Source organism: Maridesulfovibrio spiralis (SeqCode) (genome assembly GCF_048571135.1).
GTDB classification, from domain to species: domain Bacteria; phylum Desulfobacterota; class Desulfovibrionia; order Desulfovibrionales; family Desulfovibrionaceae; genus Maridesulfovibrio; species Maridesulfovibrio spiralis.
The window spans coordinates 1,835,555-1,950,897 of sequence record NZ_CP182344.1 but is presented as its reverse complement, the minus strand read 5'-3'; the positions used below and the strand labels follow the sequence as shown (position 1 = coordinate 1,950,897).

98 protein-coding genes (2 of these 98 running past the window's edge) are annotated in these 115,343 nt (G+C 50.0%); 51 read left to right on the top strand and 47 right to left on the bottom strand.

What is annotated here, in order from left to right:
* Nucleotides 1-331, bottom strand: the 5' portion of a protein-coding gene (locus tag ACNI29_RS08770) for an IclR family transcriptional regulator (protein WP_419781827.1). Its footprint begins 485 nt before the window's first position; 331 of the gene's 816 nt are visible here — the first part of the coding sequence; its start codon is at nt 329-331; its stop codon lies off the left edge, out of view.
* 106 nt (nt 332-437) lie between these two features.
* Nucleotides 438-1,997 (bottom strand): BCCT family transporter, encoded by a 1,560-nt coding sequence (locus tag ACNI29_RS08765; RefSeq protein WP_419781826.1) that lies wholly within the window; start codon nt 1,995-1,997, stop codon nt 438-440.
* A 515-nt stretch (nt 1,998-2,512) separates the two neighbouring features.
* Between ACNI29_RS08765 and ACNI29_RS08760 the strand changes: the two genes are divergently transcribed.
* From ACNI29_RS08760 to ACNI29_RS08675, 18 genes are all read left to right on the top strand, one after another.
* A complete protein-coding gene (locus tag ACNI29_RS08760) occupies nt 2,513-3,583 on the top strand; it encodes a pyruvate ferredoxin oxidoreductase (RefSeq protein ID WP_419781825.1) in 1,071 nt (356 codons plus the stop codon).
* A 3-nt stretch (nt 3,584-3,586) separates the two neighbouring features.
* Nucleotides 3,587-4,348, top strand: coding sequence for a thiamine pyrophosphate-dependent enzyme (locus ACNI29_RS08755; RefSeq protein WP_419781824.1), 762 nt, complete (start codon nt 3,587-3,589; stop codon nt 4,346-4,348).
* Nucleotides 4,338-4,877, top strand: a complete 540-nt coding sequence (locus ACNI29_RS08750; RefSeq protein WP_419781823.1) for a 2-oxoacid:ferredoxin oxidoreductase subunit gamma family protein — start codon at nt 4,338-4,340, stop codon at nt 4,875-4,877. The genes ACNI29_RS08755 and ACNI29_RS08750 overlap by 11 nt, the downstream gene beginning before the upstream one ends.
* Before the next feature lie 11 nt (nt 4,878-4,888).
* Nucleotides 4,889-5,101 (top strand): 4Fe-4S binding protein, encoded by a 213-nt coding sequence (locus ACNI29_RS08745; protein WP_419781822.1) that lies wholly within the window; start codon nt 4,889-4,891, stop codon nt 5,099-5,101.
* A gap of 54 nt (nt 5,102-5,155) precedes the next feature.
* Nucleotides 5,156-7,303: an acetate--CoA ligase family protein gene (locus ACNI29_RS08740; protein ID WP_419781821.1), complete on the top strand. Its 2,148-nt coding sequence runs from the start codon at nt 5,156-5,158 to the stop codon at nt 7,301-7,303.
* 37 nt (nt 7,304-7,340) lie between these two features.
* Complete coding sequence (locus ACNI29_RS08735) at nt 7,341-8,666, top strand: NAD(P)/FAD-dependent oxidoreductase (RefSeq protein WP_419781820.1); 1,326 nt, start codon at nt 7,341-7,343, stop codon at nt 8,664-8,666.
* Between the two features lie 99 nt (nt 8,667-8,765).
* Nucleotides 8,766-9,143: a RidA family protein gene (locus ACNI29_RS08730; protein WP_419781819.1), complete on the top strand. Its 378-nt coding sequence runs from the start codon at nt 8,766-8,768 to the stop codon at nt 9,141-9,143.
* A 62-nt stretch (nt 9,144-9,205) separates the two neighbouring features.
* Nucleotides 9,206-10,561 (top strand): MFS transporter, encoded by a 1,356-nt coding sequence (locus tag ACNI29_RS08725; RefSeq protein WP_419781818.1) that lies wholly within the window; start codon nt 9,206-9,208, stop codon nt 10,559-10,561.
* Nucleotides 10,562-10,640: 79 nt separating this feature from the next.
* Nucleotides 10,641-11,543 carry a DMT family transporter gene (locus ACNI29_RS08720; protein WP_419781817.1) on the top strand — a complete coding sequence of 301 codons (903 nt, stop codon included), beginning with the start codon at nt 10,641-10,643 and terminating at the stop codon, nt 11,541-11,543.
* Nucleotides 11,536-12,648, top strand: a complete 1,113-nt coding sequence (gene lpxB / locus ACNI29_RS08715) for a lipid-A-disaccharide synthase (RefSeq protein ID WP_419781816.1) — start codon at nt 11,536-11,538, stop codon at nt 12,646-12,648. Before ACNI29_RS08720 ends, lpxB begins: the two co-directional genes overlap by 8 nt.
* 11 nt (nt 12,649-12,659) lie before the next feature.
* A complete protein-coding gene (gene proC, locus ACNI29_RS08710; protein WP_419781815.1) occupies nt 12,660-13,451 on the top strand; it encodes a pyrroline-5-carboxylate reductase in 792 nt (263 codons plus the stop codon).
* A 52-nt stretch (nt 13,452-13,503) separates the two neighbouring features.
* A complete protein-coding gene (locus ACNI29_RS08705; protein ID WP_419781814.1) occupies nt 13,504-15,606 on the top strand; it encodes a methyl-accepting chemotaxis protein in 2,103 nt (700 codons plus the stop codon).
* A gap of 321 nt (nt 15,607-15,927) precedes the next feature.
* Entirely contained in the window at nt 15,928-16,686 is a 759-nt protein-coding gene (locus tag ACNI29_RS08700; RefSeq protein ID WP_419781813.1) for a DUF3450 domain-containing protein, read from the top strand.
* Nucleotides 16,687-16,699: 13 nt separating this feature from the next.
* Complete coding sequence (locus ACNI29_RS08695) at nt 16,700-18,124, top strand: MotA/TolQ/ExbB proton channel family protein (protein ID WP_419781812.1); 1,425 nt, start codon at nt 16,700-16,702, stop codon at nt 18,122-18,124.
* Complete coding sequence (locus ACNI29_RS08690) at nt 18,114-18,710, top strand: MotA/TolQ/ExbB proton channel family protein (RefSeq protein ID WP_419781811.1); 597 nt, start codon at nt 18,114-18,116, stop codon at nt 18,708-18,710. The genes ACNI29_RS08695 and ACNI29_RS08690 overlap by 11 nt, the downstream gene beginning before the upstream one ends.
* A gap of 4 nt (nt 18,711-18,714) precedes the next feature.
* Nucleotides 18,715-19,128 (top strand): ExbD/TolR family protein, encoded by a 414-nt coding sequence (locus tag ACNI29_RS08685; RefSeq protein ID WP_419781810.1) that lies wholly within the window; start codon nt 18,715-18,717, stop codon nt 19,126-19,128.
* Nucleotides 19,125-19,778: an energy transducer TonB gene (locus tag ACNI29_RS08680; RefSeq protein WP_419781809.1), complete on the top strand. Its 654-nt coding sequence runs from the start codon at nt 19,125-19,127 to the stop codon at nt 19,776-19,778. Before ACNI29_RS08685 ends, ACNI29_RS08680 begins: the two co-directional genes overlap by 4 nt.
* Nucleotides 19,775-20,980: a tetratricopeptide repeat protein gene (locus ACNI29_RS08675; protein WP_419781808.1), complete on the top strand. Its 1,206-nt coding sequence runs from the start codon at nt 19,775-19,777 to the stop codon at nt 20,978-20,980. The genes ACNI29_RS08680 and ACNI29_RS08675 overlap by 4 nt, the downstream gene beginning before the upstream one ends.
* Nucleotides 20,981-21,070: 90 nt before the next feature.
* On the opposite strand, the gene ACNI29_RS08670 is transcribed toward ACNI29_RS08675, so the two are convergent.
* The 14 genes from ACNI29_RS08670 to ACNI29_RS08605 all read right to left on the bottom strand — a co-directional run bounded on the left by ACNI29_RS08670 (nt 21,071) and on the right by ACNI29_RS08605 (nt 41,680).
* Entirely contained in the window at nt 21,071-21,622 is a 552-nt protein-coding gene (locus tag ACNI29_RS08670; RefSeq protein WP_419781807.1) for a flavodoxin domain-containing protein, read from the bottom strand.
* 18 nt (nt 21,623-21,640) lie between these two features.
* Nucleotides 21,641-22,237: a class I SAM-dependent methyltransferase gene (locus ACNI29_RS08665; protein WP_419781806.1), complete on the bottom strand. Its 597-nt coding sequence runs from the start codon at nt 22,235-22,237 to the stop codon at nt 21,641-21,643.
* A gap of 18 nt (nt 22,238-22,255) precedes the next feature.
* Nucleotides 22,256-26,236 carry an acyl-CoA dehydratase activase gene (locus tag ACNI29_RS08660; RefSeq protein WP_419781805.1) on the bottom strand — a complete coding sequence of 1,327 codons (3,981 nt, stop codon included), beginning with the start codon at nt 26,234-26,236 and terminating at the stop codon, nt 22,256-22,258.
* Between the two features lie 177 nt (nt 26,237-26,413).
* On the bottom strand, nt 26,414-26,896 hold the full coding sequence (locus ACNI29_RS08655) for a MarR family winged helix-turn-helix transcriptional regulator (protein WP_419781804.1): 483 nt from the start codon (nt 26,894-26,896) through the stop codon (nt 26,414-26,416).
* Nucleotides 26,897-26,933: 37 nt separating this feature from the next.
* Nucleotides 26,934-28,226: a hypothetical protein gene (locus tag ACNI29_RS08650; protein ID WP_419781803.1), complete on the bottom strand. Its 1,293-nt coding sequence runs from the start codon at nt 28,224-28,226 to the stop codon at nt 26,934-26,936.
* Entirely contained in the window at nt 28,223-29,041 is an 819-nt protein-coding gene (locus ACNI29_RS08645) for an outer membrane lipoprotein-sorting protein (protein ID WP_419781802.1), read from the bottom strand. The genes ACNI29_RS08650 and ACNI29_RS08645 overlap by 4 nt, the downstream gene beginning before the upstream one ends.
* A gap of 190 nt (nt 29,042-29,231) precedes the next feature.
* A complete protein-coding gene (locus ACNI29_RS08640; RefSeq protein WP_419781801.1) occupies nt 29,232-31,898 on the bottom strand; it encodes an efflux RND transporter permease subunit in 2,667 nt (888 codons plus the stop codon).
* Between the two features lie 275 nt (nt 31,899-32,173).
* The gene (locus tag ACNI29_RS08635) at nt 32,174-33,445 is read right to left on the bottom strand and encodes an MFS transporter (protein WP_419781800.1); all 1,272 of its coding nucleotides are present in this window, start codon (nt 33,443-33,445) and stop codon (nt 32,174-32,176) included.
* 162 nt (nt 33,446-33,607) lie between these two features.
* Complete coding sequence (locus ACNI29_RS08630) at nt 33,608-35,731, bottom strand: TonB-dependent receptor (RefSeq protein ID WP_419781799.1); 2,124 nt, start codon at nt 35,729-35,731, stop codon at nt 33,608-33,610.
* A 208-nt stretch (nt 35,732-35,939) separates the two neighbouring features.
* On the bottom strand, nt 35,940-36,959 hold the full coding sequence (locus ACNI29_RS08625; RefSeq protein ID WP_419781798.1) for a helix-turn-helix transcriptional regulator: 1,020 nt from the start codon (nt 36,957-36,959) through the stop codon (nt 35,940-35,942).
* Nucleotides 36,960-37,095: 136 nt separating this feature from the next.
* Nucleotides 37,096-38,715 carry an FmdE family protein gene (locus ACNI29_RS08620; RefSeq protein ID WP_419781797.1) on the bottom strand — a complete coding sequence of 540 codons (1,620 nt, stop codon included), beginning with the start codon at nt 38,713-38,715 and terminating at the stop codon, nt 37,096-37,098.
* An 87-nt stretch (nt 38,716-38,802) separates the two neighbouring features.
* The gene (locus ACNI29_RS08615) at nt 38,803-39,057 is read right to left on the bottom strand and encodes an EF-hand domain-containing protein (protein ID WP_419781796.1); all 255 of its coding nucleotides are present in this window, start codon (nt 39,055-39,057) and stop codon (nt 38,803-38,805) included.
* 13 nt (nt 39,058-39,070) lie between these two features.
* On the bottom strand, nt 39,071-41,197 hold the full coding sequence (locus tag ACNI29_RS08610) for a methyl-accepting chemotaxis protein (RefSeq protein WP_419781795.1): 2,127 nt from the start codon (nt 41,195-41,197) through the stop codon (nt 39,071-39,073).
* Between the two features lie 195 nt (nt 41,198-41,392).
* Nucleotides 41,393-41,680: a metal-sensitive transcriptional regulator gene (locus ACNI29_RS08605; RefSeq protein ID WP_419781794.1), complete on the bottom strand. Its 288-nt coding sequence runs from the start codon at nt 41,678-41,680 to the stop codon at nt 41,393-41,395.
* Between the two features lie 51 nt (nt 41,681-41,731).
* Between ACNI29_RS08605 and ACNI29_RS08600 the strand changes: the two genes are divergently transcribed.
* Nucleotides 41,732-42,382, top strand: a complete 651-nt coding sequence (locus ACNI29_RS08600) for a TorD/DmsD family molecular chaperone (protein WP_419781793.1) — start codon at nt 41,732-41,734, stop codon at nt 42,380-42,382.
* Here the strand turns inward: ACNI29_RS08600 and ACNI29_RS08595 are convergent.
* From ACNI29_RS08595 to ACNI29_RS08570, 6 genes are all read right to left on the bottom strand, one after another.
* Nucleotides 42,369-43,367, bottom strand: coding sequence for a rhodanese-like domain-containing protein (locus ACNI29_RS08595; RefSeq protein WP_419781792.1), 999 nt, complete (start codon nt 43,365-43,367; stop codon nt 42,369-42,371). The two genes, ACNI29_RS08600 and ACNI29_RS08595, sit on opposite strands and share 14 nt — an antisense overlap.
* A 57-nt stretch (nt 43,368-43,424) precedes the next feature.
* Nucleotides 43,425-44,537, bottom strand: coding sequence for a rhodanese-like domain-containing protein (locus ACNI29_RS08590; protein WP_419781791.1), 1,113 nt, complete (start codon nt 44,535-44,537; stop codon nt 43,425-43,427).
* A 281-nt stretch (nt 44,538-44,818) separates the two neighbouring features.
* Nucleotides 44,819-45,538: a formate dehydrogenase subunit gamma gene (locus ACNI29_RS08585; protein WP_419781790.1), complete on the bottom strand. Its 720-nt coding sequence runs from the start codon at nt 45,536-45,538 to the stop codon at nt 44,819-44,821.
* Nucleotides 45,538-46,293, bottom strand: coding sequence for a 4Fe-4S dicluster domain-containing protein (locus ACNI29_RS08580; protein ID WP_419781789.1), 756 nt, complete (start codon nt 46,291-46,293; stop codon nt 45,538-45,540). Before ACNI29_RS08580 ends, ACNI29_RS08585 begins: the two co-directional genes overlap by 1 nt.
* Entirely contained in the window at nt 46,290-48,500 is a 2,211-nt protein-coding gene (locus ACNI29_RS08575; protein ID WP_419782097.1) for a molybdopterin-containing oxidoreductase family protein, read from the bottom strand. The genes ACNI29_RS08580 and ACNI29_RS08575 overlap by 4 nt, the downstream gene beginning before the upstream one ends.
* 116 nt (nt 48,501-48,616) lie before the next feature.
* On the bottom strand, nt 48,617-48,940 hold the full coding sequence (locus ACNI29_RS08570; protein WP_419781788.1) for a c-type cytochrome: 324 nt from the start codon (nt 48,938-48,940) through the stop codon (nt 48,617-48,619).
* Nucleotides 48,941-49,550: 610 nt separating this feature from the next.
* On the opposite strand from ACNI29_RS08570, the gene ACNI29_RS08565 reads away from it, so the two are divergent.
* The 3 genes from ACNI29_RS08565 to ACNI29_RS08555 are packed head-to-tail and all read left to right on the top strand — an operon-like array spanning nt 49,551 to nt 53,304.
* Nucleotides 49,551-50,552: an extracellular solute-binding protein gene (locus ACNI29_RS08565; protein ID WP_419781787.1), complete on the top strand. Its 1,002-nt coding sequence runs from the start codon at nt 49,551-49,553 to the stop codon at nt 50,550-50,552.
* Between the two features lie 5 nt (nt 50,553-50,557).
* Complete coding sequence (locus ACNI29_RS08560; RefSeq protein ID WP_419781786.1) at nt 50,558-52,219, top strand: ABC transporter permease; 1,662 nt, start codon at nt 50,558-50,560, stop codon at nt 52,217-52,219.
* An 8-nt stretch (nt 52,220-52,227) separates the two neighbouring features.
* Complete coding sequence (locus ACNI29_RS08555; RefSeq protein WP_419781785.1) at nt 52,228-53,304, top strand: ABC transporter ATP-binding protein; 1,077 nt, start codon at nt 52,228-52,230, stop codon at nt 53,302-53,304.
* A 69-nt stretch (nt 53,305-53,373) separates the two neighbouring features.
* On the opposite strand, the gene ACNI29_RS08550 is transcribed toward ACNI29_RS08555, so the two are convergent.
* Nucleotides 53,374-53,835 carry a hypothetical protein gene (locus ACNI29_RS08550; protein WP_419781784.1) on the bottom strand — a complete coding sequence of 154 codons (462 nt, stop codon included), beginning with the start codon at nt 53,833-53,835 and terminating at the stop codon, nt 53,374-53,376.
* Nucleotide 53,836: 1 nt separating this feature from the next.
* A complete protein-coding gene (locus ACNI29_RS08545; RefSeq protein WP_419781783.1) occupies nt 53,837-55,969 on the bottom strand; it encodes a PP2C family protein-serine/threonine phosphatase in 2,133 nt (710 codons plus the stop codon).
* A 605-nt stretch (nt 55,970-56,574) separates the two neighbouring features.
* Here ACNI29_RS08545 and ACNI29_RS08540 point away from each other — a divergent pair.
* From ACNI29_RS08540 to ACNI29_RS08530, 3 genes are read left to right on the top strand one after another with little or no spacing between them, the layout of a single operon-like run.
* A complete protein-coding gene (locus ACNI29_RS08540) occupies nt 56,575-57,849 on the top strand; it encodes a TolC family protein (protein WP_419781782.1) in 1,275 nt (424 codons plus the stop codon).
* 12 nt (nt 57,850-57,861) lie between these two features.
* On the top strand, nt 57,862-60,063 hold the full coding sequence (locus ACNI29_RS08535; RefSeq protein WP_419781781.1) for an efflux RND transporter periplasmic adaptor subunit: 2,202 nt from the start codon (nt 57,862-57,864) through the stop codon (nt 60,061-60,063).
* 12 nt (nt 60,064-60,075) lie between these two features.
* Entirely contained in the window at nt 60,076-63,972 is a 3,897-nt protein-coding gene (locus ACNI29_RS08530) for an efflux RND transporter permease subunit (RefSeq protein WP_419781780.1), read from the top strand.
* Nucleotides 63,973-64,036: 64 nt separating this feature from the next.
* Here the strand turns inward: ACNI29_RS08530 and ACNI29_RS08525 are convergent, their stop codons facing one another.
* The 4 genes from ACNI29_RS08525 to ACNI29_RS08510 all read right to left on the bottom strand — a co-directional run bounded on the left by ACNI29_RS08525 (nt 64,037) and on the right by ACNI29_RS08510 (nt 69,418).
* Nucleotides 64,037-64,981, bottom strand: coding sequence for a DUF4037 domain-containing protein (locus ACNI29_RS08525; protein WP_419781779.1), 945 nt, complete (start codon nt 64,979-64,981; stop codon nt 64,037-64,039).
* A 12-nt stretch (nt 64,982-64,993) separates the two neighbouring features.
* The gene (gene glmS, locus ACNI29_RS08520; RefSeq protein WP_419781778.1) at nt 64,994-66,817 is read right to left on the bottom strand and encodes a glutamine--fructose-6-phosphate transaminase (isomerizing); all 1,824 of its coding nucleotides are present in this window, start codon (nt 66,815-66,817) and stop codon (nt 64,994-64,996) included.
* 153 nt (nt 66,818-66,970) lie between these two features.
* Nucleotides 66,971-67,579, bottom strand: a complete 609-nt coding sequence (locus tag ACNI29_RS08515; RefSeq protein WP_419781777.1) for an XTP/dITP diphosphatase — start codon at nt 67,577-67,579, stop codon at nt 66,971-66,973.
* 282 nt (nt 67,580-67,861) lie between these two features.
* Nucleotides 67,862-69,418: a two-component system sensor histidine kinase NtrB gene (locus ACNI29_RS08510; RefSeq protein ID WP_419781776.1), complete on the bottom strand. Its 1,557-nt coding sequence runs from the start codon at nt 69,416-69,418 to the stop codon at nt 67,862-67,864.
* Nucleotides 69,419-69,485: 67 nt separating this feature from the next.
* On the opposite strand from ACNI29_RS08510, the gene rimO reads away from it, so the two are divergent.
* Complete coding sequence (rimO, locus tag ACNI29_RS08505) at nt 69,486-70,802, top strand: 30S ribosomal protein S12 methylthiotransferase RimO (RefSeq protein WP_419781775.1); 1,317 nt, start codon at nt 69,486-69,488, stop codon at nt 70,800-70,802.
* Between the two features lie 36 nt (nt 70,803-70,838).
* Here rimO and ACNI29_RS08500 read toward each other — a convergent pair whose 3' ends face one another.
* From ACNI29_RS08500 to ACNI29_RS08485, 4 genes are all read right to left on the bottom strand, one after another.
* Nucleotides 70,839-71,321 (bottom strand): hypothetical protein, encoded by a 483-nt coding sequence (locus ACNI29_RS08500; RefSeq protein ID WP_419781774.1) that lies wholly within the window; start codon nt 71,319-71,321, stop codon nt 70,839-70,841.
* A gap of 102 nt (nt 71,322-71,423) precedes the next feature.
* Nucleotides 71,424-73,268: a C25 family cysteine peptidase gene (locus ACNI29_RS08495; RefSeq protein ID WP_419781773.1), complete on the bottom strand. Its 1,845-nt coding sequence runs from the start codon at nt 73,266-73,268 to the stop codon at nt 71,424-71,426.
* Nucleotides 73,261-74,322 carry a glycosyltransferase family 9 protein gene (locus tag ACNI29_RS08490; protein ID WP_419781772.1) on the bottom strand — a complete coding sequence of 354 codons (1,062 nt, stop codon included), beginning with the start codon at nt 74,320-74,322 and terminating at the stop codon, nt 73,261-73,263. Before ACNI29_RS08490 ends, ACNI29_RS08495 begins: the two co-directional genes overlap by 8 nt.
* A 150-nt stretch (nt 74,323-74,472) precedes the next feature.
* Nucleotides 74,473-74,862, bottom strand: coding sequence for a YidH family protein (locus ACNI29_RS08485; protein WP_419781771.1), 390 nt, complete (start codon nt 74,860-74,862; stop codon nt 74,473-74,475).
* 152 nt (nt 74,863-75,014) lie between these two features.
* Here ACNI29_RS08485 and ACNI29_RS08480 point away from each other — a divergent pair, with 152 nt between their 5' ends.
* Entirely contained in the window at nt 75,015-75,254 is a 240-nt protein-coding gene (locus tag ACNI29_RS08480; protein ID WP_419781770.1) for a hypothetical protein, read from the top strand.
* Between the two features lie 84 nt (nt 75,255-75,338).
* Here the strand turns inward: ACNI29_RS08480 and glpX are convergent, their stop codons facing one another.
* A complete protein-coding gene (gene glpX, locus ACNI29_RS08475; protein WP_419781769.1) occupies nt 75,339-76,322 on the bottom strand; it encodes a class II fructose-bisphosphatase in 984 nt (327 codons plus the stop codon).
* 371 nt (nt 76,323-76,693) lie between these two features.
* Between glpX and ACNI29_RS08470 the strand changes: the two genes are divergently transcribed.
* From ACNI29_RS08470 to ACNI29_RS08460, 3 genes are all read left to right on the top strand, one after another.
* Nucleotides 76,694-78,454 (top strand): N-acetylmuramoyl-L-alanine amidase, encoded by a 1,761-nt coding sequence (locus ACNI29_RS08470; RefSeq protein ID WP_419781768.1) that lies wholly within the window; start codon nt 76,694-76,696, stop codon nt 78,452-78,454.
* Nucleotides 78,455-78,553: 99 nt separating this feature from the next.
* Entirely contained in the window at nt 78,554-79,024 is a 471-nt protein-coding gene (locus ACNI29_RS08465; RefSeq protein ID WP_419781767.1) for an HAD family hydrolase, read from the top strand.
* 5 nt (nt 79,025-79,029) lie between these two features.
* On the top strand, nt 79,030-79,263 hold the full coding sequence (locus ACNI29_RS08460) for a hypothetical protein (RefSeq protein WP_419781766.1): 234 nt from the start codon (nt 79,030-79,032) through the stop codon (nt 79,261-79,263).
* A gap of 181 nt (nt 79,264-79,444) precedes the next feature.
* On the opposite strand, the gene ACNI29_RS08455 is transcribed toward ACNI29_RS08460, so the two are convergent.
* Nucleotides 79,445-80,698: a GGDEF domain-containing response regulator gene (locus tag ACNI29_RS08455; protein ID WP_419781765.1), complete on the bottom strand. Its 1,254-nt coding sequence runs from the start codon at nt 80,696-80,698 to the stop codon at nt 79,445-79,447.
* Between the two features lie 126 nt (nt 80,699-80,824).
* Nucleotides 80,825-81,112: a hypothetical protein gene (locus ACNI29_RS08450; protein WP_419781764.1), complete on the bottom strand. Its 288-nt coding sequence runs from the start codon at nt 81,110-81,112 to the stop codon at nt 80,825-80,827.
* Between the two features lie 440 nt (nt 81,113-81,552).
* On the opposite strand from ACNI29_RS08450, the gene ACNI29_RS08445 reads away from it, so the two are divergent.
* Entirely contained in the window at nt 81,553-81,939 is a 387-nt protein-coding gene (locus ACNI29_RS08445) for a Ros/MucR family transcriptional regulator (protein WP_015853443.1), read from the top strand.
* A gap of 81 nt (nt 81,940-82,020) precedes the next feature.
* Here the strand turns inward: ACNI29_RS08445 and ACNI29_RS08440 are convergent, their stop codons facing one another.
* A complete protein-coding gene (locus ACNI29_RS08440) occupies nt 82,021-84,048 on the bottom strand; it encodes a methyl-accepting chemotaxis protein (protein ID WP_419781763.1) in 2,028 nt (675 codons plus the stop codon).
* 298 nt (nt 84,049-84,346) lie between these two features.
* On the opposite strand from ACNI29_RS08440, the gene ACNI29_RS08435 reads away from it, so the two are divergent.
* From ACNI29_RS08435 to ACNI29_RS08415, 5 genes are all read left to right on the top strand, one after another.
* Entirely contained in the window at nt 84,347-85,177 is an 831-nt protein-coding gene (locus ACNI29_RS08435; RefSeq protein WP_419781762.1) for a D-alanyl-D-alanine carboxypeptidase family protein, read from the top strand.
* A 166-nt stretch (nt 85,178-85,343) separates the two neighbouring features.
* Entirely contained in the window at nt 85,344-86,324 is a 981-nt protein-coding gene (gene fliM, locus ACNI29_RS08430) for a flagellar motor switch protein FliM (RefSeq protein ID WP_419781761.1), read from the top strand.
* A gap of 66 nt (nt 86,325-86,390) precedes the next feature.
* Complete coding sequence (locus ACNI29_RS08425) at nt 86,391-87,146, top strand: glycosyltransferase family 2 protein (protein WP_419781760.1); 756 nt, start codon at nt 86,391-86,393, stop codon at nt 87,144-87,146.
* The gene (locus tag ACNI29_RS08420) at nt 87,143-87,565 is read left to right on the top strand and encodes a sugar 3,4-ketoisomerase (protein WP_419781759.1); all 423 of its coding nucleotides are present in this window, start codon (nt 87,143-87,145) and stop codon (nt 87,563-87,565) included. The genes ACNI29_RS08425 and ACNI29_RS08420 overlap by 4 nt, the downstream gene beginning before the upstream one ends.
* Complete coding sequence (locus tag ACNI29_RS08415; RefSeq protein WP_419781758.1) at nt 87,552-88,646, top strand: DegT/DnrJ/EryC1/StrS family aminotransferase; 1,095 nt, start codon at nt 87,552-87,554, stop codon at nt 88,644-88,646. Before ACNI29_RS08420 ends, ACNI29_RS08415 begins: the two co-directional genes overlap by 14 nt.
* A gap of 147 nt (nt 88,647-88,793) precedes the next feature.
* Here the strand turns inward: ACNI29_RS08415 and ACNI29_RS08410 are convergent, their stop codons facing one another.
* From ACNI29_RS08410 to ACNI29_RS08360, 11 genes are all read right to left on the bottom strand, one after another.
* On the bottom strand, nt 88,794-90,422 hold the full coding sequence (locus tag ACNI29_RS08410) for a glutamate synthase-related protein (RefSeq protein ID WP_419781757.1): 1,629 nt from the start codon (nt 90,420-90,422) through the stop codon (nt 88,794-88,796).
* Nucleotides 90,423-90,869: 447 nt separating this feature from the next.
* On the bottom strand, nt 90,870-91,442 hold the full coding sequence (gene mnmM / locus ACNI29_RS08405; RefSeq protein WP_419781756.1) for a tRNA 5-(aminomethyl)-2-thiouridylate-methyltransferase MnmM: 573 nt from the start codon (nt 91,440-91,442) through the stop codon (nt 90,870-90,872).
* A gap of 83 nt (nt 91,443-91,525) precedes the next feature.
* Complete coding sequence (locus ACNI29_RS08400) at nt 91,526-92,170, bottom strand: hypothetical protein (RefSeq protein WP_419781755.1); 645 nt, start codon at nt 92,168-92,170, stop codon at nt 91,526-91,528.
* A gap of 117 nt (nt 92,171-92,287) precedes the next feature.
* Nucleotides 92,288-92,800, bottom strand: coding sequence for a type II secretion system protein GspM (locus tag ACNI29_RS08395; protein ID WP_419781754.1), 513 nt, complete (start codon nt 92,798-92,800; stop codon nt 92,288-92,290).
* A complete protein-coding gene (locus ACNI29_RS08390; RefSeq protein WP_419781753.1) occupies nt 92,800-93,918 on the bottom strand; it encodes a hypothetical protein in 1,119 nt (372 codons plus the stop codon). The genes ACNI29_RS08395 and ACNI29_RS08390 overlap by 1 nt, the downstream gene beginning before the upstream one ends.
* 51 nt (nt 93,919-93,969) lie before the next feature.
* The gene (locus ACNI29_RS08385; protein ID WP_419781752.1) at nt 93,970-94,920 is read right to left on the bottom strand and encodes a type II secretion system minor pseudopilin; all 951 of its coding nucleotides are present in this window, start codon (nt 94,918-94,920) and stop codon (nt 93,970-93,972) included.
* Entirely contained in the window at nt 94,907-95,485 is a 579-nt protein-coding gene (locus ACNI29_RS08380; RefSeq protein WP_419781751.1) for a PulJ/GspJ family protein, read from the bottom strand. Before ACNI29_RS08380 ends, ACNI29_RS08385 begins: the two co-directional genes overlap by 14 nt.
* On the bottom strand, nt 95,485-95,850 hold the full coding sequence (locus ACNI29_RS08375) for a type IV pilus modification PilV family protein (protein WP_419781750.1): 366 nt from the start codon (nt 95,848-95,850) through the stop codon (nt 95,485-95,487). Before ACNI29_RS08375 ends, ACNI29_RS08380 begins: the two co-directional genes overlap by 1 nt.
* 1 nt (nt 95,851) lies before the next feature.
* The gene (locus tag ACNI29_RS08370) at nt 95,852-96,280 is read right to left on the bottom strand and encodes a pilus assembly FimT family protein (RefSeq protein WP_419781749.1); all 429 of its coding nucleotides are present in this window, start codon (nt 96,278-96,280) and stop codon (nt 95,852-95,854) included.
* 14 nt (nt 96,281-96,294) lie between these two features.
* Nucleotides 96,295-96,756, bottom strand: coding sequence for a type II secretion system major pseudopilin GspG (gene gspG / locus ACNI29_RS08365; protein WP_419781748.1), 462 nt, complete (start codon nt 96,754-96,756; stop codon nt 96,295-96,297).
* Between the two features lie 35 nt (nt 96,757-96,791).
* A complete protein-coding gene (locus tag ACNI29_RS08360; RefSeq protein WP_419781747.1) occupies nt 96,792-98,153 on the bottom strand; it encodes a WD40 repeat domain-containing protein in 1,362 nt (453 codons plus the stop codon).
* 196 nt (nt 98,154-98,349) lie between these two features.
* On the opposite strand from ACNI29_RS08360, the gene ACNI29_RS08355 reads away from it, so the two are divergent.
* The 15 genes from ACNI29_RS08355 to ACNI29_RS08285 form a co-directional block, all read left to right on the top strand.
* The gene (locus ACNI29_RS08355) at nt 98,350-99,609 is read left to right on the top strand and encodes an ATP-binding protein (protein ID WP_419781746.1); all 1,260 of its coding nucleotides are present in this window, start codon (nt 98,350-98,352) and stop codon (nt 99,607-99,609) included.
* A complete protein-coding gene (locus ACNI29_RS08350) occupies nt 99,606-100,517 on the top strand; it encodes a response regulator (RefSeq protein ID WP_419781745.1) in 912 nt (303 codons plus the stop codon). Before ACNI29_RS08355 ends, ACNI29_RS08350 begins: the two co-directional genes overlap by 4 nt.
* A gap of 22 nt (nt 100,518-100,539) precedes the next feature.
* On the top strand, nt 100,540-101,316 hold the full coding sequence (locus ACNI29_RS08345; protein WP_419781744.1) for a PDZ domain-containing protein: 777 nt from the start codon (nt 100,540-100,542) through the stop codon (nt 101,314-101,316).
* Nucleotides 101,317-101,331: 15 nt separating this feature from the next.
* On the top strand, nt 101,332-102,543 hold the full coding sequence (locus tag ACNI29_RS08340) for a type II secretion system F family protein (protein ID WP_419781743.1): 1,212 nt from the start codon (nt 101,332-101,334) through the stop codon (nt 102,541-102,543).
* 7 nt (nt 102,544-102,550) lie between these two features.
* Nucleotides 102,551-103,549 (top strand): KpsF/GutQ family sugar-phosphate isomerase, encoded by a 999-nt coding sequence (locus tag ACNI29_RS08335; RefSeq protein WP_419781742.1) that lies wholly within the window; start codon nt 102,551-102,553, stop codon nt 103,547-103,549.
* 316 nt (nt 103,550-103,865) lie between these two features.
* Entirely contained in the window at nt 103,866-105,827 is a 1,962-nt protein-coding gene (gene asnB, locus ACNI29_RS08330; RefSeq protein ID WP_419781741.1) for an asparagine synthase (glutamine-hydrolyzing), read from the top strand.
* Nucleotides 105,827-106,936, top strand: coding sequence for a glycosyltransferase family 4 protein (locus ACNI29_RS08325; RefSeq protein WP_419781740.1), 1,110 nt, complete (start codon nt 105,827-105,829; stop codon nt 106,934-106,936). The genes asnB and ACNI29_RS08325 overlap by 1 nt, the downstream gene beginning before the upstream one ends.
* Before the next feature lie 3 nt (nt 106,937-106,939).
* A complete protein-coding gene (locus ACNI29_RS08320) occupies nt 106,940-107,536 on the top strand; it encodes a sugar transferase (protein WP_419781739.1) in 597 nt (198 codons plus the stop codon).
* Nucleotides 107,536-108,156: an acetyltransferase gene (locus tag ACNI29_RS08315; RefSeq protein WP_419781738.1), complete on the top strand. Its 621-nt coding sequence runs from the start codon at nt 107,536-107,538 to the stop codon at nt 108,154-108,156. Before ACNI29_RS08320 ends, ACNI29_RS08315 begins: the two co-directional genes overlap by 1 nt.
* Before the next feature lie 132 nt (nt 108,157-108,288).
* On the top strand, nt 108,289-109,428 hold the full coding sequence (locus ACNI29_RS08310) for a DegT/DnrJ/EryC1/StrS family aminotransferase (protein ID WP_419781737.1): 1,140 nt from the start codon (nt 108,289-108,291) through the stop codon (nt 109,426-109,428).
* A gap of 3 nt (nt 109,429-109,431) precedes the next feature.
* Entirely contained in the window at nt 109,432-111,303 is a 1,872-nt protein-coding gene (locus ACNI29_RS08305; protein ID WP_419781736.1) for a polysaccharide biosynthesis protein, read from the top strand.
* Nucleotides 111,304-111,464: 161 nt separating this feature from the next.
* Nucleotides 111,465-111,992 carry a winged helix-turn-helix domain-containing protein gene (locus tag ACNI29_RS08300; RefSeq protein ID WP_419781735.1) on the top strand — a complete coding sequence of 176 codons (528 nt, stop codon included), beginning with the start codon at nt 111,465-111,467 and terminating at the stop codon, nt 111,990-111,992.
* A gap of 39 nt (nt 111,993-112,031) precedes the next feature.
* Nucleotides 112,032-113,189 carry a DegT/DnrJ/EryC1/StrS family aminotransferase gene (locus ACNI29_RS08295; RefSeq protein WP_419781734.1) on the top strand — a complete coding sequence of 386 codons (1,158 nt, stop codon included), beginning with the start codon at nt 112,032-112,034 and terminating at the stop codon, nt 113,187-113,189.
* A gap of 3 nt (nt 113,190-113,192) precedes the next feature.
* Nucleotides 113,193-114,338: a glycosyltransferase gene (locus ACNI29_RS08290; RefSeq protein ID WP_419781733.1), complete on the top strand. Its 1,146-nt coding sequence runs from the start codon at nt 113,193-113,195 to the stop codon at nt 114,336-114,338.
* A protein-coding gene (locus ACNI29_RS08285; RefSeq protein ID WP_419781732.1) for a glycosyltransferase family 4 protein crosses the window boundary here: on the top strand, nt 114,335-115,343 show its 5' portion. Its footprint extends 170 nt past the window's final position; only the first 1,009 of its 1,179 coding nucleotides appear in the window; its start codon is at nt 114,335-114,337; the stop codon falls past the right edge of the window. Before ACNI29_RS08290 ends, ACNI29_RS08285 begins: the two co-directional genes overlap by 4 nt.

Below are 115,343 nucleotides of genomic sequence, written 5' to 3'. Positions count from 1 at the left end.
CCGAGAGCACGCTGAGATTGACCGTTTCATTCACCTTGTCCCGCAAGGCGGTAAGGATAGGCTTCAGGTTGGAGCCAAGGTCGCTTTGCGAGGCAATCTGGTTACCCAGCTTGTGGAACTTGAGGGTCAGGGTATAAGCCCCGCCACGCTCCAACTGGCGCACATATCCCAATTCTTCCAGTGTGCGTAGGATCCGCTGGAGAGTTCCCTTGGGGATGGAACATTTTTCATTAAGTGCTTTCAAGGTCCAGTTACTTTTTTTCGCCATCGTCTCGATGACAAAAAGAGCTTTCTCCAGAGAGCGCATCATAAAATACTTATCATCTGCCATTATTGTCCTCAGATTATTAATTATACGTTCTTTTGCTGATCAACTTTAATTCTTAACTTTAGAATTCACTGTCGGACAAGCCATTAACTCAATATCAGCATTACCCTTATTCAGTGTTATTATCCATCCAATCAGGTTTGTCCAATAAGTAAATTCCGTCCTTCACCAACGAAACACACATGGCAAAAGTGAAGAGCATCATAGGAAATCCTGCCAGCGAAATCAGCCCGCGCACAGGTTCTATTCCTCCCGATATACAAAGGACATAAGCAATTAGTCCTACGACAATACCCCAGACGATCTTCAAATGTTTGGGCGGTTCTTCGCTCACCCGAACTCCCTTGGTGGAAATAATTGCAAGTGTCGCAACCAGTGAGTCAGTCATGGTGGCAAAGGAAAATACAATAGTGACCACGAAAATACCCATCAGAATCTTGCTGAAGGGAAACTGGGCAAGGAGAATATAAACCATGGACTCCATTCCGTACTCATGAATCCCCGCCCAGACGTCAACCAGCCCGCTCCACTGGAAATACACTGCTGTTCCGCCGAAGGTGGCAATCCAGAAATGACAGAATACGGTCGGGGGGATGACATTGACCAAAATAAACTGACGGATGGTTCTCCCCTTACCCATACGGGCAAGAAAATGCCCCAACAAAGGAGCGAAAATAAAGAATATTTCCATGTAGGGAACAAGCCATTGCATGGGCCATTTATCTTCTATCTGCATGGTGTTGAGCAGGGTGCTGTTACGGAAAAAATTATTAACAAAATATCCGAACGATTCCACACCGAGACCGAGAATGAACAAAGTGGGACCGGCAAAAAGCACCAAAGCCATGAAAAAGAAAAAAGCTCTTGTTGTTCCGGTAGAAAGGTAGCGCATACCTTTTTTAAGTCCGGAATACGAAGACAAAACGTAAATCGGGATAATGATAGCTGCAGCAGCGGCCCATGTTCCGGGGCCCGGAGTGTAATCAAAAAGCCTTCCGGCCCCGCTGCCGATCTGCATCAACCCGGCCCCCATACTGGTGGCAATGGCGCAGCAGAGAGAAAACAGACAGATAGCATGAACCATAGGGACAGCAAGTGGCCTCAATTTTTCAGGGATAAGGGCATACATGCCGGCGGCAACGGAGAGCGGATAATTGCGGTTGTAACTGACCAAAGCAATAGCCACTGCACAGACAGTATAAAAACAGTACTGGGCAATGGTCCAATGAAGGGTTGTCTGGGCAATTGCGAAGACCCCGGCATCCTTTGAACCCGGCTCAATATTCAAGCTGAGCGGCGGTTGCATCATATGATAGATGGGTTCGCCCATGGCCCAGAAAAGAATTCCGATACCGATACATCCGCAAAGAGAAAGAGCGAACCATTGCCAGAATGTAAATTCAGGCTTGGCATTCCTCCCTCCCAGACGGATATTCCCAATGGGAGAAAAGGCTATTCCGGCAGTAAACATGACAATTATAATCCCGAGAGAAACTTCCAACCAGCCGAAATTGATATGAATCCACTCCATCACCCCTCCAAGGAGTGACGCCAGTCCTTCATGGTAAACCAAACCCAAAGTGATACCGGCCACTAAAAGAATAAATCCAGGCCAAAAAGTGTAATGATTAAGTTTTCTCCGCTCTTCTAGGTTCCCTGCTTCTGACATAATGTTTCTCCATTTATCCGAAGAATTGTCTGGTTTGCCGCACGCATTGCCCACGACGCAACTTTGCAACCGCAAGTGCTTACCGGAAAAATCCCGCGCAGATCTTTCACTATGAACGTGCCATTTAGATTTCACTTTTTAAAACAGCGCACCATTTGGTGGTAAGCGTAGACAAACGATTTTGTGATGTCAATGGGTCTGGCTGTGAAAAATATTTGCACAATTTTTTTTACCTCCCAAACGCACAAAACCAACACAAATTCACTCAAAACACTAAAACTTATGCGTTTTCTATTGAAAATATTTTTTGGAAGGGTGGGTTGACGGAAGTTATAACGTCGGATAGGGTTTTACTTAATGGCACGACGTACCACTATTTGGAACGCAAAAGAGATCAATGGTGTCTGATTTGCAAACTTTTGCAACAACCATAGTGGTACATTATACCACATTATGAAACGAAAGCTTTGTTGGAACGCAGTTAGCAAACCATAACAAATTTCATTGAGGTGAATATGACCCAGGAAACTTTGTTTTTGAAAAACACGGAAACCTTTGCCGAGAGTCTGGCGCGCTGCGGAGTGAAATACCACTTCGCATACCCCATCACTCCGGCAACGGATGTCATGAAACGCATGGCTGTCATCCTGCCCGAATACGGCGGGGAAATGATGCAGATGGAAAGTGAACTGGCAGTATCCAGCGCACTGGCCGGTGCAGCCTGTACCGGAAAACTGGTCGCAACCTCCAGTTCCGGACCCGGATTGACTCTCATGCACGAGGCCATCGGCTTCATGTGTGCAGGCGAACTGCCCTGCATCGTGTTTGACTCCATGCGCGTCGGCCCCGGTGACGGTGATATTCTCGGCGCCCAGAGCGACTATTACGTTGTCACACGCGGCGGCGGGCACGGCGATTACCATACAATCGTTCTTGCTCCCTCCTCCGGACAGGAAATTGCCGACATCATGCCCCACGGTGTGCGTCTGGCATATAAATACCGCACTCCGGTTCTGTTCGTACTCGACGGCGTAAGTGCTCAGACCACTGAATCCACCACTCTTCCGGCCTACCATGACTACTCCGCCGAGTTCGATACTTCCGACTGGGCCTTCACCGGAACCAAAGATCACGCCAAACGCGCACTCATCACCGGCAGCTACTCCCATGAAGACGGCTATGTGATGAACGAAAAGCTGCGCGCCAAGTACGAAGTTATCCGTGAAAATGAACAGATGTGGGAGCAGGAGCAGGTCGAAGACGCAGATCTGGTTGTTGCTGCTTTCGGTATCCATGGCCGCATGTGCCGCGACATGATCGCCAAAATGCGCGCCGATGGTAAAAAAGTCGGTTTCATCCGCCCCATTACTCTCTGGCCCTTCCCGGACAACGCTTTTCAGGCTCTGCCGGACTCGGTGAAAAATATTCTCGTGGTTGAAATGAACCACGGTCAGATGGTTGATGACGTCCGCCTTGCTGTCAACGGGCGAATTCCCGTTCATTTTCTTGGCAAGACCGGGGGCGACCAGCCCATGAACACTCTGGCAGACATGGTTGCCGAAGCAGACAGAATCATGGGGGAATAGATCATGGAAAATCTCAGCTCAAAATACGGAAAAACCTTAAATCTGGACAAACTGACCAGTTACTGTCCCGGTTGCGGACACGGTATCGTAACCAGACTCGTGGCCGAGGCCATTGAAGAACTGGGTGTGATGGAAAGAACCATCGCCATCGTCGGTATAGGCTGCGGAGGATTCTCCCATCACTATATGGATATCGACGCCATCGAAGCCACCCACGGCCGCTCTCCTTCCTTCGCCATCGGCTACAAACTGGCCATGCCGGAAAACATAGTCTTCACCTACGCCGGAGACGGCGACACCTGTGCAATCGGCCTCGGAGATCTAATGCATGCTGCCAACAAAGGCATGCCCATCACCACAATCATGGTCAACAACACCGTCTTCGGCATGACCGGGGGCCAGATGTCCCCCACAACCCTCGAAGGACAGGTCACTGCCACCTCACTTAAAGGCCGCGACATCACCTCTCAGGGTTATCCCCTGCTCGTACCGGAAATGATGCAGTCCATGCCCGGTGTAAAATACCTCGCCCGCGAAAGCGTCAATTCTCCCAAGGCAGTGCGCAAAGCAAAGAAAAGCATCCGCAAGGCTTTCGAATGTCAGGTCAAAGGACTGGGTTACTCCTTCGTAGAAGTCATCGTTCCCTGTCCCACCGGACTTAAAATGAAAGTCAAGGATTCCTACCAATGGTGCGGCAGCGAAATGACTGACTATTTCAAACCTCAGGTCTTCAAAGACGAAACGGAGCAAGACGATGTTGCATAAGTGTATGTTTTCAGGTTCCGGCGGGCAGGGCTCCGCACTCATGGCGAAAATTGTCTGCCTCGGTGCCATCAAAGAAGGTTTGAAAGTTGTCATGACCCAGACCTACGGCATTGAACAGCGCGGCGGAGACTCAACGGCTTTCGTGATCGTATCTGACGAAACTATCGGCAGCCCCATTGTGGAAAACGACGCCAATGTTGCAGTGGCCCTCAGCCAGTCCATCTACAACAACTGTTTCGAAGGCGTTGTTCCCGGCGGTAAACTCTTCACCAACAGCTCCATTGTCGAAAAAACAAAGGAAGCTGACGGTTTTGAACAGAAGATACTCCCGGTATCCGACATGGCGGTGGAACTCGGTACAGTACGTTGCGCCAACATGGTCATGCTGGGTGCGGTTCTTGCCGGAACCGGAATGCTCAAGCTGGAAACTGCTGAGGAAGTTGTGCGGGAAACCTTCGGGGCTAAAAAGCCCAAGCTGGTCGACCTGAACATTGAAGCATTGCGCACCGGCTATGCCGCAGTGAAATAAGGAGGCTGAAAATGGCTGATAAACATCATGTTATCGATGCACGCCGCTGCAAAGCCTGTGGTCTTTGCGTGGACACCTGCCCCAAAGGCGTTCTTGCGCTGGGCAGTGCAATCAACGGTCAGGGATACAACTATGTTGAGCAGGTAAATCCTGATAAATGCGTCAATTGCGATATCTGCGGCATTATCTGTCCCGATATGGCTATTGGAGTTATCACCGAATAATTTAAAATCCCCTTCCCGGCTATTCGGAAGGGGATTCCCAAGGAGTTTTTTACCATGAGTGAACTGATTCCTCTGTTTCAACCCAAAAGCGTTGCCCTGATCGGAGCTTCCTCAAACTCGAAGAAGTACGGTTACTGGACAGCTAAAAGTCTGGTTGAAAACAAATTCGACGGGGACATCTATCTTGTGTCCCGTTCCGGCGGTGATATTTTCGGGCAGCCGACCTATCCGGATATCACAGCCGTTCCCAGAGAAGTTGACCTTGCCATCATCGCCATCGCGCCAAAATTTATTCTTCCGGTCATGGAGCAGTGTGTTGAAAAAGGCGTTAAATGCGCCATCGTAGTTTCCACCGGATTCGGTGAAGTCGGTCCTGAAGGAAAAGAGCTCGAACGCCAGATGCTGGAAATCGCCCGCAAAGGCAACATGCGCGTGCAAGGCCCCAACTGCATGGGAACATACAGTGCAGCCAAAAGCATGAACGCCAGCATCATCGACCTCGCCCCCGGCCCCATGAGTCTGGTGCTCCAGAGCGGCAACTTCGGTATCGACATCAACTTCAACGCCAAATCCCGCAACCTTGGTTACAGCTGCTGGGCAACCATCGGCAACCAGATGGACATGCGGTTCAGTGATTTTGTCGAGTACATCGAAACAGACGATAATTCCAAAGTTCTGCTCCTTTATATGGAAGGTCTTCGTGTTGAAGATGAAGAAGACGGACGCCGCTTCCTTGAAGCTGCCAAAAAAACCGCTGCTAAAAAACCCATCGCCGCCATCAAAATCGGCCGCAGTGAAGCGGGAGCACGCGCAGCCGCATCCCACACCGGTTCTCTGGCAGGAAGTGAAAAAATATTCGACGCGGCCCTGAAACAGGCAGGTATCATCCGGGTGGACAGCCCCGGCCAACTTCTCGACGCAGCCGAAGCTTTCTCCAAGTGCAAACCTGCCAAAGGCAAACGCATCGCTATCCTGACCGATGGCGGTGGACACGGTGTCATGGCTACCGACTTCGCAGAAAAATTCAACCTCGAAGCCCCTGTTCTTTCGGATGCCACCCAGTCCAAATTAAAAGAAATCCTCATGCCCCACTGCCCCATCAAGAACCCGGTGGATCTGGCCGGAACACCTGAGGCTGACATGTGGGTCTTTGACCGCTGCCTTGAAGTCCTTCTGGATGACCCGGATGTAGACGGCATCATCATCGTCGGACTTTACGGTGGATACGCCGACCTTTCCGAAGAATTCCGTGCTCTTGAAATGGATGTAGCCAAAAGCATGACCAAGAAAATCGCCGCCGGAGACAAACCGGTTGTAATGCATTCCATTTACGCTCCCCAGAACCCGGAATGTCTTGAGTACATCCGTGACAATGGCGTCCCGGTATTCGGTGAAGTCGATGCGGCAGTCCGCACAATGGGCCTGCTTTCCGGTTACAGCGACCTTAAAAAGAGCCTGCAGGAAGAAGCAGGTGAAGAGCTTCCCGAAATGCCTGCCGACCGCAAGGAAAAGGCAAAAGCAGTTCTGGATGCAGTACGCGAATCAGGCCGCTGCAGTCTGGTAGAAACCGAAGCCCGCGAAGTCCTGCGCTGCTACGGCCTCGAACTGGGTGAAGATTTTCTGGCTACCACTGCCGATGAAGCTGCTGAATTCTACAATAAAATCGGTGGCAAGGTAGTCATGAAAATCGTCTCCCCGGACATTTTGCACAAAACAGATGCCGGAGGCGTGGCCCTGAACATCGATTCTGAAGAAAAAGCCCGCGAAGCCTTCGAACAGCTGATTAAGAACGGCCGCCTGTACAAATCAGATGCCGACATCTTCGGGGTCATGATGACCGCCATGCTGCCCGGCGGCGTGGAATGTATCATCGGTTCCAGCCACGACAACACCTTCGGCCCCACTGTCATGTTCGGACTGGGCGGTATATTCGTGGAAATCCTGAAAGATGTGTCCTTCAGGGTCGCTCCGGTCAACATGCCTTCCTGCCGCAGCATGATCCGCGAGATCAAAGGTCTGGACATGCTTCAGGGCGCCCGTGGCACGAAACCCTGTGATCTTGAAGCACTTGCGGAAACCGCTTGCATCATTTCGCAGCTGGTCAGCGAACTGCGTGATATCGCGGAAGTGGACCTCAATCCGGTTTTTGCATGGGAAAAAGGCTTGGCTATCGCAGACGCAAGAATTATCCTGCACGCCTAACACATATATATTTATTACAAAAAAAGAGAGTTGGAATATGCGCGACGTAAAACTATACCCCACAACAACCGGTCAGAGCTGGCTGGAAATGTCCTCATACAAGCATCATACTTTCAAACCTCACTCTGAAATCAAAGATGAGTATGACTACATAATCGTTGGTGCCGGTTTTGGCGGCCATGCAGCGGCCAGACATCTTGCCGAGCTGCATCCCGAATCCAAGATTGCCGTATTTGAAGCAATCATGATCGGCAACAACGACAGTGGTAAAAATGCCGGATTCATTATCGACGTCCCCCACGACTTTGGTGATCAGGGCGGCTCCTCCTTTGAGGAAAACCAGAAATACTTTGAACTCAACACCTTCATCATCAAATGGATGGAAGACACCATCAAGAGAGAAGGCATTGAAGATGTCGACTGGGACCACTGCGGTAAATACCTGTGCTGTGCCGAGGAAAAAAGCTTCAAGCTTATCGAGCATGAAGTTTCCGAACTCAAGCAGATGAACTGCTCTTATGAAGTTGTAGAAGGTGAAGACCTCTACCGCCGCACAGGAACCCGCTATTACAAAAAAGCACTCTACACCTCCGGCTCCGTACTCATCAACCCCGCCGATGTAATCCGTGCTCTGTTTTCGGTCATGCCCGACAACGTGGATGTTTTCGAAGAAGCCCCGGTCATGCGTATTGATGAAGGCAGCCCCGCCAGCATAACCCTGCGAAGCGGTAAGCGGATTCAGAGCAAATACGTTCTGGTTACCGGCGGCCCCTTCATTCCGCAGTTCGGCATCGGTAAAAAAGTATTCTGCCCCGTTCTTTCATACGGTGCATTCACCCGCCAGTTCACTGATGATGAAATGCGTCATTTCGAAGGCGTCAAACCCTGGGGTTGCACAGCCGGACACCCTGCCGGAACAACAGTGCGTTTCACCCGCGACAATCGCATCTTCGTGCGTAACGGATTCTCCTACGCAACCAAACTGACAACTTCACACCAACGTATCCAGCGTGCTGTTCCCAAACTGCGCAAGGCATACGAAAACAGATACCCCGAACTGAAACACGTTAACTTCGAATTCATCTTCGGCGGCATGATCAATATGACCATGAACTACCGTCCGTTGATGATGCAGCAGCACCCCAGTGTGTTTGCCTCCGCAAGCGGGGAAGGTGCTGGCGTGGCTAAGACCAGTCTGCTTGGTTACTACCTTGCCGAATGGGTCAGCGGTAACACCAGCCCGGATCTTGATTTCCTGCGCAGGATATCCACCCCCGTACGCCTGCCACCCGAGCCGTTCCTGACTATGGGGGCAGAAGCACGCCTCTTCTTCGAAGAGTTCTGCGCCAAAACAGAAATCTAAAGGATCACCTCCACTATACGCCTCCTGTTCATCGAGAGGGGAGCCGGCTCACCCACCGGCTCGCCTCCCGCAGGAGCCCCATACCCTAAGGAGTAGCACATGGAATTCTATAACTCGAAAGAATCTGCTGAAGTTGTAGGCCCTTACAGCCATTGCGTAAAAGCAGGCAACACATATTACATCTGCGGACAGGTTCCCTTTCATCCTGTCAACGGAGACGTAATCGGGACCTCCATCAAAGAGCAGACCAGACAAACCCTGCATAACCTGAAATCTGTACTCGATTCCGCAGGACTCGACATCTCCCACATCGCCAAGACCATAGTATTCCTCGCCAGCATGGATGACTTTGCAGGCTTCAATGAAGTCTACGCCGAATTCATGGGCGACCACCGTCCGGCACGCCTCTGCCTCGGAGCGGGCGAGATCGTAGCAGGCTGCCTGCTGGAAATGGATGCAATCGCTTACAAGGAATAATTGCGCTTAAAATGAACAGTTTTCATTTTTCAACCTAATGCATTATCAGCAAGGAGTGTACAATGGCCTCTAATGCACAAAACGGAATTAATTTCGACGATGCCCCCTTTTCACCGGTCCATAAAAAAATTGCGATCGGAACCTTCATGGGCCAGGTCTGCGATGGATATGTCATCGGTATTGTGGGCATAGCCCTGACTTATGCGACAACAACTCTGGGATTGGACAGCAACTGGATGGGCCTCGTCGGAGCCGGTGCTCTTTTCGGCATTCTGTTCGGTAGCCTGCTGACCGGGATCATCATTGACCGCATAGGTCGAAAAACAGCTTACACTTTTGTAGCTTTTTTCACCCTGATCCTTTCTGTGGCCCAGTTCTTCCTCAGCGATCCGCTTCACCTGGTCATTGTCCGCTTCCTGCTCGGTATGTGCGTTGGCGCCGACTACACTGTGGGTGTAGCTCTGCTCAGCGAATGGACCCCGGAAAAGATCCGCACAAAAATGATGAGCTGGCTCATGGCTGCATGGACTTTCGGCTACATCATCTCCTACTTTGCCGGTCTTATCATCGCCACCATGGGTGATCTGGGAGACAACGGCTGGCGCTGGATTATATGCTCCTCCGCACTGCTCGCCGGAATGACACTTATCATCCGCATCGGTTCCCCGGAATCGCCCAGCTGGACTCTGGCCAAAAAAGGCGCTGCCGCAGCCCTGAATCTGGTCCACACACATCTCGGCCCCAACTACGGCCTGCCCCCGAAAGAAGAAAAAGTCGAATCCGCTTCCTTCTGGCGTCTCTTCAGCCCTGAACTGTGGCGCAACACTGTTACCTCCTGCACCTTCTTTCTCTGTCAGGTACTGCCTTTCTTCGCCATCTCCATCTTCCTCCCGGTTGTGGTAAAGGGCCTCAACATCGCCAACCCCCATGCTTCAGGCATGATGTATAATGGATTCACCATGGTCGGTGTTATCATCGGCATTCTCATTGCTGACAAAATCTCCCGCCGTGCCTTCCTGCTCTGGACCTTCTACGGTGCAGGCGCAATCCTGACCGTTATGACCGTCTGGCAGAACATGCCCGCAACTCTGGCCTTCGTGCTGCTGGGTGCTTTTTCCACAGTGCTGGCAATCTCCATCGTTGCAGAATGGCTCTATCCGCCGGAACTTTTTCCCACAGAATTACGTGGTTCCGGCGTGGGTCTGACCATCGCCGCCAGCCGCATCGGTGCGGGCATGGGAACATGGATGCTTCCCGTAGTTACCGAACAGTACGGTGTCAGCACTACCTTGAGCTGCTGCATCGCCTCCCTTCTGATCGGTGGCGTAGTCTGCCAGAGACTCGCACCTGAGACCTCACCCAAGTTCATCGCCTCGGAAAACTTTAGAATAGGAGCCAAGGCCTACTCAAAATCCTGATTTACACTCGCGATGACCTCACCTGAGACTGCTCCCACGCTCGCTTAAGGGAGCAGTCTCACCCCAAGCGGAGCAGAAAATGGAGACTAGTTACATCACCCGGACAAACTCAAGTAATCTAGCGGGATACAGTTTCGTCATCATGGCCGCCTTTTGCTGGTCTTTGGCAACATTATTTTCCAAGATTCTTTTTGCCGCCGGACTGTCCGCACTGGAAATATCATTCTGGCGGGCCTCGCTGGGCTGTATCTGTTTCGGCTTACATGCCGCCTGCACCCGCTCTTTGAATATCAGACCCTATCACGCCTGTTTGTTCATCATTTGGGGAATGCTGAGCATCGGCGGACTATTTTATATATATTTTCTCTCCATGCAACACAGCGGTGCAGCCATGGGAGTGGTGCTTCTGTACACCGCCCCGGTCTGGGTTGCACTGCTGTCCAAATTTGTCTCCCACGAAGAGGTTTCAAAACAGAAATGGCTCTCCATCGCTATTGCCCTATGCGGAGTGGTCTTCATCTGTTTTTCCGGAGGCAGCCTACAGGCAGAAATGTCCACAACCGGCATTATCTGCGGCCTGGGGTCCGGTCTGTGCTATGCGCTGCAGTATCCTTTTTTCAAATACTGGCAGAAGCACTATCGGACTGAAACATTGTATACCTACATGCAGCTTGGCGGAACGCTGCTTCTGCTGCCCTTCACCCATTTTCATACCCCATACTCCGCAACGACATGGCCCATCATAATGATGACGGCACTGCTCACCGGATATGCGGCGTTCTGGGCATATGGACAGAGCATGAAGCGCATTCCGCAAGTCCACGTGGCTGTCTTCTGTAATCTGGAACCCATTCTGGGTACGCTCTGGGCGTGCTTCTTCTTTGGAGAAAACTTCACTGCGGCAGGCTGGATTGGTTTCGCCATGATCCTGTCTGCCGTAGTGCTGTTATCCCTTGAAGGCAGGAGAAGCAGCTATGTCTAAAATATGGATTAACTGCAGCGAAGCCTCCGGGGACATGTTCGCCGGGGCTCTTGCCGGAGAGCTGCTTCGGCAATGTCCATCCCTCGAGATTCAAGGGATGGGCGGTGCTGCCTTTGAAAGTTCAGGGGCTAAAATTGTCTTTCCCATGGAACGACTCTGCTTCAAAGGCTTTATCGACGTCCTGCTGAACATCCCCGCTGTTTGCCGCCTGCATCAAGAAATAACCCAAAGCTGGGAAGAGGATTTCCCGGATGCAGTTATTATGGTCGACTGCCCGGACTTTAATCTTCCATTGGCAAAATCCGCTCATGAAATGGGTATCCCCGTATACTATTTCATGGCTCCCCAGTTCTGGGCCTGGAAACAACCGGGAATAAAAAAGCTGCAACGCTATGTGCGCAAGACCTTTTGCGCCCTCCCTTTTGAAGAAGAATACTTCAATAACCGGGATTGCAAGGCTGAATACTTCGGGCATCCCCTGCTGGACATAATCCCTTTAAATTCTCTGGACAAGCTAACAGTAAACCACAACCGCATCGGATTCATGCCGGGCAGCAGACGCAAAGAGATTTCATTCATGCTGCCGGAATTTGCCAAAACCGCCGCCGAGCTGTCCTGCGAATATCCCGCACTGGAATTTCACATCGCCCGCGCTCCGGGAATAAGCAGGAATTTTATACAGCAGCACTGGCCTGAAGGCCTTCCCGTGACCATCGTTCCACCGCAAGGACGTTTTTCCATGATCAAAAGATCAGCCTTTATGTTCTGCGCAGCCGGCACGGCAACACTGGAAACAGCCCTCATCGGGACTCCGAGTATCGTGACCTACAAACTTGACCAACCGGCAGCATTCATCGCCGGAAAACTTGCATTTTCCAAATATATAAGTCTTACCAACATCCTTTTCCAAAAAGAAATCTTCCCCGAACTGCTTCAAGGCAAAGCCGATGCCGGACATCTACTAACACAAGCTGAATCTTGGCTGAACTCTGCTGACCAGTTGCAGTCGTTGCGTAAAAAAACACGAAAGACCCGGTCAATTTCCGGGCCACCGGGCTGCCTGAACAAGACAGCAAACTATATTTTAAATGACCACAGAAACTAAGGAGAAAAGCAATGAATATCGGTTTTATAGGCACAGGAAACATGGGCGCAGCTATCATTAAAGCACTTTCCAATGTTGAAGACATCACAGTATTCGGCCTGAACCAGACCCGCAGCAAGCTGGAAGCACTGGCTGCGAGAACCGGGCTTATCCCCTGCTCGGATATTAAAGAGTTGACTGAGAAATCTGATTTCATTGTGCTGGCGGTCAAACCTCAACAGGCTGAAGACATCTGGCCGGAGCTGACACCGGCACTGACCAAAGACAAAGTACTGATCTCCATTGCCGCCGGGCTGACTCTACAGTCACTCAAGGACGCTACCAAGAATCTCTGCCCGGTAGTCAGGGCCATGCCCAATACTCCGGTACTGATCAAAGAAGGAGTTACAGCTCTCTGCTTTGATGACCCGGATCTGAATGAAAAGGACAAACAGGCCATCCACCAGATGTTCACAAATTGCGGGGAAGTGCAGCCTCTCCATGAAAATCAGTTTGATGCCTTCACCGCAGTCATCGGGTCCGGCCCTGCTTTCATCTTTTATCTGATCGAAACCATGATTGAATCAGGGGTGGAACTCGGCCTTCACCGTGAGGCTTCATCCCGTATGGTCAAAAAGCTGTTCAGCGGAGCCAGCCTTATGGCTGAACGTTCCCCGGAACATGTGAGCATGCTCAAAGAAATGTCCATCGCCCCTGCAGGAACGACCATTGCTGCACTGGCTCACTTCGACCGCACCGCCGTACGCGGCCACATGATGGACGGTATCCGCATGGCCTTTATACGCAGCATTGAGATGGACTGATTGCTTAACATCCTATCATCTAAATAGAATAAAGATTCAAAGGGATAAAAAAATGGGTATCAGAGCGAAACTAATCACAGCTATAGTTCTACCGGTTCTTATTGCGGTCATTGTTGTTTGTACAGCTGTCAGTCTTCGAGTCAACAACACGGCTTTACTAGAATTCCAGACCACTTCCATGGTTGAACTGGGATTCATTAACAACTTCATTGATGCCATTCTGGAACGTGCGAGAAACACTGCCAAGTATATCAGCCTCCTTGAAGATGCCCAAAATGCATATGGCAACATCACAAAATACTTCGAGCAGAATCAGCCGACGGTCATGGCTTCGGTCCACTCCTCGGATATTCAGGAAAGATTGTATAAAAATTTCATTACCATCTCAAAAGCCAACCCGGATTTCATGTACGTGTACATGGCCTTGGCGGATGGAGGTTACCTTGATCAATCTACCGCCACAATGAAAACAAATTATGACCCCAGAACACGACCATTCTATCAGGGAGCAAAGCAGGCACCGACAGATGCAATGCAATTATCCGCCTACCTGAGTTCTGATGGCAGCTTCACCAGCCTTAACATCGCACTGGGCCATAAAATTTATAATGATAGAGGTGAATTCGTCGGCATGGTTGCGGTGGATATCGCCCTGAAAAAGCTCACTGACTACCTTGCAAGTGTTAATCTGGGTAAAACCGGATATGTCATGCTCTTCCAAAACGACGGAACTATTTTAGCCGACCCGAAAAACAAAGATCTCATATTCAAGAATGCCAATCATGAAGCAGGTGATTCATTACGCAAAATATTCAATGCCCACCCGGGTGAAGTGCTGCAAGTCCAACTCAACGGGAAAGAAATGCAGGTTGTTGTATTTGAATCTCCCGAGACCAAATGGAAACTGGCTGCACTTGTTGAATCTGATGAAATCTTCTCCATTGCCCGCTCTACCATTACAAATATCATTATCATCGGCCTCATTGCTGCCGTTTTCTTTGCTGTGGTCGGCGGGATTTACGTTAACAAAGCCATTATCATCCCGGTAAAAGATATGGCCGGGTACGCTGAAGAAATAAGCTCGGGAAACTACGACTCCCTGCCAGAAAAAGTCAGCTACCAAAACGAATTCCTGAATCTCTATACGAACCTTAAAATTATGGTCATAGCATTGGTCAGCAACATTAATCTGGCAGATGAAAAGGCAAAAGAAGCAGATGAAAAAACCGTACAGGCTGAAGCCGCACTGCAGCAGGCCCGGAACTCCCAGAAACAGGCCGAAAGAGCCAAGCAGGATGGCATGCTTCAAGCCGCCACAGAATTGGAAGAAATTGTCAGCCAAATTGCAGATTTATCCAATGAAGTTTCAGACCAAATCAATGAGTCCAGACAGGGGTCGGATACTCAGCGTGAACGTACCGGCGAAACAGCAACTGCCATGGAAGAAATGAACGCTACAGTTCTGGAAGTGGCCTCCAGTGCATCCCAAACTGCGGCACAGACAGAAGCGTCCATGGAGAAAGCCCATAACGGCGTAGAAACCATGATGGAAGCAACGGAATCCGTTCAGCGCTTAAAAGAAGAAGCAACAAAGCTCAGCACTGAAATGAGCCAGCTGGATAAAGAAGCCGAAGCCATCGGTAACATCATGAATGTCATCACCGACATTGCCGACCAGACCAATCTTTTAGCCCTGAACGCTGCAATTGAAGCGGCCCGGGCAGGTGAAGCCGGACGCGGATTTGCAGTAGTTGCCGATGAAGTACGCAAACTGGCTGAAAAAACCATGGCCGCGACCCTTGAAGTTGGTGACGCCATCAGATCCATCCAGAACCTGTCGCGTACCTCAATGGACTCAATGAACCAGACCGCACAGGTTGTTGATTCAACGACAGAACTTACAGCCAACGCAGGGCAGGCACTGAAGTCTATTCTGAACGGTATTGAGGCAGCAGCAGAACAGGTACGTTCAATCGCAACAGCTGCGGAACAGCAAAGTGCAACATCAGAAGAAATCAACCGCAGCACCACCGAGATCAACCGTATTGCAGACAATACTTATACTGCAATGGAACGTTCGAACACAGCAATGAATCAACTTTCAAACCTTACCGGACAGCTGAATCGGTTGATTGAAGATCTGAAAACTGCGTAATGATTAAAAATACCCCCGCTGTGTCTTGAGCATGGCGGGGGTTATTTATTGTCAATCTGTAGTGTAATTGATAGCCCTCCACGCTGCCTACTGTCCGAATACAACAATAAATACATCTAAAATTATGCTTTCAGAGCATTTTTTATTCTTCGATGAGTAGAAATTTCAGGGAGACCTAAATACCAAGAGGACAGCCTACGGCTTCGGTGAAGCGTCTGCGTCATGTGTATAAAAACAGACCTGCGAACTAAAAGTCGTTATTTTTTATTGATAAAGACATTCATACTCAAAATCACCATCAACAAATAACATGAGTTTTCCATGCTTAAATCGATAACTATCGGAACATTTATGATTCTTGCGCTGGCAGTAAATGACTCAGCAGCATCGCAACCAGCCTATGAAAAGGCGGTGGAGGCGCTGAAAACCGAAGCAGCGGCGGCGGCCGAATATCAGAAATGGGATGATACCAAAAAAGATCTTGCCGCCGAAATAACAAACATGAAGATGCTTGATGACTGGATGACTTTCCAGAACGCCAAATATGAACGCTATGTGCAAAGACAGCAAAAAACCATAGCGGAATTGAAACGCCGTAGGGTTGAAGCGCAAAAAATCAGCATGGAACTTGAACCACTTTTGGAAACAATTGTCGACAGGCTGGAGGAACAGATCAAAGCCGACCTGCCATTCTTAAACAAGGAAAGGACTCAACGAATCGCCTTCCTGCGGGACTCCCTCGATGATTACCACCTTGAACTGAGCGAAAAAATGCGCCGGGTCTTTGAAGCACTGCAGGTTGAAACAGAGTACGGGCGCAATGTTGAGACCACTTCAGAACTCATTAATCTGGATGGAGTCCCGACCACGGTCTCAGTTTTCCGGCTGGGCCGTACCGCTCTCTATTACCAGACCGAAGACGGCAAATCCTCCGGCTACTGGGACCGCAAACTTAAGGTTTGGTTTCCCGTAAGTACTGAGTTTTCCAGAGACATTCAAAAAGCCAAAGATATGGCCTCGCGCAAACGGGCGGTTGAGCTGATCTCACTGCCTGTTGCCCGTTCCGCTGACAATATCTGATCAGGAAATAAACATGAAAACAACCATCACATTGCTGGCTATCTTGGCTTTTGCGACCTCATCGCAGGCATCAGAGCTGCAGTCGGTTTCCCGTAAAGTTACCCAGAACTACCAGACAGTCCAAAAAAATGCAGAACAAACCCGACACAGTATCGCTGAGCAGAAAAAGGAATTGCTTGGCGAATCTGCAGCATTAAAAGAATCAATCGCCGAGAAAAAAACTAAGTTCAACGCGTTGCGGAAAAAGTACGAAATGCTTCTGGGCGAAGAAAAAATGCTGAAAGAAGAGCTGGCAGAACAGGCGCACGAACTGAAAACCATTGACGGCGCAATCCGCACCTCCGCGAAGCAGGCCGGGGATTTCTTCCGTGAAAGCCTGACCAGCCCGGAATACCCGGACCGCAGGCCAATGCTTGAATCCATACTCAAACCAAACATATTTCCGGGCATGGCAAGCATCAAAAATCTCCTCCAGCTCTATCTGGATGAAATGCATGCAGGAGGAGAAATCAAACACATAAACAATACCTTCATCACTGAAGACGGTCATAGGACAAACGGAGAAACCATCCGTGTTGGAACCTTTACAACCGTTTTCAGAAATCCTGACGGGAAACTGGGCTTTCTGCGTCCTGATTCCGACGGCAAAGAACTCAAGGCAGTCGCCGGGAAACCCGGCTGGCTGCTGTCTAAGACCATCAATGACTTCTTTGACGGTAAAAGCAACCTTTTCCCTGTGGATATATCTAACGGCGCGGCTTTGCAGCGTCTGGCACAGACCCAGAAGAGTTTCAGCGAATGGCTCTCTGCAGGAGGCCTTCTGGTCTGGCCGATCCTGCTTGTGGGATTGATTGCCGGGCTGCTCATTGTTGAACGTTTCATCGCCCTGAGCCGCATCCGGGCCAATTCAAGCAAGAACATGAGCCATATCATTGAAATGGTTTCACAGGGGCAATGGCCCAAATGCCGTGAATTTTGTATGCAGAAATCCAGCTTCCCCACCTGCCGGGTAATCAACCATACCCTGCAATACGCCGGGACCAGCAAAGAAGTTCTGGAAAATGCTTTTCAGGAGGGACTACTCAAAGAGATGCCCCTGCTTGAAAGGTTCCTGCCGACCCTGAATGTGCTGGCTGCGGTTGCTCCCTTGCTGGGACTGCTCGGTACGGTGACCGGCATGATCAATACCTTCCAGATCATTACCATCTACGGAACCGGAGACCCACGCATGATGTCCGGGGGGATTTCAGAAGCACTGGTCACAACCCAGCTGGGGCTGGCAGTGGCTGTGCCTATCATGCTACTGCACCACATCCTTGACCGCAGGGTGGATAAAATCGTGGGTGATATGGAAGAAAAAGGAGCCAGCATTGCTGTTGCCCTGATGAAAAAAGAACCCGCCACCCCAAAAGTCACGGTGTACGGAGATGTTGCATAACATTCTAGAGAAATGGTTTTTCCATATCCAGAACGGCGGGGAGATTATTATCCCCATTTTCCTGCTCTCCATAGTGATGTGGACCCTGATCTTCATCAAAATACGCTTCTTCATGCTCGTAAAGCAAAGTGAAAAGAACAAGGAGTACGCCGGGTGGCAGCGGGAAATCAATATACAATTCCAACGGCAACGCAGCAAGAATATCCATCTGAACAAAAAGGCCCTTGAGTCAATTCAGGCCGTCCAGCAGACCGAAGCCATGCGTCACATCCGCACCATCATGGTCCTTGCGGCACTGGCCCCACTGCTGGGACTGCTCGGGACGGTCACGGGAATGATCTCCACATTTGATGTAATTTCCATATCCGGCACAGGCAATGCCAGAGCCCTTGCTTCCGGCATTTCCGAAGCTCTGATCACCACCCAGAGCGGACTTATCGCCGCCGTTCCGGGAATGCTTTTCGGCGCTATTCTATACAGCAGGGCCGAGAAGCTCAACAAACGGATCGAATTGTTCTGCATTGGTCTTTCCCGCAGCGGACAACAGCATGCAACAACAAAGACCCGCACCTCATCCGGAGAATAAGATTATGATGAATATCCGCCGAAAAAGAAAATTACGCAGCAGTTCATGTGAAATAAATATGACCCCGCTGATTGATATGGTTTTCATTCTTTTGATCTTTTTCATCGTCACCACAAGCTTTGTGCGCGAAGCCGGGGTAGAAGTGGAACGCCCTTCGGCCCAATCTGCCGAGACCAAAGCCAAAGCCAGCGTAATCCTTGGGTTGACCGCACAGGGCCGGATCTTTGTTGAAGGCCGTTCTCTGGATATCCGCTCTGTGCGGGCCTACATGGAAAGGTTCCTTGCCGAGACACCGGACGGTTCCGCCGTTGTTGTTGCCGACAAGGCCAGCAATACCGGAACACTGGTTCAAGTGTTGGATCAATGCCGTCTTGCAGGAGTAAAAGATGTGAGTGTTGCTGCGAGGAAACCGCAATGAGCACCCGCAGTATCAGTGCATATTCTCTATGCCTGTTTCTCGCTCTAGTCATGGCTGGGGGGATAAGCCTCGGCATGGTTTGCCTTACGGAAATCGACCGTCCGCAAAGCATGCAGGAGATCGAAGGGGCCATCCGTTTAGCGGCCCCGGAACCGCAACAGGTAGTTGCAGAAAAAGTTGAAAAACCGCAGGAAGAACCGGAACCGCCCAAGAATCCGGACCTGAAATTCATGGCTAAAGTTGCTCCGAAACAGAGCGCTCCAGTCATGCAGATACGGCTACCCTCATTCAACGCCGATATCCATCCCTCACTCAGTGGCGGAATATCCATGCCGACTGTGTCCCCTGGCTCTACGGGGTTCAATATCAACGAGGTAGATGACGTCCCGCAGGTTCTGCGCAGTGTTCCGCCCGAATATCCATATTCCGCAAGACGCTCCCGGACTGAAGGAAAAGTCGTAGTAAGGCTGCTGGTCAAAAAAGACGGTAAGCCGGACAATTTGACTATCCATTCATCCTCACCAGAGGGGATCTTCGATGCAGCGGCACTGAGCGCAGCACAAAGATGGAGTTTCAAGCCCGGACGGTACGCCGGCAAGAATGTGGACACATGGGTCCTGCTTCCTTTTAACTTCGAGCTGACTAAATGAGACAGACAATTACCATAAAGACTTTAAAAACAATCCTCTGTGCAGTTGCCATCCTTTGCGGCACGTCAGCATTTGCAAAGGATTTCCCGCCGCAGGCCAGACAAGCCCTGAGACAAGCACAAAGCTGCATTAAGGAAGAAGACATGGGCGGAGCAGATAAAATCCTCGACGAATATCTGCAGAACACAAACGAAACACCGCCTGCGGAAGTTTTCATCATGCAGGGAGCAGCACGAAATGACCGCGGTAACAAAGCGGGAGCACTCGCTGCTTTCCTGAACGGTATGAAGCTGTATCCGCAAAACAAGTCTCTCTGCCACAATAGCGCCGTACTCCTTTATGAACAAAACAACTACTTACAGGCGGCCCGGTTGTTCGAAAGAATTTATGACCTGACAGCTCCCAAAGAACCGCGCATGCTCTATCATGCAGGAGCGGCCTTTTACGAAGGGAAAAAATACGGAGAGTCTGCACGGGCAATGTCCAGACTGCTGACAGCAACACAAATCCCGAAAAAAGAATGGATCAAGCTGGCATTACATTCCTACCTGCAAGCAGGCCAGCCCGGTAAAGCCCTGAACTATCTTGATACGTTGCTCAAAAATTATCCGCAGGAAGCCGAATACTGGAAGCTGCTGGCAAAGGTCGAAATGGACCGCAACAGATATGTCCAAGCGGCAGCGGCACTGGAGATGGGCTACAGCCTAAGCCCTCCCACAGATCAGGAAAACAGACAGCTGATTCAGATCTACAAATACATCAACGCCCCGCTCAAAGCCGCGAAGACCATGAACCGTATACATGCAGGGAAGCTGACACCTGAACAGGCTCAAGAACTGGCTCTTCTGTATGACCGGGCCGGACAGCCTCAGGATGCTCTAAAACTAATTGAGAACTCATTAGGCAGCACTCCGGCAAAAGGTGACCGCCAGCAGCTGCTGGTTACCAAAGGCAAGCTGCTCTACTCGCTGCGCAGATATGGCGCGGCAACAGAGATTTTTTCTCTGTGCCTGCGAACACAACACAACCCGGAAGCAAGGTTTTTCAGAGCTCTCTGCTTTTGGGAACTGAAACAATGGGAGCTTTCCCGGAAGGATTTCCTGCAACTGGCAGGGCTTAAAAAATATCAGGCCAGAGCACAAAGAGCTTTAGCCGCACTGAGCGATCTTGAAGAGGCCAAAGAGGAAGCAGACAAAGGATAACAACCAAAAACAATAATGCTAATTAAAAAACGTCCGGCGGGAATTCCACTTTCCACCGGACGTTTTTTGTATTCGCTTGATCCGAACAGTTTAACTATTACTGATTGACTCCAGTAAACCTGCAGTCTTTTCCCGGACCTGCTTCAAATCCTCCTCATTGGGACGGCCCTCAATATTTCCCAGCCTGCCGGAGGTATTGAAGTGCTGCATTTTTTTGGGGACAAAAGAACCGACCACAGCCCATTCATCTGCCACGGTTATGCCCATATGATCAAAAAGCTGGCCCATATATTTGATAGCCGGGATTGCCTCGGCCTCACCTGTATGAGGGCCGGCGTAGGTGCAGTACACGCAGGCGAATTTACCGGAGATACGCGGAGAACCGGGAAGGATAAGATTATTGTCGCGGGCATAGCCAAGCTGGCGGTCAATCCAGTCCTTTACAGATCTTCCCGGAAGCCAAGTATAAACACCGGAACCGATAAAAATAAGATCATAATTCAGCAGATCGAAAAGAACACCTTCTTTATTAAGATTGACGGTGCTTATATCATGCCCGGCCAATTCGGCTACATTTGCAATTTCAAGAGCCACTTTTTCTGTCTGACCGTTGAGTGAACCATAAATGTTGAGAATCTTCATCTTATGACTCCTTGTAAATTACCTTTTGGTAAAACAAATCAAATAATTAAAACCAAGATCAGCATAAGCAGATTCTTTAAAACCCAACGGATCGACCACTGCCTTCAGCTCCTCAGCGGAAATTCGCATATGTAACGGCGGGCCGAACTCGGTCTTTTCCTTTTTGCACTCCAATACTGCCAATTGCCCCCCGGTCTTCAGAACCCGCCCCACTTCCGCAAAGATGCGCCTGCCGTATTCCTCCAGACTCATACAATGCAGGGAGGTACTCATGAAGCCGGTATCCACGCTGCTGTCATCAAAGGGCAGCAGGCCGGTCATATCACCGAGATGGGTGCTGATATTCTCAAGACCGTGATCCAGAGCCTGAATCCTGACCTGCTCCAGCATGGCACCGTTGCTGTCAAAGGCGTGCACCATGCCGGAAGGTCCGACATCGCGCGCCGCATGCATGGAATAATCTCCGGGACCGCAGCCCAGATCGAGAAAAGTCTGCCCTTCGGCAAGGTCCAGAGTTTTAAAAACCAGACTGGAATCATGCATTCCGTAGCTGGTCGGTCCGCGTCGGTGGTGGCCGCCTTTACAGCGTATGCCGGGTCGATGTTCTTTATTCATGTGATCCTCTTTGTACGCTTAAAGGTTGTAGAGAAATGAATCCACTTTAAGCCTGTTGTTCTCATTGCGATTGCCGTCAAAAGTTAGGGTCAGAATCGGGGCGTAAGGTTTGTCATCCAAACGGTCCTTGAGAATTCCAAGACTGATTCCGGTATTCTCGTACATGGAGGTAACCGAGATAACCCCTTTGACTCCGGGAACTTCGTCCATAATTTTTGCCCCCCGGTAACGCCCGAATGCGCCGGAATAAAAACCAAGCCCGCGGTCGGCTATTTTCTTCAGGGAACCGAACTCATGCTCATAGTGACTGAATTCTCCCAACCGCTCGGAAATACGCTCCATATATTCCTTGAAGCGGGCAATATTGCTGCGCAGGGAGCGGTAAGCATCAGCACTATTATGGCTGTAGTAATCGTACCAGAGATTCCACAGATATTCGCTGAGCGGGGCATAAATAACCCGGCGGCCCTGTTCTTCCAGCCTCTCGAAAGTATTGTCATTAAGCAGGGATTTATAAAGGACCAACGGTTCGCCGATAGCCATGATGGTTCCTTCTTGATCCTGCATAGCCAGGTTCTCACGGGTAATCCGGGCAAGTGATTCCAGCTTTTCAATGGTCAGTTCCTGACGGGCGACCAAGCGAAGCACGAATTCAAGTGTATCGACCCTGAGTTCAGACGGGGTATGTAACACAAGGTCTCCGGCCAGCAGACAAAGGAAAAGAGAGACTGCGTCCCCGTCTTCCAGCAGCCGCAATTCCTCCATATACGGAGAAATCAGCGGGACATCCTCCAGCCCCTCCTGATCAAGCACGCAACGGATGAAACGGCTGTACTGGCCGTCCACTTCCGCACCCTCGTTCTGGGGAACAAGCACTGCGGGAGGGCGGCCTCCATTCCTGCCCTGCAGGGCGGACAGAACCTCACCCAGCAAAGCGGTCAAAGAAAAGTATTCGTTACCTGAAGAATACCTGCGACCCAGATCAACAGATTCACCAGAAGCAGGAGGAGCCACCCGCGCATCAATTCCTTTGGTTTTGAGCATGGCGCAGCCGATAGTTGAATACGGATAAAGATCTGGCAGAATTACCTGCCGGGTATCTGGAACCCCGTAACCGACACTGATATCCACCGGATCGGCAATGCCGAGCTTCACGTACTCCTCAACCGAGAGGGCTTCGCGCACCGGAATGTTGTTCAGGCTGTTTACGAAAGCCTCCACCCTGGTCTGCACACCAACACTGGAAGAATGTTCATCCACCTCAATGGTCAAGGATGGTTTGTCCTTCAGAATTTCTCCGTAATAATGAGCAAAGACCGTATCCGGTCCGCATCCGTGGTGAGTCAGGAAAATAGGATAAAGATTTGGATGCTTGGCAACCAGCTTAGCAGCCGCCAACATGTGCTGCCCGAAAGGCCAGAACATGTTCGGATGCTCTGCAAATATATCTGATTCCGGCAGGTCATAGAGGGGAATGGTCCGGTAACCCATTTCTGCAAGCTTATCCGGGATACCCATGTTCAAAACCGGATCGGCTACTCCGTAAATTTTGGAAATGAGCACGAAGGTTTTGGACTTGGGATCAAGAGACTGCAACGTCTCCTTACCTCTTAGGCCCATGCGTTGCTGGTATTCCTTAAAATACTGCATTCCGGCCTGAACTGCCGCTCCCGCTTCCTGTGGGGTTTTGTCCAGCTGCCTGCCCAGATCGGCAAAAACATTTTTCATGAAGTCCGGCCCCTGATTGAAAGCCAGTGTAGGCGAAAGCAGCTTGATGTTCTTTTTCTTCAACTGCATTGCTTCGCTGACTATTTTGAATGCCAGCTGCATGTAAGCACAACCGTAAGTCTGACGGGATTTTGAATTGGGATGAAAAGCAGTGAACAGATCGGGGAAGAACAGATAATCCACCCCGCGCTCCACCAGCTCTGCCACATGTCCGTTGATCAATTTGACCGGATAGCAGGTTTCATCAAGGGAGTACTCCTGTGCCAGCCGGATTGTTTCACCCGAGGAAGGCTCTGAGAGCAGGACATTCATCCCAAGATTCTTGAAGATGGTGTAAAACATGGGAAACATGCCGAAGGTAAACAATGCACGGGGCATGCCCACAGTCTTTTTAGCCGGATCTATTACACCGTCATAATCGCGGAAGATAAAATCCTGAACCTGTCTGTTGAATGAGCCGGGTGCAAGTTCCGGAGAGTATTCAGCTTCAACTGTTTCCGCCTGCTCGTTTTCCAGATTGAAGCCTTTGAATAAAGTTCTACCGCTCATCTCCTCACGGGCAAGGATAGCCGCACCGAGTGCTCCGGTAACACTAAAAAACGGAGCGACAGACACATCCATGCCATGCACGGCCCGGAAAGCATTGATGATAGCCTGATTGTAAGCCACCCCGCCTTGCAGGAGAATTTTAGTACCGACCTTTTTACGGCCGACAACCCGGTTGGTGTAATTTTTTATAATGGAATAGCAAAGTCCGGCAGCGATATCCTCAATGGCATCCCCCTGTGTCAGATGGGCGGCAATGCTGGTTTCCATAAATACAGTGCAGCGTTCACCCAGATTGATGGGTTGTTTACTTTTGAAGGCGGTATCAGCATAATCTTCAAGGCTGATACCGATCTTCTTAGCCTGCTCTTCAATGAATGAGCCGGTCCCGGCAGCGCAGACCTTGTTCATCTGGAAATCGCTGACCATACCGTTTTTAATTGAAATGAACTTGGAATCCTGACCGCCGATCTCAAAAACAGTATCCACATCCGGGCATATGCTGACCGCCGCACGGGCCTGTGCAGTAATCTCATCTTTAACCACATCAGCACCGATGAGCTTCCCGGTCATGTTGCGGCCTGATCCGGTGGTCGCTACTCCGAGCACTTTGACCTTTCCATCGAAATCCCGGCCCAGTTCCGCCAAACCTGTTTTCACCGCCTTGACCGGATCTCCGGCTGTGCGCAGATAACGATAGCCGAGCACCCGATTCTGGGCATCAAGCAGCACCACATTCGTACTTGTAGAACCGACATCCACTCCGAGCCAGCATTCAACCGGACTGCCTTCAACTTCAATGTTCCGGCAGATGTGCTTATCTGCAAAATCCGCTACTCCGTATCCGGCAAGCGGCGGAAGTTTCACTTTCTCCGCCGAACCGAAAAGTTCCATGCAGGGAATCTGCAAATCCCGCAGCACATGAGACACCTCCACAACACGCCGCTCTTTAAAAGCAATCACAGCCGCCCCTACTGCCCCGGAGACCTTGCCTTGCGGATGGATAATGAGCTGATCATCAGCAAGCTCCAACACTTTCTTAAGAGCCGCGAAGATCGCTTCATTTCTGGAAACCCCACCGCTGAAAAAAAACGGAGCACGCTTTGGTAAACCACGCATGACCGCATTGCGATAGTTTCTCGCCGTGGCATATGCCAGCCCCCGCAGGATATCCGGGATAGCCACGCCTTCCTGCTGATGATGGGTTATGTCGGTCTTGGCAAAGACACTGCAACGCCCGGCAATTCTGGGAGTTGATTCAGCCTTCGCTTCAATTCGCGAATAATCCTCAATATCAATACCGATGCGCGAAGCCTGCTCTTCCAGAAAAGATCCCGTTCCAGCAGAGCAGTCCGGGTTCAGGGAAAACTCCACCCCACTCCGCTTCGTACCGCTGATCCCGGTAATAAACCCGGCCCGCTGGCCTCCAATCTCGATAATCGAAGCAGATCCCGGTGCCAGCAGCTTGGCCCCTTCAACCAAAGCGGCGATGTCATTCACCGCACTGATCGAACCGGAATCGGCAACAAGCTTGCCGCCGCTGCCGACCACGGCCCCATATAATTTCTGCCCGGAATTCAGGTTCAATTCCCCCAGCATGCGCTCCAAAAGCTGCGCCGGTTGTCCTTTGTGCAGGGCGTATCTGCTCCTGACTATTTCCATATTTTCATCAAGAACAACGACCTTTACCGAGGAATAACCGATATCTATGCCTATGCTGTTCATAATATTCTCCTAATTTAATTAAGCAACTTAACTATTGAAGCAAAAAATATCCAAAAAACGCACGTTCTTTAAACGAAGCGGCGAAGACATGACAAAAAAGTTTCTCTGGCCCCCGGAGGGGCTGACGGTCGGGCTGACGGAGGCACTCGTATCAATCACCCGCGCAAAGCGCCTCAACTATAATTTCTTCCCGAAAATCTCTTCCATGCGTTCATCGACCACAGTTTCGATAACTGAGAGAATAGCTGAAGTTCCAGCCAGTTGCGGATCAGAGAACTCATCAAGTCTCTGCAATAGATTCTGCATATGACGCTCGTGGAATTCCTGATGTTTCCTGAACGCTTCCCAGCCGGAATCAGTCAGGTATGCCAGAAGCTCCTTGTTGTTATCCGGGGCTCGTTCTTTACGCATGAACCCGCGCTTTTCAAGCTTGCCGACCATCTGGGAAATGGCACTTTTGGTCACTCCCAGAACATTGGCAATTGACTTAAGATTAGAACCTTCATTCAGGCCGATAGCCTGCAGGCAGTGAACTTCTCCAGGCCGCAGCTCCACCCCATCCGCAATGGGAATGGGCTGGCCCTCAATGCGCAGATGTTTATTGATAATCCGCATGAGCCGCCCGGTCATATGCTTAATTGCTTCTTCTTTGTTACTCATACCACTTTGGTAAAAGAGCTTAACCAACGTAGTCAAGCTAAAAACTATAGCGTATTGAGCTATAGACGTTGGAGTTGTTGGTAAACTGACCGAAAAAAGTCTGTTCGTGTGCACCGATAAATATATTCGCTCCGCAACCAACTGTCATGCGGTCCGAAACTTTATACTGCAGCCCGGGCCGCAGATAGGCGTCTTCGTCGCTAGGCGAAAAATAACCGTCAAAGCTCATGGTCAAGTTCTGGTTCATGAACTGCTGGGTGAACTGCATGGTGATCACGTGCCGGAATTCATCTTTGGGATATTTTGGATCATGCACTGCAAGGTAGTTTTCATAATCCAGCATCTGCTCCACATAGTACTGCACTTCACAATTGCTGTCGGTCCAAAGTTCCTGTGCATAGCCGACCAGATAACGAATTTCGGAGTTATCCACCCCGGCATTCCTGCCGCCACGGCTATCGGTAGAATCGTACCATGCGATTTCCATGTTCCCGATCCCCGGCCCGACCTGCCCGCGTACACTGGCCCCGTAAACATTGAGTGCCGGAAAGCTCGCCTGATTGTCGGCATTCATTCCGGCAGGCTTCTTCCAGTACCCCCAATAGCCATACATAGCCAATTCGTAGTTGTTGATATTCTTGTAAATCCGGGCCGAGACTTCATCATCCTCAAACCACTCATCAGGCTGGTCGGTATCAAGGATGTTATCGCGCCCCACCAGCCTATCCTCCAGTCCGCTGAAATAGGAGATGTATTCCCCGTCAATGTAGCGGTCAGGTTCAAATTTCGGGTTGTAAACCAGATCAAAATTAGCCAAATCGGTAAAAAAACTGACCTTTGCCGAGTTGGATGGAGCTTTCAGGTATTCCGCATCACGGCCCATGAAAAATGACCGCCAGTCCTTGGGGAAAAGGTCATTCAGAAAAACCAGCCCGCCAGTACCCCAGGTCAGGACCTGCCTCCCGAACTTCACATCCATGAAATCCGTTGGTCTGGAAAACATCCACAATTCACGGGTTTCGTAGACAATACGATTGCTCACTCCGTCTGCGCGCAAATCGCCTTTGTATTTAAAATCGGCCCAATCGGTGTAGGTAAATAACTCGCCCTGAAAGCGCAGTTCAGCCATTGAAATCTGCTTTTCTTCCGGGTCCAGCTGGGTGCGTGCGCCTGTCCGGCCCTCAACAAACCCGTTGAATTCTACTGGTGCGAACTGCTCCGTGAATGATTCCAGCCAGTTCTCTCCGGCCTCAACATCCGAGGCTGACCCGACCAGTGCTGCAAGCAGCACCAGCCAGATCACCATGCATATGGATCGAAGCAGACTCATCGCATCAATTCCCTCGGCGGACGGCGCAGATACCTTTCACCGAAGATGCTTTCCTTGACCGGTAGGTCGTAAGCCACGCCGGAAAAAGTCATCACGGTTTCGCTTCCGGTTTCAAGATTCTTAACCTTTGAAACAGTCACCGTCGGGTAAGTCTCGCCACTCTTTTCCGATGCAATTTCCTCCACCTCAAGAACTTCCATGGTCCGGTAAGGTTTATCTGAACCTTTGAAATAATTCATTTTCATGGGCACATAGTTTTTCATATCCACATAGGCCACGTAATGGGAGAATTCCACGTCACCGGGGTTTTTAGGCGTATTTTTAAGTACGTAGCAGCCGTTCTCCGTACCGAGCAACTCATGCTCGTCTTCATGCAGGCTACGACCGGAAATATCCTCGTACAGGAAATCGGACCCCGCGAAGCTGGTCCGCTTATCCCCGGCGGCAATACGCTTAACCATGTCCAGACTGGGCATGTACAACCAGCGGGAATCGTCCTTGCCCGGCTCCACGGTCTTATGGACCAGAAATACCATCTTGCGCACGTCCGCCGGAGACTTGAAATAGGACATGTAAAGCTGTCTCGCGTCGCCATCGCCTACGTCCTTGCGCAGGATATTCAGGTCTCGTTCACGCTTGCGGCCCTGACTGTCGGTAATTTCAAGGTGCACTTTGCCCTTGCAGGTTTCGCCTTGATAAAGGGCCATGTGGTTGGCCTTATTGACGATTGTCTGTACGTCCGGGTTTTCTGCCCATGCTGATGCTGCCAGCAGAACCATTGCCGTTGCTATTAATGATGATATCTTGCGTTTCATTTTTATGCCTCCGGCGACCCTCCGGGGGCCAAAGAACCCTTTTTATTGCGCCCCTTCCTGAGGCTTACCCCTTAGGGGCGGTGCTTTTGCACAAATCCGCTTTCCTGCAGATTTGTGCAAAAGGGTTCTCTGGACTCTCCCAAAACCTTTTATCAGGCTTCGCCGCCATACTTTTATGAGTGATGTATATTTACTGATTTACCTTTATTGTTGCTGTTGCCTCAGATGCTGACTGCACCGGAATCTCAAGCTTGGCTCCGGCAAAAAACCACTTTGTAGCAACGGTAATAATCGCGGGCATGGCTACCAGAGTCAGGATACCGGAAATCAGCATGATTGATGAAAGCAACAGACTTGTGGTCCGGTACGGAATCAGGGCCGAGATAAGCATGGGCAGAAAACCGATGGCGATGACCAGCACGTTACGGCTGATCGCTCTCGCCGGAGCACCGTACATGCGCGGCAGGGTCTCTTTCCATGATCCGGTCCGGGCGTAGATTTTGCGGCTGCGCTCCACAAAATGGATGGCGAAGTCCACGGACATCCCAAGGGTCAGGACACCGAGTACTGCCACTGGCATATCGTAATCCTTACCTATCAGCCCGATAAATCCGTAAATGAAGGCAATGGTGATAGTCAGCGGAACCATGCAGAGCACGCCCCATTTAAATGAACGGAACAGGAAGACAGCCATAAGCAGAACAATGCCGAAACTACCGATAAATGAACGGAGCATCCCTTCCACCATCTGCTGCTGCCACGCTACGTTTATATAAGTCAGTCCGGCCCAGTTGTGAGAGACGTCAAAAGGCGGAGGATTGTGCGCAAAATAATCACTTACAAAATTCTCCACCGCTTCCATAACCATGTTGTCACCACTGGAGAGCTGGAAGACTACGCAAGCGCCGTTGTAATCCGGGGTTACGTAATGCCAGAGATCATGCGGACGGTGACTCTGCTGAAACTGCATGTAGCATTCGCTGACAGTCTGCATTTTTTCCGGCACACGGTAGCTGGCCTCCTCTCCGTCGGTCAGTTCCTGATGGATTTTACTGACCAGATCATCCGGTCCGGTTGTTTTACCGACCAGTCCGGCCTTCAGGATTTCCTCCTGCAACCCGGCGAGATAGTCGAGCATTTCAGGTTGTTTGAAAGGTTTAAGCTGCTCTTTCTCAAGATTAAAAAAGCTACCGAATTCATCATAGAGATAAAAATCGTCACCTTTTGCCTGCTCTGCCTTAATGGCGGCAAGCTCTACCGCCCTATCCAACAGGGGCACGTCTGCAGCCGGGTTTCCGGAATCCATCAACTCGGCCATAAAATTAACACCCTTGCTCTTCGCATCCGGGAATTCTGCTGACAAACCTGCAGCGAATGCAGAGAATTTTTCAGCCAGCTTACGCCTGTCTGATTGTGAAAAATGAATTTCCTTATCTTCATTTTCCAAAACCAGATAAGCGGGATAGGTTCCTGCAAAATGCTTATTCAGAGCCGTGTCCGCCAGACGGATGGGATGGCTGGGTGCAAACCATTTGACCGGGTTGTCATTGATCTGGATTTTGCTGATGCCCCATGCTGAAACCACCAGCAAAACCAGAAACAGGCCCAGCAGCGGCTTGGCGTAGCGGTAGGAGATTCCCCCGGTTTTTTCCAGAAGACGTGACAGCAATGTGGTCTTTTCGCTGCCATGCTTACTGAACCCGAAGTTTTCAAAAACACGGGCCGGTAGGACCATGATATAAGCAGGGACAAACATAATGGTCAGAAGCCAGGCGACCATAATGCCCAGCCCCACAAACACACCGAATATCTGGACCGGGGGAATAGGAGTGAGAGCAAGGGAAATAAAACCCGCCGCCGAAGTCAGCGAAGTGTAAAGCATGGGCATGAACAGAAGGTTCAGGGCCTCGACAATGGTCTGCTTCCTGCCTTTCTCCGGCGTATAGAGATCAAAAAATTCCGATAAAATGTGGATCGAATCCACCACCGCAATGGACATTAGAAAAACCGGAATCATGGAACTCATGATGTGCACTTCGAATCCGCAGCCGATCATGGTTCCCATAGTCATGACAACGGAAAGGGTGGCGATGATCATGGGTAGGAAAGTAAGCGAGAGCTTGCGGAAGAAGAAATAGAGCAGCATAAAAATAGTGCCCATAGCCAGCGGTGAGGCAAGGCTCATTTCAGTAAACATCTCAATACCGATGGCATCCTGGGCCACGGGCAGCCCGGTGATATGGAACTCATCATCACCGCCAAGCTCTTTGATCTTTTCATGTAAGGCAGTATAAACCCGATAGCTCTGATATTTGTCCGTCAGCGGGAGCAGAATCGACATGGCTTTGCCGTCTTCGGAAGCCATCTGCCCGGCCAGCATGGGATTGGAGAAAACCTTTTCCCGCACTGCATCGGCCTGCGACTGCGTGGACGGAGGTCTCGACATCAGCCAGTCGAAAGAAATCGTGCCCGGACCTTCCTGCGTGATATGCTCCACCATGGACGGTGCGATCATATCCACCTCGATAACTCCATCTACTTTGGTCGGATCATCGGGATTTTCCCAACGCAGGGTACGTGCGAATTCCGCCAGTTCATAAGCCCGCTTCAGGGTTTCAGGGTTGAAAACTCCGTACGGGTTCTTTTCATTTATAATTCCAAGGACCACTATTTCAGAAAGAGCGTATTTCTCTTTTGACTGATTATGGAATACCCGGGAAGGTTCATCAGCCGGAAGCATATGCTCCGGGTCCGTATCAATGACGACCTTTGGAAAAAATGATCCGCAGAACACCGCCAAAAGCAAAAGCATGGCGATGGTCAGCCAACTTCTTCTGGTCGCAAATGAAATCAGCATTTGCTTTATATAGTTCATCATAAGTCCTCTTGTTTGAATTTTGGTTAAGCAGCTTAACCATTGTCATAGAATCCATTTAACAGAATCAGCACTTGCCTTCTGTATATCTGCTCCAAGCTGACAAAACTACCCGGAAAGCTGAAAAAAAGGCCCTAAAAAAGGACCGCATAATTAAATGCGGTCCTTGCGCCGGGCTGGAAACTCGACGACTTGCATTCCACAATCAATCCACAAGCATAGCAGCTCCAACTAATCTGCCATGCCCACCAAACGATTCAGAGTTCTGCAACATCTGCAACCGCACGGGACAGTTCCACCTTGTTTTCAAAGCGGCCAGCCAATTCGGCCACCACAAATCCGGCGAAACAAAGCAGTCCCAGAAGAATATACAACCACTCCACGCCCAGAATGTCCCCGATATGACCAAAGACCGGAGATGCGGCCATAGGTACGATGATGAACAGACTGCTGAGCACTGCGAATCCGGTCCCGGCATTCGGCCCGGCACTAACCTTCATCATCAGGGTGAAACTCCAGACCATGACCGCCCCGATAAGGACATTATCAATGCTCAGCAGCAGGGTAGCCTGCCAGTAGGGAATTACACCGCTATGGGCCACAAAAACAGTGTATCCCGCCAACAGAATCACCACAGAGCAGAAAACACGCAAAAACACCTGCCCACCCACCCGGTGCAGGAACCAACCGCTGAGAAATGTCCCGGCCAGACCTGCGGGATAGGCATAATGCATCAGAATTGCCCCCACACTGCGCGAATCAAAGCCCATGTCGACCAGCAAAGGGGTACGCATCTGCACGGTTGTGAATGCAAATGCAGTGGGCGCGATCAGGATGGGGAGTACACTGACCACTTCTTTCCTCTTGAGGAAAGACCACACCCCTTCCCTGCAGCCTGACCTGTCCGCTGATTCGGTTATGAGGGGATCAATCTCCCGATGAAGGAATACCGGAAGACTGAAGGCGAATACAGCGGTGGCCAAAAACAGACAGAGAGTCTGCCAGCCGAAATGAGAATTCATATAAAGCATTGCCCCGCCTCCGAGCATAAGTCCGGCAAAACGGGCTGCGGACTGGATGGAATTTCCCCACGGCCGTTCGTCTTCCTCCAGAATATCCGTGGCATATCCATCAACGGCAATATCATTGGTCGCCATAACGCTGCTCAGGAGCAAGAGCAGCCCGTACATAGTCCAGAAGCTTTCTGCAGGTGGAAAATACGAAACGCAGACCAAAAGCCCGGAACCAATCCATTGCAACGGGAAAATCCAGGACTTGCGGCGGCCCAATGCGGGAATATACTTACGGTCCACCCATGAAGCACAAAAAAATTTTAAGGCCCACGGCAAATGCAAAGCAAAGATTGCTCCCACTGCTTTCAGGTTCACACCCTGCTCCCGCAGAATCACCGGAAGGCTGCCGAACACATACCCGAGTGGTACGGCCTGACACAGATACATGGACGCCAACAATGAAAGCTTGAATATTTTCGATGGCTTTAATGTCTTTTCACTATTAATTGAATTCATCTGCCGCTCCTTTAACTTTCCATTGAGGCTGCCTGACCGAAGCTTTTAAGTAATACATCTTGAAAATGATTACTACCCTCAATAAAATGTTTTTTACCCCTTAAAACACGCCCGCACTGAGTACGGGCGCGTGAGGAGTCAAATAGGTTATTATCCTTTCACCTAGAACCGGTAATCAACAGAAATACCGAAGGTCCTCGGCTCTCCGTCTTCAGCCAGCCCTGCCGAAACGTTTTCCATCATCACATATTCACGGTCGAACAGGTTCTTGGACCAAAGGTAAACATCCAGATGCTCGCCTTCCACACCGACCTTGAGGTTGACCAGTTCATAAGGATCTTCCTTGACTTTGTTCGCGTCATCAAAATAACGGGAACCGATCCCCACCAGCTCTGCACGGCCGAAGAAACCCCACTCATCAATCAAATTACGACGATAATCGGTAGCAAGGGTGTAAGTGTAATCTGGTACGCCGAAAACGCGGTTACCTTTATAATCCACTCCTTCAGACGGGGAATAATTATCGAACTCAGCTTCCATCCAAGTGAATGTTCCACTCAGATTGAACCCTTCCAAAACCACAAACTGCGAATCAACTTCCACTCCCATACGGTGGGAACGTCCGGCATTGGCGGTATATGACTGCATAGAGTCAGTCATGAACAAAGGCAGCTGTTCGTCATCAATGGCAGTGTAAAAACCGCTGACGTTAAAATTCAAACGCTTATCAAACCACGCGGACTTGAATCCGATTTCATAGAGCCAGCTGTCTTCCTCACCGTAGGACTGATGCCCTTCCGGAGCCGAGGCATCGTTGAATCCGCCGGCCCGGTGGGCGCGGGCCACTGTCCCGTAGAGGGTCTGGTCATCAGTAAAATGCCATGCAAGAGCAAACTTGGGCAGAAATTTGGAGAAGCTGTTGGAAGCATCACGGTCCGCGAGTTTCTTTTCCGCCCCCCCCGCTGGAGTCTGGTATTTATAAGTATCCGCTGATGCGTACTCGTATTCGTAACGCAAGCCCACAGTCAGATCTAAATTATCCCAGAAAGTGTAAGTTCCCTGTCCAAACAGCGCCCCCCCCGCATTATCCTTGTCAGTCTTGAATTTGAGGTTCGCTCCCGGAGTCTTGGAGGAACTGCCGTAGGCATTGGTAATGTCGGTATTGGAATCGAGCAGGAAGAAATGAGCACCGCCCAGCCAGTTGAGCGGTCCATCATCTTCAGGGGAGGCAAATCTTAATTCCTGTGAGAAATCGCTGTCTTCCAGATTGTAATTCTTGCGCATCATATCGGCCGGGGTGAAATCGGCATCAATTTTTTCCTTGCTGTCAAAATACCTGTATCCGGTCACAGAGTAGAGTTTTCCGTAATCTGTCCGGTATTCTGAATTGAGCGCCACGCCCCAACAATCATTTTTCTGGCTTCCCTCGAAATCGTGGGAATAGTGGTAAGGATCATCTACATTGAATTTACCGGACTTAACAAAAGCGTTCCGTTCGGTGCGGCGCATAGTGTAGGCACCATCATCGTGATTCTGGATATCGAATGACAAGGTCATGTCCAGATCATCAGTGGGAAGATAACGCAATTTCAAACGTCCGGACTTTCCGTCCTGATGACGTCCGCCATCCCCGTCAGTGGGTGTATCGTTTTCCATGTAGCCGTCTTTGAAAGCACCCAAACCGTAAACACCGAGAAAAAGCTTGTCCTCCACCACCGGACCGGACCAACTGGCCCTGAATTCCTTGCGGTGGAAATTCCCGAATTCCGCGCCAATAGAACTTTCAATCTCATTACCGGGCTTTTGGGTATAGACGTTGATGACCCCGCCCATAGTGTTTCGGCCATAGAGAGTTCCTTGCGGACCTTTGAGAACTTCCACCTGCTCCACATCAAAAAGCGGAAAGTTGAACATATAGGATTTTGAGAAATTTACCCCGTCCACAAAATACCCCGTTGCAGGTTCGGCAGTGGGCAGACTCTTGATTCCGCGCAGAAACATAAATCCATGCCGACGGCTCCCGAAGTTACTGAACTCAAGGTTTGGGACATGCAGGGCCAGATCATTGGTATCCTTGATATCCATATCCTTTAAGGCAATGTCATCAAGGACAGCGATACTGACCGGAACATCCTGCGCTTTTTCACCACGCTTTTGGGCCTTTACCGTGACAGGCTCCAGATACAAGCCGTCTGAAGTCCCATTGTGTGCAAATGCCGAAGCTGAAATGAGACAGAAAGTCATTATCAACAACGTAACACATTTAAATTGATTAGTTTTAAACATTCCTTCTCCATAGTGCTGATTTTACATACCGAAATTTGCAAAACACAATTAGATATGTCCGCCGAATATGGATAAATTAAATACTCAAAACTACCCTGACACCTATGTTTTTTGCTCGAAATACCCCGCTTATAAAAAAACTGCATTCTCAATATTGAGAATGCAGTTCAAATAAAACAACATAAGTTTCCACCGGCAATATCCAGAATCAGCTCAAGGCAAAAACCTTTTTCTCACGCAGTGAAGTCAGATACTTCTTGGGTAGAACTCCATACCTTTTCTTGAATGCCGCACTGAAATGACTGAGGTTGGTATAGCCCAAAGCCCAAGCCACCTCACTAACGTTCATATCACCGTTTTCAAAGAACATGCGGGCCTTGCGCAACTTATATTCCTTGAGAAAAGCAAATACCGTCATACCGTAGAGCTCCTGAAATCCGGTCTGAATTTTAGAAATGCTCATCATGTGCGATCCGGACAGCTCAGCCATTGTCGGCGGACAATCAAATTTCTCTTTTAGCTCATTCTGAATCGCCCTGACCTGCTCAATTTCCCGCTGACTGAGTGCGGAACTGCGAACCTTTTCCGGGGATTCCATTTTCATAACCTGCATACCGATCAACTCAAGGGCCTTGCCCTCAAGATAAATCCTGCTGCACTTACCACCCGCAAGACCGTAAAACAGTTCATTGGCCGCAGCCTGAACCACAGGGTCCATAACCTGATGCAGAAAAAATTCATGCCCGCATCGATGCTCCAGTACCGCACGTAAATCCTCGTGGATTGCGTCCAGATCTGTGAATAACAATTCGTGCAATAATTCCGGGCTGATATGCAGATGAATCACTCTGGCACGCCCCAGAGACACTGATTCGACTTCTCCGCTCATCTCCTGAAACAAGCCGATCCCCGCTCTTCCGGCTGCATTATCGATAGTAAGCGGTCCCTGCGAACTTTCATGCACCCTGTTAACGAGTGCGCCCTCCAGAAAAAAACCGAAATCCACAAAGTCATTCTTTTTCTGATAACTGAATGACATCCGCTCGGAAAATTCAGCCTCAAATGCACTCACCCGTAATCCCGGCCTTAATTCCAGTTCCCGCCATACAGGTTCGCTTCCTGCTTCACATCCATCAACAGCATCGAATTCACGAACCTCACTGTTTGCGGAAGCATCTCCAATGAACCAGCACTCTTCGTTTATTTCTGAAAATATTTTCTTTTCCATCTTCTGCTCCTAGCAACACACCTTCTGACTGTGATTATCATTATCTTCAAAAGAAGATATGGTTAACCTACTAAACTGTCAAGAGACTATTGCTTTCCATTGCAAGAAGATGAAACAGAGAAATAGATCTACCCTTCTACTTTCCGAACGGACACTTGGGAAATGTACAGGAACGGCAGTTAAGACAAAGCCCGCCTTCAGCTATTCGGGCTAGGTCCTTACGGGAGATGTTCTGCCCTGCAAGGATGCGTGGAAGTATCAGATCAAAACTGGTTGTTTTATAGAACAGTGCACATGCCGGAACGCCCATGACATCCGCTTTATCAATTTTACCAAGCAGGAGCATGGTTCCGGGCAATGCAGGCACTCCGAAGAAGGCGTCCTGCAATCCGGCATCAACAAGACCGGCGCGCGTTTCGTCATCAGGATCAACAGACAGTCCGGCGGTGGTAATTATCAGATCCGCGCCCTGATCTAAAAGATCCTGCACGCCTTGTGCGATAGCCTCCCGGTCATCCGGAACAATGGAGCCGGCGACAACTTCGCAGCCAAGACGCCGCACCTTGCCGCTGATGATGGGGATAAATTTATCTTCGATAAGTCCCTGAAACACTTCGGTTCCGGTGACGAGAATTCCAACCCTGCCTTTTCTAAGCGGGGTGACGGAGAAAAGAGGCCCAGCATCCAACACGCTCAGGGCATTGCGGAAAATTGTTTCGGAAAGATACAGGGGAATCGCCCTTGTTCCGGCAACCGGCTTACCTTCATCAACAAGAATATCGCCCTGACGGGAGGTACACATAACATCGGGCAGCATGTTGAACCGCTCAAGAATCTCGCGGTTAATTGAAAAAAGACCTTTGTATGCGGCGCAAAAACTGATCTTGCCTTCTTCAGGGGGAGCCTTGAAAACGATGCCGTTCCCGGCCATGCGCTCGGCAAAAGCCAGTGCAGCGTCGTTCTCGTGTACCATGCCGTCGCTCGCTGCTGCGTCCTGAACATAAACCCGATTGCGCCCCATCTGCTGCAAACGGCAGACATCACCGGCTGTTATTTCCTGACCGGCCTTGAATTCCGGCCCCTTGGAAACACCGGGGTCAATGCGGGTCATATCATGCAAAGCCGTTTTACCCACCGCGTCTTCAACATCCACAGCAACAACACAATCTTCGCGCGCAACATCGCGAGAACCGCCGACATATGGGACCTCTCCCTGGCAGCCCCGGCAGATTGCACCGTCACTTAACGGATAAGCTTCATTGCATGAGGGGCAGATTACGATCTCAGTCATGTGTTTGTGACCCATGAAATCCGGCGTTATCTGTATTGGAGTGACGGAACAGAGAGAATGCCCAGCCTCACATATTTCAGCAAAAAGCTTGTCCGTATCCTGATCCTTTTTAGGCTTGAGTTTCAAAAACCAGGCCTTGATTTCAGGCCAGTTCTCAAGCTTTTCAGTATCAATATGGATACGCACCCCTTTTCCGGTATATTTGTCATACAGGGAAAGGGCATAGCGGCCCAGTTTGATAACTTTCATCCAGCCGTTTCCATATGAACAGAGGGTAAGTATCTGGACCGCATCCGGCAGGCATTTACCTGTCTCCACAACTGCATCAAACAACGTGTCTGCTGGCAGGTGTTTTTTGGCTTCTTCAACCATGTAGCCGCCGATGAGCAATCCCGGAGCGGGATATCCATGAAATTTACGGGCGACTTCCTTGAACTCTTCAAAAGTATACGGTCCAATATTCATAGGTCTGGATGTCCTTTTAAGAATAAGGCGCGCAGGGATAACTCCATGCACGCCCTGAAAATAGTTTATAGCTGAGAGGTCTTAACCTTAGTGCTGTTCTTCGATGCCTTTTGATTCCTTGAAAGATTCCCATTCATCATGATCCAAAGATCCACTCCTGTCTGCATCCGCTTCAGTGAAAGCGGCAGCAGAATCAGGCAGAACCGCCTTGAACTCCTCTACAGTTACGACATCATCACCGTTTTTATCCATACTGTAAAAACAACGGTTGTAGTTTTCGCCGGCTACAGATGTGGCGGCAATTCCAAAAGCCATGATTACGGTAAATACCAATTTTTTCATTGTACCCCTGCATTTATTGCATTTCTGCGATAAGATCATGAAGCTGGCGGGCCTGTTCAGCAAGTGAATCGACGGCCTGCCGCGCCTGTGCCATCCCCTGAGCGGTTTCCGAGGAAATTCTTGAGACTTCCTCCACACTCAACGAAATCTGTTCTGTAGCCTCTGACTGCTGCTGGCCTGCTTCGGCAATATGTCTCGCCTGAACTACGGTGCTGTTCACTGCTTCAACAATTTCTTTCAGGGCCGCACCGGAACCGTCTGCCAGCTCACGGGTGGTATCCACCGTGGAAAGGGCCACTTCTGTTGATTTTATATTCTTATCTGTTTCAGTCTGAATGGCACCGATCGCCTTGCCTACATCCTGAGTAGCGTCCATGGTTTTCTCGGCAAGTTTACGGACTTCATCGGCAACAACCGCGAATCCGCGCCCCGCTTCTCCAGCTCTTGCTGCTTCAATGGCGGCATTTAGGGCCAGCAGGTTGGTCTGATCGGCAATATCCTGAATAACGCCCATTATACTCCCGATCTCCTGAGCCTTTTCACCCAGCGTATCCATATTCAGCTTCATCTCCACAGCCTGATCGCTGATGGATGTGATGGAACTTACAACCTCACTAACAACCTTTGCGCCTTCGGATGCTTTGACCTTTACCGAATCGGCGTTATCAGCTGCATCGGAAGCACTGGAAGCAACCTCCATCACAGTGGCATTAAGTTCTTCAATAGCTGCGGCAGTATCAGTGGTCCTTTCGTTCTGCATAGAAGCACCGTCAGCGGCCAGATTAACCTGTCCAATCAGTTCTTCTGCCGATCTGGACATTTCTGCAGCGATTGATTCTGCCTCTGCTGCAATTCTGGACATTTTTTCAGCCTGAACCGTAATCATGGTTTCTTTTTCACGAATCTCGGTCAAATCGAAACAGAGTGTGAAAACACCGAGGTCCCCGCCATCTAGATCAGAAATGGGATTGGCACTTACATTCATAATCTTGCGGGTTCCCTTGTCGGTGGTAAGCTCGGCCTCCATATCAATACGCCTTTTTTCTTTACGCGCTGTTTCAGCAGGGCTTTCGCACTGTTCATCACCAAAAAAAAGTTTGCAGGGAGTCATGCCGATACAGTCTTCGGGAGATTCGCGCTTATCTAAAAGATCCAACAAATGATGGTTGATGGAAGTAATCTTCCCGTCAGTGCCGATCATCATACAGGGAGAACTCCCTGAAATAGCTCCCAGAATACCTTCAGCCTGACCAAGCTTGTTTTTGAGTTCTGCAACCATAGTCTGGATAGAATCTACCAGCACTGCCAATTCGCCGGAATAACTGCCCGTCACCTCGGCATTAAGATCGCCGTCTGCCACGGCTCCGGCAAAACCGATAATATTTCTCACCGGACCGGTAATGCCGCGGGTAATGAAAATTGCCAGCAGGACAGATATTACAAATCCAACTCCGATTCCGGTCAATGTGCTCATCCGTGCAAAGACACCGGTCTGTGATGACTTTTCAACAGCTCCGGTAATTTCAGTCAAGGCTTCCGCGTTGGCAACTTTCAGCAGGCCGGAAATTTCATCTCCAGCCATTTCCACTTCAAAATCAAGCTCCCATAAGCGCGCACCGACGACATCTTTTTCGTCCAATAATTTCGCTTTTTCATCACCTGAAGCTTTTGCGGCCTGCATGCCCAGCTCCAGATAATTGAGCATTTTATCTTTAATCTCCCGGGCAGAAGGGGCAAATGTCTGCTCATATATTGCGCGGGCTTTAGTCAGTGCCTCACGGCTCTTTTCATTTGTGCTGGCTTCGAGTTTCCCGGCTTCAATGGTTCCGCCGTTCAGGAAGGCATCTGAATATGTCTCATAAAGTGAAAAATTATGCTCATTCTGCTTCCAGATATCTTTTACTTCCGTGGTGTGCTCTACAGCACGGACTTTTGTACAAAGCCACATCAAACGGCTGATGGAATTCTCCAGACCGGAAACCGTATTAACATAGGGGAAAGTCCTGATTACTTCCTGTCCGCCTTTTTCAAGACTGACCAGCGAAGTATATGACATAGCTCCCACTCCACACAGGATGAGAACCATAATTCCGAACCCCATCAACAACTTCCCTGCAATGGAGACATTGAGTTTACGCATTTCTTTCCCCTTGAGAGATATTTAATACATCCGATCTATCTGAAATATTCCCACTGTATCTCAATTAGATATGGCTATCTTAATTTGTAAATACGTTTAGCTCCCTGCGTCAACCCATGCAGAAAAAATACTGCTTAATATCTCCATCTATTAGAGACAGACAAATCCTAAACGCCGCGCTTAAATAAACGCCGGCTAGTCCATATAGTTAGTCATGACAGTTACGAACTTATCCATTGCCTGCACCGGGTCTTCACCATTTTCAATAGCTTCGGCGTAACATTTCAGCATATATCTTTTCATGATCAGCTTGCTGGATGATTTCAGGGCTGAACGGGCAGCTTTTACCTGCGTAAGAATATCACTGCATTCCTTGCCGTCCTCAATCATTCCCTGAATTCCCCTGATCTGTCCCTCGATGCGCTTCATGCGTTTAAGGACATCATTTTTAATTTTTTCCTGCTCGGCTGCGGATTCGGGCATAGCTTGCTCCTTTATCTTGTATGTGAATGAGAGATTAAGTAGAATTCCAAAATGACTGATAAAAACACCACCATCCCGACGTCCGAAGAAGAAAATCTCGAACAGGTCTGCCTGCTCAACTGCATTGAACTTTGTGCCATCATTTTCCGGGGAATCAACCCCGAAGAATGCTCCGCACTTCTGGATGAAGGGTTGCCAGCATTGGCTACACTCTCATCAGAATCACTGCAATCCCTTTCAGGACCGCTGGAAAATCTTAAAACATCCTGCGCGGATATTAGCGAAGGCTTTTGTTCCGAGCTTGAATCAGAATATGTGCGTTTATTCATCAACAGCCGGAACGGTATTGCCGCTCCGCTCTATGAATCATGCTACGAACCGGGTTCCGGGAAAGTAATGGGCGAACCGCACCTTGCCATGCGCAAACTCCTTGCTGAGTCCGGCCTCGAGCCAACCGGGGAACAGGCTTCCGAACCTATGGACCATCTGTGTATCGAACTTGAGTACCTTTACGTTCAGCTCGCTAACGGCTGGGGCGGCGGAGATGCCGAAGCCCTCAAAACTGCCCGCTCTTTCGCCGCAGACAAACTGATCTGGGTCCGTAAGTTCAGTGATAAAATTTCATCCGCTGCCGCTATGGAATTTTATCCTGCCGCAGCAGCACTGCTTATCTCCATGCTGGAAGAAGCTACTTCCGCCTGACGCATTTTCGTCCCGGCTTACCACTCAAGGCATCGTTGATCCTTTTGACCAGCGGTGCCGGGCCGGAGACAAGGTCGCTACAGGAAAACATTTCCACAAATTCGCGGCCTTCTTTCTTGAGCATGAGCACTGTGGGAAGCTGTAATCCATCCCTCAACCCTGCACTCTCTTCAAGGGGATCTGCCAACATTGGAAATCCGGCCTCATTGATTTTATGAAAACGATTAGCCTCACGGCGGTTCATACCGAAACCTATAGCAATATAAAACATATCCGGAGTGCAGCACTCCAAATCCTTACGGGCTGCATCCACGCTCCAGACCGCCTGAGAATTCTCAGCATGCCCCTCTTCCACCAGTAAAAGCAAAAAGTATTTCGCATCAAGTGACGCTAAGCTCAGCTTACTTTGCCCGTCCTGCAGTTTCAGATACTTCCTCTCTTCGGCATTCCCGCTGAACGAAAAGTTCATGTCCGTAAATTTTCTCAAATCAAAGACCTGCTTAGGCAGAGGATGAGTCTCCACCCAACCGAACCAGCCATGCGGGTAGCGGTAAACCTTAGTGTATCCAAGACGCGCAGCCCGGCGCGCCGCAATGGCACTGCGCAGTCACCTGAAACTACGGCAGTAGATTATTACCGTCCGCTCTAACTCCGGTCCCAGCAATTTTCGAAATTTCTTTTCCTTCTCTGCCGAAATATACTGCTCTTCGCTAAGGTCGAATTCCATATTCTGAGCATCTGGGATATGCCCGTCTTTGTATTCGTATCCGGCCCGAACATCCAACAGCAATGCACCAGAATCGTTTTTCAGCGTTTCAGTCATCCCTTTTTCGTCGATCAAACCGTATCCATAGCGGTCAGCCTCGTTTCGGGCATCAGCCCACCAGCTGGGCAAATCAGCAGCCAGTACCGCCCCGCACAGGAAAGCAAGGCACAGAAATAACGTGGCGATTGCCGATGTCAGTAGAATTCTGGTTCCGGCCATGACTGCTCCAAGGAACAAGGGCCGGAATATAAATTCCGGCCCCTGATTAATATTCAATTACTTCTTGGGGGTATGAATAGTGTAAGAACCGTCCTTGTGGAAATCGGTTTCCGCTTCAAGGTAATAAACTTCCTTGATATCAGGACGCATATCCAGAGTCATGTAATAGGCTTCACCGCTGCGAGCACCAGTAGTACACAGGTATACGATAGGCTTATCTGCGGAAAGGGTCTTGATCTTCTTCTCCAGCATATCGACAGGCATATTCACAGCACTGGGAATATGTCCCTGAGCAAACTCATCAGCGTCACGCACGTCGATCAGCATGATGGACTTGGGATTCTCAGCAACAATCTTCTTAAACTGTTCAATATTGATTGAGCCTTCTTCGCCGCCGGACTTGACTTCTACAGCACCGGATGCGCCGAACAGCTTCTTCCAACCGGGATACCCGGCTTCGGCAACATGAACATTCTTGTAGCCGATGCCCATTGCACGCTTCGCGGACTTGTGGCTAAGCTTACACTTGTAACCGCCGCAGAAGTAGATCAACTTGGTGTTCTTTTTGTCTGCGGGCAGCAAGCCGGTACGCTTGGCCCACTGGGAATCGGGGATAGAGATTGCGGAAGGAATGGAGCCGGTCAGGAACTTCTTGGTCGGACGGGCATCGACGAGCATGTAAGGCTCGCCCTTGGCCATCATTTCAGCGATAGGCTCCAGACCGATTGCGCCGTAACGGCCGGACTTCATCCAACCCGGATACCCGTAGGGGTATACCTTTACGTTCGTATAGCCCAGCTTGACCGCTTTCTTGGCGGACTTATGGCTCAGCTTGCACTTAAGGCCCTGACAATAAAAAATGAGCAGGGTATTCTTGTCCTTGGGCAGCTTGTCGGTCATCTGGTCGAACTTGGAATCCGGGATGGAAACCGAAGTGGGGATGTAACCGAGCACATGCTTGCCCTTGTAAGGACGGGAATCAATAATCATCACGCCTTCAGGTTTAGGCATCTTGGCATACTTGGCTACAAAGTCGGTATCGACCATATCCTTGTACATCCAGTCCTGCATCTTGCTCTTGGGGACAACATCCTTAGCCATGGCAGGTGCAGCGATGAACGCCAGACACAGTGCCAGTACCACAACTTTAAAAAACTGCATTTTCCTCATTTAACTCTCCCTTGCTAATATGATGCGCTATGCGCTTATTTCTAAAGATTTTGCCTCCGGCGGCTTAAACCCTTTTCCAAAAGGGTTTAAGAATCCCAAAACGTTTTAATAAGGCTTCGCCGCACTCCCCCCATGAACCGTTCTTTGCGGGGAAATTTCTTTACCGACCCCGCACAATGTTATGTCTCCAGCGTCGAAGACCTGTTGGGGAGTCCAGAGGGCCCTCGGCCCTTTGGTCCCGCTCAAAGCGGCTCCCGGCAGGGCCCGCCGGGAGGCAACCCTCACACCTCAGACGACGGATTATCCTTTACCCGTTCGTACCAGAGCTTGTGGTGATGCTTGGCGTAATCTTCCGGCACATGTCCGGTGAACATGGAACGGAAACCGGGCTTTTCATCAGGTGAAATTGCCGCCATGTAAATGTGTACCAGCAATCCTGCGAAGACCAGACCTACGGCGAGATAATGCAGGGTAATGGACCAGCTGACCAAAGCCACATGCTCCGGGCCAAACACCCGGTCAGACAGGAACATGATAATCCCGGTGACAACGATCACGATACCGCCCACAACTGAAGCCTGCGCAAAGGCCTTCTGGCCCATGTTGTAGTAACCCTGATCGGGAAGTGCTGAATTCTTGCCGAGCAGCTTCGGTCCGGCAGTCATCAAAACCATTTTACGGATCATCCAGGTAATGTCCCTTGCCGGATCAACCATGAAGACTTCTTTAAGAAAAAACATGGTCCCCTTGAGGTTGATCAACATATAGAAAGCCAGACCTACCACCCAGATAAAGCCTAAGGCAACATGGATGGTCAGCAGATTACCTCCGCCTCCAACCAGCGAACGCATGAAGGCCGGATAGCCGGACCCCAGCGGGTCAATTTCCGGGTTGCCGAAAAGGCCCAGCCCGGTAACCAGCAGCAGAAACCAGCAGGCCGCATTGAACCAGTGAATGAAAATGTCCGAGCGGTCATGCCGCTTGTATTGTCTCTGACTCATTAGGCATCACCTCCCTTGCTTTGGGAGTCGTCATATTCATCGGAACCGACCAGAAGCTGACGCCCAAGCATGACAGCCACCCCCAGACCGGAAAGCCCGACCACGGTTTTGACCAACGGATTGACCATGGTGGTCAGCACGTCCATTGATGAGGGCATCCTTGCTTCAACAGGCCATTCCAGAGGTGCGGTTTCATTGATGTAGATCATGTTCGGCTTGGTGTCCGATCTGGCGTTGATCACCCGGACCAGCTTACCCTTGTTTTCCTGCAACAGCCTGTAGGCTTCGGAATTGGGATCATTGATATCACCGAATACGCGGGCCTTGGTGGGACAGGTGTCCACACAGGCCGGGAGCAGCCCCTGCGCACGGCGGTCAGCGCAGAAATCGCACTTGTCAGCCTTGCGTGTAATTTCGTTACGAAAACGGGCATCGTAGGGGCAGGCGGGCATACAGTTGCCGCAGCCGATGCACAGGGAATTATCAATACGCACAGTACCGTCTGTTTTATCTTTGAATGTCGCCCCGGTGGGACAGGCCTGAACACAGGTAGGATTATCGCAATGCATACAGCCGCCGGGCTGGAAGTGGGTCCGCGGCCTTCCGGAAGCAAAATCCGGGACCGAAGCCTTGATCCAGTTACGCCACTGCCCGTCAGGCACGTCGTTAGCGACCTTGCAGGAAGCCATGCAGCCCTTGCAGTCTATGCATTTTGACGAATCGATGACCATTGCGAGTTGTACTGTCTTACTCATGAGGCCACCTTCCTTGTTACGGAAACAAATGTTTCATGCAGGGCCGCGTTACCGCAGATTTCATCATACCCTTCCTCAAGCACTGCCGACATACTGGCTCCCTCACCGAAGATAAGGCTCAGTTGCGGCGAGAGTGCTCCAAAGCCGGAGAGCATGTAGACGGTATCTTCAAGGATGCCGTCAGTGATCTCGACCTTGAGTTCACCCTTGCCCACGGAACTGGACACTTCCACCATATCGCCGGGCCTGATGCCCAGCCTTTCAGCGGCCTTGGTGTTCAGCCAGAGGGTATTCGGCCCGGTAAGCTGATGCAGCACCGTGTTGTTCTGGGATGAAGTCTGGGTAACCGAAGCACTGCGTCCCACTACCATGCGGAAGCTGTTCTTCGGCGGTTTGGCCGGAGGAGTGTAAACCGGCATGGGGTCCACGCCCATCTTTTCGTAACGCTGGTTGTAGAGTTCAACCTTCTTGCTAAGCGTCTTGTAGACCCGGTCCTCATAGATACCGTAGACCTTACTGGGGTTGTAGTAGACCCCGTCTTTCTTGAAAGCTTCGGCAGCACCGGGCAGTTCGCGCAATTGCTGCTCGCGGTATTCCTCGATGGTGAAATCAAAGTATTCGCCAAGCTCCAGCTTTCCTGCCACATCCTTGAGCACATCAAAAACCGGACGGGATTCATAGAGAGCGGGAACAACAGGATCACGCTGCACAACACAGGCACAGGCCACTGATCCCTGCAAACCGGAAGCCGGGTCCTGCCGTTCCAGATAACTGGGTGCGGGCAGCACAAGGTCGGCCATCCATGCGGTATCACTCATGGCGATATCAACTACGGTCATGAATTCCATGGACTTGCACATTTCCATGGTCTTGGCCCGGTTGGGAGCTGTACCCATAGGATTGGTCTTGTAAACGAACCAGCCCTTGATCGGATACGGTTCACCCTTGAGAACTGCGTCACGAGTGATGACGAAAGAGCCGTCATGCTCAAACATCATGGGCACTTGATGGGCATCGATGCGGTCATCCGGGTTATCGTCGTACCACGGGGCGTCATAGGGAACACCCTTGAGGCCGACTTCACGGGCGGCAAGCAGGCCGCCGGGCTGATCCCAGTTACCGAGCAGCCCGTTCACAATGGCGAAGCTGCGGCGGATCTGGGTGGAATTTTTATAGTCGGAAGTACGGCGGCCCGGATAAATCATGGATGCCGGAGCGGCAGCAGCCAGCTCGCGGGCGATGCGGGCGATATCCTGCGCCGGGATGCCGCATTCTTCAGCAGCAAAACGCGGATCATACTTCTGAACATGCTCGCGGAGTTGCTCAATGCCGTAGGTCTTCTCGGCGATCCACTTCTTGTCGTAAAGGCCTTCATTAATAATTACATGGGCCAGTGCGAGCATGAAAGCCATGTCCGTTCCCGGACGGATGGCGTACCATTCATCCGCAAGGGCGGCAGTCTTGGTATAACGCGGGTCGAGAACGACCAGCTTGCTGCCCTTCTGCATGGCAGTCATCAGGTCGATGGAATCCGGTGTAACCAATGCTTCAAAACGGTTGGCTCCGGCCATGATGATATATTTACTGTTAAGCACATCAGCGAATGGAACTTCGCCGAAGGTATCGAGAAAGGCACGGCTTCCACTAAGCAGACAGAGGGATTCATGGGAAGTCACGTTATAAGATCCGTAAACTTCCGCAAAACGGCCCACGAACTGGGATTGCAGGTCGGCTCCGGCAGAGAACAGATGCCCACAGGGGGTATACTTCTTGCGGATGTCCTGCATCTTTTCAGCCATCAGGCCGACAGCCTCATCCCATGGAATGCGCTGCCACTTGCCCTCACCGCGATCACCTTTTCTAAGCAGGGGATATTTTAGGCGGTCGGGATCATACATCTGAGCCACACCGGCATTGCCGCGGGCGCAGAGCATGCCTCTGGATTTGAGAAATTTGGGGTTGGGATCAAGCTTCTTGACCACACCGTCCTGAACACGGGCGATGCAGCCGCACTTGTTGAAGCACATATCACAGGCCGAGAAGGCCGAATCCCATTCACCGGATGATTGTTTTACCTGCGCGGAGGCTGCTTCCAGCCCGCCCAGTACGGGGACACTCCCGGCTGCGGCAGCGGCCAGCATCCCGGAGGCCTTGAAAAAGTCACGGCGGGAAAGCCTGGTCTTGTCTTTAGCCACTTCCACCTCCATTTTGATCAAGTGGAAAGGAGTTGAGATTATTATGTGGCGGGAAGAATCTTCCCGCCACATAGAAAACGGACTCTTTGCTTTATGATAGCATCAGGCCATCATTTTCGGGCTGAAACCTAGCTGCACTTTGCCGGGGACGGGGAATCTTTGGCGTAGTCATGCAGGTAGGTGAAAATGTCGTTGATGTCCTTTTCTTTGACGTTCTTCCAATCAGGGGAACACTTGATTTTGGAAGTGTCGGAAAACATTGCAGTCCACTCAGCCTGAGTTTTGGTACTGGGGCTTAAATCAGATGCGGTTTGACCGTGGCAGGAGCGACAGTGTTTGCGGTAGAGGAATTTACCTTTACGGGCATTACCACCACCATAAGCAGTCGCCATGCTTGCCATAGCCAGTACCATCAGGACACAACCCAGAATACCGATTACCTTGCGATTCATTGCAAACCTCCAAAATTATTTTCTTAACCCATAACATCCCATGAACTTTATTTGAAGCAAAAGAGATGTTTTTATCCTACTCTTCGACCTCAACATACCCATACGGGGTATAGGTGTCAACAAAAAGTCATTATAGAGCCACAAAGACGATCTTTACCGGAAACGTCCATCGTACTGATGGTTCATAAGGCAGGACTAATTCAAGCAGAATGCCATAGGATGAAAATTAATTTGTCAATTTTCAAGACATCAACCACCAATTCATACCTATTTACGATAAACTATTATCATCTCTCCGCGAAGCTGATGCCGACGCTCTTAGAGTGATAAAATGAACCAAGCATCACTAGCTGATTTTTTTTTAAAATATTTTATCCAAAATTTCGGGACCTTAGTCATTTTGAAACTCAAAACTATACCATTTTAGTATATTTTTTATAAAATCTGGGTTAAATCAACTTCGAGCTTTATTCATAACATATTGAAATACAAGAATTGTTGAGAAAAGCGACCACTTACCCGCCTATCTTGACATAATTCCATACCGTTATTATCTGTTATTGAAATTCAATTTCAAACTCACAAACAAAACAATTTAGGGAGAGAAATAATGAAAAAACTGATTACCCTTGCTATCACAGCAATTATGGTTACGGCATGGTCTGCAGCAGCTTTTGCTTCTGAAGTAGTTGTCTACTCAGCACGAAAAGAACACCTCATCAAACCTCTTTTCGAAGCCTACACTGCTGAAACCGGAGTTAAGGTCAAATACATCACCGGGAAAGCGGGAGCACTCCTCGAACGCATTAAAGCTGAAGGTGCGAACACCCCGGCGGACCTTTTCATCACCGTTGATGCAGGAAATCTTTGGCACGCAGCCAACGAAGGTGTGCTGGCCCCGGTTACATCTGCAACCCTTGAAAAGAATGTGCCCGCCCACCTGCGTGATCCCGAAAACCGCTGGGCCGGACTTTCCGTGCGCGCACGCACAATTGTTTACAACACAAGCAAGGTAGATCCTAACGAACTCAGCACCTACGAAGCCCTTGGTGACTCCAAATGGAAAGGTCGCCTCTTGCTCAGAACTTCCAAAAAAGTATACAATCAGTCTCTGGTAGCATCTTTCATCGCGGAAAAGGGCGCAACTGAAACCGAAAAGATCGTAAAATCATGGGTTAACACTATGCCTGTGGCTCCTTTTTCCAGCGACACCAAAGCTCTTGAAGCTGTTGTTGCCGGAGTGGGCGATGTGACTGTGGTCAACACCTATTACTTCGGTCGCCTGCTCAAGAAGAACCCTGACCTGCCCCTCGCAATTTTCTGGCCCAACCAGAAAACCAACGGTGTGCATGTCAACGTTTCCGGTGCAGGAGTTACCACCCACTCCAAAAATAAGACAGAAGCCATCAAACTGCTTGAATGGCTTTCCTCTGAAAAAGCACAGGGTAAGTTCGCTTCCCTGAACATGGAATATCCCGTTAACCCTGAAGTTAAGCCCGATCCGATTGTTGCCGCATGGGGCGCATTCAAAGAGAATCCCATGAATGTCTCCAAGTACGGTGAATATCAGGCTGAGGCAATCAAGCTTATGGATCGCGCCGGATACAAATAAACAATATGGCTCAAGATATTACGCATAAATCCGCCGGGGGAAATCCTCCAGCCCCCCGGCGGACTACATTTCGAATAAAGTCTCCGGCATGGTTCACCCTTGCCGGAGCACTTGCGCTTGTTGCCGCTGCTCCGTTGCTGGTTATACTCAGCTTTCTGCTTGCACCGAATCAGGACATCTGGTCCCATCTGGCTGAAAATGTACTGGGAACTTTAGCGATCAATACTGTCCTGCTGCTTGTCTGTATCATCCCCCTGACCGCCATAAGCGGAGTTGGGCTGGGCTGGCTGACCGGAGCCTGTGACTTTCCCGGACGTAAATTTTTCTCATGGGCTTTGGTGCTGCCGTTTGCCATTCCCCCGTATGTGTTCGCCTTTGTTTACCTTGGAATATTTGATTTTACCGGCCCGGTACAATCATTCATCAGGTCTGTTTTTCCTGCGGCAGGATTCATCGACATCCGCAATTTCGGCGGGGTTTCGCTAATCCTTTCCCTTGCCTTCTATCCCTATGTCTACCTTATGAGCCGCAGCGCGTTCATGACTCAGGGACGCACTGCCATCGAAGCAGCCCGGACACTGGGCCTTTCTCCGGGCAAAGCATTTTTTAAGGTGGCGCTGCCCATGGCCCGCCCGTTTATTGCCGCTGGCTTGGTCTTGGTCTGTATGGAAAGCCTTGCAGATTTCGGGGCTGTTTCCATCTTCAATTACGATACCTTCACCAACGCCATCTATAAAGCGTGGTTCGGAATGTTTTCCCTTGAAAGCGCGGCCCAGCTTTCCTCAATTCTCGCAATTATTGTTCTGACTGCGCTGGTGGCTGAACAAAAAATGCGTTCCAGAATGCGCTACACAGAGGCCGGACGAAGCAATAAGACTGATCGGCTGAAGCTTACCGGGCCATGGAAATGGTTGGCCTTTGCGAGCTGTTCGGCAATGTTTTTCCTGGCTTTTGCCCTGCCTTGCATCAAACTGACACAATGGGGACTTGAAGCAATTGAAACTGATTTGAACCGTTACCTTGAATACGGTTTGAACACCCTGTTGCTGGGGCTTGCCGGAGCTGCAATTACAACAGCTGCTGCGCTGGCTCTTTCTTTTGCCAAACGGAATGATCCCGGACCGTTCATGAACTGGGCAAGCCGTATCGCCACCCTCGGCTATGCCCTGCCCGGAACCGTACTCGCGGTGGGAATATTCATTCCTGCAGCATGGTTGGATAGTAATCTTGCCACCTTGTTCAAGCCTTTGGGAATCAACACCAGCAACATGATTCAAGGTTCGCTGGGACTGATGATTGCGGCCTACGGGATACGTTTTCTTGCTGCCGGATTCGGAGCAGTGGACAGTGCCATCCAACGTATTACACCGTCCATCGGTGAAGCCGCCCGCACCCTCGGCGCAACCGGAATTAACATGCTGCGCCGGATCTACATGCCCATGCTGAAAAAAGGACTGTTTACCGGGGCAATTCTTGTACTGGTAGATGTGATGAAGGAAATGCCTATCACCCTGATGATGCGTCCCTTCGGCTGGGATACTTTGGCGGTAAAAATATATGAATATACTTCCGAGGGGGAATGGGAACTTGCGGCTGTTCCGGCTGTAGCCCTGATCCTTGTAGGCCTGTTCCCGGTAATGCTGCTGACCCGACAGATGGATAAATAGGAGCCACCATGACTGCCCTGTTAGAAGTTAATAATATAGATAAATTTTATGATCAATTCCACGCGGTAAAAAACGTGACCTTCTCCCTTGAAGAAGGGGAGATAGGCTGCCTGCTCGGTCCCAGCGGATGCGGCAAGACCACTTTGCTCAGGACCATAGCCGGATTTGAAGACATTGCCGCAGGTTCAATTGCCATTGCAAATCAAATCGTTGCCGGACAGAAAAATGTTCCCCCGGAGAAACGGAATATCGGTATGGTCTTTCAGGACTACGCCCTTTTCCCGCACCTGACAGTGGGCGAGAACATCGGCTTCGGCATAGAAAACCTGTCTGTAGATGAAAAGAACAAACGAATTGAAGATCTTTTGAAGACAGTAGAACTGGATGGAGAGGGCGGCAAATACCCTCACGAACTTTCAGGGGGACAGCAGCAGCGCGTAGCCCTTGCCCGTGCCCTTGCTCCGGAGCCGAAGCTGCTGCTCATGGACGAACCTTTCTCCAACCTTGATGTCGCCCTGCGAGAAACCCTTTCCACGGAGATCAGGGAAATTTTAAAATCCAGATCAATCACTGCCCTGATGGTCACCCATAACCAGAATGAAGCGTTCGCCATGGCAGATAAGGTAGGTGTTCTTTCCTGCGGCAGTATGCAGCAATGGGACACACCCCATTCCATCTACCACCACCCCAACAATCCGGTTGTGGCCGGTTTTGTGGGCGAAGGAGTTTTTATCGATGCAGATATTACTGGGGACTACACGGTTAAGTGCGCACTGGGTGAGTTGCAATCAGACATCAAGCTGGAACTTGAATCCGGCGCACGGGCAAAACTGCTCATCCGGCCCGAAGACGTGATTCATGATGACGACAGTCCTTACGGCGCAGAAATAATTTCAAAAACTTTCCGTGGCCCGAATATTCTCTACAAGCTCAAACTTGATAATGGGGAACAGGTTCTTTCGCTGGTTCCCAGCCACCATCAGCATGCTGTGGGGCAGCACATCGGGATATATCAGGAGGTGGAAGACCTTGTCCTTTTTCCAGCTGACAGCAGCATGAATGACGGGGAGCACTGTCCGGTGTAAAGATTAAAAGAAAGGCTGCCCTCCGAAACCCGGGGGCAGCCTTATTAATACTTATGCTATAAAAGCAATTTACATACCGGGCATTCCCTTCACTTCTTCAAGGGATTTTTCCATCTTCTCAAGGCCGCTGTCCATCATCTGGAAACCTTTGCTGTCGCCTTTCTTGACCAATCCCATACCTTTCATCATTTCCATCATGCCTTTGTTGGCGTGGCCCATTGAACCTTTGACCATTGAATGGTGCTTGCCGCCCTCGGCTCCTTTTTCGATCATTTTCATGCCGTTATGCATGGGCATCATTTCCTTGTTCATCATCCCCATACCTTCTTTCATGGTTGCGGGATCATGCATCAGTTTTGCCCCGTGCTTCATATGGGCCAGCCCTTTTTCCATCATGCTGATTCCATCATGCATGGAACCTTCCATTTTTCCCTTGCCGTGACCGGAATGGTCCATATCCATGGCAAAGACTGCACTGGACATTACGAGAATAAGGGCCACTATCGCGCTGATGTTAATAAATTTTTTCATGTTACAACTCCTCTGGCGTGTTGTTTTCTTTTTTTATGACCACCACGGTCAGATCATCTTCCTGCTTACTTCTTCCGGTAAAATCCTGAACAGCAGCAAAAATACCGGATACAATAGACTCTGCTGAAGAATTTTTCTTCAAATTGATTACATCCCACAGTCTCTCCTTACCAAAAAATTCTCCATCCTTATTGGATGCTTCCCAGATTCCATCAGTACCAAGAACGAGAATCTGTCCCTCTTCAAGATCTGCACAGCAATTCTCGGAGAACTCGGCATCCTCAAAAACTCCGAGAACAATCCCTTCTCCTTCCAGACGTATGAAATCATTCTTTGCGGGATCGAAAATAAGTGCGGGTTCATGTCCGGCCCTGACCCAGCGCAATTCTCTTTTGGCGGGATCAAGCTCAACTATGAGCATGGTCATGAACTGGCCTGTTTTATATGTATCCTGTGCCACAAGGCTGTTCACATCGGTGACGATTTCACTCAATTGCCCACCACTCAGTGTCCGCGCCCGCAAGTAACCCCGCACAGAACCCATAAGCATTGCTGCCGGAACACCATGCCCGCTAACATCACCGATAGCGATGCGCATATTTTCTCCGTCGCGGTCCGGGCGGATATAGTCGAAGTAATCACCGCCCAACTCATCACAATACCTGCTTGCACCATAAATATCGTACCCATTCATGTGCGGAGAATGTTGCGGCAGCAGATTGGTCTGGACTTCCATGGCAACATCAAGGGCACTCTTGATTTCAATATGCTCCCTGAGTGCCGGAGCCATGGAATTGAAATCTCGGGCCAGTTCACCGACCTCATCTTCTCCGGCAACTTCAACCCGTGCAGAGAAATCTCCGGAGGCAATGCGTTTCACTCCCCGGGCAAGAATCATAATATTTTCGGTGAATCTTCTGGAGAGAAGGAACGCGAGCAGCGAGACCAGAAAGACAACGACAATCAGTACAAAAACCGTGTGCAGATACTGGTTGTTGATTGCCCGCTGAACGTAGGATCTGGCTTTGTCTGCCGGGGCAACAACATCCTCGTGAGGCAGTATCAGAATCAAGGATACGCCGCGCTCATCAGGGGCTGAAAAAGCCCAGATACTTTCGCGTCCATTATACGGCATGCTGAGAACCCCTGATTTTCCATTCTCCAAAAATCTTTGAAACCGGGAAAACAGGGTTGCGTCTGTAGAGGAAAGAAGCATTTGAGTTGAAGGCGGTTCCCACATATGCATCATGCTTTTACGGCTGGAAGCAGCGACTTCCTTTGCCACAACTTCAACACCACCGGTTCCGTTACCATTCGGCTCAAGACGGACCAGCAGCGAATCAATATTGTGAGAAAACACATCGAGATGGTTGTATCCATGCAACAGGGTATCAAGGGGAACATCAATGGAAACACTGCCAACTGCCTTTTTGTCTATAAATATTCCCAACGAAGCAGTAAGGACTGTTCGCCCGGTAAGAGCATCCCTCTGGGGCAGAGACCAGACAGGAGCCAGACTGTCATTAATAACCGGAACAGTCTTATGCATGTTCATTCCCATTCCGGTTGTTGCCGGGTAGGCAAGACTTTCCCCGGAATTGAAAACAGCCCTGATCCACAGGGTCAACTCGGGATTTTTCAATTCCACAGCTTTCAGCAAGGGCAATACCGCATCCGAAGTTCCGTAAGGCAGTATTGCATTCTGGGCAGAAGCACCGCCCACTTTGTAGCGAACCGAATCAAAATCCAAGGCATAGGAGCCATGCATCATGTTTTGATCGCGTTGCTCATACTTCTTTTCCAACCTCTCGAGATCTCCCTGAGCGGGACTGCTGCCGAGAAATACCTCTGGGAGGCTGAATTCATTTCCGTCTTCAATCCATGCCGAAAGTTCGGCTGAAATCTGCTGTAAATTAAGCTCTACGATCCTGCGTTGTTTGGTCAAAACGCGTGCATGGTCTTCTACCAGCCTTTTGAGTTCCACGCTGCTTTTACTGACCAGTTCCCTTCGGACCTCCCCTCCAATTTCATTGGAAAGGGAACGTAAAGAATCAAGCACCCCGGCCTGAACAAGAACAAGAGGCAGTATCGATACCGTGAGCAGAAGCAGCAGCAGTTTGAAACGTATTTTCATGTAAGGACCTTCGTAGTAGTAATTTCTCTGGCTCGGAACTTTATCTGTATTTAGAATACACTCTTTAAAGCTGTACTCCCAGAGCTATGACTTATTTTTTCACATAACATTCCATCATTAAATTAATAATTAATTTCAATATTTTAAAAAAATAAAGCCACAAAAAAACAAAGGCTGCAGCTTTCCTATGTGAAAACAATTGCACATCATGCAATTTAAGCTAACCACTTGAATTTTACCATACCTTTTTAGTATGGCTTTCTCGGCTTTTAAAGCTAAATGATGTGCAAAGGAGTGCAAACAGTAATTTCAACAATTTTAAATAATTAGTTATGTGTATACAAATATTGCACAAACAGAATTAAAGGCAAAAAGCTAGCCTGCAATTAGTGAATTATATCTATTCTTAAGATATAGTATTCATTACATCCAGTGGTATGGAATAGTAATTGCTCAAGATAAAGAATCCTTCATTCCGCCTTCCGTAACAGGAGAATTTCATGGTTCAAGCCTCCATCACAAAATATACACTTACATTTTTTTTCAGCACGCTCATGTTTCTCCACTCTTTCCCGGCATCGGCGCAAAGCCCGGCAACGGAGGGCGTGCCGAATATACAAGCTGCGCATGGTGAAATCAGAGAACTAACCAGCTACCTTGTGGATGCTGCCCGTAACAACGATGACCTCTACGCTGCTTTTTACAACTGGAAAGCAGCGTTGCAGCGTGAAGCCAGCGTTTCCGGTCTGCCGGACCCCAGATTCAGTTTTGCATGGTTCATCCAGCCCGTGGAAACCCGCACTGGGCCGCAGGAATTCAAATACGGATTAAGCCAGACCCTGCCATGGTTCGGCAAACTCGGCCTGAAAGGGGAGCAGGCATTGCGGGATGCCGACATCAAGAAAGCCCGTTTTGACAATCTCAAGTTGAAAATATTCACCGAAGTAAAAAAAACATATTACGATTATGCCTACCTTGCCCAGGCCATCCGCATCACCCGCGAAAATATTGGGTTGATGAAATATCTCGAAAGCGTGGCCCGCACCCGTTATTCCACCGGGGCAGGAGCATATGACGGGGTGATAAAAACTCAGGTTGAACTAGGTAAACTTGAAGAACGTTTGAGTTCTCTCGAAGAACGTAAAGGACCGACCGTAGCTAAACTTTTAGCTGCCATGAACAGTGCAGACGATCAGACGCTGCCCTTTCCAGAATCAATACCGGTAATGGAAATAGGCATGTCTTCAGATGAACTGAAGGAAGAATTCAAAGCCGGAAATCCGCGGTTAAAAGAGCTTGATCATTCTGTTGATAGAGAAAAAATCTCAGTAGAGCTGGCTAAAAAGGATTATTACCCGGACTTCACTTTCGGTGTCGAGTACATCCAGACAGGTGACTCCCGTTCACCGAATGTAACCAATGCGGACCGTGATCCGATAGTCACCGGAATGTCCGTAAACCTGCCCATCTGGATGAACAAGCAGGATGCGCAGCTGAGTGAAGCCGAGAACAAGGTCAAATCCGCTTCCCGGAAAAGGGCCGGGCTTGAGCGTAACCTTACTGCCGATCTTGAGTTGGAAATCTACAAATATCAGGATGCCATACGCAAAGTAAATCTCTACCGGGACAGCCTGACTCCCAAGGCAGAACAATCCCTTGCTGTCTCAATTGAGGCATTTCAATCCGGAACAGCAACATCAGGTGATCTTATTGATGCCGAACGGACCCTTATCGAATTTCAACTGGCCTACTATCAAGCTCTTGCCGAGCAGGCCAAGCGGTTAGCCTCCATCGAATATCTGGTCGGTCGTGAGATACCGTGCACCATTCATGGTCAGGCCATACCCGAATCAAATATTTCCATTCCTGAAATCAAATAAAACGGACGCACCATGAGCAAGTTTACAGATATCAAGAAAATCCTGATTCCGGTCCTCATCGTCGGCATTATTGCCTTTGCAGCAGGACATTTTTTCTCAGGTTCCGAAGGGGACCACACTGGGAAGAATGCTGTTGCAGAACACGCTGACCACGGACTTGAGGCCACAGTAACTGAAACCGGAGACGTGGTCTGGACCTGCTCCATGCATCCCCAGATCCAGTTGCCGGAACCGGGTAAATGCCCCTTGTGTTTTATGGATTTAATACCTTTGGAAAAAGGAGGCGAATCCGGTGATGAAGCGGTCAGCCTGCGCCAAATCAGCCTTACTTCAGCCGCCAGAAAACTTGCCGGGATAGCTACCACTCCTGTGGAAAGACGAAGTGTTAACGTCAAAACACGCATGCTCGGCAAAGTTGATTACGACGAAACCCGCATCGGAACCATTACCGCATGGACAGGCGGGCGCATTGATAAGCTATACATAGATTATACAGGAAGCTCGGTGCGCAAAGGACAGGCCACGGCATCCATCTACAGCCCGGAACTGCTCACCGCACAGGCGGAGTTGATTCAGGCCGTCAAAGCCAGGTCTGCTTTGCAAGGCAGTTCCCTTCAGGTGGTTAAGGATACAGCAGCCCGAACTGAAAAAGCCGTGCGTGAAAAACTGCGTTTGCTGGGACTTTCCAAACAACAGATCGAAAACATCGTCAAACGCGGAAAGACCGCCGAACACATAACCCTCTACTCACCCATGAGCGGCATCGTCATCAAAAAAGATGTTGTGGAAGGTGTTTACGTAAAAACCGGAACCCCCATCTACACCATTGCCGATCTTTCAAGGGTCTGGGTTATCCTTGAGGCTTATGAATCCGACCTGCCGTGGATCAAGATGGGTATGAAGGTCAGTTTCAGCACCGAGGCCTACCCCGGTCAGAATTTCGAAGGAAAAGTTGTCTACATCGATCCTGTGGTCAATGAAAAAACCCGGACGGTCCGGGTACGGCTGGAGGTTCCCAACAAAGGATTGAAACTCAAGCCGGGAATGTTTGTTCGCGCAGTTAATAAAGATGAAAAACAGGCCGGCAAGGAACTGGTGATTCCGGCTTCCGCACCGCTCATAACCGGGAAACGGGCCGTGGTATACATTGCCGTCCCCGGAAAGGAAGGCGTCTTCGAAGGGAGAGAGATCGTACTCGGTCCCAAGGCCGGGGATTTCTACGTGGTCAAATACGGGCTTAATCAAGGCGAAAAAGTCGTCACCAAAGGTAATTTCAAAATCGACAGTGCGATCCAGATTATCGCCAAGCCGAGCATGATGAACCCTGAAAGCGGGGTTAAAGCCGTTGCCCACGACCACGGCGGTCATGCTGATATGGACGATATGAAAAAGACGGACAAGCCCGATTATACTCTGCCGCCCATCTTTGCCTCTAAACTTATATTCCTGAAAAAGAGCTTCGATTCCCTCATGGAAACCGCAGATTCAGGTGATATTGAAAACAGCCGCAAACAATTTTCTGAATTTTTTGAAAGCATCGGTAAAATAGATGGATCTGGGCTGAAGGGCGATGCATCCCTTGCATGGAAAGAAATGTCCATGCTGCTCCGAAATGATGCCGTACTTGGCAGCGGAGTTAAAGATTTGCACAGGTTGAAATCCATCTCCGCTGAAACAACGGCCCATTTCAAACGGCTGGATATGATCTTCGGAATTTCAGCCCTTGTTACAAATTCTGCAAACAAAACGGAAGCACCTGAAGCCTTTCAAGCGCAACTCGGCAAAGTCTTCAACGTCTATTCAGCATTAAGCGAAGCCCTTGCCGCCGACAATCTGCCGAACGCGCAGAAACAGGCAGCACTCATGGCCGAAGAACTCAAGAAAATAGACCACACATCCCTCTCCGGCGGTGCACATAAAGTCTGGATGGATGCATTGAAAAACATCAATGACGGCATGTCCGCCATCCGTGAAGCCAAGGATATTGTCGAGGTCCGCGCCGGACTGGAACCGCTTTCCTACGGCATGATCGACGCGGTGGAAAAGCTGGGAATCAAATCTGCGAAACCTGTATATGAAATATCCTGCCCCATGGCCTTTGATTTCAAGGGAGCCAAGTGGCTGCAATCCGACGAGGATATCCGCAATCCCTACTTTGGTGAAGCCATGATCCAGTGCGGGGAAGTTGAACGCCAGCTTAAGGCCGGGGAATAAGGGGCGAGCGATATGAGCGAGAACAGAACTCAAAACATGGACCGCCCCGAACCGAATTCTTTCACTGAGAAAACCATTCTTTTCTGCCTTGAGCAAAAGCTCATCGTGGCAATTCTACTGCTCATGGTCATCGGCGGGGGAATTTTCACCGCTCCTTTTAACTGGGATGTTGGCGGTATTGACCGCTCCCCGGTCCCGGTGGATGCCATCCCGGATATCGGCGAGAACCAGCAGATAATTTTTACCCAGTGGATGGGCCGTTCTCCACAGGACGTGGAAGACCAGATCAGCTACCCGCTTACCGTGGCGCTGCTCGGAATTCCCGGTGTTAAGACGGTCCGCAGCTATTCCATGTTCGGCTTTTCCACCATCTACGTAATTTTCAACGAGGACGTGGATTTCTACTGGTCCCGTTCCCGGCTCATTGAGAAATTGAACAGCCTGCCTGCCGGAACGCTGCCCGCCAATGTAAAACCGGCCCTTGGCCCGGACGCAACCGCGCTGGGGCAGGTCTATTGGTATACCATCGAAGGTCGTGATCCGCAGGGCAACCCAACCGGAGGCTGGGATCTTGATGAATTGCGCTCCGTGCAGGACTGGTACGTCCGCTATGCCCTGCTTTCTGCTGATGGGGTCAGTGAAGTGGCCTCTGTGGGCGGTTTCGTTAAAGAATACCAGATCGATGTTGACCCTGATGCCATGCGCGCCGCCAAAGTCACGCTCAACGATGTTTACCGCGCGGTGAAAATGTCCAACCTCGATGTGGGCGCACGGACCATTGAAATCAACAACGCCGAGTACGTCATTCGCGGTATCGGTTTCATCAAAAAGCTCTCTGACATCGAAAGTTCGGTGGTCAAAGTAGTCAACAACATCCCCATCTACGTCCGCGATGTGGCTCGTGTCACCGAAGGACCGGCCCTGCGCCGTGGTGCCTTGGATAAAGGCGGCGCAGAAGTTGTGGGCGGTGTGGCGGTTGTGCGTTACGGCGAAAACCCGTTGCAGGTCATTGAGAATATCAAAGAGAAGATCAAGGATATTTCACCGGGCCTGCCTTCAAAAATCCTGCCCGATGGAACCGAGAGCAAACTGAGCATCGTTCCTTTTTATGACCGCTCCGGGCTGATCCATGAAACCCTGGGAACACTGAACACCGCACTGACTGAAGAAATCCTGATCACCATCATCGTGGTGCTTATCGCAGTGATCCATCTCAAGAGTTCTCTGCTCATCTCGTCGCTGCTGCCCATTGCGGTGCTTATGTGTTTCATGGGCATGCGGGTTTTCAAGGTGGATGCGAATATTGTTGCTCTTTCGGGAATCGCCATTGCCATCGGGACCATGGTCGATATGGGCATCATCATTTGTGAGAACATCCTCAAGAAGATTGAACATGCCAAAGAGGGAGTCAGCAGGCTGAAACTTGTTTATGAAGGCACTGCCGAAGTGGGCAGCGCAGTCATGACAGCCGTTGCCACAACCATTGTCAGTTTTATGCCCGTGTTCGCTATGGACGGGGCTGAAGGCAAGCTTTTCAAACCGCTGGCCTATACCAAAACTTTCGCCCTGCTGGCTTCAATTATCGTTGCCCTGACTGTTCTGCCACCGGCTGCGGAACTCCTTTTCACTGCCCGGAAGAAGTTCCTCAAGAACAGGCGTACATACTTCACTGCCGGAATTTACCTGCTTTGCGGTATTGCCGTTTCCCTGTTGCTTAAATGGTGGGCCGGTCTGTTCTTCATCTACGTTGGCCTAAAGCATCTTGCACTTCCCTTTGTTCCCGAAAGATTCCACAAGTACGCCAACTACATGGAAACATGGATCATCGTCATCCTGGTGGCTTATGTGTTGACCAAATCATGGCTGCCGCTGGGACCTGAAAAGGGAATGGGCAACAACTATCTTTTCGTGGCTGTTGTCATCGGCGGGCTGATGCTATTCTTTGATCTTTTCAGGCGCGGATACCCCAGAATGCTGGGCTGGTGCCTGAATCACAAATTGCTCTTCCTGACTCTGCCGACCTTCGTTGTCGCGCTGGGGCTTTCCATCTGGCTTGGATTTGCCAACCTTACCGGATTCTTACCTGATTCGATCAAGTCCACATCTCCCTATGTGAAGCTGGCTCATGTTTTTCCCGGACTGGGTAAGGAATTCATGCCCGATCTCGATGAAGGCGCATTCCTTTTCATGCCTACCACCATGCCCCATGCATCCATCGGCGAGGCAATGGATGTTCTTCGCAAACAGGATATGATGATCCAGTCCATCCCGGAAGTTGATTCTGCGGTGGGTAAACTAGGACGAGCTGAAACGCCTCTTGATCCCGCCCCAATCTCCATGATTGAGACGGTCATCAACTACAAATCCGAGTATCTGGTGGATCAATCCGGGGAGCGGCTGCGCTTCAGATTCGACCCCGATCAGAAAGATTTTTTTCGCAATGTTGACGGAAAAACGGTTCCAGCCAACGACGGCTACCCGTATCTGGTACATGGCTATTTCGAGCGCAACGGTAATGGAAAACTGATTCCTGATCCTGACGGCAAACCTTTCAGAGTCTGGCGTCCGGCCCTCAATCCCGGCCTTAACCCGGACCGCAAGCAATGGAAGGGGATAACTTCCCCAAATGATATCTGGGATGAGATTGTCAAAGCCGCTGAAGTTCCCGGAGTGACCTCCGCACCTAAACTGCAACCCATTGCGGCCCGTATCGTCATGCTCCAATCCGGCATGCGTGCGCCCATGGGCATCAAAGTCAAAGGGCCTGATCTTGAAACTCTGGAAAAGGTAGCCCTTGATCTTGAAGGACTGCTTAAACAGGTCGGATCAGTGCAGCCGGAAGCTGTCATTGCCGACCGCATCGTGGGCAAGCCATATCTTGAGATCATCATCGACCGCGAAGCCATTGCACGCCACGGGGTCATGCTTTCGCAGGTGCAGGATGTTATTGAAGTGGCAATAGGCGGGAAAGTGGTCACCACCACCGTTGAAGGCCGTGAACGCTATCCGGTGCGGGTGCGCTATCTGCGCGAACTGCGTGATAACATAGATGCCATAAACAATATTCTGGTCAGTGCTTCCGGCGGGGAACAGATTCCATTAAGCCAGCTTTCCGAGATCAAATATGTACGCGGACCACAAGTCATCAAAAGTGAGGACACCTTCCTTGTCGGCTATGTTCTTTTTGATAAACGTCCCGGATTTGCCGAGGTGGATGTGGTTGAACAGGCCCAGACTTTTCTAGACTCAAAAATCAAGTCCGGTGAACTTATCATTCCGGCTGGCGTCTCCTACGAATTTGCCGGAAGCTACGAAAACCAGATTCGTGCCCAAAAGAAATTGGCTGTGATCCTGCCTTTGGCACTGCTTTTCATCGTGCTGATTCTCTATTTGCAGTTCAAGTCCATCGCCACCACCCTGATGGTATTTTCAGGGATCTTTGTGGCCTGGTCCGGCGGATTTTTCATGGTCTGGCTCTACGGGCAGCCGTGGTTCATGGACTTCACCATGTTCGGCACGGATATGCGTGAACTTTTCCAAGTCAGCCCCATCAACCTGAGTGTTGCCATCTGGGTCGGTTTTCTGGCCCTGTTCGGCATTGCCTCTGATGATGGAGTCATCATGGCGACTTATCTTGATGAAAGTAAAAAAGGACGCAAGATGGAATCCGTAACCGAGATCAGGCAGGCAATCATCTACGGAGCTAAGCGCAGAATCCGTCCTGCCCTGATGACTTCGGCAACCACCATCCTTGCCCTCTTACCGATCCTGACCTCAACAGGACGTGGATCGGATATCATGGTCCCGATGGCGATTCCGTCTTTCGGCGGCATGACTATTGCCATCCTGACTGTGTTTGTTGTGCCTGTGCTTTATTGCGGGGTTGAGGAGATGAAGTTTCGTAAATAAAATGAAACCCCGCCGTGCATAAACACAGCGGGGTTTCTAATTCTCTACTATCTAATATAAATTCTTAGCCCATCAAAACCGGAAGATTACGCATACTATCAATCCCGATACGGCCTTGAATAAATTCCGCATGGCTCATGAGCCAATCACCCTCAGCAGAGGAAAGCCCGGCCTGACGCAGCTGAGCCACGCATTCCACGCAGACCGCTTCGACGTTGGCTTCCAAAACTTTCGGATCGTTTACGCCTGCAGCGTTGTATGAATCCATCAGGCTCTTCAGCTTTGCCAGAACGCGCTGCGCTGTGGGCAGATCCTGACAGGCCCGAAAAGACCATTTGTAGAAGGGCATATACTTTTTACTCAGCAGGAACTGCAGGGAAAGTGTTGCTTCCACAAACTTTGAAAGAGCCTGCAAGGACGCGACTGCGTCACCACGTTTGGCGCAGCGCAACAGGTTATACTGGCCGCTCTGGGCCATGGTCCCGCAGCGAGCGGCAATCTTTTTCAAACGTACATCTTCGGGATAGTAATCCAGCAAAATCTGACGGTAAGCTGAGAACTCACCGCAATCATCGCGGAAAACCTCGCCGTTGGTGCAGGTAGCCAGAAAATGTTCCGGAATTGCGAACCATTCCTCCACACTCTGCGGAGAACGTTTGTAACGGGTAAAACGGCTGTAGAATTCACCAATACCGAACAGACCGCAACGTCCAATCCGTTTCGCGGGAACCATACGGCTGGGCACGCCTTCAAAAGTCTCGGGCAGGAAATTAAAAATTCCTTCCACCCGACCACGCAGCGCATCCAGTTTATCATCAGGTACCCAGACACAAAATGCCGGACCCCAGTCATGGTCCTGTGAATGTTCGTCATCAAAGCCGAAACACTCAGACCCTTCACCAACCAGCCCGACAGCCAGCTGATCAAGGATATCCGCCAGAACCTTTTCCATCATGGGTTCCGCGCAGCGGCGGTAGAAATCTTTTGAAAGTTCAAGTCCCCTACTCATACCACCCCCTACCTACTCAACAGTTACAGACTTAGCGAGGTTTCTCGGCTGGTCGACGTCTTTGCCGAGGTAGTCTGCGGTCTCGTAAGCAAAAAGTTGCAGGGCCGGAAGGGCGATGAAGGTATTAAGCGGTCCCCATACTTCCGGGAGGGACCAGCGTTCTTCAACATCAAGCTCGACGCCGGGGTTGGTCAGGGCGATGATCTCACCGCCACGGGCCTGAACTTCCACGAGGTTTGATTTAACCTTGGGAAAAAGTTCATCATTGAGGGCCATGGCAAAGGTCGGAAACTTTGGATCAATGAGCGCGATAGGACCGTGCTTCATTTCACCGGAAGCATAGCCCTCTGCGTGGATGTATGAAATTTCCTTAAGCTTGAGCGCGCCTTCAAGGGCCAATGGAAAGTAAAGTCCGCGACCGAGGAAGAAAAAGCTGTTGGCTTCGGAATACTTGCGGCTAAGTTCCTGAGCACGGCTGCGCATGGCCGGAAGTTCCGCTTCAAGGATTGAAGGGATGTTGCGGATATCCATGCTCGCACGGCTATAGATGGCGGAATCAATCACGCCTTTCTTCTTGCCCCAGTAAAGGGCCAGCAGCAGGAGCGCAGTCAGCTGGCTGCACATTGCCTTGGTGGAAGCCACACTGATCTCCGGTCCGGCCTGGGTATACATGACGTAATCAGACTCACGGGCAACACTGGAACCGACCACGTTGCAAAGACCGATGATGGAAAGGCCCTTCTCCTTGGCAAGCTTGATTCCGGCAAGGGTGTCGGCGGTCTCACCGGACTGGCTGATGGCAAGGGCCACCCCGCCTTTGGAGAGCAGGGGGTCGCGGTAGCGGAACTCGGAAGCGATCTCCACTTCCACCGGGATCTTGGCCCACTGCTCGATGAGGTATTTGCCCCAAAGACCGGCATGATAGGAAGTTCCGCAGGCAATGATATGCAACCTTTCCGGCGGCTCCATGCCTTCAACTTCAGGCAGGACAATTTCGTTTTTAACCTGATCAACACGTCCGGCAAGGCAGTCGGAAATAACCTTGGGCTGTTCAAAAATTTCCTTGATCATGAAATGCTTATGACCGCCTTTCTGAGCAGCCTGCACATCCCAGTTGATGGTCTTGATTTCCTTTTTCACCGGATCAAGGCTCTTGGCGTCAAACACTTCCCAGGAAGAGGAAGTAATCTTGACCATCTCGCCGTCTTCAATGAATACAACTTCGCGGGTGTAAGGCAGGAACGCGGGGATATCGGAAGCAACAAAATTTTCGCCGACGCCAACGCCCATCACCAACGGACTGGCGACACGGGCGGCGTAAACAGTGCCCGGCTCGTCAATACAAACCACGGCAATGGCATATGCGCCTTCAACCTGTTTCAAAGCCCATGAAACGGCTTCGAGCATGGTGGAATTGTGTTTGCGGCCCTCGGCAATGAGGTTGCAAAGAACTTCGGAGTCGGTATCGGAACGGAATTCGTAGCCCTTGGCAAGCAGTTCGGTCTTGATTTCCTGATAGTTCTCAATGATCCCGTTATGGATCATGGCGATATTCTTTTCGTGGTCCAGATGCGGATGGGCGTTACGTTCAACAGGTACGCCGTGGGTTGCCCAGCGGGTGTGCCCCACGCCGAAAGTGGAATTGGTAACATTTTTCTGCGCCAGCTTTTCATCAAGGGCGGCCAGCTTGCCTTCGGCACGGACCAGCTCGATTTCCTTATTCTGGATAGTAGCTACACCCGCAGAATCATAACCGCGATACTCAAGTCTTCTAAGGCCTTCTACAATAAGGGGAACAGCAGGACGGTGTCCGGCATACCCAATAATTCCGCACATGTGTTGATCTCCGATTTATTTGGATGCGCTGCGCGCTTTTTTATTAAAGCATTTGCCTCCGGCGGCCCTACCGGGAGTCCCTCCGGGGGCCAGAGAAACTTTTAGTAAGCTTCGCTGCCTTCGGCTTAAAAATACTCTGATGATTGAAATTCCTTATCTGCTGATTCTTTCCTGAAAATCAGCCCATTGATCCATGAGTGCACGCAGGGCCTTGCCGCGATGGGAACGTTCGTTCTTGGTTTCGCGGGTCATTTCAGCGGCTACGCAATCAAGCTCGGGATCAAAGAACAGGGGATCGTAGCCGAAACCCTGCTTTCCGGTCAGTTCAAAGGCGATGCGCCCTTCCCATTCTCCACGACTCTGGATACGGATATTATCCGGGGTAGCCGCCACCATCACGCAAACAAAACGGGCGGTGCGGCCTTCTTCGGGAACATCCTTCAACGCTTCAAGCAGCTTGGCATTGTTCTTTTCAGGGGTGGCATCCTCCCCGCTGTAGCGGGCGGAATACACACCGGGAGCACCGTTAAGGGCATCAACCTCAAGACCGGAGTCGTCAGCAACGGCAACCAGCCCGGTCAGGTTGGCAACAGTCTGGGCCTTGATGATGGCGTTTTCGAGGAAAGTCTCACCCGGTTCGGGGATTTCACCGATCTCGGGAAACTGGTCCAGACCTTTTACTTCCAGACCCATATCTTTAAGAAGTACATCAAATTCAGCAATTTTGCCTTTGTTGGTAGTAGCAAGAACAACGGTCTTCAAAACATCCCCCGTAAGGTAATCTCTACGATTCTAAAACTTTACTAACTAAAACTAATAGGGATTCCAGAGGCCTATAGCCGTTAACGAGAAGCTTTGCTTCGAGTCTTACGGATATAGAGAGTGGAACGGCTTAGCCCTTCTGCCCGCCGGAGGCGAAATGAAATCATCCAAAAGCTCGAAGCGCATCAAATCCAAGCCTCGCAGAGCCCTCGGAGAGCCGCCGGAGGCTTTCCTGAACTGACTGAAATATAATTTGCAAGTGTAATACGCTGTACAGCCTGTTTAGGCAACTGGAGCTTTGCGCAGCAACAGGGCTACGCTGGTCCCTTTTCCGGACCTGCTGGCCAGTTCCACCTCGCCTCCGAATTCTTCCATGATCTTTTTGACCATAGGCAAGCCGAGACCGTTGCCGTTTACCTTGGTGGAATAAAAAGGATCAAAAACATGAACGCGCAGATCATCAGCAATACCGGGCCCGCTGTCGCGAACTTCCAACCAGACCATATTGCCGTTTATCCCGCTTGAAATTTTGAGCGTCCCCCCATCTGGCATGGCTTCCATGGAATTCTTGACCAGATTTATCAGGCACTGGCGTATCTGCTCCGCCCCGCCTACCCCAAGAGGACGGCAGGGATCAAGATCCATTTCCACCTCAATTTCCTGCAACTGGCAGCCGAGGGAAAGCAATTGCATGGCATCCGCCGCGACCCTGTTGACGTCGATATTGTTTTTCTGCACATCACGGGAGCGCACAAAACTTAGGATGCTTTTGAGCAGGCGATCCAGCCGCTGCGCTTCCTCAAGTATGATCTGAATCTTTTCCCGCCCGGAATCATCAATATTCTCATCATTGATCAACACCTTGGCAAAACCACCCATCGCCATAAGCGGATTGCGGATTTCATGGGCGATGTATGCGGAAAGCTCACCGACCGTAGCCATGCGCTCGGACTGCTGCAAACGCTGCTCGATCATGGTCCGTTCTGTAATGTTGCGGCAGATCACCACTAACTGGATAACGTTATCGGCCCCCTCTTCGGTGATGGGATAGACATAGAGACGGAAAAAATGGATTTTACCCTGTTCGTCAGTCTCGGAAAACATCCGTTCACTATTCTCCCGCGCCATGGCCGAAACATCTATTACTCCGTCCTTCAACGGACAGAGCGAGTTTAGCGGATCATAGTAATCGAGAGGATTTTTACCCTGCATATTGAGCACCGGCTCACCGGCCCGTACTGCAAAATGCTTATTGCAATCAAGAATGGTTCCGTCTGTGCCGACAATTATTATATCTTCCGGGAATTGATCCACCACCGATTTAAAGAGGGCCTGAGTCTGCATAAGGTTGGCTTTACAGGCTATCCACAAACGGTCTGTAGCGTGCAGTTTTAAGAAAAAACGTGCGGCAGGAAGTTCTACAAGAGTTACTTCCGGCGGCAGGGAGAGGCGCAGCTCACGGAGCATCTCAGGCTCGCCGGAAAGTTCGAATACCATGTTGATGGAAGGGTGGGCGGCAAGCATGGACCGAACGTCAGCATAAAGCGGGAAATCCTGCCCATCAAGCAGTGCATTACCGGACTCATCAATGAGCACTCCGGCTTCCAGTTCTATTCCCGCAGCCTCTCGGCTGCTTTCATGCAGAAGCATGGAAAGGGAGGAAAGCGCAAAGGACCGCCCCACAATCCCGATACAATCTTTTTTTATGTCTATAAAATCTTCAAGCATTCCTGCTCCATCCCGGCCATTGGTTTTGGCAGCCAAATCAGGATAAACCATTTCCCCAAAAAGAAACAGGGCATTTACTTCTTTGCTCTCAAGGAAGAATGGGTTAACCATTGCCGCACAAGGAATCCTGACCTATATAACAAGTATCCGTAAATTTAATTACAAACGGAATTTTAATATGAAAAAAACCAGAATTTACACCATCAGCCTCGGCTGTCCGAAGAACCGGGTCGATACCGAAGTCATGCTCGGCGCATTCGGTTCGGACATGATTCCCGCTCTTACAGCGGAAGAATCAGACCTTATCCTGATCAACACCTGCGGCTTCATCGGTCCCGCCACAGAAGAATCCGTGGATACCATCCTTGAAGCAGCCGACGCCATCAAAGACCTCAACCCGCGTCCGGTGCTGGCTGTTGCCGGATGTCTGGTCAGCCGCTACGGGAAGCTGAACGAACAGATGCCGGAAGTTGACCTCTGGCTCTCCACCCGTGAACTGGACCAGTGGCCCGCATTGGTCTCCAAGGCCCTTGCCGGAGATCTCCCCGAAGAATTTCCCGTACAGCGGAGAGCACTCAGCACAGGCCCGGCCTACGCATACCTTAAGATAAGCGAAGGCTGTTCGCACTCCTGTAGATTCTGCACCATTCCTTCCATCCGCGGCCCCCATGTGAGCCGGGAACTGAACGGTCTGGTAGATGAAGCCCGCTACATTCTTGATCAGGGCGTACCGGAAATTGTTGTTGTAGGTCAGGATACCACTGCTTACGGTTCCGACCTTGACGATAAGGAAACAAACCTGCGTGCACTTATTGAAAAAATGCTCCCTCTCAAGGGACTTGAATGGCTGCGGCTCATGTATCTCTATCCCGCCGGACTGACAGATTCCATGCTGTCATTCATCGCCGGGGCCGGAAAGCCGCTGTTGCCCTATTTCGATATCCCGGTGCAGCACGCCCACCCGGAAGTTCTCTCATCCATGGGCCGCCCCTTTGCCCGTGACCCGCGCAAAGTTATCGACCGGGTCCGCAAACACATTCCCGATGCAGTCCTGCGCACCAGCATTATTGTCGGCTACCCCGGTGAAACCGAAGAACATTTCAACACGCTGGTTGATTTTGTGAGGGAAACCCGCTTCCAGAATCTCGGTGTTTTTGCATACCAGCCGGAAGAAGGAACCCCGGCCGGGGAAATGGAACAGCTGCCCGAAGAACTGCGCGAAGAACGCAGACAGCTGCTTATGGAAGTCCAGTCTGGAATCAGCCGTGAGATTCTCGAAGAAAAAATCGGCGAGACAATTCAGGTACTGGTGGAGGAACCGAACGACGAATGGCCCGGACTTTACAATGGAAGAGTCTGGTTTCAGGCCCCGGAAGTGGACGGGATAACTTACGTCAGTGCCCCTGAAGACGGCATGGAGCTGAAGCCGGGTATGCTGGTTGAAGCTGAAATCGACAACGTCACTGACTACGATCTGGTGACTCTGGTTAAATAACAAACCCCCCGGACTGACGTCCGGGGGGTTTTATTTTCACATATCTATTATTTCAACCTCAAGGTTGTTCAGCTCGGCCCGGCTTTCATAATGCTCCAGCACTTGTGCTCCTTCAGCCAGATGGAGCTCTATCTTATCAACCAGACGTCCTCGAGGACAGAATATCTTTTCCGGCGAATAGACCATTCCGGTTTTACCCTGCAGTTGTAATGAAAACTTCAGGCCGACCTTGGGCGTTATCTCTGTCGGTCCCCGATCCGAGTCCTGTCCGGCGATAGTCAGCACTGCCTTTTTCACAACATCCCGGTGCTCCCAGAACGTCCTGTTAAGGCTTATGATTTCGCCGTCACTGAACCCGAGTCTCGCCGGAGAGATGCCCTTGAAAAATTGATATCCCGAAGAAAGCACCGGCTCAGGCTGGGAGGACGGTCCAGAATACAAAATAAGACCGGTTCCCAGAGTAGCAAAAACGAGCAGTCCGATAACCAGCAATAAAATATTTTTACGCTTGAACCCCACTTCCAACAACCTGCCTTCTTAACAAAAATGAATGTCCAATAAAGCATTTCGTTATATAATCAAAGAGCAACAATCAAGCGTGAATGTATTATAAAATCAAGATTATCCACCATTACAACGAACAATCTTCGCGTCAGCCTGCTCTTTACGCTCATATTCTGCTGAAGCTTCCACAGCATCGGCCCATGAATCAAAACGTCCGAATCGAACGCAATACCATTTACGGTTGTTGCTTGAAGGGATCTCAACAACATAGGCTTCATATCCCTGCACAGCCAGCCGCTTGCTCATCTTTACTGCAGATTTCTCCCTGCGGTTGGAGCTGACCTGTATCGCATAATTAACAGGCTTAAGTCCCGCACTGATCTTAGGGGAAGGCTTGGTGCGTTTCTTCACAGCGGCAACAGGTTTCTTATCCATATTACCCTTCTCGCGCACATCAAAAAACTGCCAGGCCAAAGGGCCATCCAACGGACGGGAATAAATAAGATACTGCCCTTCACCGTCAGCCATAAAATTAAAAATATCATCCTCTTCCACTTTCATGGACGAAACGACCTTTCCATCACTGCGGTCTACAACCTGCAAACGAGCTGCCGGATAAATCCCCCCCTCTTCCATGGCAAAAGATATGGTGGAATTAACCGCGAAGACAGCAACACCCTGCTGTTTCTTAGATTTGCCGACCACATTCAAGCCCTTGAAAAAAGGTGATTCTGTGCGTACGGGCAAAGGCAGGGACATAACCGGATCTCCGTAAAAAACCAGTTCGTAAAGCGGACCGAGCCTTTCACCTTTCAACAGATTCTGGACAAACTGGGAACGGGCCTCAACCAAGGCGTCACCGATGCGGTGCTTACCGCTGAAATAAGCTTTATGGAACTCCATAAGCAGACGCGGTGTTCCGCTGGAATCAACCCGGAAAACGCGCCCTTCATCCAGCTCCGTTTGGATACTCCCGGAGCTGTTACATCCGGTCATCATCGCCAGTCCTCCGCCGGGAGAAAGCACTACCGCTTCAGCCGGAGTAGGGCTGGTGGAATTGGAAACATAAACCTCACAGGAAGGGTTGAGCACCACAGGCAGTCCGGGCTTGTATTCGAGTTCCATAATCCCGGAAACCGGCACAATACCATTTCCGGCCCGGAATCCGTCATGTCCGGCCTCAAGGGCCAGCCACTGCACGGAAACATCATCTTCAGCCAACGACTGCTGCAAACGCTGCGGAGTACTTCCTCCGGCCGCACCCAGATAGCGAATTGCTTCCGGTCCGGCTATACCTTCCTGCTGCAGGTTGAAAAAAAGCAGCTCCGAATCAGAAAGATTCTGATCGGTAAAACCTTCACCGCCGATAAAAGAAACAGGCCACGCCGGACGGAATTCACGATCCCCGTACCAGCGTTCATATTTTGCGGCAACAGCTTCGGCCTCGGCACTGTCACGGGCCGGGATCCTGCCCACTGGAAGTACATTTTCAGGGGCCGGGTCAGATCCCCCATAACCATAGTCGGAAAGATAAACTTCAGTTCCGTTGGCAACCTCAAAACGGGCCGAAGGGACAACATCCCGATTACCGAGGATAAGCACAGACATGACCTTGCCGTTTTTGTTCAGGCGGTCCACCTGATCGCGCACACCAGAAACAACCTTCTCCACAGACTCAGCAGTTCCGTTACAAGAAGGCACTTTCAGGATAACCGACTTCACACCCTCGAATTCGCGGTGCAGGTAAGAAAAATAGCGGGCGGCATGCAAAAATTCTGCAGTACAGACAATGATGCTTTTCTTTTCCTCGGTGTAAGGGGCCTCGGAAACTTTCACCGGAGCGACAACATGAGCCGGAACAGACTCAGCTGCTTTCTTAAGCCCTTTGAGCTTGCACCCGGAAACCAGCAACACGCATGACAAAGCCAGCAGGGGGATAAAAAATTTTTTCAACTTAACCATTTCTGCTCTCCCTGCTCTCTTCAACCTTCTGTAAAATCGTGTTCCAAACCATCTCAACCGTAATATCCGTCATGCATTTATGATGTTTTTCCGGGCAGACCTTTCCGCCATGCAATCCACACGGTCTGCATTTCAAATCTTCCAGACTTTCCATCACAGTGGAATTCTCACCACGCGGGAAAAACCCGAATCTGCGCACAGTAGGACCGAACATAGCCACCACCGGAACCTTCTGAATCCAAGCTATATGCATAGGCCCGGAATCATTGGTCAGGTAAACGTCCAACTGCCTGATATGAGCTGCAAGTTGTTGCAGACCTAGCTTCCCGGCCAGATTGATGACTGCATCTGCATGCTCCGCCTGATCTAGGACAGCGTTGCAAAGCCCAATCTCATCGGGTCCGCCAAAAAGTATCACCTTATACCCGGCATCTACACACCTATCGATCACTTCTGCAAAATTGTGCTCCGGCCATTTCTTGGTTTCCCAAGTGGAGCCGGGATGAACTCCGATTACGGGAACTTCACCCAGCCCTTTGAAAAATTCTTCAGCCTCCCCGACAACATCATTGGGTAGCTCAAGCAGAACTTCCGGGGCTTGGCCGGAAATACCCAGCGGCTCGCCAAGAGCCAAAAGTCTTTCCACTTCTTCAAGCTCATCAAAGCGGCGCTTCACCGTTTTTGAGTAAACAAAGCGGTTATACCAAGGGGCATCATAACCTATACGGTCTTTGATTCCGCTGGACATCGCCACAACTGCTGAACGCATGCTGGTATGCGCAGAAATATATAAATCAAAGCCCTGACGACCCAGATCCGCGCCGTATGCTCGAGCCGCGCCCATTCCCTTTTGCGCGCCGCGTTTGTCAAAGCCGTGCACCCCGGTCAGTTCCGGTTGCCCTGCGAACAGGGCTTCCACGCCCTTGCGAATGAAAAGGTGAATTTCAGCACCAGGGAAGCGCAGGGCAAGTCCCTTGATCAAAGGCAAAGTCAGAACCGCATCACCAAGGAAAGCGGTCTGCCATAAGGCTATTTTTTTGTAGTTATCTTTCATTAAATGTTTACTTGATGCGCTACGCGCTATTGGTGGAAATAGGTTGCCTCCGGCCGCCCTGCCGGGGCCTCAACCCCTTTTAAAAAGGGTTTAAGAATCCCAAAATCTTTTAATAAGGCTTCGCCGCTTCGTTTTGGAAATTTTGCGGAACTAAAAAAACAAGTGTCCGGCCAGCGAACAGACAATCAGGATTACACCTACCGCTACGGTGACCAGCATTTCGGGATATGGCGTGGTCCAGCGGACCCTTGCCCCGACACTCTGCTCAAAGCGGTAAAAACGAAAAGCCGCGCTGGCCAGAATAATCATCCCCGAAATAATAATGAACACACCGAGGAACTTCATCTCTTTGAGCATTACATTCGGGGTTCCGGGCAGCATCTTCTCCATATAGAGTCTGGCTTTTTCAATGACGAACCCGAAACCGAACAATCCCAGAGCAGTACGACACCAAGCCAAAAAAGTACGCTCATTGGCCAGCAGGGTTCTCATTCTGGCAAGCTCGTTATTATCCAGCGATTCCTTGTCTCGTCCAGCCATTTGCCAACTCCGGATTTTCTGGTCTACACTTCTTGATCTTGAATATATATGCCTATAATCTGTAATGCGGATGCGGGCAACATTGTTCGCCCAAATGGAATAACTTCCGGCCTCATGCCAAATTCGGCAGGCCGCATCATAAAGGACTGAAAATGAAATACATCATGTTTGAAGATTTTTCCGGCGACCCGCTGCCAATTCTCATTCCCAACCGTATCGGATACCTTGAATTCAGGGAACAGATTCCCTACACCAACGTGCTCTCCGCCGGGTACGTACAATTGCGCCCCACCGGTATAACCTGCCACGGCGAAGCCAAGGAACTAGGAGCTGCCGCCCGCCCTGAAGATGCAAAAATTATCTCAGAGAAACTGGAAGCACCGGAATATTAAATTTACTGACCATGCAGATTAAAAATGGGCGGTTCCGACTGATTGTCGGGACCGCCCATTTTTTGATTCTTTGTGGTTTGCTGCTTAGTCGTACTTGACCGCACTGATCTTCATCAGCTTGTCCCATGTATGGACAGCTTCGATGTGACGTACGGTTCCGGTCTTACCGCGCATAACCAGAGAAGTGGTTTCTGCACCGTAGCCGAGGTAACGGACACCGCGCAGGAAAGTACCGCCGGAAATACCGGTTGCGGAGAAGAAGATATCATCACTCTTCACCAGGTCATTTACGGTCATAATGTTGCGCAAATCGTAACCCTGATCTTCGAGAGCGCCTTTTTCGGACTCAGACTGGGGATCAAATTTCGCGAACATTTCACCACCCATGATGCGAATGGCGCAAGCAGAAAGAACACCCTCAGGTGTTCCGCCGGTTCCGATCATAACATCAACAGGACTGCGGGGATCAACAACCATAAGAGCACCGGCAACATCACCGTCGGTGTGCAGCTGGATACGCGCTCCGGCATCACGGATTTCCTGAATCAGGCCGTGGTGACGGGGTTTCTCCAGAACGAAGACAACGAGGTCGTCCACGTCTTTGTTCAGTGCTTTTGCGATTTTATTGAGGTTGTCCCTTACCGGTGCGTTGATGTCGACCATGTTCCTTGCGGCAGTAGGTACAACCAGCTTCTGCATGTAATAGCTGGGACCCGGATCAAGCATCATACCGGTAGGCGCAACACCCACGACAGAGATTGCGTTGGGTCGGCCGTATGCCAGCAGGTTGGTTCCTTCAACCGGATCTACGGCAACGTCCATGCCCGGACCTTCGCCAACGCCGAGCTTCTCGCCGTTGTAGAGCATGGGGGCGTGGTCTTTTTCGCCTTCACCGATAACAACAGTTCCGCTGATTTCAAGACTGTTGAAACTCAGACGCATGGCATCGACAGCAGCCTGGTCACCGGCGTTTTTATCACCCCGGCCAAGCCATCTGGCGGAAGCCAGTGCGGCAGCCTCGGTTACCCTTACAAGGTCAAGAGCCAAATTTCTCTGGGGAGCTTCCATTTATCTATCTCCAAATGAGTGAAGTAAATTTGTTTAAGTTCCGCGTAACAATGCATATGCCAATTACATAAAAAGGGCCGTCAGTCCAGCTTTCATGTACTGTCATCGTACATTGATATAGCAGACTGCCCGAAGAATTTCAGCAGGAAAATATATGAAATTCACTGCTGCGGAGGCATAGTCAGCAAAAGGGAATATACCCGGTTTTTGCACTTGGCAAAACCAGATAAAGTATTATGAACAGTCTGGAGTTGATTTTTCGGGCGTGCAAGCTTATTAAAGAAAACATCTAAACTTTTTTTAGAACAGTTGCCTGTATTTTTATTGCTATCACACTGGGCAAAACACTTAAATAAAACCGATCTGAGAATATGCGCAAATTTTTTATTCCGAACCTGATCATGGCTCTATTTCTTGCGGGACTACTTGTTTCTGTCATTCCCGCCAGTGCTTTCGGGGCTAACATCAAGGATGATTTCACCATTGCCTGGAAACAATTCCATGCTCTTTCCAAAAACAATAAAAAAGCTCAGTACCGATCCGAATGGGAAAAGGTCGGCAAAAAATTTCGCAATGTTTTCAAAAGGTCCACACGTGGCTCATACGCCCCGAAATCACTCTACTATCTTGGCCGCACATACGAAGAGCTGGGCAACCGCAGCGGCATGAAAAAAGATTTTCGCACCGCAGTTGATTACTACGGGCGCATGATCTCAAACTTTCCGTCCCACCAGTGGGCTGACGACAGCATATACCGCAGGGCTGAAATCAGACTGCGCAAACTGCATGAAAAAGACTTAGCTTATTCCGATTACCTGACCATCGTCCACCGCTACTCAAAATCAGATATGTACTCCAAGGCCCGCGCACGGCTGGATTCCATGGACCGCAAAGGTGCTTCTGGAAAAACAAAACATAAGAAACCCTCGGGCACAATCATACCGGCCCAAAAAGTTTCAAAAGAGAGCAGCAAAAATTCCTCCAGCCGGGCAAAACTCCTCTCAGTTCGCTACACCAGCAGTGAAACGTATACCCGCGTGGTCTTGGACCTCGACGAAGAAGTGCGCTACCGCTACCAGATCCTGAATCCGAATCAGAGTGTAAACCGTCCCCACAGACTCTACGTTGATCTTGAAAACACAGTACTCGGCAATGGGGTCCACAAGGCAACCCATGTGGAAGACGGTATCCTCAAGGATATCCGCTCCGCACAGCGTGACCCGCGAACCACCCGTGTGGTGCTCGATTTCAACGCCATGCAGGATTACAAAATATTTCCTTTGGAAAACCCGTTCCGTCTGGTCATCGACGTACAGGCCCCGGAAGAAGGTAAAGTGGTGGAAAACAAAAGTCCGGTCCGCCATTCCAAGCCTAAAAGATCCAAGCCGCAGAAATACACTCCTCCGGCAAACAGCAAAAAAATGGCCGGGGAACTGCTCGAACAGCTGGGTCTGACCTTCAAGACCATTATGCTTGATCCCGGTCACGGAGGCAAAGATCCCGGTGCGGCTGCCAACGGGCTGAAAGAAAAAAATATCAACCTGCGCTTTGCCAAAATACTTGCTGCGAAGCTCAAAAAAGCCGGGTTCAATGTGCTTTACACCCGCAGCACCGATAAATTTATCCCTCTTGAAGAACGAACCGCCATGGCCAACATCAAGAAGGCTGACATGTTTATTTCGATCCATTGCAACGCGCACCGCAGCTCGAAGATCAACGGTATCGAAACCTATACTTTGAACCTCGCACGCAACCGCAATGCAGTCCGTGTAGCAGCCCGGGAAAACGCGGTCTCAGCCAAAAGGATCAGTGATCTGCAGGTAATTCTTACCGATCTTATGCTCAACTCCAAAATGAAAGAAAGTAAAGATCTGGCTAACAACATCCACACCCGCTCCCTGAAAAGCATCCGACGCAAGTGGTCGGTCAAAGATCAGGGTGTGCGAGAAGCACCGTTCTATGTCCTCATGGGGGCGAAGATGCCTTCCGTACTCATTGAGCTGGGCTACCTCACCAACCGCACCGAAGCCAAGCGTCTGAAAACAGACCGCTATCTTTCTTATATTGCGGATGGTATTGTAAAAGGGGTATTGGAATACAAAAAGCAGATTGAAAGATACGCCAGTTTATAGAAGATGCCTGCCGGCGGCCCTTTAGGGGAACCCTGCCGGGTCCTTAAACCTTTTATTAAGCTTCGCTGTTTGCTGAGACAAAAAGAGCAGGAAAAACACATGATCAATCTTGATATACCGGGATTCGCCAAGCTCGAAATCGAACATCTCATTCTGGACTACAACGGAACGATAGCACTTGACGGCAACCTGCTTCCCGGAGTGGGCAAACTGATCATGGAGCTGGCCGGAGATGTACAGGTTCACGTGCTTACAGCCGATACATTAGGTCAATGTGAAGATGAACTGTCCCACCTGCCTGTATCAATCCACATCATCAACGGCAGCCCTGAAGACAAGGCCAAACTTGATTATGTGAAGACACTCGACCCGGCGAAATGCGCCTGCATCGGAAACGGACGCAATGATATGCTCATGCTCAAAGAAGCAGCACTCGGAATCATCATCTCCGGGGCTGAATGCATGTCCATGAAAGCCGCCCGTGCCGCTGATCTGGTTGCTACAGATATCTCCGGTGCACTTGGCGTGTTTACACACCCAGTGCGTCTACTCACTACCCTGCGTAATTAATTAGTATGTTAGTTCTTAAATGCTCTGATTGCAGACGCAAGCTTTGGAAATATTATAAAATAGGGCAGGGAGAAGTTCACCGTTGCCATAAGGAACGGATCAAAAAAATCTGGAACGCTGAAGAACGAGACGGCAAAGTCCACTGCCCCTGCGGAAAAGCCTTCGGCATAGACCGAGGAACATACTGGACCATGGACAAGAAAGCTTTCACCTATTCAGGAACGAAAACGAATAAATAATTTCAGAGTCCTAATAAAAAATCCCGTAATCTTAATTAAGATTACGGGATTTTTTATTAGAAACGCTCTTTAAAACGAAGCATCAACAAACTGATAACAGTTTTTTGAAGAATCCAGCCCCCCTTTTGCAAAAGAGCCTCTGGCTCCCGGCGGGATTGCCGATAGGGACTCCGAAGGCAAATTAAACAAAGCTAAAAGAATTAACACCCTTGTCCTGAATATTTTTCAATCCTTTAGCGGCCTTGGACATTACTGCATCAAAAGTTTCGCCGTCACCATTGCTGATTGTGAAAGAGGCACTGGACATGAACCTGTCGGAACCGGAAACAATTTCAGAACTTGCAAGCGCGGCCTTTACCGCTCCGAGATCACGCTTCAGGGCTTCCACGTCGTCGGAAAGGATGAAGAATCCGTAGTCACTGCGCGCCACGAGTTCCCAGCCCAACGAATGCTGATCGAGAAGCGAAGCAGCCTTTTTCAGGGCTGCAAAACCACCATCCCACCCGTATGCAGCATTGATGTCCAACATGTTGTCCATGTTGAAAGCCGCCACAACTGGGGACTTACCCTGCTTTTTGGCGGTAGCAAAAAGATCACGTCCTTTGTCGAGAAAAAAGCTGATATTGGAGAATCCGGTCAAGGGATCGCGGCTGTATGCATCCTTGATGGACCGGACACGCTCCAGCTCGTTAAGGTTGTTGGTAACCCTCCAGGAGAACTCTTCAACTTCAAAAGGCTTCTTGAGAAAGTCATTGGCCCCGCGTTTAAGAAATTTTGCAGTAATGGCCCCGGAATCATGGGCCGAAACCCCCAGAATGGCCATCTGATCTCGGCTGTGGGTCTTACGCACCTCGCCAACAAGTTCAAAGCCGTCCAGATTAGGCATTTCATAATCGGTAAGCAGCATTTTCACATCAGGATTAGCCTTGATCAGTTCAAGGGCTTCAGCACCGTCTTTTCCCGGAAGTACCGTAAAATTAAGCCGCTCCAACAGGCTCTGCATAATCTTACGCGCTGTGGAGTTGTCTTCGGCAACCACAACCTTGATCTCGTGGTTGGAGTGAATGCGTCTAATAAGGTCGACCATTTCCTCAAGGTCTTCTCGGCTGGATTTATTAAAGTAGTCCAGTACACTTTTTTCAATAAAACGATTGCGGATGTCTTCATCAAAAGTAGAAGTCAAAACGATACACGGAATCCTGCGGGACAGCACGTAATCCACGGCCTCACCATCCGGAGCACCTTTGATATTCAGATTCAGGACCGAGATAAAAACATCATTACCATTATCAGCAAGCTTTTCTTCCAGCTCATCCATGGAATTAACGACTATGGTGTCAAAAGGTGTAATGGATTCTATATGCTCAGTAATAATTCTTGCCTGAGTGTTGCTGTTTTCAACGACAAGAACGGTATTCTTAAATGGCTCGGACATGCTGCCCCCTTTTAAAACTGATTTAAGTAAAATAAGGGTGAAGATACACTTCGCGTAAAGATAAAGGCAAGCCAAATAATTAAAGACGTATTATAAAAACAGGACAGCAATACCTACGTATGGTAATTAATTATCTGTAACAGAATCGGAATAGGTATTGATAATCTCTTCAGTGTCGACAGGTTCGGGGGCGTACTTGTCACTTTCGGAAATCGCAGCATCAATTTTCTGCTGATCCTCTAGATGCTCATCAAGAGCCTGGGTGGCATTACGGGGCTTCTGCCCTTCCTGATATTCATTTACATTTGCGCCCAGAACAGCCACACCGACCACGGCGACAGTCCCCCAGATACACCCGGAACAAAACAGGGACGCAAGTAGAATGATAAAGGAAACGGCACGTGTTTTCAGCAAAACTACAGAGAACTCCCCCGGCAGCAGAGCACTGTAAATTAGTAACAGCACTCCAGACTGGACCATAATTTTTATTAAGATGAGTACAGGAAATACACCCCACAGGCCCAGACCGCAAATCACCATTTTTTCAAAAACAGGCAATCTCCAAGCACTATAACTGCGTAATACATTTATACCTATTAATAAAACTATGCTTTACGAAATATGATTCGGTATTTATTGCTTTTTCCGAAATTTATATGTTTTAAACACACTTTCTCACTGTAAAAAGGAAAATAGCATGTAAAAAACACACTTACAGTCATGCACAATTTATATTTCAGCCAAAATATGTGCAAAATCACATCTCATTTATTTGACAGTTACTACAATCTACTTTATCCCTATTTTTTCCAACGACGCATTAGTGAATAAATAATTCCGAAAGGAGATTTCAAGTGGAAGATTATCTGAAAGAAGCTTTGGAGATAGTCAAAGCACAGGCAAGTGTAAGAACCATGAGTGAAGAAGAGATGACTTCCATGGTCCGCAAACTGTCTGCAGGCATTCAGGCTATTGCTGAAAATGCCCTCCCCGCACAGGAAGAAGCTCCTGCATGCGAGCCTAAAAAATCCATCAAGGAAAAATCCATTGTCTGCTGTGAATGCGGAAAATCCTTTAAGATCATAACCAAGAAGCACCTTGCTTCCCACGGTCTGACCCCTGATGAATACCGCGAAAAATACGGTCTCAAGAAAAAGACTCCTCTCGTCTGCAAATCCCTGCAGCGTGAACGCCGTAAAAAGATGAAGGAAATGAAACTCTGGACCAAGCGCGGCAAATAGAGTTTTCAATTAAATTTTCCGTAAAAAAAGCGTGGTAGACCGAAAGGTTTACCACGCTTGTTTTTTTCTATTTCAGCCTCATTAAGACTGCTTCAGCCGGTCCACAATCTTACTCAACTCACTGGTCATTTCCGCCAGTTCATCAATGGCTACCGCAGACTGGGCCATGCTTTCCGAAGTTTCACTCGAAATTCTGGAAACCTCATCTACGGCCTGATTAATCTCTTCCGAGGCGGCGGATTGTTCTTCAGCCGCAGTTGCAATGGATTGAATCTGCTCCGCATTTTCCCGGGCATAACTCAAGATGCTCTCTAAAACTTCACCGGAACTTGCAGCCAGTTCAGTACTTTCATCAACAGTCTCTGCGGCATTATCCATGGACTGGATGCTCTTGCGAGCTGCGACCTGAATAGCAGAGATACTCTCCCCCACTTGCTGCGTAGCCCCGATAGTCTTCTCGGCCAGTTTGCGGACTTCATCTGCAACCACGGCAAATCCGCGTCCGGCTTCCCCGGCACGGGCAGCCTCGATAGCTGCGTTGAGTGCCAGCAGGTTGGTCTGGTCGGCAATATCGTTGATTACGTCCATAATCGCACCAATGCTGTCAGCCTGATCACCAAGGGAGGTCAGATCCTGTTTCATGGTCTGTGTCTGCTGCTGAACCATGCCTACGGATTCAATTACCCGGTTAACCAGATCAGTACCGTTATCCGCAGCTTCCTGCGTACTCACAGCATTGGAAGCCGCTTCACCGGAATTACGGGCAACCTCAAGAACAGAAGCATTCATCTGCTCCATGCTGGTTGCCGTTTCGGTCATGCGTTCCCGCTGAATATCTGTGGAATTATTAATTTCGTCAGCCTGTGCAGCCAGCTCTTCAGTACCGGATGCAATGCGGTCGACCACATCTTCAATCTGCGATGCCGCCTGTAGTATCCCTTCCCTGGTTGCCCGGTCAGCCCGCTCACGGGCTTCTTCAGCCTCGGCCATTGCGGCACGCGCACGCCCGGCCTCTTCCTCGGCAAGCCTGCTTTTATCCTCAGTATCGCGGATCATTTCTTTAAGCTTACCGACCATGGTACGCAAGGCTTCAGCCAACACGCCAACCTCATCATTACGCTGCACATCAAGCGTCTTATCAAGATCACCTTCAGCAACAGCCGCAGCGAACTCAACCCCCTTACCCAGCGGCTTGAAAATAAGCGTAGAAGCAAGAAAATTAAGCATTACAGCAGCCAGAACAAGCGCAATCACGGCCACAATGCCATTTTGCTTCAAGTTAGCGATGGAATCCTGATTCATGACAGCCAGCTCTTCATAGGTCCAGACCTTCCAATTCAAGCCCTTAATGATATAGAGACTACCGGCATATTTTTTTCCATCGAGCAGGAACTCAACCCTGCCGTTTGAGGTCTGATTACTGAATTTCTCAAGCTCAGGAATACTTTCCCAAAGGCTCTTGCCAATAAGCTCCTTGTCCCGGTTAGCCATGATGTAGCCATCCGCACGGGTCAGGAAAATGTTTTGATGGTTCAAAACTCTGTTTGCGAACTCGGTAATATCTGTCAGCCCCAGATTGACACAGAGGGTGGCTTCTACCCGACCATTTTTCATAACAGGAACACCCGCAGCCATGACGATTGCGCCGATAGAGGAAGTATAGGGAGTGGTCATGATTCTCTTTTCCCCGCCGAAAAGACGTTTATACCACTCACGCTGCTTTGCTTTCTCTTTGAAATTAGGAATGATCCCGCCCCGGCCACCAGTATAGGTGCTGCCGTCGGCAAAACAGAAATAGGATTCCCCGGTTTTGGTCTGGGCTTTAAGCTGTCTGGCCAGATCAATGCGATAGGCGAACAAATCTTCATCAGACATGTTCGGGGAACCGTTGAACATCCTTGCGGCAAGTTCTAGATTATTGAAATAAATATCGGTTTTTTCAGCAACAGCTTTGCCGACTGCCCGGGCGACAGTATCAAGCTTTGCAAGCTCTGCTTTGTGGGATGATGAGCTAAAACTCTGGTAGGAAAATCCGGTCATTACGATGATAACAACCGCAAAAAACGCGAAGACACTGAAAACAATCTTATTCTTGGCACTAATAGACACAAGACCTCCTTGCCCCTGAAGTTCAGAACGTCAGGGAACATTGTCAACGCAAACTATTTTGCGTTAACCACGTCATCTTTTGCACCATATTTTAAAACAAAACCTCAACCAGCCTTCACGCTTCACAATCATCTATATAAAATCCAAACACAATTCAAGCTATCTAAAAAGCAAATCAAATACTTTACAGTACTCCAATCAAAATATCCGGACACTACAACCCTCTCCCTTTTCACAACTCAAATTCTGTTTTATATACAAACGTATCAATCAGAATAACCAAGACCACCAAAAATATATGAATAGAAGAGCTTTCCTGAAATCCATCTGCCAAGCCTCCGCCGGTATGTACCTGTGCGGCATTTCAGGACTTGTACATGCTCAGGAGGCCGCACGTGCTGTAGAAGAAAAGGACCTCAAGGACTACCTGCACCGCATGGCCAACTTCGACAAAGCCCAGCCCGGTGACATCATTCTTAATAAAACTGAACAGACGCTGCTCAGCTCTTCTCTTGAAAGATTGCGCCGGGTCCAGCGCACCGTCGGATTCGGAAACTTCTGCGTACTCAGCTTTGATGATGCGCTGAAATTCGCCCGCAGCTATTCTTCCGTCGGCAGGTTTACCAAGCAGGAAATCGAATTTCTGGACCGTATTTTCCACTTCGATGCCCATGAATACGGATTTTACGGTGAAAAACCGGAAACAAAGCTGACTGCGTCCATAACCAGAAAAGAACTTGTTAAAGTTCCCAGGACCGGGAACTTTCTTTACCGTGGTGATCCGTACAAAAAATACCTCGAAATCAGAAAAGAGCTGGGCAAGAAAGTATACCTTACTTCCGGCGTACGTGGAATTCCCAAGCAATTCATACTTTTTCTTTCCAAGGCTGAAGCCAATGGAGGAAACCTCTCTCTGGCCTCAAGATCACTGGCCCCTCCGGGCTATTCCTATCATGGCATCGGTGATTTCGATGTTGGCGAAAAAGGGCTCGGTGCAGCAAATTTCAGCGCAAGTTTTGCCAAGACAAAGACCTGCACCAAGCTGCGCGAGCACGGATATCTGCAACTGCGCTATCCCGAAAACAACATGCTCGGTGTGCGCTTTGAACCTTGGCATATTAAAGTTTGATTGCCGCCGGCGGGTTAGTCACCAACTATCCTGCTAAAGTTTTTTACTTTCTAAGACGATACAGACAGTACACGTATGGCTTACGCGTTTACTTTGTACGCAAAAATGGATAATTGTAGTCTATTGATGGGCCACATAAACGATAACTGATACGGGTTGAACCAGCATGAGTAAAATTCTGCAGCAGGATGAGGTCGATGCTCTATTAAGGGGCCTTTCCGGCGGAGAGGTTGAAGCGGAGCAGGACATACCGGATGATGATTCCGGTGTTGTCTCCTTTGACCTTGCAAATCAGGACCGCATTATTCGCGGTCGTATGCCCGTTCTCGAAATCGTTAACGACCGTTTCGCACGTCTGGCGACCAACAACCTCGCCAACACCATGCGTAAACGAGTGGACATCAACCCCATTTCCATCGATATGTCCAAATTCGGGGATTTCATGCGTTCCCTGCCCGTGCCGACCTCCCTTTCGATTTTCAAGATGGACCCGCTGCGCGGTAACGCCATCCTCGTTGTCGACTCCCGTCTGGTATTCGCACTGGTAGAAAGCTTTTTCGGCGGCTCCGGTTCCCAGCCCAAAGTCGAGGGTCGTGATTTCACACCCATCGAACAGGCCATCGTAGACCGGGTTGTAAAAATCGCCCTCTCCAACCTCGAAGACTCATGGCGTCCGGTACACGAAGTTCACCTTGAACTCGTCCGCTCCGAAGTTAACCCCCAGTTTGCGGCCATTGTACCGCCTTCGGACGTTGTTGTAGTCATCACCTTTGAAGTTGAACTTGAAAACGCCATCGGTTCACTCATCGTCTGCCTGCCCTACTCCACGCTGGAACCGATCCGCTCCAAGCTGCATGCTTCCTTCCAGTCCGAACGTCTGGAAATCGACCATGTCTGGGTCAGCCGTTTCAAGGAAAGGCTCCTCGAAACTCCGGTAGAACTGCTGGTCCGCCTGGGCCAGACCAAAATCACAGGCCGCCAGCTGCTCAACCTCGAAGAAGGCGACTTGCTCCTGCTGGATACCGACGAAGAAGATATGCTCGAATGTGAAGTAGGCGGAGTCCTCAAATATCTCGGCTCGCCCGGACGGGTAAAAGCCAACAGAGCCTTCCAGATCGCCCACGCCATCGAACCGAAGATGACATAGGCGCGTAGCGCATCAACTATTCTTAACTTTCTTGACTAGGGCCGTGGGCCTGCCTACAATCCGCTGATGAATAAAATTACCGGACTGGTACTCACATATAACGGCGAAAGGCTGCTTGATGAATGTCTGCAAAGCCTTTCTTTCTGCGACGAAATCCTGCTTATCGATTCCGGTTCTACGGACTCCACCCGAGAGATCGGAAAAAAACACAATGCCCGCATCGTGCATAACGACTGGAACGGGGCCATTGAGCAGCACAAATTTGCATTGACCCAGATTAGCACTCCCTGGGTTGTTACTATCGATCAGGACGAAATCATCTCCCCTGAACTGCGCGAATCCATCACCGCAAAATTACAGAATCCCGACGACGTGGACGGCTACTATTGCCCACGCCGTTCATGGTATCTGGACCGCTTCATCATGCACAGCGGCTGGTATCCCGACAAACTTTTCCGTGTTTACAAAAGGGACGGCATCACCATCGGCGGCATCAGGCCCCACGAGGAACTGCGCCCTAAAAACAAATCCGGTGAAATCACCGGAGATATCATCCATTACCCCTACGAAAACTTTTTCCAACATCTGGATAAGATCAACAGCTACACTCAGGATGCCGCAGAAGCCCTCTATTCCCGGGGCAAAAGAAGCTCTCTGGGTTCTGCTCTGGGGCACGGGTTTGGCAAATTTTTCAAACAATATATACTCAAGGCAGGATTCCGTGACGGACGGGCCGGGTTCATCGTCGCCCTGCATGGTTTTTTCTATACATTTCAAAAATATATCCGTCTGGTCGAACTGGAAATGAAGGACAGAAAATGATCAAAGAAGACAAACCACAAATTATCGAACTGCCCAAGATTCTGGATAACAGGGGCAACCTTACTTTTATAGAAAACAGTCGCCATATTCCTTTTGATATCAAAAGGGTGTACTATCTATATGACGTTCCCGGCGGAGAGACCCGTGGAGGTCACGCCCATAAAAAGCTCAGGCAGTATATTATTGCTGCTTCAGGCAGCTTTGACGTGGTTCTGGACGACGGCAAAACCAAGACCAAGTTTTCCCTGAACCGGTCTTACTACGGGCTGTATATCCCGACCATGACCTGGCGTGAACTTGAAAACTTCTCTTCCGGTTCCGTATGTCTGGTGCTGGCCTCGGAATATTATGATCCGAGTGACTATTACTACAGCTATGATGAATTCATAAAGGCGGTTAAAGAAAATGAAACAGATTAAATTTCTCGATGTAGGCTGGACTTACCAGGCACTGGCACCCAAAATGGACGCAGCAGCAAAACGTGTTCTCGAATCAGGCTGGTTCATTCATGGAGATGAGTTGGAAGCCTTTGAAAAAGAATTCGCCCTCTACACCGGAGCAAAGCACTGCATCGGCTGCGGTAACGGACTGGAAGCCATTGAACTTGTCCTGCGTGCCGCCGGAGTCGGTCCCGGTGATGACGTGCTGGTTCCTTCCAACACCTTTATCGCCACCTGGCTGGCAGTAACCCGTACCGGAGCGAACATCATCCCGGTAGAACCAGTGGAAGCCACCTACAACATGGACCCGGCTAAGCTCGAAGCTGCGCTGACCCCGGCCACCAAAGCCATCATCCCCGTTCATCTCTACGGACAGCCTTCAGACATGGACCCGATCATGGCCTTTGCTGAAGAACACGGTCTTTTCGTAGTCACAGACGCGGCACAGGCCCACGGGGCGGTTTACAAAGGCCGCATGTCCGGTACACTTGGCCATGCAGCGGCTTTCAGCTTCTACCCCGGCAAAAACCTCGGAGCCTTCGGTGACGGCGGAGCCGTGACCACCATGGATGATAAAATTGCCGAACGCGTGCGTAAACTTGCCAACTACGGCTCAACTGAAAAATATGTCCACGAATGCAAAGGATTCAACAGCAGGCTTGATGAAATGCAAGCCGCTTTCCTGCGCGTCAAGCTCGACAAACTCGATAACTGGAACTGGACCCGCAAAACCATTGCAAGCATATACCTTGAGGGACTGAAAGACACCCCGCTGGTGCTCCCGGTAATCGGCGAAGACATCCAATCCGTCTGGCATCTCTTCGTAGTGCGCTGCAAGGACCGCGACGGACTGATCAAGCATCTCGCTGAAAACAAGATTGAAGCATCCATCCACTATCCCGTCCCCCCGCACAAGCAGGGAGCATACGAAGAAATGGCTACCGTTTCACTGCCCATCAGTGAAAGGATCCACAGCGAAGTGCTTTCCCTGCCCATGGGACCGCACATGGATGAAGAAGATGCACAGCGCGTAGTTGAAGTCGTAAAAGCATTCTTTTAGTACACTCCAGCCACGTCCGCCATCAGAGACAGCATGATCGGCCACAGACCCGAAAAACAAAAACGGACCTGAAAATTCAGGTCCGTTTTATTATGTGCAGATAAAGCTTTCTTCCGCCATGAAAGACTTCAAAAGCATCCGCGAATACTACATATCGATAATTTTCTTAGCTGTTTCATCCATGATATCGGTGATGAACTTAATGCCGGTCTCCTGCTCGGTTTCCCGGTTTCCGGAAGCAATATCATCCCGGGAAATGGAACCGAGTTCAAATTTGCGAACCCCGGCCAGAAGCTGCTGTAAACCGGCACTGAGCTTATCAACCAGACACCAGATACCAACTGCCCCCAGAGGGATATTCTTCATCTCATCTTTGCCAACCTTAGCCTCTACATCAGCATAACAGGCAAAAATTTCTTCAGCTGTGGCACCGTACTTCTTGATGGAAGCAGGCAGTTTATCCCAGTTGCCACAGACAGCATCGCGACGTTCGGGGTAAAGTACACCTTCAATGTTGGACCCGAGGAATCCGGGAATCATCATGGCCCTGCCCATACAAATCATCTTTGCATAAGGAGCACCGATAGCAAGAGCCTTAAAGATATTGCTGCCCTTGGCAAAACCACCGGCAAAAGAAAGATCGACAACCTTTTCCCCTTTGGCAGCAAGTCGAGCTGCGTATTCGTACGCTTTAGCATGCAGCAGAATTGAAGGTACGCCCCATGATTCCATCATATTCCAAGGAGACATACCGGTTCCGCCTCCGGAACCGTCAATGGTCAGCAGATCTAACTTTGCTTCACTGGCAAACTTGATAGCCATAGCCAGTGCTTCCATACCGTAAGATCCTGTTTTGAGGGAAATACGCTTGAAACCGAGGCCGCGCAGATAAGCGACGGAACCCATGAAATCTTCACGAACCTGTTCATAGGAATTGAGATCGGTATAACCAAGGCGGCTATGACGGGCAAAGCTGTGGATAGCACCGCGCTTGAACCCTTCCTGCACTTCCGGTTTTTCAGGATCAGGGTCTACAAGGTAACCGCGCTTTTTAAGAAAAAGAGCGTAATCGAGGCTGGTTACTTCAATTTCACCACCGATGTTCTTGGCTCCCTGACCCCACTTCAATTCGATAATGACTTTATCGCCATATTTGTCAGCAACATATTCAGCAACGCCGTTACGTGTATCTTCAACGTTAAGCTGGACAATGATTGCGCCGTATCCGTCGTAATAGCGCATGTAGGTATCAATTCTGCGGTCCAGTTCGGGGGCACTGCTGATTTTTCCATTACTGATCTCTGACTTGCGGTCAACACCGACAACATTCTCACCCACAACAATGGGAGCACCCACAAGAGCACAGCCTACGGAAAAGGAATCCCAGTATTTAGCAGCAATAAAAGTTGAGCCGAGTGCGCCGGTCATAAACGGGACCCTGCATTTTGTCTTTTCTTCAGCACCGAATGCTGTTTCAAGACTTACATCTGTGAAAAGGAAATCGCCATTGGCTCCGGGAGCACCGGAAGCACCATAGCTGTTTCCCTGAATACGCATGGAGTTGTAGGAAACCCCTACATGGGTTGTGTTTCCGCTTCCTGCTGTAACAAGACCGAAATCACGCGGGTAAAGCATTTCCCTACCCCTGACAGATGACAACCATGTCTCACACTTACCCTGACAGTCGGCTCTGCACAGGGTACATAATCCAGATTCAATTGCATTCCCTCTATTCACGGCCCCTAAAACATCATTTGATTTTGACCAACTTCCCATTGTTAATACCTCATTTTTTACTGTTTTCGGTATAAATAGTAGAATTATTATTCTATTTCAAGCCAAATGGGATTTGCTATTTGCAAAATTGTAAATTTATAACAGCAACAATAGCTAATTATCCTTCAACGGTTGTTGTATAAGGCATTTTACTCACATTATTTAAATAACTTATAGCACTTGAAACATTTTTGTTAACAAAATTTATTTTATGTAAAATAATTTAAATTGCTAAATATATAATAGCAGTATTTTGATTTAAGGTACTTTTTTACCCACTAAATCGGTACAAAACACCCCGGACAAGCGTATACTTTTCATAGATCAACTATGAAGTACCTGCCTGTCCAAAAATGACAACTTTGATTAAAAATAATAACAAAAAAACCTGTTCAACGTGAAAAACGTCGAACAGGCTTGAAGTCAGCAGTATATAAACAGATTGAATTAGAGCTTACTTACAAAAAGCATTCTGATGGGGTGGCCGGGCTTGTTGATCATTTCACTCTGGATTACTCGGTAGGAGTGGTAATCAAGTGCATTACAGTATTCGCGCACAGCAACATCTTCTTCGTCTCCGCCGGGATGTCCGGCATAGATTGCAATGCAAAGCATACCGCCTTTAGCGAGAACTTCGAGAGATGCCTTGATTGCCCTGAGGGTGGTATCCGACTTGGTAATAACAGTCTTGTCACTCCCTGGCAGGAATCCGAGATTAAACATGACGACATTGACCCGGCCATGAAATTCCGCAGGGATAAGCTCAAGCATATCTTCGTGCCCGGAATGAAAGATGGTCCAGTTTTCAGGACGGCACTCTTCGTTCAGCCGCTGCTCGGTCTGCTTAACCGCATCTTCCTGAATATCAAAACCGAAGACATGACCGGAAGCTCCGGCTTTCTCGGAAAGGAAAACTGTATCGTACCCGTTACCAACTGTAGCATCAACGCAGATACAGCCGGGCTGGAGTACTTCACAAAGTACGGATTTGGCAAAAGAAAGAATATTGTTGGAAATCATCTGCTTTTTCACCCACGCAAAGAATTACGGTTAATCCTGAAATTCAGGATAACCGAACACGTCCTCAAAGGCACGATGTAAAATTAGAAATTAATGAACTTACTAAGTGTACCGGACTTGGAAAACTGCCGTTCAGTTTCACCGAAAGTTGTTGTACCACTGATATTATACTGCGAGTTGGAAAGCCGTTTCCAATCGAGAGTAGCACTTCCTTTGGCTGTTACCGGGATAGGCTGTCCGCAACTGAATGAGTTAAGCTGGAATTGTTTTCCGGCCAGCACAGCATTCACGTTGACATCCTCGGCAGCCATGCCACCGGGAATTTCAACCATGTCGGAACGCACGACAAGACTTCCGGTACGAGGCGGCGCGCCCCATTTAGGAAAACCAACGTCTGCAGTGATGCGCACTTTACCGCCCAGTCCTTCCATCTGCACCAATTTGGCAAGATCAACTCCACCGCCAAGGGTCAGGGATTTAGTCTGAAACAAACGCGCGGTCAGAGTAGGACCGGACTTAACCCGTACTTCCAAAAGCGGAGAAAAGCCAAGCGACATACCGAGCTGGGGCACGGTTACAGTAAGCCCCTTCCCGGTTTTTACATGAACGTTAGTCACTTCAAATGAAAACGGCCCGGCACTTACAAAATCTCCCCAAGTAATAGTAGCCTTGGATATTTTAGCATCGGCAAGCTTAAATGCCTGATGCCATGCGACTTCCCAAGGCATGAACAAAAAGGCCCCGAGAATCAGGCCGGCCAAGAAAATGAAAAAATTCTTGAACAGCTTCTTAATCGAGAAAGAAAATTTGAAGGAAATTTTAGGGATAAACTTCATCCGGCTGACCTACCTGAAAAGAATGATCTGCACATCAGCCAACTCAGGGGAGTCCAGCCTGTGGTTAATATTGAAATTTGTAACCTTCAATCCGCCCCGGACTTTAAAATCACGCAACAAGGCAACAAGTTCCGGCAGATTCAGGGACTCGAGAAGCACCTGTACACCCTGACCGGAATCTCCCCCGGACTGCAAAGGACGCAAAGAACTGAGCCTGCTATCCAGACCAAGATCACGGATAACCTGCTGCGCGGCAGTCATGGGTTCACGGTCCACCAATGCACCGCGGGAAGCTTCACCACTTCTCAGCTCTTCCACCAGCGGAACAACTTTGGCGTATTTCTGTTTGCTGGAAAGCATAATCCGGTCAGCTTTGTATTGCGAATCGGCAAACCCGGACCAAATCAAAAACAGAATCAATGCCCATCCCGCAACCAAAGCAGAGAAAAAAAGTTTCTGCTTATCAGCAGGCCAGTCCTGCCAGATGTAAAATCTTTCCAGATCCATTGCATTACCTAACATTAGCGGTTGTACTCCGCACGCAGACTGATACTGACGCCGCCATCAATGTTGGTGGCCTGCTCCAGAACAAAGTTGAATTCACTGTTTAAGGCCAGCTTTTCCATCATGGCATCAAGCTCTTCATAGTTACTTATTCTACCCCGGATATTACCGGAATCCCCACCAAGTGAAAAACCTTCAATCTCAATGCCAACCGGAGCACTCTCACTAATTACCGCCAGCAGGCCGAGAACATCGATACCACCGCTGTTACCACCGCTTTTGAGTTGATCCAGCTTATATAAAATTTTACCGTAAGGATCCGATCCGGGATTGGGTCCCAGTGCTCGGGTGTATACTTCTTTGAGTTTTCCGCGCCAGACAGTTGCCTGTTCCTGACTCTGCTGCCAGCGATGATACTGTCCGGTAATAAAAAGCAGACCGATCAGGGTGACCAGCACAGCAGCAACAGCAAAAGGCTTATACTCAATGGTGACAGTCTTATCCGATCCGGAACGCAAACCACTTACCAGATTAAGTCTAGCCCAACGGATTTTCTTCTTGAAGAACACGGCACAGGCTTTATCCAGATCCACCTGTTCCGGCTCACCATCAAGTCCGAGTCGTTCAAACCTGCTGCTGAATTCGTCTCCATTTCCACGGAAGTAGGTAAGCTCTTCCCCGCTGGCGAGTATGCGCATCCCCTGCCCGAACCAATTCCAGACAGTAAGCCCCTCGGCGACAGCCGCTCGCCAGCAAACGGCAAACTCGGTAGTCAGCACGGTCGCTTTGGCAAGGACTTCACGATGGCGGTCAAGAAAACGGTCCAGCAACTCATGACCGGTATAACCGAGCACGGCCCCTCCGGAAGGACGCAGCACTTTGAAATCACTACCTTCCTGTGACGGAAAAGAATAGTTCATCTGCATCAAGGTTGCGGATTTGGCATGGCGGGATTTAATGGCCCCGCGAGGTTTGAAAAAAAAGAAAAGGGAATCAGGCAAAAGGGCAACCACCGGATGTCTGTTCTTTTCAGCCGGACCCTCCGATTCGGTAAGTCCGTTGCCGTCAAACATCATCCACTGGTGCTCATTTCCCTTGAATGAAAGAATATATACTGTCTTTTTATTTAAGGCCATCTATGGCTTTTTCCTATACCTGTTAGCAGTCAGTTTGTCCATTTTTACAAATTATTCATCATCATCTGTAAAAGTCACCGAAAAGTTATTCTGATACACCAGTTCGGATTCGCCAACCTCAAAGGTGCTTTTCCGTTCTATAATATACCTTTTTTCAACCGTACACCCACCGACAGTGGCCTTAACTCTGGCTTCGAAAAAGTCTGATTTGACCGTGAGTTCGTTGGTCATGTTTTTATAAATCTTTGAGCCGGACTCAATCCCGGTAATGGAAAGCAGCTGGCTGATGTCATTGAACCCTCTGGTCCGACGCCAGTGCAAAATTGTCTGCAGGTGGTTGCCCAGTTCCGGGAAATAAGCCACCAGAACTTCCGGGGGAGCAAAATTTATATTGATCTTACCGCTTCCCCATACAGTGATATACTTATCTATCCACTCCCGGCCGAGTCCACTCCAGCCCCGCACAAGGAGGACTTCCTCCGGAGTTTTGAATTTTTTACCACGCATCGAATACGCAGGAATCTGGGATGCGTAATGGAAGGTATCCAGCTGTTTCAATTTTGAATTAACATTCACACCGGCCCATACAGCAAGACTTCCGGCCAGCATACGTGTATCAGCCCCCTTGGGCAGGATATCACCTAAAATTTCAAGCCCCCTCTTCTGGTCCTGAGAACTTACTATGCTGTTGACATTAATCTTGGAATTACAGGGATAAATCTCGATGGAAAGCCCACCGTCCTGCCATGCTTCCGCCCATTCTTCACGCGGTGTATCCGAAAAGGGAGTTTCGTCGTCCTTCAGCAGGTCATAAACCACGTAGAGAGCTTCTTCGGCCATAAAACCGGCCTCATACTCACTGCGGACCCTGCTGGCTTCAACAGCTCCGCGAGAGCTGACCTCAATGGTCATCAGGGTCAGGCTGGAAAGAGCCATAAACAGGACCAGTACAATGACCAGCACGACTCCCCGTGAATTTTTGTCGTTACTATTCCATGACATATGGAATCCTCTCGACAATCGTTACATCCTGCCCGTCATCAAACCGAAGCTTGAGCCGGATGGCCTTAACCCCAGATTTTCCCCTCACAGCCTTATTTGCCTGCTGCGATCGGGAAATCCAGACATTATTAGTCCCTAGAAACTCAATCGCCCACGATTTAAGCCCACGCATGAGCATATAGGAATTCCCATACCCCAGAGAGTCCGATCTTTCTGTACGACGGATCATATTTGATGAAAAATCCCAAAAAATACTGACTGCTCCGATACCTTCCTTCAGAATACAATGGCTTGATCCAAAACTAAATCCGCCTTTTTCTACGCTGACCGGCTTGTTGATAACAATATTTTGCAGATCACGATGCAGGATACGGCGCAGGGTAAACATCTGCGAAGAAAGACCGGCACTGGAACGAACGACTTCGTTGTTGGTGACCGACTGCCCCAGAACCATAGCAACCATACTCATCAGCAGCCCCGAAAGGACCAGTCCGATGAGTAATTCTATAAGTGAAAAACCTGCCTGACGATCTGCAGGGGGGTAATTTCTGGGAGAACCAATCATTAAAATTTATTCTTCTTTTTGCGTGAAACCCGGTAAATTTTCCACTCGAGGGTGTAGTTCTCGCAGCGGGTCTCCAGAGTGTATGCACCGATGCCGACTGTGGAAAGAGTCTCCAGATTCATTTTGAAACTTCCTGCAGGCGGACCGGGCCACGGGATCCATCCCGAAGAGACCAAATTGACATTCGCCGGGTATTTATGGGCGAGTATATCCTGCGACAGATTAAGCACATCCCATGAATCCTTGGAAGACTGGGCCATAAGCGCACTTTGGCGCTGCACACCGAGAAAGCTGATTGAAAGGGTCGCTGCAATAGTCAGCGCCACAATGATCTCGATCAGGGAAAAACCGTTTTTATCAGGCATGCTACACCTCCCTGAACCGGACATCCAGCGGATCCAGCACAATAGTCATCCCATCTCCGAAGACCAAACGGACTTCATCACTGAACCCTTCAGGATAAATATAGAATGTGGCTTCCCCTTCATCAACCGGAGATTCATTAAAATGTCCGTTGACAATCCGTGACGGCAGAGAGATTTCTTCATCGTTCCAGAAGATTTTACCCTTTGAAAAATCCACTATTACATCCTGCCGTAAGTCCGTTTCGACTGCTTCGGTCCTTGCCTCGTAAAGAAACGCGTTCACCATGCTCAGGGTGTCATCTCCACGGTCTCCGGCAAGATCAAGATTGGGCACGAGCGTAAACCAGCCCATGCCCACAATGAATAGAACTATTAAGAGTTCTATGAAGGTCAGTCCGCCGGAAGAACGGCGGGCAGCATGCATATTCATAGATATTACAGGTATTATTCCCAGCTCTTGATATCGGCGTCGTAATCTTCGCCGCCTTCCATGCCGTCGGCACCAAGGGAGATCAGTTCATAAGGACGTCCGTCTTCACCGGGACTTCTGTAGATGTAGTCGTAACCCCAGGGATCAACAGGAGCGGAAGCGGAATCAAGATAGCCGCCTTTGCGGTAATTGCGGGGCACGGGACGGGTCTCCGGCTTGGTAATCAGCGCCTGCAGTCCCTGCTCTGTGGTCGGGTAGCGTCCGGTATCAAGCTTGTAAAGCTTCAAAGCGGAATCAAGAGCTTTCATATCCATCTTGGCCTTGGTTACCCTTGCTTCGTTAGGACGGTCCATGATTTTGGGAACCAGCATTGAAGCCAACAGGCCGAGGATAACGATAACAATCATTAACTCAATAAGGCTGAAACCACGCTGATCTTTTTTAAGATCGGCAATACGAATTCTTCTTTTCTGCATAATTTCCTCTACTTATTGTTAACATATATCGGGGATCAGTCCCTGATGTCATTTTTCTTGGACTCCAGCGGTTCCCACTCAAGAGGGGATGCGGCAGCGATACCCTCACGCCGGGGCAGCATTCCCCGCGATTTGAAATAATCGTCCGGGCGAGCCACTTTCTCCCACCAGAGGTAATACCCTTTACTTGGTATATACCGGCAATACAACCTTTGAAATTCGCGCTGGGCAATGGGCACAGCCAAAGAAAACTCCCTGCCGCGCTCTGAGAAACTGTAATCACGACCCAGTTTCACATTTTTCCAGTCTGCAAAATCCTGCTCTCCCTTTAAAGCTGCACCGCTGAGCGAAGAATAATAGCGCACACCGCCGTCAACATCCTTTACCCGGTAAACCTTACCGGAAGGAGAACGGTCTACAATAAATGAAACAGGCTTGAACTGGACCTTTTTGGAAAAAATCTTTCGTGGTGAACGGTAGACCAGAACACCATTTCTTAGGATGAAACCCTTGTCGCGTTCATGGTAGGGAGACTTTAGCCGCTTACTTACATCCCACTGGAATTTATCGCCCTTCTCAGTGATTACATTCAACAGAGACCCTTCGGCCTGCACTGACTTAAACGGCCCACCTTTGATCTTCTGGTCAAAAATACGGGTTAATTTTAGAGGACTCCACATGACCATCTTGCCGGTGGCATCGACACCCATGAGAATTCCTTCTTCATTGGAAAAAGTAAGGGAGAGGGGTTTGTAGGAAAAACGGTCAATATTACGCAGATTTCCATTCGCCGGGCCAACCCATAGCCTGCGGGCTTCATCCACCAGAGCCAGCCAGCTCCCTCTGGGAGAAAGGGCAAAGACATCCACGGTGCTGTTGACTTCATGTACACGCACCCTTGAACACTCTTTAACATTGAATACTTCTACAAATTTATTGTCACCGGAAGCAACTGCAACGAGCGGGGAATCAGGAAACCAGGATACTGAATTTACCGGCTTGGATGCAGCCTGCACCGCAGCACAGCCTCCGCCATACATGCGCACAACGCCATTCCTGAATCCTGCAGCAAGAATATTTCTCTCCTGCACAAAGGCAGTCACGTCTTCAGCCAGATTGACAACCTCATTACTTCTGTTGAGTTGCACAACATAGTTCCCGGCCAGATCATCCGGGGGACGGTTGTAGATACTGTCCAGCGAAGAGTACTGTTGGGAAGCGGAAAATTCCACCAACCCGGCAAGACTGAGCGGGGTCTGCCCTACCAATTTTGAGAGATCAATTGAATCGTCGGTACTCAAAGACGGCTCATCAGTAGCTGGGGAAGGCTGCTTCCCACACCCGGAGAGCAGCAGGACAAAGGCTGTCAGAACCAGAAGAATTGACTTTTTATTCATAATTATTTCATTTTCAGGGGATAAATTTTGAAACAGATTAAAGCAAGTATGATAGCAACGCAATCACACTTTCCAACAGGATGTGTTAAAGCAGCGAGCGCAAAAGTCAAGTGCGAAGCGAAAACACCCTTGCCCATAACCCGGTATTACGGCACAAGAAGCCATCGGACTGAAACTTATTTCCAGGCAAATCCAGATGAAAAAGACCTACAAAAAAGCTTTGGACTACCTAACCGGCCATTCGGCCCGGAAAAAAGGAACCCATATAAAAAACACCAGCTGGCGACTGCCCGTGCTGGCAGCTTTTTTTGTACTAGCCTATGTACTCTTCGATCTCGTAGCCGACAGTGTTGCCCGGCACTACATTTTCTGCATCTTTCTGGTGGTCTCCAGTCTCTATTTTTCATGGAGGGTCGGCGGACGGGAAACCATGAGCTATGTCGGTTTCTTCAACATATTCTTCGCCTTCATATTCTCGCGCCTGCTATACATGACCGGAAACTTTTCATCCAAACTTTTCCTGAGCCGCTCATTCATGACCCTCTATGTGGTGGCCATCGTTTTTATGTTCATCATGACCAAGCGAAAGTCACCTGCGGACCGGGAAAAGATAAACCGTGAAAAATCCATCCGTGATGAACGGCAGAAACGCCGCCAGCTGGAACTCATGGTCGCCACGGAAAAACTGACTGATGACATGATCACACAGGCCAACATGGTAAAAGATGAGTTGATGGTGCTCCAGAACTCATGGAAATCCCAAATCCATACCATTGTTAACGACCTGCCCAAGGTAAAAGAACGCGAATTATACAACCAGATAGTCACTCCCTTTGAGGAAAGTATTATCAGCCACCTCCGCGATCTAGAGAAACGGCTTTCCTTTAAACCGCAGCTTATAGGGCTTGACGAACTGGCTACAAACCTTACAGATAGACTTGAAAACGACCAGAAACATTCCCGCAATAGACTGGACCTTCATTTTAATTTTGAAAACTGGATGCACAGGGACGAAGAAATCCTTGTTGATCAACATAAGACATGGGAAATTCTAATCAACCTGATCAGAAACAGCCAGACCGCCATGGAACTGCGCCAGATTGAGATGATCCGTGAGGGCAGTGACGAATTCAAAACTTTCAAACCCCGGCTTTCCATCATTGCCGACGTGCAGAACACCCACGCCCGCTTACGTGTAACAGATACCGGAGGCGGTGTATCAGACGATAGTTTGCAGAACCTTTTCAAACGGGCAGTACCTTCAGCAAAACGCAAGGGCAAAGCCATGGGACAAGGAACTGTATTCATCAAATTTTTCGGCGACAACATGGGCTTTGACATTTCAGCCAAGAACACAGAGACTTTAGGCTCCAAAGGGCTTCAAGTCACGATACTCATTCCTCTTGGGACTTTCGGTCCCGCAGGGGCTATTCCAGCAGCAGGAGATAAACAATGACCCCGGATCAGGATCCTTTATTCTTTGTATTGGCAGACGACGACCCGCGCCTGCATGAATACACTGTTTCAATCCTCAGTGACTCGGGCATGCTTGAAAAACATGAATCCTTTTATGATCCGGTCTCTTTTCTGGCTTTCCTCAAGGAATCAGAAGACGAACCGGACGTCATCCTGCTGGACGTCCATTTTGAAGGCTCCGGTTTGAGCGGGGTAGATATCCTGCCCTACATCCGTGAAGAATATCCATACATCCCGGTTATCCTGCTGACCGGCATGGATGCGGAAGCCACCGACGAAGCACAGTCCGACGTATTCACATATTTCATCCCCAAACCGGTGACTGAAGACCACCTGCTGCGCATGCTTCATTTCTACCTCGGCAAGAGTAAGAAAACCGCAGAGCAGGTCAACACTCTCATGTCCGAAATGAAAGAACTCAAAGGATACCACCAACTGCTTGAGGAAGAGGTGGAACAGCTTCAGGATGAACAGCGCCGACTTGCGGAAAAAAACAAATCCGAAAAAGTGGACGGTGCGGGCAAAGGGTTTGAGAAAGTCACTGAAATACTTGAATCCCTGCTGACCAAAAGTGAAGCCATGCCCAGCTTCATCGCCGACCTTGAAAAGGTCTATTCCACCCAGTTCAAGCTGTTTAAAAAAGTAATTGAAACCCTGATCCGTTTTGACGTGCAGGACGCCGGAACACCCGGTATGAACATCCATAAAGTAAAAGGCACACAGAACGTATTTAGTGCCCGGCTTTCCAGAAAAGTAAGGCTCTTTTATTACAGCTCGGCTAAGACCGTCAAAAAAAGGCTATTAAGATTAGATATTTACCACGACACCAAGGGTATGGACAAGTGGATTAAAAACAACTACCATTCTTACGCTGAAATTGAAGATTAAATAATATAGGATATTCTTGTAAATGGAGCTTAAAGCCACCAAATTTCCGGCATGGCTGTGGCCGCTCGCTTTCGGGCTGGCTACTGCTTTTCTTGTGTCGTCGTTCGTCCCGCTACCCAAGCCTACGGCTCCGGTCATAAGCAAGGCCTTTACCCCTGACGCAGCCAATAAAATAGCAAGAGACTCCAAGCTGATTCTTGAAAAAAATGTACTCGGCATGGACAACCCCGCAGAGGTACAGAAAAAAGCAACCGTAACCCCATCCACATGGCTGCTTGTGGGCATCCTGACCGGGGAAAACGACATGGCTGTTTTCCGTATCAAAGGCGAAACTACAATCCTGCGTGAAGGGGATGAATTCGAAGGCTGGACCCTGTCTGAAATCAAGCCCCAGTATGTTATCTGGAAATTCGGACGTGAAGAACAGAAAGTTTCCATGTGGGAAGAGGTCAAGGCCCTGAAGCTCGTACGCGGAAAAACCAACAAAATCTCAGTCAATAAGGCGGAAGCCAGCGAAGTTCTTGATGACCCCAACGCTTTCCTGAAACAGGCACTATTCAAGCCTAACACCAAAAACGGTAAGACTCAGGGATTCAGAGTTACTAACATCCAATCAAACTCGATGCTTAAAAAGCTGGGTCTGGAAGATGGGGACGTGCTATTGCGGGTAAACGGCGAGATGATCACCGGACCGACCAAACTGTTGCAGGTCTATGGCTCGCTCAGCTCGTCCTCCGCAATATCCATTGATGTTGACCGCAAAGGACAGATGCTTTCCCTCATTGTCGAACTAAAGTAGGAACAGACCTAGCTAATGCCCACCTATCAATATAGAGCTGTTACAAGTGAAGGGAAAAAGAAAAAAGGTTTTGTAGAAGCCTCTTCCCAGTCACGGGCCTTTGCCACCTTGCAGAGCAAAGGACTCATGCCCCTGCGCCTTGAGCAGGTCAAATCCGGGCAAAAAAAGGAAAACAAAACCAAAAACCTGACTTCCTCCATTTCCATGGGCGGTAAAATCAGGCTTGGTGAATCCTTCTACTATCTGGGAATTCTGATCCAGAGCGGAACCGCACTGGCCCAGTCCCTTGACATGATGGCCCGCATGACCGGCGGCAAAGCAAGCCACACCTGGATGGAAATCCGCGATGCGGTCCAGTCCGGGGAAAGCTTTTCATCCTGTCTTGGCAAATATCCTAAAATTTTCCCGCAGGTTTATGTGGGTATGGTTCAGGTTGCCGAATCAGTCGGTAAACTGGGTGATGTTCTTGAAAACATCGCTAAGTACGAAGAAGAACGCGCTGAGGTAAGCGGACGACTCATGACTGCCATGGTCTATCCGGTAGTTATCCTGATCATAGGTATGGGTGCGGTCTACTTCCTGCTTTCAGAAGTTCTGCCAAAAATTACCGGTATCTTTAAAGCCGCAAAAGGCGAACTGCCGACTTCCACCAAAATCGTGGTTGCGCTTGGTAACACCCTTGAAAATCTGGGACCTATGGCCCTGCTCATTCCCCTGTGCATCATTTTCGCGCTGGTCAGCGCATACAAATCCGTGCCCAAATTCAGGGAGAAGGTAGATAAACTGCTCTGGAAAATTCCGCTGGTGCAAAAATCCACATTAGCCCGTTTTTCCGGCATTCTCGGCTTCCAGATTGACGCCGGGATTCCCCTTGTTCAGGGCATGGAAAGCTCTGCCAATGCGGTTAAATCCACTTTTTTCAAAAAGAAGATGAACGAAGCCCGCGATGAAGTCGCCACCGGACGCTCTCTCAGTGCCGTTCTCGCGGAACAAAAGATTTATCCCGATATCTACATCCTGACCCTCACTGCCGGACAAAAGTCCGGTGAACTGGGCAAATTTCTGCAACGCATGGGTACAATCTTTGAACGTGATGTGGACAACTTCATGAAACGTGTGGTCGCACTGGCCGAGCCAATGCTGCTGCTGTTCATCGGTATGCTCATCGCCTTTATTGTTGTCGCCATCATGGGGCCGATTTTCGACCTCACCTCGCTCGTAAAATAGGTAACAAATGACCGAAAAACAACTTTCCGACTTCATCAAACGGGGTAAGGAAGTCCTTGAAATTGAAGAAAAAGGGCTTGCTGCTATCCGTGATTCACTCGACCTGCACTTTGCAAAGGCCGTTGAAATGCTGGCCGCATGCACAGGCAGGGTCATCATCACCGGACTGGGTAAATCGGGACTGGTAGGCCGCAAAATTGCCGCTACCATGTCCTCCACCGGAACCCCGTCCTTTTTCCTGCATCCGGTGGAAGGAGCACACGGCGATCTCGGCATGGTCCGGGCCGAAGACTTGGTCATCTCCATCTCCAACAGCGGGGAAACAGATGAACTGAACGCCCTGCTCCCGGCTATCCGCTCTTTCGGGACCAAGATCATTTCCATAACTTCGGAAACAGCTTCCACCATGGGCCGCCTCTCGGACATCGTAATCAGGACCAAAGTGCCCTGCGAAGCCTGTTCCCACGGTCTTGCGCCCACCTCCAGCACAACTGCCGCCCTTGCCGTGGGCGATGCGCTGGCGGTCTGTCTCATGGACCACAAAGCCTTCGACAGTCAGGATTTCAAGAAATTTCATCCCGGCGGATCACTGGGATGCAGGCTGACCCTGTGTATCAGTGAACTCATGCATACAGACAATATCCCCTGCACCGCACAGGATTCCCCGCTTTCCGAAGCACTGACCGTGCTCGATAAAGGCGGACTGGGTCTCGTGGCCCTGCTCGACGGCAACAAGCTCACCGGGGTCATTACCGATGGCGATGTGCGCAGGATGGTCTGTTCCGGCAGCTTCGACACAGACAAGGCCGCCAACTCGGTCATGATTGAAAATCCACTGCGCATCACCCCGGATATGTCCGCCGCGCAGGCCCTTGATATCATGGAGTCCAAAGAAATCACCGTGCTGCCCGTGGTGAACGAAGATGGAATCCTAACCGGAATGATCCATCTGCACGACCTGCTGGGCAAAGGACGACTCAAATTTGCCGATAACCCGCGTAGCTAGTCTGAAACGCTTTTGTTTTGATGCGCTTCGCGCTTTTTGATAAAAAGATTTTGCCTCCGGCAACGCTTTCAGCGGGACCAGAGGAGAGGAAAAAACCCTTTTGCTACCGCCAAAAAGTGTTTTCCCCTCTCCTCTGGACTCCTCTCCCCTTTCCCAAAAACGCGTTAGTTGGAGTTATTGACATTGAGTCCTAAATAGCGGTGTTAGACAACAACGCGGCGAAGCCCCAATAAAAGTTTTTGGGATTCTTAAACCCTTTTTACAAAAAGGGTTTAAGCCCCCGGAGGGACCGCCGGTAGGCCCGCCGGAGGCAACCATGTGTGGAATAGCAGGTTTTATAGATCTCAGCCGTTCATCTGATGCCAAGCGTCTGGAACGCATTGCCCGCAAGATGGGTGACGCCCAGAATATGCGCGGCCCGGACGGGTCCGGCCAGTGGTCCGACCCTGATTGGGGCGTTGGTCTTGATCACCGCCGCCTCGCCATTATCGACCTGACCGAAGAGGGCGTGCAGCCCATGCATTCCAGTTCAGGTCGCTTCGTTACCGTCTACAACGGTGAAATCTACAATTACCGCGATTTGCGCGCGGAACTTGAACAGACCGAGGGTTTCCCCGGCTGGCGAGGCCATTCCGACACCGAAGTCATGCTTGAAGCCATCGAGCAATGGGGCTTTGAAGACGCGCTGCAAAGATTCAGCGGCATGTTCGCCATTGCCATCTGGGATCGTCAGGAACATTGCCTGCTGCTGGCCCGCGACCGCATGGGCGAAAAACCGCTCTACTATTCCCGCCAGGGCGACAATTTTTTGTTCGGCTCAGAGCTGAAAGCACTAATGAGCTACAAAAAATATTTCAGGCGCAGCATTGACCGCGATTCTCTGGCTGCCTACCTGCGCTACTGCTACGTTCCCGCGCCGCGCACCATTTTCAAAGACACCTTCTGCCTGATGCCCGGCACATGGACCTGCCTTTACCCGGACGGCAAACTCATGGAACCGCGCCCGTACTGGTCTTTGCTGGACTGCGCCCGTGAAGCCGAGAACAAAATTTTCACCGCCCCGGACGAAGCAATAATTGAAACACTGGAAGACCTGCTGCTCAAAGTTATCGAGCGGGAGATGATTTCAGATGTTCCACTGGGTGCTTTTCTTTCCGGCGGTGTTGATTCTTCGCTGATTGTCGCCCTGATGCAGCAATGCGCACTGGCCCCGGTCAAAACCTTCACCATCGGCTTTGATGACGAAGCCTACAATGAAGCGGAGGACGCCAAGGCCGTTGCCGAACACATCGGAACCGAGCATACCGAGCTTTACGTCACACCCAACGATGCCCTGAACATCATCCCGCAAATTCCGCAAATCTGGGACCAGCCTTTTTCCGATTCCTCGCAGATTCCCACCCACCTTGTCTCGCGCATGACCCGTGAGCATGTAACCGTGGCTCTTTCAGGTGACGGTGGTGATGAACTTTTCGCAGGCTACAACCGCCATGCACGCGGCTGTTCCCTATGGACTAATCTCAAAAACATCCCCGCCCCCCTGCGTAAGATGCTGTCCGGCTGGATGTCCGCCATCCCGCCGCACAGCTGGGACAAAGTTTTCAAAATGTACGGGCCGATACTGCCCTCTTCATTGCAGATGCGCCTGCCGGGACAGAAAATACACAAGCTTGCAGCCGTGATGGGAGCCGCTTCAGCCGCAGAATACTACCGCGACCTGACCTCCATCTGGCTGAATCCCGATGAGGTCGTCAGCAAGGCCCGCGAATTCAAAGGACCGTTCCAGCACGCCAACCGTCAGCCCTCACAGGATGACCTGACCGGATGGATGCAATTCATGGACGCTGCCAACTATCTGCCCGATGACATTCTGACAAAAGTCGACCGCGCAGCAATGGCTGTCAGCCTTGAAACCCGCGCCCCGTTCCTTGATCACGAGATAGTGGAATTTTCCCAGCGGCTACCCCTGCATCTTCGCATAATGGGCGGTCAGGGCAAACATGCCTTGCGCCAGATTCTTTATAAGTATGTGCCCCGCGAAATGATCGAACGCCCCAAAATGGGCTTCGGCGTGCCAATCGACAGCTGGCTGCGCGGCCCTCTGCGCGAATGGGCGGAAGAAATGCTCCATCCCGAACGGCTGGACAACGAAGGATATTTCAATACCGGACAGGTTCGCCTCGCCTGGAACGAACATCTGGCCGGAATTAAGGATAACCAGTACAAAATCTGGAGCATTCTCATGTTCCAGTCATGGTGCGAGCATTGGGAGATTTGATGAAAATTGCAGTAATTGGGGGCTACGGTCCATCCCTTATCAACTTTCGCGGCCCCATGTTGCGTGCCATGAAAGAGGCCGGGCATGAAGTTTACGGCATTGCTCCGCTCGATTCTGCCGATGTGCCGGAAAAACTGGCTGGGATGGGTATCAAATATATCGAAGCTCCCATTGAACGCACAGGCATGAATCCTCTTAAGGACTTGGCCTCGCTTTGGGTGCTGTTAAAAATTCTAAAAGAAATCAAGCCGGATGCGGTGCTTTCCTATACCATCAAGCCCGTGATCTACGGTTCCATCGCCGCCAAGCTTGCCGGGGTGAAGAATATTTATTCCATGATCACCGGGCTGGGTTATGCATTCGGGCGGACTTCCGGCAAACGGGGCCTGCTCTTCAAGCTGGTCAAAAGCATGTATCGCGCCGGACTGGCCTGCAATAAGTCAGTCATGTTCCAGAACCCGGATGATTGCGAATTATTTAAGAGTATTGGTATCATCCCGGCAGTAAAAGACACCGTGATCACCAACGGTTCCGGGGTTGATCTTGAGCATTATGCGAGCTCCCCTGTACCGCAGGAGGCACCTGTGTTCCTGTGTATTTCCCGGCTGCTTAAGGAAAAAGGTGTGCGGGAATTTGCGGAAGCCGGAATACGCCTGAAAAAGAAATATCCGCAGGCTGAATTCAGGCTGGTCGGTCCCCACGACCACGGCCCGGATTCAATAAGTGACGGTCTTGTCGCAAAATGGCAGAATGAGGGGATTGACTGCGTCGGTCCGGTTGACGATGTGCGCGACGAACTGAGAAACTGTTCGGTCTACGTGCTGCCTTCCTACCGAGAAGGAACCCCCCGCTCCGTGCTGGAGGCCATGTCCTGCGGTAGGCCGATCGTAACGACAAATGCTACAGGCTGCCGTGAAACCGTAATTGAAGGCCGGAACGGATTCATGGTTCCTGTTAAAGATATTTCCGCCTTGGAACAGGCCATGGAGAAATTCATTCTTCAGCCTGAACTGATGCAGCCGATGGGTGACGCTTCGCTGAATTATGCTACTGAAAAATTTGATATTAACAAGGTCAATGCGACCATTATGCATGGTATGGGATTATAAATAATGACTTTGAAAAGATGTTTTGACCTTGTCGTTTCAATTACCGCGCTGATAATTTTCTTTCCGCTGCTGGTGGCGGTTGCTGTTGCCATCCACAAAAAGATGGGCGGCGGTATTTTCTTCATTCAGCGCAGGCCGGGACTGCACGGCAAACCGTTCAACATCATAAAATTCAAAACCATGTCTGACACGCGGGACGAGCATGGCAACCTGCTCCCGGATTCCGAACGCTTGAGCAGATTCGGGCGTATCCTGCGTTCAACGTCACTGGACGAACTGCCGGAACTGGTTAACGTGATCTTCGGCGACATGTCGCTGGTCGGGCCACGTCCCCTGCTCATGCAGTATCTCAAACGCTACAGCCCGGAACAGGCCCGCCGCCACGACGTGCTGCCCGGAATAACCGGATGGGCGCAGGTCAACGGACGCAATGCCATATCATGGGATGAAAAATTCAAGCTCGATGTCTGGTATGTGGATAACCACAACCTGCTGCTTGATATTAAAATTTTGTATCTTACCGTGGCCCGCGTTTTCAAACGCGAAGGCATTTCCCAGCCCGGACAAGCCACAGCTCAGGAATTCATGGGGAATGAATAATGAAAAAAATCATCATAATGGGTGCTGGTGGTCATGGTCAGGTAGTTGCTGATGCCTTGAAGCAGATGGAAGCTACTGAACCTGTGGCCTTTGTAGATGAAGACCGGGAACTGCACGGCAAAAAGATCATGGGCATACCCGTTCCCGGCGGCAGCGCGGCAATAAAAGGCATCCCGCATGACGGCATTGTTATCGCCCTTGGCGACAACGCACTGCGTAAACGAATCTTCAATGAACTGCGTGATGCCGGGGAAAACCTGTTCACGGTCATTCACCCTTCGGCAATCATCGCCCCTGATGTTGAGATAGGTGAAGGATGCATGATTCTGGCCGGGACAGTAATTAATACTCAGGCCGATATCAAAGACAACACCATAATCAACACCAACTCAACCATTGAGCACCACAACCGAATAGGCCCGCACGCCCATATAGCCCCCGGATCAACGTTAGGCGGGGAAGTTATTGTCGGTGAAGAAGCCATGGTCGGCATCGGAGCTACTGTTTTACCACGAATCAGAATCGGCGAAAAAAGCATTTTAGGCGGCGGATCGACTGCGATTAAAGATATTCCCGGAGGCTCGAAGGCTGCGGGTATTCCGGCGCACATCCTGCCTTGAAAGTAAGAAAAAACATTAAAACAATCATTACAATAACTTTCAGCCAAACGCGCCTAAACTGTACTAAAACCTAAAAATATTATATCTGACCCGTTGTTACAGATAATTTTCAGCGTAAAGGAAATCCAGCCAGTGTCTGCAAACAAAAAGAACCGCATATACCTTTCTCCCCCGCACATGGGAGGCAACGAACAGGAATATGTACGTCAGGCTTTCGAGAGCAATTTCATTGCTCCGCTCGGTCCTATGGTCAATGGTTTTGAACAGGATTTCTCAAAGCTTACCGGATTTGCACACTGTGCAGCCCTTTCCAGCGGCACAGCAGCACTGCACCTCGCCTTACGCATTGTCGGTGTCCAGCCCGGAGATGTGGTTATTGCCTCCTCGCTAACCTTCATCGGCAGCGTCAGCCCGGTTACTTTCCTTGGTGCGGAACCCGTATTCATCGATTCCGACTACAAGTCATGGAACATGGACCCGGATCTACTTGCCGAAGCAGTAGATTATTATATTTCCAAAGGACGTAAACCCAAAGCGGTCATCCCCACCGACCTCTACGGTCAGTGCGCAGACTATGACCGCATTCTGGAAATCCTCGAACCGCATGGCATCCCGCTTATCGTGGATGCTGCCGAATCCGTAGGAGCCACCTACAAAGGAAGGCATGCGGGCAAAGGCGCGCTCATGGCTGCCTATTCCTTTAACGGCAACAAGATCATCACCACCTCCGGGGGCGGACTTCTCGCTTCCGACAATGAAGAAATGATCAGCCGTGCGCGCTGGCTTTCCCAGCAGGCCAAGGAACCGGAACCCTACTACGAACACAAGGAAATCGGATACAACTACCGCATGTCCAACCTTGTAGCCGCTGTCGGCCGCGGACAGGTGGAAGTCATCCCCGAACGCGTTGAACGCAAACGGGAGATTTTCGATTTTTATGAACGGGAGCTCGGCAGCTGCCCCGGTATATCTTTTATGCCCGAAGCGGATTACGGCAAATGCAACCGCTGGCTTTCGGTCATGCTGATTGATGAAAAAGAATTCGGTGCATCTCCCGATGATATCCGCCTTGCACTTGAAACAGAAAACATTGAATCCCGCCCGGTCTGGAAACCCATGCACAAACAGCCGGTTTTCAGAGACAACACCGTTTTCGGCGGCAAAGTAAGCGAAGATCTGTTCAATCGCGGACTCTGCCTGCCCTCCGGCACTGCCATGGCTGCTGATGATTTGCAGCGCATCGCAGAACTGATCAAAGGGTGCGGAAGATAATTTATGCTTCACAACCTGCGTAATATAAATTTCTACGTCATGATCCTTCTGGATCTGATCATCTTCATAGGTGCATTTTACGGGGCCTATCTGTTCCGCTTTGATTTTAACCTGCCCGGCTATGCCCAGACCCAGTGCTTTGAGCTGCTCAAGTACACGCTGGTCATTAAATTCTCCGTTTTTCTGGGACTGGGGCTATACCGGGGCATGTGGCGGTACACCAGCCTGCGTGACCTCTGGCACATTCTGGAAGCCACTTTCCTGCAATCGCTGATCCTGATCACTGTAGTGCTCTACAAATTCGGTTTCGGCGGATTCTCGCGCGGTGTATTCATCATCGACTGGCTGCTGACCGTTTTCATGTGCGGCGGCATGCGGGTCATGATCCGTTCTTTTTATGCCATCAAGGACGGTAATTCCATCCAGCTTTCCCCGGAAAGCTGCCCGGTGAACGGCGAAAACGTCCTTATTATCGGGGCCGGACGGGCCGGGGAAAAAGTCGTCCGCGAAATCAGAAGCAGCGGACAGCTCAAATACCTGCCTATCGGCTTTCTGGACAATGACAAAAGCAAAAGAGGCCGGACCATTCACGGTGTTCCGGTGCTCGGACCACTTTCCGATATACAGGAGCTGGTAGCCAATAAATGCGTCAATGAGATCCTCATTGCCGTGGCCGAAGCTTCCGGTAAAGAAATGCGCGAAATTATCGACGCATGTAAGGAAACCGGACTGCCCTATAAAATCCTGCCCGGCATGGATGAAATCATCAACGGCAAGGTCGGCATCAAGGCCCTGCGCGATGTCAGCTATCAGGATTTACTTGGACGCGCCCCGGTACAGCTGGATTCCTCCGCCATCAGCGAATACCTTTCCGGCAAGACAGTGCTGGTTACAGGCTGTGGAGGCTCCATCGGTTCGGAGCTGGTCCGTCAGGTTGTGCGCTTTAATCCCGCCAAGCTCATTCTTGTGGATTCCAGCGAAGCGAACCTCTACGCCATCCAGATGGAACTGCACCACGAGCTTAATTTCCATGACTACGTAACAGTGCTCGGTTCTGTGCAGGACGAACTGCTCATGGATGAGACCTTTAATACTTACAAGCCGCACACCGTATTCCACGCTGCCGCCTACAAGCACGTTCCCATGATGGAGCGCAACCCGTGGCAGGCAGTGCACAACAACATCTGCGGGACCAAAAACGTCATGACCGCAGCGGATAAGCACGGTGTCGCCCGCTTTGTGACCGTATCCACGGACAAGGCCGTGCGCCCCACCAACATCATGGGTGCATCCAAGCGCGTGACCGAATTACTCATGCGCTTGTTCCACGACTCAGAGACCACCTTTATGGCTGTACGTTTCGGAAATGTTGTCGGTTCTTCCGGCTCCGTGGTTCCCCTTTTCCGCCGCCAGATTGAACGCGGCGGTCCGGTCACTGTCACCCACAAAGACGTGACCCGCTATTTCATGTCCATCTCCGAAGCGGCCCAACTTATTTTACAGGCCGGGGTCATGGCTGAAGGCGGGGAAATCTTCATCCTTGAAATGGGCGACCCGATCAAAATAGCCGACATGGCCCGCGACCTGATCCGGCTCTCCGGTAAGGAACCGGACAAAGACATTGAAATCATCTTTACCGGACTGCGTGAAGGCGAGAAACTCTACGAAGAACTTATCACCGAAGGTGAAGGAATTGTGCGCACCGAACATGACAAAATCATGGTCCTGAAAGGTGTTGAGAAAGACCTTGAAGCCTACTCCGCCTACTTCAAAAAACAGCTTTGCGAAATGAAAGAGGCAGCCGATAAATTCCAGGCCGAGGAAGTCAGAACCATGCTTCACGCAGCCGTGCCTGAATTTGATGAAGATTGCTAAGCCCGCCAAACCACTTACCGATCATAAATTATAAACATCCCGGAACTGCCGATAAACAACATAATCCGGCAGTTTTCCGGTTCTCCTGAACATGATCTTCGCCATACTGACACAGCACTCTGATTGACTGTTTGTTCAGAATAACGTAACAAACTCGCATCATGCTGAAAGAACTATTCACATCCAAAACTAGAATCAAACTGCTGCTCAAGCTGTTCCTCAACCCTGATGTTTCCTCTTATCTCAGGGAGTTAGCCGCAGAATTTGACGTTTCGCCCAATGCCATGAAAGAGGAATTGGACGGATTAAGTGAAGCGGGCTACCTGAACAAGAAAAAGGAAGGACGCTACATTTTCTACAACGCCAACTCTTCCCATCCTTTTTTTCCTGAAATCAGTTCCATTGTGCGTAAATATATCGGGATCGACCAGATTCTGGAATATATTCTCTCCACTATCGGCGATGTTGATTCAGTCTACATTCTTGATGATTACGCCAAGGGGATAGATTCAGGCATCATCGATGTACTCATCATCGGTAATGAGACCAATTCTGAACGTATCGGTGACCTTTGCAACAAGGCCGAGGAAGCGATAAAACGTAAGATCAGAATCATGGTCCTTGATACCAAGGAATTCGATAGAACCAGTGAAATTTATTTAAGACGACCCAATTGGAAGGTTGTCTAAGCAATATAAACTTGCATCAAAACATGGAGAATTAATCTCATGAATATTCCATTTATTGACCTTAAAAAGCAGTTTTCCCGGGTTGAAAAACAGGTCCGCGAAAACATGGATACTGTTCTTGATCATGGCGCCTATATCATGGGCCCTGAAATCCCGGCACTCGAAGAAAGACTGGCTGAGTACTGCGGCACAAAGCACGCTCTCGGCTGCGCTTCCGGAACAGACGCGCTGACTCTCGCGCTTATGTCTCTGGACGTAAAACCCGGTGACGCGATTTTCACCACTCCGTTCACCTTCTTCGCCACAGCAGAAACCATCGCCCTGACCGGTGCGACCCCGGTTTTCGTCGATATCGATCCGGTCACCTTCAACATCGACCCCGAAAAGCTCGATAAAACCATCGAAGCACTCAAAAGCGGCGACGGCAGCACTCCCCTGCCCAAAGTTGACGGTCTGACCGCAAAAGGCATCATCTCCGTTGATATTTTCGGTCTGCCCGCCGATTACGAAGCAATCAAAGCTGTTGCCGACAAACACGGCCTCTTCCTCATCGAAGACGCAGCGCAGAGCTTCGGCGGCGAATACAAAGGCAAACGCGCCTGCTCTCTGGGTGACATCACCTGCACCTCTTTCTTCCCCGCCAAGCCCCTGGGCTGCTACGGTGACGGCGGAATGTGTTTCACCGACGACGACGCACTGATCGAACGCCTGCGCTCACACCGTATCCACGGCATGGGCCCGGACCGTTACGACAACGTCCGTCTCGGCATCACCGGCCGTCTGGACTCCCTGCAGGCAGCAATCCTGCAGGCCAAATTCGACATTTTCCCTGAAGAAGTGGACCTGCGTGACAAGGTGGCAGACACCTACGCTAAGCTCCTCGACGGTATCGACGGCCTGACAGCTCCTTCCGTTCCCGAAGGATACCGCTCCGTATGGGCCCAGTACTGCCCGCTTGCCAAAGACAGCGAACACCGCTCACGCATTCAGGCCGCATTGCAGGAAAAGGGAATTCCTTCCCCGATCTACTACCCGATTCCGCTTCACCTCCAGACCGCTTTCAATGATCTCGGCTACAAAATGGGCGACTGCCCGATCAGTGAAGATGCAGCAAGCCGCATTTTCGCAATTCCCATGCACCCATACCTTGAAAGGGAACAGCAGGAATACATCGCCGACATCATCAGGAATGCCTAACGCATGAGCAAAACCCTGCTTGTCATCATTACAGATCGCCTTTCCCATATCATTGGGAAAGGCGAACTTATTGACCGCTACTACAATCCCGGCGGGGTCTTCAGTGACGTGCACATCCTGATGACCAATGATGACAGACCAGACCATGCTGCCCTGCAAAGGACCGTGGGTGACGCAAAGCTGACCCTGCACAATCTACCTTCGGGCATGGGACTGCTTGCCAGAACACTCTGGCGTCCCTGCATGCTTAAAAACTGGGCTGATCAGGCCGTGAAACTTGCCGAAGAAATCAAACCGGACCTCATCCGCTGCTACGGTAATTTCATAAACGGTTATGCGGCGGCCCGAATAAAGGATCAACTCGATATTCCCTTATTCGTTTCCCTGCACACCCAGCCGGACCAGACCCGGGCCAACCCGGAAGTGGATTTCAGAACCAAGGTCTTTTACGCCCTTTCTAAAAGTGTTGAAAAATACACCCTGCAAAGGGCCGACAAGGTCAGCTGCGTCTACGGCTCGATCCTGGATTATGCCAGAACCAAAGGGGCCAACGATCCTTTTGTTGCCTACAACGTAATCAACCCCGGAAAGATCGTCCGCAAAACGGATTACTGTTCATCCGGGCCGCTTAAGATTTTATATGTGGGGCGAGTCATTCCGGCAAAGAATCCCCTGAACATCATCCACGCACTGCAGGATTTCGATGCCGAGCTGACAGTTGTCGGCAGCGGCGGCAAAATTCAGGAAGCCGAAGAACTGGTGCGGGAGTTGAATCTGGAAGAAAAAGTACGTTTCATACCTTCCATGCCCAATGATGAACTCTGCCGGACCATGCACGAATATGATATTTTCGCCGGGCACTCCCAGTACAGCGAATTCCCCAAGACGGTGCTGGAAACATCCCTGTGCGGATTGCCCATTTTGTTTAATTCGCGTAGGGGGACACCTGTTCCTGAATTTGAAAATAACATAGCCAGAATGGTGGAAGATTCACCGTCCGGCTACCGTTCGGGAATTGAGTTTTATCGGAGTGAGGAAAACCGCGCCGAGTATGGTTCCAGAGCCGTCGGCTTTGCCGAAGATAATTGGAGTCCGGAACATGCGGAAAAAGTATTTGCAGATATCCACAGGGAACTAATCGGGCTATGAAAAAATCAATTCTGTTCATCACATACGATTTTCCGCCGATCCTTTCGCCGGAATCCATTCAGGTCCAGCGCAGGGCCTGTGCTTTGGCGCGCGGCGGACACCGGGTCCACGTCCTGACCTGCTGCGAAGATCCTGATTTCGAATTTCTGGACCAGCAGCTGTGCAAGGATCACGAGAACCTGACCATCCACCGGGTAAACAAACTTCCCGGTGAAAAATGGCTGCATTACCTTTGCGGAGGGCTGGAAGTCACCGACCGCAAATTCTGGTGGAAATTCCCTGCAGCCAAAATGGCAATCAACCTGATTAAAGAATTTCAGATTGACGCGCTCTACACCCATTCCTCCCCGCTGGTGAACCATCTGGCAGGTCTGGCTGTGAAAGAAACTGACCGCAACCTGCAATGGACCGCACATTTTTCCGATCCCTGGACACTTAATCCGTACCTTACATACCGGACAGGTCTTCAGCGTAAGATCAACCGGATGTACGAGCGCACAGTAATTTCAAGAGCCGACACCATCACCGTCACCTCTGAAAAGACCAAAGAGCTTTTCGTGAAGGGCTTGAATGCGGATCAGGACAAGATCAAAGTCCTGCCCCATGTCTTTGACCCGACCCTTTACACCCGCAGACTGAACGACCCTGATAAGAAAATCATCGCCCACACCGGGAATATTTACGGACTGCGTTCCGCAGCACCGCTCATCGAGGCGGTCAGCAAGGTTCAGCCGAAGAATCTTGAGTTCCATTTTTACGGCCGCATGAAGGATGATGAACGCCAGCTGGCAGAACGCAAATGCCCGGAGCAGATCAAATTCTTTAATCCAGTTCCTTATCTGGATTCAATTAAAGTCCTTTCGGAAGCGGACATCCTCCTGGTCATCGATGCCCCGCTCAAGGATTCACCGTTCTTTCCTTCCAAACTCGCCGATTACATCGGCGCGGGCAAACCGGTTGTGGCCTTAACCCCGCTCTCTTCAACCACTACCCAGATAGTGCGTG

What these genes read in the sequence shown, in the direction of transcription:
- ACNI29_RS08570 (WP_419781788.1), bottom strand. Translation starts at nt 48,940, where the DNA reads ATGAATCGCAAGGTAATCGGTATTCTGGGTTGTGTCCTGATGGTACTG.
- ACNI29_RS08300 (WP_419781735.1), top strand. Translation starts at nt 111,465, where the DNA reads ATGCTGAAAGAACTATTCACATCCAAAACTAGAATCAAACTGCTGCTC.
- ACNI29_RS08670 (WP_419781807.1), bottom strand. Translation starts at nt 21,622, where the DNA reads ATGAAGATTCTCAACATTTATGGTTCACTCAACGGTCAGACAGAAAAA.
- ACNI29_RS08535 (WP_419781781.1), top strand. Translation starts at nt 57,862, where the DNA reads ATGAGCAAGTTTACAGATATCAAGAAAATCCTGATTCCGGTCCTCATC.
- ACNI29_RS08410 (WP_419781757.1), bottom strand. Translation starts at nt 90,422, where the DNA reads ATGGGAAGTTGGTCAAAATCAAATGATGTTTTAGGGGCCGTGAATAGA.
- ACNI29_RS08665 (WP_419781806.1), bottom strand. Translation starts at nt 22,237, where the DNA reads ATGAATAAAGAACATCGACCCGGCATACGCTGTAAAGGCGGCCACCAC.
- ACNI29_RS08610 (WP_419781795.1), bottom strand. Translation starts at nt 41,197, where the DNA reads ATGCGTAAACTCAATGTCTCCATTGCAGGGAAGTTGTTGATGGGGTTC.
- ACNI29_RS08465 (WP_419781767.1), top strand. Translation starts at nt 78,554, where the DNA reads ATGATCAATCTTGATATACCGGGATTCGCCAAGCTCGAAATCGAACAT.
- gspG (WP_419781748.1), bottom strand. Translation starts at nt 96,756, where the DNA reads ATGCAGAAAAGAAGAATTCGTATTGCCGATCTTAAAAAAGATCAGCGT.
- ACNI29_RS08730 (WP_419781819.1), top strand. Translation starts at nt 8,766, where the DNA reads ATGGAATTCTATAACTCGAAAGAATCTGCTGAAGTTGTAGGCCCTTAC.
- ACNI29_RS08480 (WP_419781770.1), top strand. Translation starts at nt 75,015, where the DNA reads ATGAAATACATCATGTTTGAAGATTTTTCCGGCGACCCGCTGCCAATT.
- ACNI29_RS08720 (WP_419781817.1), top strand. Translation starts at nt 10,641, where the DNA reads ATGGAGACTAGTTACATCACCCGGACAAACTCAAGTAATCTAGCGGGA.
- ACNI29_RS08590 (WP_419781791.1), bottom strand. Translation starts at nt 44,537, where the DNA reads ATGAGGAAAATGCAGTTTTTTAAAGTTGTGGTACTGGCACTGTGTCTG.
- ACNI29_RS08675 (WP_419781808.1), top strand. Translation starts at nt 19,775, where the DNA reads ATGAGACAGACAATTACCATAAAGACTTTAAAAACAATCCTCTGTGCA.
- ACNI29_RS08680 (WP_419781809.1), top strand. Translation starts at nt 19,125, where the DNA reads ATGAGCACCCGCAGTATCAGTGCATATTCTCTATGCCTGTTTCTCGCT.
- ACNI29_RS08650 (WP_419781803.1), bottom strand. Translation starts at nt 28,226, where the DNA reads ATGAGTCTGCTTCGATCCATATGCATGGTGATCTGGCTGGTGCTGCTT.
- ACNI29_RS08490 (WP_419781772.1), bottom strand. Translation starts at nt 74,322, where the DNA reads ATGAAAGATAACTACAAAAAAATAGCCTTATGGCAGACCGCTTTCCTT.
- ACNI29_RS08470 (WP_419781768.1), top strand. Translation starts at nt 76,694, where the DNA reads ATGCGCAAATTTTTTATTCCGAACCTGATCATGGCTCTATTTCTTGCG.
- ACNI29_RS08755 (WP_419781824.1), top strand. Translation starts at nt 3,587, where the DNA reads ATGGAAAATCTCAGCTCAAAATACGGAAAAACCTTAAATCTGGACAAA.
- ACNI29_RS08495 (WP_419781773.1), bottom strand. Translation starts at nt 73,268, where the DNA reads ATGGTTAAGTTGAAAAAATTTTTTATCCCCCTGCTGGCTTTGTCATGC.
- lpxB (WP_419781816.1), top strand. Translation starts at nt 11,536, where the DNA reads ATGTCTAAAATATGGATTAACTGCAGCGAAGCCTCCGGGGACATGTTC.
- ACNI29_RS08565 (WP_419781787.1), top strand. Translation starts at nt 49,551, where the DNA reads ATGAAAAAACTGATTACCCTTGCTATCACAGCAATTATGGTTACGGCA.
- ACNI29_RS08455 (WP_419781765.1), bottom strand. Translation starts at nt 80,698, where the DNA reads ATGTCCGAGCCATTTAAGAATACCGTTCTTGTCGTTGAAAACAGCAAC.
- ACNI29_RS08705 (WP_419781814.1), top strand. Translation starts at nt 13,504, where the DNA reads ATGGGTATCAGAGCGAAACTAATCACAGCTATAGTTCTACCGGTTCTT.
- mnmM (WP_419781756.1), bottom strand. Translation starts at nt 91,442, where the DNA reads ATGATTTCCAACAATATTCTTTCTTTTGCCAAATCCGTACTTTGTGAA.
- ACNI29_RS08390 (WP_419781753.1), bottom strand. Translation starts at nt 93,918, where the DNA reads ATGGCCTTAAATAAAAAGACAGTATATATTCTTTCATTCAAGGGAAAT.
- ACNI29_RS08355 (WP_419781746.1), top strand. Translation starts at nt 98,350, where the DNA reads ATGAAAAAGACCTACAAAAAAGCTTTGGACTACCTAACCGGCCATTCG.
- ACNI29_RS08625 (WP_419781798.1), bottom strand. Translation starts at nt 36,959, where the DNA reads ATGGAAAAGAAAATATTTTCAGAAATAAACGAAGAGTGCTGGTTCATT.
- ACNI29_RS08550 (WP_419781784.1), bottom strand. Translation starts at nt 53,835, where the DNA reads ATGAAAAAATTTATTAACATCAGCGCGATAGTGGCCCTTATTCTCGTA.
- ACNI29_RS08400 (WP_419781755.1), bottom strand. Translation starts at nt 92,170, where the DNA reads ATGCCTTGGGAAGTCGCATGGCATCAGGCATTTAAGCTTGCCGATGCT.
- ACNI29_RS08460 (WP_419781766.1), top strand. Translation starts at nt 79,030, where the DNA reads ATGTTAGTTCTTAAATGCTCTGATTGCAGACGCAAGCTTTGGAAATAT.
- ACNI29_RS08555 (WP_419781785.1), top strand. Translation starts at nt 52,228, where the DNA reads ATGACTGCCCTGTTAGAAGTTAATAATATAGATAAATTTTATGATCAA.
- ACNI29_RS08640 (WP_419781801.1), bottom strand. Translation starts at nt 31,898, where the DNA reads ATGCTGATTTCATTTGCGACCAGAAGAAGTTGGCTGACCATCGCCATG.
- ACNI29_RS08690 (WP_419781811.1), top strand. Translation starts at nt 18,114, where the DNA reads ATGTTGCATAACATTCTAGAGAAATGGTTTTTCCATATCCAGAACGGC.
- ACNI29_RS08425 (WP_419781760.1), top strand. Translation starts at nt 86,391, where the DNA reads ATGAATAAAATTACCGGACTGGTACTCACATATAACGGCGAAAGGCTG.
- ACNI29_RS08765 (WP_419781826.1), bottom strand. Translation starts at nt 1,997, where the DNA reads ATGTCAGAAGCAGGGAACCTAGAAGAGCGGAGAAAACTTAATCATTAC.
- ACNI29_RS08655 (WP_419781804.1), bottom strand. Translation starts at nt 26,896, where the DNA reads ATGAGTAACAAAGAAGAAGCAATTAAGCATATGACCGGGCGGCTCATG.
- ACNI29_RS08340 (WP_419781743.1), top strand. Translation starts at nt 101,332, where the DNA reads ATGCCCACCTATCAATATAGAGCTGTTACAAGTGAAGGGAAAAAGAAA.
- ACNI29_RS08735 (WP_419781820.1), top strand. Translation starts at nt 7,341, where the DNA reads ATGCGCGACGTAAAACTATACCCCACAACAACCGGTCAGAGCTGGCTG.
- ACNI29_RS08395 (WP_419781754.1), bottom strand. Translation starts at nt 92,800, where the DNA reads ATGTTAGGTAATGCAATGGATCTGGAAAGATTTTACATCTGGCAGGAC.
- ACNI29_RS08760 (WP_419781825.1), top strand. Translation starts at nt 2,513, where the DNA reads ATGACCCAGGAAACTTTGTTTTTGAAAAACACGGAAACCTTTGCCGAG.
- ACNI29_RS08615 (WP_419781796.1), bottom strand. Translation starts at nt 39,057, where the DNA reads ATGAAAAAATTGGTATTTACCGTAATCATGGCTTTTGGAATTGCCGCC.
- ACNI29_RS08585 (WP_419781790.1), bottom strand. Translation starts at nt 45,538, where the DNA reads ATGAGTCAGAGACAATACAAGCGGCATGACCGCTCGGACATTTTCATT.
- ACNI29_RS08315 (WP_419781738.1), top strand. Translation starts at nt 107,536, where the DNA reads ATGAAAAAAATCATCATAATGGGTGCTGGTGGTCATGGTCAGGTAGTT.
- ACNI29_RS08350 (WP_419781745.1), top strand. Translation starts at nt 99,606, where the DNA reads ATGACCCCGGATCAGGATCCTTTATTCTTTGTATTGGCAGACGACGAC.
- ACNI29_RS08630 (WP_419781799.1), bottom strand. Translation starts at nt 35,731, where the DNA reads ATGTTTAAAACTAATCAATTTAAATGTGTTACGTTGTTGATAATGACT.
- ACNI29_RS08700 (WP_419781813.1), top strand. Translation starts at nt 15,928, where the DNA reads ATGCTTAAATCGATAACTATCGGAACATTTATGATTCTTGCGCTGGCA.
- ACNI29_RS08335 (WP_419781742.1), top strand. Translation starts at nt 102,551, where the DNA reads ATGACCGAAAAACAACTTTCCGACTTCATCAAACGGGGTAAGGAAGTC.
- ACNI29_RS08420 (WP_419781759.1), top strand. Translation starts at nt 87,143, where the DNA reads ATGATCAAAGAAGACAAACCACAAATTATCGAACTGCCCAAGATTCTG.
- ACNI29_RS08745 (WP_419781822.1), top strand. Translation starts at nt 4,889, where the DNA reads ATGGCTGATAAACATCATGTTATCGATGCACGCCGCTGCAAAGCCTGT.
- glpX (WP_419781769.1), bottom strand. Translation starts at nt 76,322, where the DNA reads ATGGAAGCTCCCCAGAGAAATTTGGCTCTTGACCTTGTAAGGGTAACC.
- ACNI29_RS08575 (WP_419782097.1), bottom strand. Translation starts at nt 48,500, where the DNA reads ATGGAGGTGGAAGTGGCTAAAGACAAGACCAGGCTTTCCCGCCGTGAC.
- ACNI29_RS08580 (WP_419781789.1), bottom strand. Translation starts at nt 46,293, where the DNA reads ATGAGTAAGACAGTACAACTCGCAATGGTCATCGATTCGTCAAAATGC.
- ACNI29_RS08645 (WP_419781802.1), bottom strand. Translation starts at nt 29,041, where the DNA reads ATGAAACGCAAGATATCATCATTAATAGCAACGGCAATGGTTCTGCTG.
- asnB (WP_419781741.1), top strand. Translation starts at nt 103,866, where the DNA reads ATGTGTGGAATAGCAGGTTTTATAGATCTCAGCCGTTCATCTGATGCC.
- ACNI29_RS08435 (WP_419781762.1), top strand. Translation starts at nt 84,347, where the DNA reads ATGAATAGAAGAGCTTTCCTGAAATCCATCTGCCAAGCCTCCGCCGGT.
- ACNI29_RS08295 (WP_419781734.1), top strand. Translation starts at nt 112,032, where the DNA reads ATGAATATTCCATTTATTGACCTTAAAAAGCAGTTTTCCCGGGTTGAA.
- fliM (WP_419781761.1), top strand. Translation starts at nt 85,344, where the DNA reads ATGAGTAAAATTCTGCAGCAGGATGAGGTCGATGCTCTATTAAGGGGC.
- ACNI29_RS08725 (WP_419781818.1), top strand. Translation starts at nt 9,206, where the DNA reads ATGGCCTCTAATGCACAAAACGGAATTAATTTCGACGATGCCCCCTTT.
- ACNI29_RS08635 (WP_419781800.1), bottom strand. Translation starts at nt 33,445, where the DNA reads ATGAATTCAATTAATAGTGAAAAGACATTAAAGCCATCGAAAATATTC.
- glmS (WP_419781778.1), bottom strand. Translation starts at nt 66,817, where the DNA reads ATGTGCGGAATTATTGGGTATGCCGGACACCGTCCTGCTGTTCCCCTT.
- ACNI29_RS08605 (WP_419781794.1), bottom strand. Translation starts at nt 41,680, where the DNA reads ATGCCCGAATCCGCAGCCGAGCAGGAAAAAATTAAAAATGATGTCCTT.
- ACNI29_RS08290 (WP_419781733.1), top strand. Translation starts at nt 113,193, where the DNA reads ATGAGCAAAACCCTGCTTGTCATCATTACAGATCGCCTTTCCCATATC.
- ACNI29_RS08360 (WP_419781747.1), bottom strand. Translation starts at nt 98,153, where the DNA reads ATGAATAAAAAGTCAATTCTTCTGGTTCTGACAGCCTTTGTCCTGCTG.
- ACNI29_RS08510 (WP_419781776.1), bottom strand. Translation starts at nt 69,418, where the DNA reads ATGGTTAACCCATTCTTCCTTGAGAGCAAAGAAGTAAATGCCCTGTTT.
- ACNI29_RS08545 (WP_419781783.1), bottom strand. Translation starts at nt 55,969, where the DNA reads ATGAAAATACGTTTCAAACTGCTGCTGCTTCTGCTCACGGTATCGATA.
- ACNI29_RS08695 (WP_419781812.1), top strand. Translation starts at nt 16,700, where the DNA reads ATGAAAACAACCATCACATTGCTGGCTATCTTGGCTTTTGCGACCTCA.
- ACNI29_RS08380 (WP_419781751.1), bottom strand. Translation starts at nt 95,485, where the DNA reads ATGATTGGTTCTCCCAGAAATTACCCCCCTGCAGATCGTCAGGCAGGT.
- rimO (WP_419781775.1), top strand. Translation starts at nt 69,486, where the DNA reads ATGAAAAAAACCAGAATTTACACCATCAGCCTCGGCTGTCCGAAGAAC.
- ACNI29_RS08525 (WP_419781779.1), bottom strand. Translation starts at nt 64,981, where the DNA reads ATGAGTAGGGGACTTGAACTTTCAAAAGATTTCTACCGCCGCTGCGCG.
- ACNI29_RS08375 (WP_419781750.1), bottom strand. Translation starts at nt 95,850, where the DNA reads ATGCCTGATAAAAACGGTTTTTCCCTGATCGAGATCATTGTGGCGCTG.
- ACNI29_RS08305 (WP_419781736.1), top strand. Translation starts at nt 109,432, where the DNA reads ATGCTTCACAACCTGCGTAATATAAATTTCTACGTCATGATCCTTCTG.
- ACNI29_RS08485 (WP_419781771.1), bottom strand. Translation starts at nt 74,862, where the DNA reads ATGGCTGGACGAGACAAGGAATCGCTGGATAATAACGAGCTTGCCAGA.
- ACNI29_RS08685 (WP_419781810.1), top strand. Translation starts at nt 18,715, where the DNA reads ATGATGAATATCCGCCGAAAAAGAAAATTACGCAGCAGTTCATGTGAA.
- proC (WP_419781815.1), top strand. Translation starts at nt 12,660, where the DNA reads ATGAATATCGGTTTTATAGGCACAGGAAACATGGGCGCAGCTATCATT.
- ACNI29_RS08415 (WP_419781758.1), top strand. Translation starts at nt 87,552, where the DNA reads ATGAAACAGATTAAATTTCTCGATGTAGGCTGGACTTACCAGGCACTG.
- ACNI29_RS08750 (WP_419781823.1), top strand. Translation starts at nt 4,338, where the DNA reads ATGTTGCATAAGTGTATGTTTTCAGGTTCCGGCGGGCAGGGCTCCGCA.
- ACNI29_RS08530 (WP_419781780.1), top strand. Translation starts at nt 60,076, where the DNA reads ATGAGCGAGAACAGAACTCAAAACATGGACCGCCCCGAACCGAATTCT.
- ACNI29_RS08325 (WP_419781740.1), top strand. Translation starts at nt 105,827, where the DNA reads ATGAAAATTGCAGTAATTGGGGGCTACGGTCCATCCCTTATCAACTTT.
- ACNI29_RS08660 (WP_419781805.1), bottom strand. Translation starts at nt 26,236, where the DNA reads ATGAACAGCATAGGCATAGATATCGGTTATTCCTCGGTAAAGGTCGTT.
- ACNI29_RS08600 (WP_419781793.1), top strand. Translation starts at nt 41,732, where the DNA reads ATGACTGATAAAAACACCACCATCCCGACGTCCGAAGAAGAAAATCTC.
- ACNI29_RS08620 (WP_419781797.1), bottom strand. Translation starts at nt 38,715, where the DNA reads ATGAATATTGGACCGTATACTTTTGAAGAGTTCAAGGAAGTCGCCCGT.
- ACNI29_RS08740 (WP_419781821.1), top strand. Translation starts at nt 5,156, where the DNA reads ATGAGTGAACTGATTCCTCTGTTTCAACCCAAAAGCGTTGCCCTGATC.
- ACNI29_RS08560 (WP_419781786.1), top strand. Translation starts at nt 50,558, where the DNA reads ATGGCTCAAGATATTACGCATAAATCCGCCGGGGGAAATCCTCCAGCC.
- ACNI29_RS08345 (WP_419781744.1), top strand. Translation starts at nt 100,540, where the DNA reads ATGGAGCTTAAAGCCACCAAATTTCCGGCATGGCTGTGGCCGCTCGCT.
- ACNI29_RS08320 (WP_419781739.1), top strand. Translation starts at nt 106,940, where the DNA reads ATGACTTTGAAAAGATGTTTTGACCTTGTCGTTTCAATTACCGCGCTG.
- ACNI29_RS08385 (WP_419781752.1), bottom strand. Translation starts at nt 94,920, where the DNA reads ATGTCATGGAATAGTAACGACAAAAATTCACGGGGAGTCGTGCTGGTC.
- ACNI29_RS08370 (WP_419781749.1), bottom strand. Translation starts at nt 96,280, where the DNA reads ATGAATATGCATGCTGCCCGCCGTTCTTCCGGCGGACTGACCTTCATA.